At 51.2% G+C, this 115343-nt stretch carries 99 protein-coding genes, 1 riboswitch and 1 other annotated feature (2 of these 101 running past the window's edge); of the genes, 41 read left to right on the forward strand and 58 right to left on the reverse strand.

The genetic code is table 11. The features are described 5' to 3' along the window. A protein-coding gene (locus tag K3T83_RS04870; RefSeq protein WP_220201849.1) for a TraR/DksA family transcriptional regulator crosses the window boundary here: on the reverse strand, positions 1 to 383 show its 5' portion. 16 nt of this gene lie to the left of the window's left edge; the window shows 383 of its 399 coding nt (coding positions 1-383); the start codon lies at positions 381 to 383; its stop codon lies beyond the left edge, outside the window. 578 nt (positions 384 to 961) lie between these two features. Between K3T83_RS04870 and glgB the strand changes: the two genes are divergently transcribed. Together glgB and K3T83_RS04880 are read left to right on the forward strand one after the other, a co-directional pair. Next, entirely contained in the window at positions 962 to 3004 is a 2043-nt protein-coding gene (glgB, locus tag K3T83_RS04875; RefSeq protein ID WP_220201850.1) for a 1,4-alpha-glucan branching protein GlgB, read from the forward strand. Beyond that, positions 2994 to 3875 (forward strand): LOG family protein, encoded by an 882-nt coding sequence (locus K3T83_RS04880; RefSeq protein ID WP_220201851.1) that lies wholly within the window; start codon positions 2994 to 2996, stop codon positions 3873 to 3875. The genes glgB and K3T83_RS04880 overlap by 11 nt, the downstream gene beginning before the upstream one ends. A gap of 280 nt (positions 3876 to 4155) precedes the next feature. Here the strand turns inward: K3T83_RS04880 and K3T83_RS04885 are convergent, their stop codons facing one another. After that, on the reverse strand, positions 4156 to 4701 hold the full coding sequence (locus tag K3T83_RS04885) for a hypothetical protein (protein ID WP_220201852.1): 546 nt from the start codon (positions 4699 to 4701) through the stop codon (positions 4156 to 4158). A 362-nt stretch (positions 4702 to 5063) separates the two neighbouring features. Between K3T83_RS04885 and K3T83_RS04890 the strand changes: the two genes are divergently transcribed. Further along, the gene (locus tag K3T83_RS04890) at positions 5064 to 5612 is read left to right on the forward strand and encodes a pentapeptide repeat-containing protein (RefSeq protein ID WP_220201853.1); all 549 of its coding nucleotides are present in this window, start codon (positions 5064 to 5066) and stop codon (positions 5610 to 5612) included. A gap of 447 nt (positions 5613 to 6059) precedes the next feature. Further along, complete coding sequence (locus K3T83_RS04895; RefSeq protein ID WP_220201854.1) at positions 6060 to 6938, forward strand: pentapeptide repeat-containing protein; 879 nt, start codon at positions 6060 to 6062, stop codon at positions 6936 to 6938. A gap of 114 nt (positions 6939 to 7052) precedes the next feature. Here the strand turns inward: K3T83_RS04895 and K3T83_RS04900 are convergent, their stop codons facing one another. From K3T83_RS04900 to K3T83_RS04955, 12 genes are all read right to left on the reverse strand, one after another. Further along, a complete protein-coding gene (locus K3T83_RS04900) occupies positions 7053 to 7208 on the reverse strand; it encodes a hypothetical protein (RefSeq protein ID WP_220201855.1) in 156 nt (51 codons plus the stop codon). Between the two features lie 189 nt (positions 7209 to 7397). Further along, positions 7398 to 7784, reverse strand: a complete 387-nt coding sequence (locus K3T83_RS04905; protein WP_220201856.1) for a hypothetical protein — start codon at positions 7782 to 7784, stop codon at positions 7398 to 7400. 27 nt (positions 7785 to 7811) lie between these two features. Next, positions 7812 to 8033 carry a hypothetical protein gene (locus K3T83_RS04910; RefSeq protein ID WP_220201857.1) on the reverse strand — a complete coding sequence of 74 codons (222 nt, stop codon included), beginning with the start codon at positions 8031 to 8033 and terminating at the stop codon, positions 7812 to 7814. 140 nt (positions 8034 to 8173) lie between these two features. Beyond that, positions 8174 to 8956 (reverse strand): pentapeptide repeat-containing protein, encoded by a 783-nt coding sequence (locus K3T83_RS04915; protein WP_220201858.1) that lies wholly within the window; start codon positions 8954 to 8956, stop codon positions 8174 to 8176. Between the two features lie 161 nt (positions 8957 to 9117). After that, the gene (locus K3T83_RS04920; protein ID WP_220201859.1) at positions 9118 to 9552 is read right to left on the reverse strand and encodes a hypothetical protein; all 435 of its coding nucleotides are present in this window, start codon (positions 9550 to 9552) and stop codon (positions 9118 to 9120) included. A 261-nt stretch (positions 9553 to 9813) separates the two neighbouring features. Then, positions 9814 to 10458, reverse strand: coding sequence for a response regulator transcription factor (locus tag K3T83_RS04925; protein WP_220201860.1), 645 nt, complete (start codon positions 10456 to 10458; stop codon positions 9814 to 9816). Between the two features lie 3 nt (positions 10459 to 10461). Further along, a complete protein-coding gene (locus K3T83_RS04930) occupies positions 10462 to 12753 on the reverse strand; it encodes a histidine kinase (protein WP_220201861.1) in 2292 nt (763 codons plus the stop codon). A gap of 113 nt (positions 12754 to 12866) precedes the next feature. Continuing rightward, entirely contained in the window at positions 12867 to 13406 is a 540-nt protein-coding gene (locus K3T83_RS04935; RefSeq protein ID WP_220201862.1) for a DUF3592 domain-containing protein, read from the reverse strand. A 113-nt stretch (positions 13407 to 13519) separates the two neighbouring features. Then, positions 13520 to 14230, reverse strand: coding sequence for a hypothetical protein (locus tag K3T83_RS04940; protein ID WP_220201863.1), 711 nt, complete (start codon positions 14228 to 14230; stop codon positions 13520 to 13522). A gap of 20 nt (positions 14231 to 14250) precedes the next feature. Continuing rightward, on the reverse strand, positions 14251 to 14649 hold the full coding sequence (locus tag K3T83_RS04945; RefSeq protein ID WP_220201864.1) for a hypothetical protein: 399 nt from the start codon (positions 14647 to 14649) through the stop codon (positions 14251 to 14253). 55 nt (positions 14650 to 14704) lie between these two features. After that, positions 14705 to 15568: a cupredoxin domain-containing protein gene (locus K3T83_RS04950; protein ID WP_220201865.1), complete on the reverse strand. Its 864-nt coding sequence runs from the start codon at positions 15566 to 15568 to the stop codon at positions 14705 to 14707. Positions 15569 to 16066: 498 nt separating this feature from the next. Next, entirely contained in the window at positions 16067 to 16303 is a 237-nt protein-coding gene (locus tag K3T83_RS04955; protein ID WP_220201866.1) for a hypothetical protein, read from the reverse strand. Between the two features lie 492 nt (positions 16304 to 16795). Between K3T83_RS04955 and K3T83_RS04960 the strand changes: the two genes are divergently transcribed. From K3T83_RS04960 to K3T83_RS05010, 11 genes are all read left to right on the forward strand, one after another. Further along, positions 16796 to 17407 (forward strand): pentapeptide repeat-containing protein, encoded by a 612-nt coding sequence (locus K3T83_RS04960; RefSeq protein ID WP_220201867.1) that lies wholly within the window; start codon positions 16796 to 16798, stop codon positions 17405 to 17407. A gap of 367 nt (positions 17408 to 17774) precedes the next feature. Then, complete coding sequence (locus K3T83_RS57810) at positions 17775 to 17909, forward strand: integrase core domain-containing protein (protein ID WP_220208170.1); 135 nt, start codon at positions 17775 to 17777, stop codon at positions 17907 to 17909. A 445-nt stretch (positions 17910 to 18354) separates the two neighbouring features. Beyond that, positions 18355 to 21066, forward strand: coding sequence for a winged helix-turn-helix domain-containing protein (locus K3T83_RS04970; RefSeq protein ID WP_220201868.1), 2712 nt, complete (start codon positions 18355 to 18357; stop codon positions 21064 to 21066). Positions 21067 to 21247: 181 nt separating this feature from the next. Then, on the forward strand, positions 21248 to 21493 hold the full coding sequence (locus K3T83_RS04975; protein ID WP_220201869.1) for a DUF8691 family protein: 246 nt from the start codon (positions 21248 to 21250) through the stop codon (positions 21491 to 21493). After that, positions 21490 to 22371 carry an SDR family oxidoreductase gene (locus K3T83_RS04980; protein WP_220201870.1) on the forward strand — a complete coding sequence of 294 codons (882 nt, stop codon included), beginning with the start codon at positions 21490 to 21492 and terminating at the stop codon, positions 22369 to 22371. The genes K3T83_RS04975 and K3T83_RS04980 overlap by 4 nt, the downstream gene beginning before the upstream one ends. 69 nt (positions 22372 to 22440) lie before the next feature. Next, positions 22441 to 23160 (forward strand): carboxymuconolactone decarboxylase family protein, encoded by a 720-nt coding sequence (locus tag K3T83_RS04985; protein ID WP_220201871.1) that lies wholly within the window; start codon positions 22441 to 22443, stop codon positions 23158 to 23160. Positions 23161 to 23197: 37 nt separating this feature from the next. Next, on the forward strand, positions 23198 to 24205 hold the full coding sequence (locus K3T83_RS04990; RefSeq protein ID WP_220201872.1) for an NAD-dependent epimerase/dehydratase family protein: 1008 nt from the start codon (positions 23198 to 23200) through the stop codon (positions 24203 to 24205). Between the two features lie 32 nt (positions 24206 to 24237). Beyond that, a complete protein-coding gene (locus K3T83_RS04995; protein WP_220201873.1) occupies positions 24238 to 24681 on the forward strand; it encodes a hypothetical protein in 444 nt (147 codons plus the stop codon). Between the two features lie 88 nt (positions 24682 to 24769). Beyond that, positions 24770 to 25231 carry a nitroreductase family deazaflavin-dependent oxidoreductase gene (locus K3T83_RS05000; RefSeq protein WP_220201874.1) on the forward strand — a complete coding sequence of 154 codons (462 nt, stop codon included), beginning with the start codon at positions 24770 to 24772 and terminating at the stop codon, positions 25229 to 25231. Positions 25232 to 25367: 136 nt separating this feature from the next. Then, positions 25368 to 26687 (forward strand): phytoene desaturase family protein, encoded by a 1320-nt coding sequence (locus tag K3T83_RS05005; protein ID WP_220201875.1) that lies wholly within the window; start codon positions 25368 to 25370, stop codon positions 26685 to 26687. A 119-nt stretch (positions 26688 to 26806) separates the two neighbouring features. Then, the gene (locus K3T83_RS05010; protein WP_220201876.1) at positions 26807 to 27082 is read left to right on the forward strand and encodes a hypothetical protein; all 276 of its coding nucleotides are present in this window, start codon (positions 26807 to 26809) and stop codon (positions 27080 to 27082) included. A 126-nt stretch (positions 27083 to 27208) separates the two neighbouring features. Here K3T83_RS05010 and K3T83_RS05015 read toward each other — a convergent pair whose 3' ends face one another. Both K3T83_RS05015 and K3T83_RS05020 read right to left on the reverse strand, forming a co-directional pair. Further along, positions 27209 to 27910 carry a response regulator gene (locus tag K3T83_RS05015; protein WP_220201877.1) on the reverse strand — a complete coding sequence of 234 codons (702 nt, stop codon included), beginning with the start codon at positions 27908 to 27910 and terminating at the stop codon, positions 27209 to 27211. After that, a complete protein-coding gene (locus K3T83_RS05020; RefSeq protein WP_220201878.1) occupies positions 27897 to 29174 on the reverse strand; it encodes a sensor histidine kinase in 1278 nt (425 codons plus the stop codon). Before K3T83_RS05020 ends, K3T83_RS05015 begins: the two co-directional genes overlap by 14 nt. 332 nt (positions 29175 to 29506) lie before the next feature. On the opposite strand from K3T83_RS05020, the gene K3T83_RS05025 reads away from it, so the two are divergent. Next, positions 29507 to 30118 (forward strand): hypothetical protein, encoded by a 612-nt coding sequence (locus K3T83_RS05025; RefSeq protein WP_220201879.1) that lies wholly within the window; start codon positions 29507 to 29509, stop codon positions 30116 to 30118. Between the two features lie 139 nt (positions 30119 to 30257). Here K3T83_RS05025 and K3T83_RS05030 read toward each other — a convergent pair whose 3' ends face one another. Further along, positions 30258 to 31265 (reverse strand): M48 family metallopeptidase, encoded by a 1008-nt coding sequence (locus tag K3T83_RS05030; protein WP_220201880.1) that lies wholly within the window; start codon positions 31263 to 31265, stop codon positions 30258 to 30260. Positions 31266 to 31632: 367 nt separating this feature from the next. Here K3T83_RS05030 and K3T83_RS05035 point away from each other — a divergent pair, with 367 nt between their 5' ends. Further along, positions 31633 to 32586 (forward strand): alpha/beta hydrolase family protein, encoded by a 954-nt coding sequence (locus K3T83_RS05035; protein ID WP_220201881.1) that lies wholly within the window; start codon positions 31633 to 31635, stop codon positions 32584 to 32586. Between the two features lie 206 nt (positions 32587 to 32792). Next, positions 32793 to 33611 (forward strand): alpha/beta fold hydrolase, encoded by an 819-nt coding sequence (locus K3T83_RS05040; RefSeq protein WP_220201882.1) that lies wholly within the window; start codon positions 32793 to 32795, stop codon positions 33609 to 33611. A 107-nt stretch (positions 33612 to 33718) separates the two neighbouring features. Here K3T83_RS05040 and K3T83_RS05045 read toward each other — a convergent pair whose 3' ends face one another. The 4 genes from K3T83_RS05045 to K3T83_RS05060 form a co-directional block, all read right to left on the reverse strand. Beyond that, positions 33719 to 34771 carry a galactitol-1-phosphate 5-dehydrogenase gene (locus K3T83_RS05045; protein ID WP_220201883.1) on the reverse strand — a complete coding sequence of 351 codons (1053 nt, stop codon included), beginning with the start codon at positions 34769 to 34771 and terminating at the stop codon, positions 33719 to 33721. A gap of 105 nt (positions 34772 to 34876) precedes the next feature. After that, the gene (locus K3T83_RS05050) at positions 34877 to 35782 is read right to left on the reverse strand and encodes a fumarylacetoacetate hydrolase family protein (protein ID WP_220201884.1); all 906 of its coding nucleotides are present in this window, start codon (positions 35780 to 35782) and stop codon (positions 34877 to 34879) included. A 78-nt stretch (positions 35783 to 35860) separates the two neighbouring features. Further along, on the reverse strand, positions 35861 to 36580 hold the full coding sequence (locus tag K3T83_RS05055; RefSeq protein WP_220201885.1) for a FadR/GntR family transcriptional regulator: 720 nt from the start codon (positions 36578 to 36580) through the stop codon (positions 35861 to 35863). A 244-nt stretch (positions 36581 to 36824) separates the two neighbouring features. Then, positions 36825 to 38636, reverse strand: coding sequence for a glycoside hydrolase family 2 protein (locus K3T83_RS05060; protein WP_220201886.1), 1812 nt, complete (start codon positions 38634 to 38636; stop codon positions 36825 to 36827). A gap of 100 nt (positions 38637 to 38736) precedes the next feature. Here K3T83_RS05060 and K3T83_RS05065 point away from each other — a divergent pair, with 100 nt between their 5' ends. Next, positions 38737 to 39597, forward strand: a complete 861-nt coding sequence (locus K3T83_RS05065; protein ID WP_220201887.1) for an AraC family transcriptional regulator — start codon at positions 38737 to 38739, stop codon at positions 39595 to 39597. Between the two features lie 399 nt (positions 39598 to 39996). After that, positions 39997 to 41268 carry an MFS transporter gene (locus K3T83_RS05070; protein WP_220201888.1) on the forward strand — a complete coding sequence of 424 codons (1272 nt, stop codon included), beginning with the start codon at positions 39997 to 39999 and terminating at the stop codon, positions 41266 to 41268. A 49-nt stretch (positions 41269 to 41317) separates the two neighbouring features. Here the strand turns inward: K3T83_RS05070 and K3T83_RS05075 are convergent, their stop codons facing one another. The 4 genes from K3T83_RS05075 to K3T83_RS05090 form a co-directional block, all read right to left on the reverse strand. Continuing rightward, positions 41318 to 42277: a mannonate dehydratase gene (locus K3T83_RS05075; RefSeq protein ID WP_220201889.1), complete on the reverse strand. Its 960-nt coding sequence runs from the start codon at positions 42275 to 42277 to the stop codon at positions 41318 to 41320. Between the two features lie 99 nt (positions 42278 to 42376). Then, positions 42377 to 42844: an RraA family protein gene (locus K3T83_RS05080; RefSeq protein ID WP_220201890.1), complete on the reverse strand. Its 468-nt coding sequence runs from the start codon at positions 42842 to 42844 to the stop codon at positions 42377 to 42379. After that, positions 42841 to 43125 carry a hypothetical protein gene (locus K3T83_RS05085; RefSeq protein ID WP_220201891.1) on the reverse strand — a complete coding sequence of 95 codons (285 nt, stop codon included), beginning with the start codon at positions 43123 to 43125 and terminating at the stop codon, positions 42841 to 42843. The genes K3T83_RS05080 and K3T83_RS05085 overlap by 4 nt, the downstream gene beginning before the upstream one ends. Before the next feature lie 479 nt (positions 43126 to 43604). Further along, positions 43605 to 44213, reverse strand: coding sequence for a TetR/AcrR family transcriptional regulator (locus K3T83_RS05090; RefSeq protein WP_220201892.1), 609 nt, complete (start codon positions 44211 to 44213; stop codon positions 43605 to 43607). Positions 44214 to 44496: 283 nt separating this feature from the next. On the opposite strand from K3T83_RS05090, the gene K3T83_RS05095 reads away from it, so the two are divergent. Continuing rightward, positions 44497 to 45318, forward strand: a complete 822-nt coding sequence (locus tag K3T83_RS05095; RefSeq protein WP_220201893.1) for an alpha/beta fold hydrolase — start codon at positions 44497 to 44499, stop codon at positions 45316 to 45318. 290 nt (positions 45319 to 45608) lie between these two features. Here the strand turns inward: K3T83_RS05095 and K3T83_RS05100 are convergent, their stop codons facing one another. From K3T83_RS05100 to K3T83_RS05110, 3 genes are all read right to left on the reverse strand, one after another. After that, positions 45609 to 45905 carry a sensor histidine kinase gene (locus tag K3T83_RS05100; protein WP_220201894.1) on the reverse strand — a complete coding sequence of 99 codons (297 nt, stop codon included), beginning with the start codon at positions 45903 to 45905 and terminating at the stop codon, positions 45609 to 45611. Between the two features lie 131 nt (positions 45906 to 46036). After that, entirely contained in the window at positions 46037 to 46420 is a 384-nt protein-coding gene (locus K3T83_RS05105) for a hypothetical protein (protein WP_220201895.1), read from the reverse strand. Positions 46421 to 46435: 15 nt separating this feature from the next. Beyond that, positions 46436 to 46849, reverse strand: a complete 414-nt coding sequence (locus tag K3T83_RS05110; RefSeq protein WP_220201896.1) for a hypothetical protein — start codon at positions 46847 to 46849, stop codon at positions 46436 to 46438. 113 nt (positions 46850 to 46962) lie between these two features. Between K3T83_RS05110 and K3T83_RS05115 the strand changes: the two genes are divergently transcribed. Continuing rightward, positions 46963 to 47160, forward strand: coding sequence for a winged helix-turn-helix transcriptional regulator (locus tag K3T83_RS05115; protein WP_236064822.1), 198 nt, complete (start codon positions 46963 to 46965; stop codon positions 47158 to 47160). A 588-nt stretch (positions 47161 to 47748) separates the two neighbouring features. On the opposite strand, the gene K3T83_RS05120 is transcribed toward K3T83_RS05115, so the two are convergent. Continuing rightward, on the reverse strand, positions 47749 to 49401 hold the full coding sequence (locus K3T83_RS05120; RefSeq protein ID WP_220201897.1) for an FAD-dependent monooxygenase: 1653 nt from the start codon (positions 49399 to 49401) through the stop codon (positions 47749 to 47751). Positions 49402 to 49631: 230 nt separating this feature from the next. Here K3T83_RS05120 and K3T83_RS05125 point away from each other — a divergent pair, with 230 nt between their 5' ends. Further along, positions 49632 to 50246 carry a TetR/AcrR family transcriptional regulator gene (locus K3T83_RS05125; protein WP_220201898.1) on the forward strand — a complete coding sequence of 205 codons (615 nt, stop codon included), beginning with the start codon at positions 49632 to 49634 and terminating at the stop codon, positions 50244 to 50246. A gap of 183 nt (positions 50247 to 50429) precedes the next feature. Here the strand turns inward: K3T83_RS05125 and K3T83_RS05130 are convergent, their stop codons facing one another. Further along, positions 50430 to 51581 carry a class II histone deacetylase gene (locus K3T83_RS05130; RefSeq protein ID WP_220201899.1) on the reverse strand — a complete coding sequence of 384 codons (1152 nt, stop codon included), beginning with the start codon at positions 51579 to 51581 and terminating at the stop codon, positions 50430 to 50432. 225 nt (positions 51582 to 51806) lie between these two features. Here K3T83_RS05130 and K3T83_RS05135 point away from each other — a divergent pair, with 225 nt between their 5' ends. The 3 genes from K3T83_RS05135 (at position 51807) to K3T83_RS05145 (ending at position 55635) form a co-directional block, all read left to right on the forward strand. Continuing rightward, complete coding sequence (locus tag K3T83_RS05135; RefSeq protein ID WP_220201900.1) at positions 51807 to 52328, forward strand: Lrp/AsnC family transcriptional regulator; 522 nt, start codon at positions 51807 to 51809, stop codon at positions 52326 to 52328. A 259-nt stretch (positions 52329 to 52587) separates the two neighbouring features. Continuing rightward, a complete protein-coding gene (locus K3T83_RS05140) occupies positions 52588 to 54267 on the forward strand; it encodes a serine/threonine protein kinase (RefSeq protein WP_220201901.1) in 1680 nt (559 codons plus the stop codon). 213 nt (positions 54268 to 54480) lie between these two features. Further along, positions 54481 to 55635 (forward strand): zinc-ribbon domain-containing protein, encoded by a 1155-nt coding sequence (locus tag K3T83_RS05145; protein WP_220201902.1) that lies wholly within the window; start codon positions 54481 to 54483, stop codon positions 55633 to 55635. Between the two features lie 12 nt (positions 55636 to 55647). Here the strand turns inward: K3T83_RS05145 and K3T83_RS05150 are convergent, their stop codons facing one another. From K3T83_RS05150 to K3T83_RS05180, 7 genes are all read right to left on the reverse strand, one after another. Beyond that, the gene (locus tag K3T83_RS05150) at positions 55648 to 56730 is read right to left on the reverse strand and encodes a phosphotransferase enzyme family protein (protein ID WP_220201903.1); all 1083 of its coding nucleotides are present in this window, start codon (positions 56728 to 56730) and stop codon (positions 55648 to 55650) included. 3 nt (positions 56731 to 56733) lie between these two features. Next, positions 56734 to 57627, reverse strand: a complete 894-nt coding sequence (locus tag K3T83_RS05155; protein WP_220201904.1) for a sulfurtransferase — start codon at positions 57625 to 57627, stop codon at positions 56734 to 56736. 14 nt (positions 57628 to 57641) lie between these two features. Continuing rightward, complete coding sequence (locus K3T83_RS05160; protein WP_220201905.1) at positions 57642 to 58181, reverse strand: DUF6391 domain-containing protein; 540 nt, start codon at positions 58179 to 58181, stop codon at positions 57642 to 57644. Between the two features lie 130 nt (positions 58182 to 58311). Next, positions 58312 to 59769, reverse strand: a complete 1458-nt coding sequence (locus K3T83_RS05165) for an FHA domain-containing serine/threonine-protein kinase (RefSeq protein WP_220201906.1) — start codon at positions 59767 to 59769, stop codon at positions 58312 to 58314. Positions 59770 to 60010: 241 nt separating this feature from the next. Continuing rightward, the gene (gene odhB / locus K3T83_RS05170; RefSeq protein ID WP_220201907.1) at positions 60011 to 61351 is read right to left on the reverse strand and encodes a 2-oxoglutarate dehydrogenase complex dihydrolipoyllysine-residue succinyltransferase; all 1341 of its coding nucleotides are present in this window, start codon (positions 61349 to 61351) and stop codon (positions 60011 to 60013) included. Beyond that, on the reverse strand, positions 61341 to 64157 hold the full coding sequence (locus K3T83_RS05175) for a 2-oxoglutarate dehydrogenase E1 component (RefSeq protein WP_220201908.1): 2817 nt from the start codon (positions 64155 to 64157) through the stop codon (positions 61341 to 61343). The genes odhB and K3T83_RS05175 overlap by 11 nt, the downstream gene beginning before the upstream one ends. A gap of 439 nt (positions 64158 to 64596) precedes the next feature. After that, the gene (locus K3T83_RS05180) at positions 64597 to 65766 is read right to left on the reverse strand and encodes a glycoside hydrolase family 76 protein (protein ID WP_220201909.1); all 1170 of its coding nucleotides are present in this window, start codon (positions 65764 to 65766) and stop codon (positions 64597 to 64599) included. A gap of 368 nt (positions 65767 to 66134) precedes the next feature. After that, positions 66135 to 66441: a binding site (T-box leader), on the forward strand. A gap of 56 nt (positions 66442 to 66497) precedes the next feature. Between K3T83_RS05180 and K3T83_RS05185 the strand changes: the two genes are divergently transcribed. Both K3T83_RS05185 and ileS read left to right on the forward strand, forming a co-directional pair. After that, a complete protein-coding gene (locus K3T83_RS05185; RefSeq protein WP_220201910.1) occupies positions 66498 to 67229 on the forward strand; it encodes an alanyl-tRNA editing protein in 732 nt (243 codons plus the stop codon). 75 nt (positions 67230 to 67304) lie between these two features. Then, positions 67305 to 70598, forward strand: coding sequence for an isoleucine--tRNA ligase (gene ileS / locus K3T83_RS05190; RefSeq protein WP_220201911.1), 3294 nt, complete (start codon positions 67305 to 67307; stop codon positions 70596 to 70598). Between the two features lie 85 nt (positions 70599 to 70683). Here ileS and K3T83_RS05195 read toward each other — a convergent pair whose 3' ends face one another. From K3T83_RS05195 to argC, 12 genes are all read right to left on the reverse strand, one after another. Continuing rightward, the gene (locus K3T83_RS05195) at positions 70684 to 72144 is read right to left on the reverse strand and encodes a serine hydrolase domain-containing protein (protein ID WP_220201912.1); all 1461 of its coding nucleotides are present in this window, start codon (positions 72142 to 72144) and stop codon (positions 70684 to 70686) included. A gap of 294 nt (positions 72145 to 72438) precedes the next feature. Then, complete coding sequence (locus K3T83_RS05200; RefSeq protein WP_220201913.1) at positions 72439 to 72639, reverse strand: hypothetical protein; 201 nt, start codon at positions 72637 to 72639, stop codon at positions 72439 to 72441. Positions 72640 to 72791: 152 nt separating this feature from the next. Next, complete coding sequence (locus K3T83_RS05205) at positions 72792 to 73505, reverse strand: hypothetical protein (RefSeq protein ID WP_220201914.1); 714 nt, start codon at positions 73503 to 73505, stop codon at positions 72792 to 72794. A gap of 167 nt (positions 73506 to 73672) precedes the next feature. Next, positions 73673 to 74416 carry an HAD family hydrolase gene (locus K3T83_RS05210; RefSeq protein WP_220201915.1) on the reverse strand — a complete coding sequence of 248 codons (744 nt, stop codon included), beginning with the start codon at positions 74414 to 74416 and terminating at the stop codon, positions 73673 to 73675. A 29-nt stretch (positions 74417 to 74445) separates the two neighbouring features. Beyond that, positions 74446 to 75141 (reverse strand): HAD family hydrolase, encoded by a 696-nt coding sequence (locus tag K3T83_RS05215; protein WP_220201916.1) that lies wholly within the window; start codon positions 75139 to 75141, stop codon positions 74446 to 74448. Positions 75142 to 75186: 45 nt separating this feature from the next. Further along, a complete protein-coding gene (gene hisI / locus K3T83_RS05220) occupies positions 75187 to 76176 on the reverse strand; it encodes a phosphoribosyl-AMP cyclohydrolase (protein ID WP_268963517.1) in 990 nt (329 codons plus the stop codon). Further along, positions 76176 to 76946: an imidazole glycerol phosphate synthase subunit HisF gene (hisF, locus tag K3T83_RS05225; RefSeq protein WP_220201918.1), complete on the reverse strand. Its 771-nt coding sequence runs from the start codon at positions 76944 to 76946 to the stop codon at positions 76176 to 76178. The genes hisI and hisF overlap by 1 nt, the downstream gene beginning before the upstream one ends. 15 nt (positions 76947 to 76961) lie before the next feature. Then, complete coding sequence (gene hisA, locus K3T83_RS05230; protein WP_220201919.1) at positions 76962 to 77678, reverse strand: 1-(5-phosphoribosyl)-5-[(5-phosphoribosylamino)methylideneamino]imidazole-4-carboxamide isomerase; 717 nt, start codon at positions 77676 to 77678, stop codon at positions 76962 to 76964. A gap of 6 nt (positions 77679 to 77684) precedes the next feature. Further along, positions 77685 to 78293, reverse strand: coding sequence for an imidazole glycerol phosphate synthase subunit HisH (hisH, locus tag K3T83_RS05235; protein WP_220201920.1), 609 nt, complete (start codon positions 78291 to 78293; stop codon positions 77685 to 77687). Next, positions 78290 to 80626: an HAD family hydrolase gene (locus K3T83_RS05240; protein ID WP_220201921.1), complete on the reverse strand. Its 2337-nt coding sequence runs from the start codon at positions 80624 to 80626 to the stop codon at positions 78290 to 78292. The genes hisH and K3T83_RS05240 overlap by 4 nt, the downstream gene beginning before the upstream one ends. A 234-nt stretch (positions 80627 to 80860) precedes the next feature. Beyond that, positions 80861 to 81733: an acetylglutamate kinase gene (argB, locus tag K3T83_RS05245; RefSeq protein WP_220201922.1), complete on the reverse strand. Its 873-nt coding sequence runs from the start codon at positions 81731 to 81733 to the stop codon at positions 80861 to 80863. Positions 81734 to 81803: 70 nt separating this feature from the next. After that, positions 81804 to 82898 carry an N-acetyl-gamma-glutamyl-phosphate reductase gene (gene argC / locus K3T83_RS05250; RefSeq protein ID WP_373324465.1) on the reverse strand — a complete coding sequence of 365 codons (1095 nt, stop codon included), beginning with the start codon at positions 82896 to 82898 and terminating at the stop codon, positions 81804 to 81806. Positions 82899 to 83554: 656 nt separating this feature from the next. Between argC and K3T83_RS05255 the strand changes: the two genes are divergently transcribed. The 3 genes from K3T83_RS05255 to K3T83_RS05265 all read left to right on the forward strand — a co-directional run bounded on the left by K3T83_RS05255 (position 83555) and on the right by K3T83_RS05265 (position 89567). Next, positions 83555 to 85036, forward strand: a complete 1482-nt coding sequence (locus K3T83_RS05255) for a cation diffusion facilitator family transporter (protein ID WP_220201924.1) — start codon at positions 83555 to 83557, stop codon at positions 85034 to 85036. A 198-nt stretch (positions 85037 to 85234) separates the two neighbouring features. Next, positions 85235 to 87112 (forward strand): serine/threonine-protein kinase, encoded by a 1878-nt coding sequence (locus K3T83_RS05260; protein WP_220201925.1) that lies wholly within the window; start codon positions 85235 to 85237, stop codon positions 87110 to 87112. Between the two features lie 436 nt (positions 87113 to 87548). Next, positions 87549 to 89567 (forward strand): serine/threonine protein kinase, encoded by a 2019-nt coding sequence (locus K3T83_RS05265; protein ID WP_220201926.1) that lies wholly within the window; start codon positions 87549 to 87551, stop codon positions 89565 to 89567. Between the two features lie 74 nt (positions 89568 to 89641). On the opposite strand, the gene K3T83_RS05270 is transcribed toward K3T83_RS05265, so the two are convergent. The 5 genes from K3T83_RS05270 to K3T83_RS05290 form a co-directional block, all read right to left on the reverse strand. Continuing rightward, positions 89642 to 89989, reverse strand: a complete 348-nt coding sequence (locus K3T83_RS05270) for a hypothetical protein (protein WP_220201927.1) — start codon at positions 89987 to 89989, stop codon at positions 89642 to 89644. A gap of 282 nt (positions 89990 to 90271) precedes the next feature. Then, positions 90272 to 91294, reverse strand: coding sequence for an ABC transporter substrate-binding protein (locus tag K3T83_RS05275; RefSeq protein ID WP_220201928.1), 1023 nt, complete (start codon positions 91292 to 91294; stop codon positions 90272 to 90274). Between the two features lie 90 nt (positions 91295 to 91384). Then, positions 91385 to 92272 carry an ABC transporter permease gene (locus K3T83_RS05280; RefSeq protein WP_220201929.1) on the reverse strand — a complete coding sequence of 296 codons (888 nt, stop codon included), beginning with the start codon at positions 92270 to 92272 and terminating at the stop codon, positions 91385 to 91387. Positions 92273 to 92514: 242 nt separating this feature from the next. After that, positions 92515 to 92676, reverse strand: a riboswitch (FMN riboswitch). 46 nt (positions 92677 to 92722) lie between these two features. Next, positions 92723 to 93457, reverse strand: a complete 735-nt coding sequence (locus K3T83_RS05285) for a PIG-L deacetylase family protein (protein WP_220201930.1) — start codon at positions 93455 to 93457, stop codon at positions 92723 to 92725. Between the two features lie 533 nt (positions 93458 to 93990). Further along, positions 93991 to 94824 carry a hypothetical protein gene (locus tag K3T83_RS05290; protein ID WP_220201931.1) on the reverse strand — a complete coding sequence of 278 codons (834 nt, stop codon included), beginning with the start codon at positions 94822 to 94824 and terminating at the stop codon, positions 93991 to 93993. Between the two features lie 1066 nt (positions 94825 to 95890). Here K3T83_RS05290 and K3T83_RS05295 point away from each other — a divergent pair. Then, on the forward strand, positions 95891 to 98752 hold the full coding sequence (locus tag K3T83_RS05295; protein ID WP_220201932.1) for a phage/plasmid primase, P4 family: 2862 nt from the start codon (positions 95891 to 95893) through the stop codon (positions 98750 to 98752). Positions 98753 to 99237: 485 nt separating this feature from the next. On the opposite strand, the gene K3T83_RS05300 is transcribed toward K3T83_RS05295, so the two are convergent. Both K3T83_RS05300 and K3T83_RS05305 read right to left on the reverse strand, forming a co-directional pair. Then, positions 99238 to 102909 carry a type ISP restriction/modification enzyme gene (locus tag K3T83_RS05300; protein ID WP_220201933.1) on the reverse strand — a complete coding sequence of 1224 codons (3672 nt, stop codon included), beginning with the start codon at positions 102907 to 102909 and terminating at the stop codon, positions 99238 to 99240. Between the two features lie 76 nt (positions 102910 to 102985). After that, on the reverse strand, positions 102986 to 103222 hold the full coding sequence (locus K3T83_RS05305; RefSeq protein ID WP_220201934.1) for a helix-turn-helix domain-containing protein: 237 nt from the start codon (positions 103220 to 103222) through the stop codon (positions 102986 to 102988). Positions 103223 to 103437: 215 nt separating this feature from the next. On the opposite strand from K3T83_RS05305, the gene K3T83_RS05310 reads away from it, so the two are divergent. The 4 genes from K3T83_RS05310 to K3T83_RS05325 all read left to right on the forward strand — a co-directional run bounded on the left by K3T83_RS05310 (position 103438) and on the right by K3T83_RS05325 (position 106523). Continuing rightward, positions 103438 to 104139 carry a class I SAM-dependent methyltransferase gene (locus K3T83_RS05310; RefSeq protein WP_220201935.1) on the forward strand — a complete coding sequence of 234 codons (702 nt, stop codon included), beginning with the start codon at positions 103438 to 103440 and terminating at the stop codon, positions 104137 to 104139. Between the two features lie 640 nt (positions 104140 to 104779). Continuing rightward, on the forward strand, positions 104780 to 104983 hold the full coding sequence (locus K3T83_RS05315) for a helix-turn-helix domain-containing protein (protein WP_220201936.1): 204 nt from the start codon (positions 104780 to 104782) through the stop codon (positions 104981 to 104983). A 123-nt stretch (positions 104984 to 105106) separates the two neighbouring features. After that, complete coding sequence (locus tag K3T83_RS05320; RefSeq protein ID WP_220201937.1) at positions 105107 to 105289, forward strand: helix-turn-helix domain-containing protein; 183 nt, start codon at positions 105107 to 105109, stop codon at positions 105287 to 105289. A 61-nt stretch (positions 105290 to 105350) separates the two neighbouring features. Next, the gene (locus K3T83_RS05325) at positions 105351 to 106523 is read left to right on the forward strand and encodes a tyrosine-type recombinase/integrase (RefSeq protein WP_220201938.1); all 1173 of its coding nucleotides are present in this window, start codon (positions 105351 to 105353) and stop codon (positions 106521 to 106523) included. Positions 106524 to 106641: 118 nt separating this feature from the next. Here the strand turns inward: K3T83_RS05325 and K3T83_RS05330 are convergent, their stop codons facing one another. Further along, positions 106642 to 110481, reverse strand: a complete 3840-nt coding sequence (locus K3T83_RS05330) for a serine/threonine-protein kinase (protein ID WP_236064823.1) — start codon at positions 110479 to 110481, stop codon at positions 106642 to 106644. A 362-nt stretch (positions 110482 to 110843) separates the two neighbouring features. Between K3T83_RS05330 and cofE the strand changes: the two genes are divergently transcribed. The 4 genes from cofE to cofC are packed head-to-tail and all read left to right on the forward strand — an operon-like array spanning position 110844 to position 113868. Further along, entirely contained in the window at positions 110844 to 111611 is a 768-nt protein-coding gene (cofE, locus tag K3T83_RS05335; protein WP_220201940.1) for a coenzyme F420-0:L-glutamate ligase, read from the forward strand. Positions 111612 to 111640: 29 nt separating this feature from the next. Further along, a complete protein-coding gene (locus K3T83_RS05340; protein ID WP_236064824.1) occupies positions 111641 to 112291 on the forward strand; it encodes a nitroreductase family protein in 651 nt (216 codons plus the stop codon). Between the two features lie 10 nt (positions 112292 to 112301). Next, positions 112302 to 113234: a 2-phospho-L-lactate transferase gene (gene cofD, locus K3T83_RS05345; RefSeq protein ID WP_220201941.1), complete on the forward strand. Its 933-nt coding sequence runs from the start codon at positions 112302 to 112304 to the stop codon at positions 113232 to 113234. A gap of 31 nt (positions 113235 to 113265) precedes the next feature. After that, positions 113266 to 113868: a 2-phospho-L-lactate guanylyltransferase gene (gene cofC, locus K3T83_RS05350; RefSeq protein WP_220201942.1), complete on the forward strand. Its 603-nt coding sequence runs from the start codon at positions 113266 to 113268 to the stop codon at positions 113866 to 113868. A 73-nt stretch (positions 113869 to 113941) separates the two neighbouring features. Here cofC and K3T83_RS05355 read toward each other — a convergent pair whose 3' ends face one another. Further along, positions 113942 to 114754, reverse strand: a complete 813-nt coding sequence (locus K3T83_RS05355; RefSeq protein WP_220201943.1) for a phytanoyl-CoA dioxygenase family protein — start codon at positions 114752 to 114754, stop codon at positions 113942 to 113944. Between the two features lie 113 nt (positions 114755 to 114867). Here K3T83_RS05355 and K3T83_RS05360 point away from each other — a divergent pair, with 113 nt between their 5' ends. Continuing rightward, a protein-coding gene (locus K3T83_RS05360; RefSeq protein ID WP_220201944.1) for a helix-turn-helix domain-containing protein crosses the window boundary here: on the forward strand, positions 114868 to 115343 show its 5' portion. 439 nt of this gene lie beyond the right edge of the window; only the first 476 of its 915 coding nucleotides appear in the window; it begins with the start codon at positions 114868 to 114870; the stop codon falls past the right edge of the window.

Here is a 115343-nt window from a genome sequence, read left to right on the forward strand (position 1 = left end):
TCGTACAATTCTTCTCTGCTAAGATTGCGTTGTTCCAATGCTTGCTCATCTTTTATGCAACGAGCAGCCCAGGGAATAGCTTCCAGCCTTTTCTCAGGAATCGGTTGCCCACATACCACACAGCGGCCATACGTTCCATCTTTGATACGCTTGAGCGCCGCCTCAACCTCCATGAGTAATGCCTGCTCATTCACCAGGATCGATTGCTCCTGCTGCATCTCCTGAAAATCTGTGGCCGTCTCCTCAAATTCCTGCGGTCCCTCGCTGATCTCCGTTGTATCTACAGGAGTGGGATATGCCTGATCCAAATCCCCCATCTGCGTTCGTAGTTCTGTTCTCTTCTCTTCCAGACGTTTTTTTATCTGCTGCATATCCAGAGTCATGATGCATTATCCTTTCTATGCGATTGACGAAGAGCAGCGAAAAGAAACATGCTCTCAAGCCACTTTTTTCACTTCTCTCCTTATGAGAAAATATACGCAACCAGAGTCGTTTCCGTTTCAATCAGATAGGATGGCCTCTCATGGAGACAGAAAACAGACAACTATTTGTCCCATAGCTTCTTATTTTACCACCATAATACATGATTAATCGTACTATATATGGGTGAGCAATGTAGCAAGAAGCAAACCTCAATGCCTGAGGCCCAGGGCTTTCCAATTCTCCCATCTAGCGGGAGTGCAGAGGGCGGCAGCCCTCTGCCGGGGTGCGGGGTGTCCCCGCAAAAACCTTTTTTCTTCTCTTTTGCGCGCCGTCGCAGGCGGCGCGCGAAGGAGGGAAGGAAACTGGGGACACCCCAGACCCCGGCAGGGAGACCCTGCACCCCTTTGAGCGGAGAACTGGAAAGCCCTGGCCTGAGGCCCCTGAAAATGGGCATCTCTTGCCTGATATGCTATGCTGAAAAGACCACAAAAAGAGATGCGAATGGAACGCTGGCAATACGGGATAAAGGAAGCGAGCTATGACAGAACCACGAGTACCACAACAAGCTGAAGAGGGTACACCCGCGTCTTCAAGCCAGGATATACCTTCTATCTTTAGTGATTTTGATCTCTATCTATTCGGACAGGGCAAACATTACCATATCTATGAAAAGATGGGCGCGCATCTGCGCACGGTTGAGGGAGTGACGGGCGTCAACTTTGCTGTCTGGGCACCAAATGCTCAGACGGTCTCCGTGATAGGCGATTTCAACGACTGGCAACGAGGCGTGACCCCCATGCACCTGCGCCATATAGATCTGGGTGTCTGGGAGTGCTTCGTGCCAGGATTAGAGGCCGGAGCTGTGTACAAATACGCAATCATCTCGCGTTTTCACAACTATATGGTTGATAAAACAGACCCCTATGGTTTCGCCGCCGAGCTACGCCCACAAAACGCCAGCATCGTGGCTGACATTCAGCGCCATCAATGGCAAGACAACACCTGGCTTGAGCAGCGCAGCCAGCACCAACAATTCAGCTCGCCGATCTCAATTTATGAGGTGCATCTCGGGTCGTGGCGTCATGTTCCCGAACGCCACCTGGAAGGAGCTGTCGAAGAAGATCGTTTCATGACCTATCGCGAGTTAGCTCACGCCCTGGCAGCATACGTTAAAGATATGGGATTTACACATGTGGAACTGCTGCCAATCACTGAACACCCGCTCGATGCGTCATGGGGCTATCAGGTCACAGGCTACTATGCTCCCACCAGTCGCTTTGGCACGCCGGAAGATTTCCAATATTTTGTCGATTACATGCATCAGCAGGGTATAGGAGTCATTCTCGACTGGGTGCCTTCACACTTTCCCAAAGATGGTCACGCCTTGAGCTATTTTGATGGCACACATCTCTATGAATACGCTGATTCGCGCAAAGGAGAGCATAAAGACTGGGGAACGTATGTGTTCGATTACGGACGCAGCGAGGTGCGCAATTTTCTTGTCGCCAATGCCCTGTTCTGGCTGCGCGAATACCACATCGATGGGTTCCGTGTAGACGCCGTTGCCTCAATGCTCTATCTCGACTATATGCGGCCCGATGGCGAATGGGTAAGCAACCAGCATGGAGGACGCGAGCACCTGGAAGCAGTAACATTCCTGCGCCAGCTTAACGAAGCTGTGTATGCAGAGGTTCCTGGCACCATTACCGTTGCAGAAGAATCGACATCCTGGCCGCTGGTATCGCGCCCCACGTATATAGGTGGTCTCGGCTTTAGTTTCAAATGGAACATGGGCTGGATGCATGATATGCTGGAATATATGCACATGGACCCCATCTATCGGCGCTACCATCACAACAATATCACCTTCTCGCTGATGTATGCCTATTCAGAGAACTTCATCCTGCCGCTCTCGCATGATGAGGTGGTCCACCTCAAAGGCTCACTATTGACCAAGATGCCTGGCGATCTCTGGCAGCGTTTTGCCAATTTGCGCGCCTTTTTCGGCTATATGTGGGGGCATCCAGGAAAGAAGCTCCTCTTCATGGGCGGCGAGTTTGGGCAATGGCATGAGTGGAACGAGGCCGAAAGCCTCGACTGGCACCTGCTTGAGCCTCCCAGCGATCCGCATCATGCCCACTTGCAACAGTTCGTGCGTGATCTCAACGCGCTCTATCAGCAAGAACCGGCACTCAGCGCGCTCGATACTGACCCACAGGGCTTCTCCTGGATCGATCCGCACGATTCGGATAATAGCGTCATCTCTTTTATCCGTCGCAGCACCAAACCAGAAGAGACGCTCATCTTTATATGCAATTTTACGCCCATGCCGCGTTTTGGATATCGAGTGGGAGTACCAGACCCGGGAAACTACTATGAAATACTCAATAGCGATCACACATGTTATGGGGGAAGTGGCATCATCAACGATCAACCTATGCCAAGCGCACCCATCTACTGGCAATCATGCCCGCATTCTCTATTGTTGACATTACCTCCGCTCGCCACCACAATCTTAAAATGTCGAGCGATGAATAATACATCCAAAGAACGGAAAGAGACCGTAGCGTATGAGTCGTAATAATAGTAATCATAATCATCGCAAAAGTGAGAAATCAGTGACCCGCATTCGTCCACGAAGAGATGGGCATGTCACAGAGGATGAGCGATTGCTCCATCGTCCAACGCAGCCACTTGTAAAGCCAACAGAGCCGACGCCGATCGAGCAGGTCAAAATCGAACAACACTCTGTTGAACGTGGCATGCACTTTGACTTTACCATTACCGACCCCTGGCGCGTCTTCCGCATCATGAGCGAGTTCGTCGAGGGCTTCGATGCGCTGGCCCACATTCCGCCATCAGTGGCGATCTTTGGCTCAGCCCGCACTAAACCTGATGATCCATCATATGCCGCAGCGATAGAAACGGCTCGTCTGCTGGCAAAGGCCGGCTTTGGCATCATTACAGGCGGCGGCCCCGGTATCATGGAGGCAGCCAATCAGGGCGCACAGGAAGGAGAAAACTGCTCAATTGGTTGCAATATCGAGCTTCCCTTTGAACAAGCATCTAATCCCTACCTCGATATTGCGCTCGATTTCCGCTACTTCTTCGTACGCAAAACGATGTTTGTCAAATATTCCAATGCCTTTATCATCTTCCCCGGTGGCTTTGGCACGATGGACGAACTGTTCGAGGCGTTGACGCTCATTCAGACGAAGAAAGTCAGCCATTTTCCGGTCATCCTCTACGATTCTAAATATTGGAAAGGCTTGATCGACTGGCTACGTCAGACAATGCTGATCGAAGAGAAAGTGTCGCCCGAAGATCTGGATCTGCTCCACCTTTCGGATGACCCAGAGGAGATTTGCCGTATTGTTTGTGAGGCGTATCAGGAGAGCTATCGTTTAGAGCGAGAACATCCGCTGCATTATAGCGAACAGACTATTCGCTAGATGCCCTTTCCAGCGTGCAACCAGGAAGGACGCTCCGCTTGTCAGGCGGGTTTGCTCTTGCCCTGTGTTGCACAACGTGGCACAGAATCGGCTACTATTGGTGTCAATTTTGCTGTCATTGCTCACTCCCATAAATTCGCATCAATGGCTGATGTGGCCCTTGGTTGTTGCCAAGGGTTGCAGTCCCCGACGGCTCTCCCGCATTGTTGCTGATGAAGGGGAGATCCAGCCACAACCTCGCGAACAACATTGTGCAGATACAAAACGCCCAAGCAGCGAGTCACGTCTCTCCCTCAGAACTATTGACAGGCTTTTGTCTCAGGAAGCTGCCCCCGAGTATTGTCAGGAAGCCGAACAGACTTGTCCAGAAAAGTGGCCGAAGCAGCCAATGGGTGAGTATCCAGGTATCCCGTCCAGGTGACACTCCCAGGCGGATTTGTTCCTGAGCGATCAGCATCTGCCCCATCGTCTCTATCGTACTCAAGGCCAGACACGTGAGGCCCAGGATGGCAAGCCAGCGAGAGCATCTCCAGTCCCCAGAACCCTCGACATGCATCAGGCTCCAGATCCCGAGACCCAAGGTGGCCACAGCCAGAGGAACTAAACTGCTATCGATCAGCGAGAACAGTGCGGAGAGGTGGTTGCCGAGTGTGTATAAATCGGAGATACGCTCAGCGTTCGCACACTTAGAACCAGGGCAATCGCTGAAAAACAGAAAAATGGAATCGCTCCCCTCATTCCAGGAGACGATGACATTGCCCACAGCCCCAAGTAAAACAACAAGCGATCCACTGACGATCAGCAGGGCGCCTTTGCGAGAGAGCATCTATCAACTCCTTTTTCCAGAAGAACGCACATCAAAGGGGTCCCCATCAGCGCAAAAAAACACGACTATTTGTCGTATTGCTTAACATGCTCATTTTAACAGAAGGGCTTGTCGTCGTCGAGATAGGCGACAAGCCTTTTTCAACGGAAATCGAAGAAAGCCTCTTCTTTTCCTCTTGGTCAGCAACAGTGAGGATGAGCCCTCACCTGCATTATTGCTGATCAGAAAAGGGGCAGGAGGCGCTCTTCGATTTCGCCAAGACATGCTTCGGAAGACGAGCAGCAGTCCTGCGTGCTCCCCGTTTGACTGACGGCGAGTGCAACAGTATACTCTGGGAGAGAACAAAGCCGAGGAGGGACCCGATGGCGAACCAGGAGGACGTGGCTCGACTGAGAAAGAACTTTGATCGCTTCAGAAAGAGTGAAGCGTGGTGGCACTACTTGGGAAAGCACCATCCAATAGTGTGGTATCTCCTTTCATCTCTTCAAGGTTTCCTTTTTGCTGATTATTGGCAAGAAGAGTGTCATCCCCCAACGTCGTGGAACCGCTGGCGAGAGCATCATCCCGCTGTGCAGCCTGATCTCAGCGGAGCCGATCTCCACGCAGTTAACCTCCATAGGGCCAATCTACGTGGTGCTGACCTGAGTGAAGCTGAACTGTTGATAGCCAACCTGAGCGGGGCGAAATTAAGCTATGCAGATCTGAGTGGTGCTGACCTGAGCGGGGCTAACCTGCATGGGACCAATCTCGAACAAATTACGGTCAAGAGGGCCAATTTCCAGGGAGCGGACCTGCACGGCATCCCGTGGCTCCTCGTCATGGACCTCCCCCTGCAACCGGGGGTGAACTTCTCCGGCATCGAGTGGGACGGCTCACCTGACGAACAAGGCAGCTCTTTCCCGACGCTCTGAAACCACTTCTCATATCCCTTCTCGCTCAGCAAAAATGCGGGTGAGCCGTGCACTTAGCTGTTTTACAACGTAACGCGGATACGTTGTTTGCATCCTTTGCAGAAATTACTACCCATTTTACGACCTTGAACTGCCTTCCTGCTCCATCATCGCTAGGTAAAATCCTTACTCCAGCACTGCGACTCATGGTCCACAAAACACGGTGAATCTCATCTCGGATATCCGGTTTGTTCAGAAGTGCTACAAGGGAATGATGCAGATGTTCATCTGGCGCAAGATCTCCGGTAGCTGAGGCAATGCTCCAGCACTCGAAAGGAGCAATTTACTGATTGGAGAGCATCGAGACCAGTACGAACAAACTCTTGTCCCTCCCCTCTTTGAGACCTCCTCCTCTTGTTCGTTTATAGAGGTAAAAGAGGAGTATGTCGTTTTTTTAGGAGGTGTCACATGGCTCAAGCGTCAGATGAACAATCACCGGCAACGATCCGACCAGATGAGAGGGAACAAGGGACTGCATTCTTCAAGCCGCAACAGCAACAGGGCAAACAGAGAGAGAAGAGCGATTGGATCGGGTTACGAGGGAAGACCCTATGGGATTGGGTCAGTGTTCTGCTTCTTCCCCTTATGATCGCTGCTGGGTCCATCTGGTTTAGTAACCAACAGAGCGAAACGAGCGCCCATATTGCTCTTGATCAACAGCAAGAGGCCACCCTGAAAGGGTACATGGATGATATCAAGGAATTGGTCCTTGAGAAGCATTTACAAACGTCTCAAACGGGGAGTCAGGAGAGAACAATAGCCAGAACCCTCACGCTCTCTGCATTGCAACAACTGGATGGAGATCGTAAAGGCAGATTAATCCAATACATTTCCAACCTCGGATTACTGCAAAAAGAGCATCCCATAATTGGTTTGAGTGGAGCGGATCTCTCACGGGCCAATCTGTCTTCTTTCATGCTCTCTCGCAGTCTGGTCTATGATGTCGTGAGAATGTCTCTTCGAGATGCGAATCTCTCAGGAGCAGATTTAACCGAGGCAGATTTGATGGGAGCAGATTTGCAAGGGGCGCAGCTGAGAGGGACGGATTTGCGAGCAGCGAATTTGACGGCGACGAACTTGGAAGCCGTCGATCTCACCGATGCGAATGTCCGACCAGAACAGCTTTCCAAAGTCTACTCTCTCAAAGATACCATTCTGCCTTCAGGACATGTCTTTCCGGATCGAATCTGGGCAACCATCCCAGGAAGAGATGAGCGGTGTGCGGTGCTGAATTCAGAGGGGCAGTGTTATGATCTGAAGCTCAACCAAACTAACCCTGCTCCATAGCAGTTGATGAGACACTGATAGACCCTCATACTAGACAGCACTGAAAGAAACCGGCAAAGCTGCTTGACGGCTTCACGAAGAGGGTAAACCTGCCAAAGCTCATCTGACCACTATTTAACTCATTGGCGGCAGCTGCTCTGGATATTGCGCCTGCGGCCGATCCTCTTTCAGCATATTGTTGGTATGCCCTGGAGCTTGTTCCTGATACCCCTGTTCATAAAGTGGCTGTTCTGGCAGAGAACGCTCCAGGGCAGTTTGTGAGGGCTGCACGTCAGGAGACGTTGGTGTGAGCTTCTCAAAGAAGGCGAGGATCTGCTAAAGAAGACGATAGATCCAGGCCGGGTGCACTGCCGACCAGAGGATGAGCAAGCTTACCCCTATGGAGAAGAGCATCAGGTAGTTTTGAGACGCGAGTCCATACAGCACAAGCAGGACGACAAGGATCGGGAAGAGGTGCCGTTAGATCTTCTCCTGAAATTGCAAATATGAAAGAATTCCTCCAAGAGTAGCAGCAGCAAAACCAACTAAGGCGACATATACACGAGAGATACCATCAAATCCAGCAATAGATGCTGTCGCAGTTGTAAGAATAATTAAGATGATTTGTAGCCAGTTGCACCATACCTGCCGTCTATCAGTATCTTTTTCCCGCTTATTCACATACTCATCAACTGAAGAGCGAAACGCATTTCGCTCGGCAATTTTCTGCTTGTTTTCAGCCTCAATAGCATCTTGCCTAGCCTGTTCCTCGCGCTCTATCCTCTTTTGTTTGGCTATCCTTGCAAGCCGCTCCCTTGTAACACGCTCGTTTTCTTCTTGCTCTTCTTGTTGAAATTTTTGATTCACAGAGGCTACAACACCAGCTTCGATAACCTATAGCTGCTTTGCGATGAGCATTGGACCCATTGTTTCTTGCGATTTTGCTTCCTGAGCAATCAATGCATCCCGTTGAGTAATGAACTCTTCTTCCGTAATTTCTTTGATTCTTCGTTTTGTGTAGAGTTCATCTAGCTCATAGAGAAATGTACGAGAAACTGGAAGGTCGGGCACTGGTTCTATTGAACCCTGGCCTCCCGAACCGCCAAAAGTGGTCATCTATTTTGCAGAGCCTGCCAGGCAAATCGACCCTATTCGCTATGAAAAAAAGAGCAGAAAGGCACCACAAGGTCCGCGTTATGCCAGCTATGAACGAATAATACAAGCCCAAACATTAAGTGACATTTGGTAAACCATTTTTAATCAGGAGGACAGTCCCAGAGAACACCAGAGAAGTTTGTGCCTGGTTGCAGGGTGAGGTTCTTGATGATCAGCCAGGGGATGCCACGCAGGTCGGCTCCCTGGAAGTCCGCGCCGCTCACTGTGACCTGTTCCAGATTGGCCCCCTGCAAGAGGGCTTTGGTGAGCTTTGCGGCGTTGAGGTTAGCCCTGCTCAGATTGGCATGGTCCAGGGAAGCGTTGCTCAGGTCCGCACCGCTCAGGTCCGCCTGGTTCAGCAGGGTAGAGTTCAGCCTGGCCCTGTTTAGAACGACGTTGGTCAGCCGGGCCTGGCTCAAGTCGGCTTCACTCAAGACGGCACCGCCCAAGTCTGCTCCGTCCAGGTTGGCCTGGGTCAACCTGGACAAGTTCAGCCTGGCCCGGTTCAGCGAGGCATTGGTCAGTTGGGCCTGGTTCAGCTGGGCTCGACGCAATTTGGCATCACACAACTGAGCCGCGCTCAAGTCCGCACCGCCGAGGTCAGCGTCACTCAGGTCGGCGTACGCCAGCCTGGCTCCACTCAACGAGGCACTGGTTAGCCTGGCCTGGTTCAGCTTGACCCAGCGCAGGTCTGCACCACTCAGGTTGGCCTCGCTCAGATTCGCTCTCATCAGCTTAGCATTGCTCAGGTTGGCTCCACTCAGATCAACATCGCTCAGGTCAGTATCGCTCAGATCGACCATCACATCTGGATATTGCTCTCGCCATTGGTTCCACCCCGCTACTCCTTGTCTCAGCCAGACAACGAGTTTCCGGTTTGCCATGAAGGACTCTCCTTGTTGCATTCTCTCCCCAGAGTATAATGGCGCATTTGTAGCAAGTCAAACTGGCAGAACTTCGTACTGATGCTTGGTACGTTTCCGACGCCATATCTTTTCGTTTGTGAAGGGTGCAAAATCAAGTGGGCCTGTTACTGATCTTTGAACTACTGGAAAACAGTTTGACCACTCGACCTATCTAACTCTCGCACATGCTCTACGCAATGTCCAATCGCTGCCAGAGTGCGCTCGAAGATTGGATGACCGGGAACAAAAGAGGCTTCATCCTGTACCTCTGGCATGTTGAGAAAACGTTGGTGTGTCTGGTAGAGCATATCGCGGAACACCTCTATGGGCTGCTCTCCTATGAGCGTCACCATTGCCAGATTCATTGCATCATAGGTGAGAGGAGCTGGTGCCTCTCCTGGCAGGAGACCAGGGAGACAGGCAATAGCAATCACTTCCCATCCAACAATATGTGCCAGGACTTCACGCGGCCCCCGGGAACCGTTCACTCCTCGTGCAGCGGCTTTCATGGCAGGTGTGATCAGTCTCTCATGAGCATCTGCAAGGGATTGTAAGAGGTCAATTCGTTCCGTCATGTATCTCTTCCTTACTGGAGGATTTTAGTTGTTCCACGATTTGCCACAAGTGTATCCGCTATCTGGCGAGCGCCTTCTTCTGAATTGACCGCCACTGTCACCTGAATGATCTCTTCCATAATAGGTCATCCTTTCTTCGCCGGTACTTGCTGAAATATATCCCTCGCCAATGGCCTGTCAGTGTGATCCTGGCGAAAAGGTACGATATCCCATGGGACTGGCACGTTCTTTAATGAGCAAGAATGACATCGTGATGTGTGCCTATTTCAATCCCGCCTCTCTGGCACGGATAATGGCTTGTGCGCGATCTGCCACCTGGAGCTTGCTGAAGATATTGGAGACATGGTTGCGCACGGTTTTTTGACTCAAAACTAAACGCTCTGCTATCTCTGCATTGTTGCAGCCCCGAGCGATGAAGACGAGGATCTCTCGTTCTCGCTGGGTCAATTCGGGAAAAGCCTGGGGAAGCTGCATGGTGCCCAGGGTGGCGAAGTAGTGAGTGAGGCGTTTAGCTATCGAGGGGCTGAAAATCGCTTCTCCCCGGCTGACGGCGGTGATGGCTCGCAGAATCTCGGCCTGATCCGCACCCTTGAGCAGATAGCCACGCGCACCCGCTCGCATCGCTGAGAACACGGAGTCGTCGTCTTCAAACATCGTCAGCACAAGGATGCCAATATGCGGACTGGTGCGCAGGATAGCGCGGGTGGCCTCGATGCCATTCTGTCCGGGCATGTGCAGATCCATCAGGATCACGTCCGGCAGAAGTGCCGCCGCTTGCGCGATGGCTTCATCGCCTGTAGAAACCTCGCCCACGATCTCTGTTTCTGACACTGAGATCAGCAAAGTACGTAGACCGTCGCGGAAAATAGGATGGTCGTCGGCGATCAGCACGCGAATGGATTCCATGGCTTATTCTCCTGATTGTAGGCTGGTATCGTAGCGGGCGGCAGGCTGTTCTGGAGGCTCGTCCTTCACCAGTGGGAACTGTACCAGCACGTGCGTTCCCGATGTTGCCCTGGATTCGATCTGGCAGGTCCCCCCCAACTCGTCGGCACGTTCGCGCATCGAAGCAAAGCCCACGCCTGCATGATAGTGAAGCGGCAGGCCCACGCCATCATCGACCACCTCCACGGTCAGCACGTCAGCCACCTGAAGACGAACCCAGCACCTCCGCGCATTGGCATGACGGACAACGTTGGTCACAGCTTCAAGCACGATGCGATAGGTTGCTACCTCGACGGCTGCGGGCAGCGAAGGCAGGGATGACGGCGCTTCCATCACCATCTGGGCGCCACCCACTTGACTATAGTGGGCAATCTGCTCATGCAGTGCCGAAACCAGTCCAAGCTCGTCCAGTGCCGGCGGGCGCAGATCATAGACGAGGCGGCGAATATCTACAATCGTGGCCTGGGTTTGCGCCTTCAGATCGAGCAGAAGAGGGTCCAGCGCGGGCGAGTTTTGAGCGAGCAGGTTGCGGGCGGCATCCAGCTTGAGCGTCATGCTAGCGAGCGTGGGACCAAGCCCATCGTGCAGATCGCGACGCAAGCGGCGGCGCTCCTCTTCGCGCGTCGCGACCAGATGTTCGCGGGACCGCTGTAAGTCAGCTGTCAGACGTACTGCATGCGCGGCCACGCTGACCTGAGAAGCAATAACCGTAAGCAATTTGCGATCAGCGGCTGTAAAGGTTTCGCTGGCATCTCGGGGAGCCAGTTGCAGCTGCCCAACCAACTCGCCCGAATGGAGTAGTGGGAGCGTCAACAGCTCGCGTTGAGCCAGGCCACAGGCCGCAGCGATAGCAAACGTCTCTCCATGCTTCAAGCTGATCGCCACGTAGGGTAGCTTGAGGGCTTGAGCCACCGTCTGAACCACTGTCGGCAGCACCGCTTCAGGGATCGGCGTCGCCTCAAGATGAGCGCCCAAATTCGCAAGTACGGCATAAGGATCGTCACGCTCCCCATAGATCAAGCGATTGACAAAGCGCTGAAGGCGAACATGAAGCGGCTGAAACAATACTGCTACAAGACCTGTTGCCAGCAATGAGGGGAGAAATGTACTTGAGGGATGAAAGAGCATACCCGCCAGACTGACGACCAACACATACAGGCCAACCACGCTCCCAGTCAGTGTGCCATAAACGAGCGTGCGGTGGATGATGATCGTAATATCAAAGAGGCGATGGCGCAAGATGGCAATCGCCAGCGCGAAGGGATAGGGCAAAACAAGCAGACCGAGCGCATTACTGCTCAAGACGGGATATCCAAGCAGATTGGGCAATTGCCAGAGCAGGAGGCCCCCCCCGCCGGAGAGCAGGGCAGCATACATGAGCCAACGAATTTTCTGACGCTCGTCGTAGCTCTGTTCTGTCTTATATGACCAGATGATGCTCATGAGTGCCAGGATGGTAGCGATGGGTGGAAAGATGTCCTCTGCCAGAATCCACAGCCCAATCCATGAGAGCATGCTTGAGGACAGCGGCCATGCGACGAGCAGCGAGATGAGCGCGATGGCGTAGGGAACGACGTAGAGCAGCGGGATCACAAAGCGCCGTTTCACGATCAGAGCATGTGGTCGAGGAAAGATCAGCGCAAAGTGCAGCAGCGCGGTCCAGAACAGCAGGAAGCAGCCAATAGTGGTCGCCTTGAACAGCCAGAAACCGATGCCATTGATCAGATCGCCGACCTGCAAGCCGAGTGACCACGTCGTAGCGCCTAGCATGCTCGATGCCGCGAGGAATTGCACTCTGGCAGCAGGCTCCCCAGGACGCAGCAGCACAACAAACACAGCTACCAGGAAAAAGACCAGGGCATAGAGAATCGTGCTCCACTCTTGCGCTGCAAGAGTGGCCAGAGGATATGGCCCAAGCGTCACGGGCACATCTTGAACATGCCCGCTGCGCAGAACGTGGTAGATGATCGTTTGACCACTCTGCCAGTGTGGACGCTGCACCCCCACCCTGAAGAGATCTTGCGCCCACGCTTCCAGGCTTTTCCCCTCGACGGCCACAACGATATCCCCCTTGTGCAATCCGCCTGGTTGCAGAGGCGTGATGACGACTCCATCGTGCCGCCAGACGGATTGGCCTGGAGCGAGGCGCGCGCCATCAGAGGGGGTCGCCAAGTGGAGCAGGAGGAAACTGATTCCCAACAAGACAGCCCCCAGAGCGACGATGATGGCAAGATGGGTACGGATCGATTGCGTCATACGCTCACGCCTTCCACAAGTTGTAAGGGATATGCTGCTATCTCAGCGTATTGTACCACCTTGCAGGCGAGAACATACGGCACGCAAGGGGTGAGTGATAACAAGAGACTACTTTATACTTCCACAAAGGAACGCTGGGGGTTCTGAGGGTCAATCAGAACAGAAATGCTGGAACCTGGAGCATATTTTTTCGGATAGAAAGTGCGACGCTCACTGTGGAAGGTATGCGTCTGTCGCGTTTGAGGATTGACCCACCGTGCGACGACCACATAATACGTAGATGATTCTGTCCGATAGTATGTCCCGTTCGCTGTTGTATAAGGAACTTGCCTGCTCTCCCGTTTTGTCTGAATCTCTGCGACAATGGCAGTAATACATCTGCCATTTCTTTTTAGCCAATTGATATCTGAAGCCCGCTTTGTGGCCCGTATGACACCATACAGGCCAATGAGTGCCCCAGCCCCAGCGCCAATCAACGCACCAGTGGAATTGGCGGTAAGGATATCGAGGGGGGAAACTATACTTGCAACACTGCCCGATCCATGAGAGAGGACCAGCGAAAGAATGGCTCCCCCCAATGCGCCAACTATGGTAAAGATGACGGCTGCAAGCAGCGAAACAAGAAAGGAATAGCCCAGTCTTAAACAGCCCATTGTGTTTCCTCTTTTTATTTAGAATAGGACGACCCTGGTCTTCGCCTCTCGTAGTCGAAGATTGAGAACTGCCAGCACAGATTGCATGGCTAATCGTTCTGCGAGCGAGACGGCTAATCGTTCTGGCTTTCAGCTGATAGTGCTGGAAGTTGATACCGTGGCAGCAAGAGCAGCACGCCCATCGCTATCGGCAGCAAGTAATGGACAAATGGAGGCATATCGTTCAGGATCACAAACGCTATTGTCCCTGCAAGCGAATAGACGATGATAACCCATCCCAGCCAGCGTGGGAGAATGCGCGTCAAGGCAATCGCTGCGCCATACATGATTGCTGCAAAAAAGATGAGCACTGTGTAGACCTGAAAGATGGTGCTGTCCCAGAGACTCAATTGCTGATAGAGCGCGGGAATCGCGTTTGTTCTGGCGGTTTCTTGCGCGGCCCAGTACTCGATGCTGCGCCTGAACGTCATATCAAGGAGGAAGAAGCCAGTAGCCAGCGTTAGTGCGATCAGGCCCCAGAATGAGAAGACGTGATTGCCTCTCTCCCACAAGATGGATGTGAGGCGCGCAAAGCCCAGTAGCGACACGACCACGGCAATGCAGAACAGCAGCAGCCCCCACTGCCAGCTTGACCAGTGATGAAAGACGGCGATCAGGGCTTCTCGCATGGGCAAGTCATACATAGAGGTGCCTTTCTCGTCCGTAGGAGAGAGAGCGGCAGCTACCAAAAACAGGACGCATCCAAGCATAAGCATGATTCCGGTGTAGCGGCGCTCAGTCCAAAATGGGTAGCGGGATAAAGATGCCTCTTTTCCAGCAAGCATTGCTTTCACCTCCAGCTCTCTCAATTCGCCTTCTCATCTGTGAGAGCTGGACGGGCCACAGAGGACTGGCGTGCCGAAGGAAGGACTGCTAGCACGATCACCACCACATACAAGGCGGTCAGCACCGTGCAGAGTCCTTTCATCAGCATCGCATAGGAAAACACCACGCCGCTTATCGCAAAGAAGATGGCGAAGACCGAGACGACGACAGCCAGCCACATGCCCCATCGTTTGACGATGAAGACACCCGCTGCTGCGACCAGACCAAGCACACCCAGGATCACGCTGGCATAGAGCACGATAGCCGGAACAGAATCGCCTCCATCCTCGGGCAGCAGGACGATTCCCCAGAATAAGAGCGTAGCAAGGATCAGCAGAAAGCTAGTAATGATGAGTAGTGTTGGGCGTTGCGTTTTCATGATGTTGCTCCTATGGCTCTGGCCTCACCAGAACCATACTCACGGCGTGCGCCGCTTACTGCACTACAATTGTTAGATTCATTCCAGGGTGTATTGTACAATAGATGTGATAGATGCCAGCTGTTGTAAATGGGCCAATCGTTTTTGGGTCACTAATGATATCGACTTTGTTCAGCGTCGGAGCGCCGGACTCGACCTGTGAATGGGCAGAGCCGCTAGCATCCCACGCCCCATTTTGGAGAATATGCTCCACTGAACTGTCATTCACAACGAGTAGACTCTTGCCCTTTGGCACCAGTACGACATCCTGGGCGAAGGTCGTCGCTGTCATATGAATGACTGGTTGCCCGTCTTGAGTCGTCGTTGCTGCGCTCGTCTGGGGAACGACGGTCACAACTATCGAGAGCAAGATCAGGCCAACAGTGAGGCCAGCAAATCCGCTCAGCGAGACAGCAGTATAGCGCGGCAAGACTGGCACTGTTCCCTGCGCCCGACGCCTCGCTATGATGGTGGCAATGCAGGAGGCAAGCGAGACCAGGCCGAAGGCGACGATGAGGACCAGGAGGGCGAATTCATAATTGGACTGACCAGGGTGTGCGTAGGTATAGAGATTGTGCGGCTGAAAGATCGGATCGATCAAGGTGAGCAGGGCGACAATCGCGCCCAGGTAGAGGGCATAGCGCCAACGAGTAGTCAGCACAACGGCAGTTAACAAGATCAGCGATGCCTCAATGACAATGGGAGGAATGAAGATCTTTGCGACGAAGAGGGCATAAAAGAATATAACATATACTAGGAAGGCATAGCCAAAGAATGCAATACGTACGAGCTTGCCAAGCGGCTCCCTGGTGGGAAGACTGGGACGGCGAACCGGATCGGTCAGATCGGCCAGTTCTGGACGACGCTTTTTGATCTCCATAAGTGGTCAAACTCCTTTCTCTGATCGTTCATACTTGAACAGATTGCTTGATGCGTTCCTCTTGAACGATCATCACTCGTGTTGGCTTCTAACTGCCTACAGCGTAGCCGATAGGAAGGCTCCTTGAGATGTGAGCAGCGTCCTGACTGCACTGGGAAGAATTGTCCCGACCCATCCGGGTGCAGAGTCCCAAGGCGGTCGGACAGGACAACAAACAAGGAGCGAAGAGTTGACCTAATACCTTTTCATCAAACAGTCTGGTTGTGTTATGCTATTTACGAACAAGACATCGTTTTAGAGTAGCTTTAAAACAGAAAGTTAGAAGCGTGAAATTCATAAAAACAAATGTAGAGAGGGACAAAACAACATCACTCAATAAACGATTCATGTTTTTGATTGCTTTTGCATGTGGTTTAGGGATTGCCAACCTGTACTATATCCAGCCGTTGCTTGCTGAAATAGGCCAGAGTTTTGCCCTTTCTATCGAGCAAGTTGGCTTCATTGCAACATTATCTCAACTGGGATATGCCGCCTGATCGAGCGTTTTTTATCCACGTTGTGACGGATCTGCTGCGGCTCTAGGCCGGGCGCTGACCAGAAGAGAAGGCAATACAGGATACCTCCCGGCAGCCCGCCGAGAGCGGCTCCAGTCCCATCAGCAATGATGACATGGCTACCTGCAAAGGCTCCAAGAGGAATAAGTCCCAGGCCAACGAGAATTTTTAGGTATTTCATGGCGCCTTTTTCTTTTAATTACCTAGCTTTTTGTTTCTACTCCAAATAGACGCACCTGTGGTTTGCCAAGCTAAATGTCCCAAGTGGTTAGGATATGGATCAACGCTGGAAAGTGGTCCATCAGCCAGAAAAACCACACTGAATGGTTGAGCCATGCAAAGTGAATCGGGAGAGATCTACGCATCTCATGTGTTTCTGGGTACAGGACTGCAGCGCGTTTTTGAACCATCTCCTGGCTCTTCCGCAGGCGCGCTTCCGTGATTGACAAGCTGGAGGGCATGGAGGTATGTTGACGGTATCAAAGCCTGGGCAAAAAAGCCAGATGATCTCTGCTCCGATCTCTCTGAACTGTTTTTTCCCGTGAGTGTGGATGGGCAATATGGGGCTTTGAGCCACCTGCTTGTGGTATACTGAAAGGATGTTAACGCCTCTAGAGATGGAGGCGCATCTTTGTGTCTTGCAAACATCAAAGCAACAAGGAGCATGCACAGCATGGCAAATCAGGAACACGTTGATCTTCTCAAACAGGGAGTGCCAGCATGGAATGCCTGGAGAGAGCAGAATCTATCTCTCGACACACCTGACCTCAGAGAAATCAACCTCGCAGGTGCTGATCTCACCAATGCCAACCTCGCAGGCGTTTGGTTCTCTGGAACCAACCTCTCCTCTGCCAGGCTCGCAGGTGCCAAGCTCAGAGCAACTGACTTCACAGGCGCCAAGCTCGCAGGTGCTCACCTCGAAGGTGCCGACCTCCCTGGTGTCAGCCTCAAGAGAGCTAACCTGAGCGGAGCCAACCTCGAAGGGGCCGACCTCCACGAGACCAGGTTCGAGCATACCGATCTCTCACATGTCAACCTCAAAGGTGCCAACCTGAGCGGCGCTATGGGAGAATTTGTCGTCCTCACACATGCCGACCTCACCTCTGCCAACCTCGAAGGGGCCAACTTCAAACTTGTTGACTTCACCTCTGCCAACCTCACACATGCCAACCTTGCAGATGCCGACCTCTACGCTCCCAACTTTACACATGCCGACCTGACAGGTGCCAATCTCTCTCGAACCCACATCATAAACGCCATCACGAAAGGAATCAAAGGGCTCTAGGGGTTGTTCGAGGGATGTTCGCGGCCCCCAGCATCCCTCCTACGGCCTCTGCCACTCGACCGTTGCTCTGCACTTCCTTCCACCAACAAGCTTTGTTCGCGATATGCTTTCACCAAGAATGAGACAGATTCGGCGACATGGATTCACTCCACCTGCCTTCCCCCCTCGACAATAGACTCCCCCTATTCTCTTCTTCCCACTCAAGAACACCCTGCACTGCATCGACACTGCCATGATCAGCGACACGCGCAACATGTCCAAGGTGCCCATGACAAGGGCCAGATCACTGAGGGGCCGGATTGACGCTAACGTGTCACGTCCGGTTCTGAAGCCGAGTGGAGGAGGTGACTCCTCCGCTTAAGTTAACATCCATCGCTACCAAACGTTTGAAGAAGCTCATACGCATCTCCAGGCATTTCTTGAAGATGTCTACAATGCGAAACGCTTGCACTCTTCTTTAGGCTATGTACCTCCTAATGAGTTTGAATTGATGAGACGTTAATAGCTTGTTGGTCTGCACTTTTGGGGGGCATTCCACTCCTAATGTTTTCGCTGTGAAATAATTCACAGCGATCATTTAATGTATTCGTCTTGTTGACTGGCTTGATGGTAATCCACCTGCTCCTATCCGCGTTTCAGCTCTTGAGAGGCTCTACAACGCAGCGTAAGGAGTTTGCCAGCAGTGTCCAAACCGGGTCAAGGGACGCCTTGGACATCAGCCTGTCTTCGCCCCCGCTGGCGTGTTCTCTCTGCATCAAGGAAAGTGAGGGTGAGCCACTTAATTATCCAATTTTGGCCCACAAAGTAAAGTGATTTATATATATGATAGCGGCCAAAGTGGAAAACATCCTCGCGTTGCCGGAATTTGTTGTTTATTTTCTCCTTGTGGTATCATGACACAAAGTACATGATTCATCCTTGCAAAGAGAGAAAGCGAGGAAGATGATTTGACCAGTCCCATGCCTTCGGCACAGAGAAACTTGCCGCCGTTGTTGACCACGAAGTTGACCATTCCTCCTCGACGCTCCAACACATTGGAGCGACCAGTCCTTTACCAGCGTCTCGTGCCAGCCAGCACGCAACCCCTCACATTGATTTCGGCACCGGCAGGCTTTGGCAAAACCACCCTCCTGGCTACCTGGGCCGCCTGCGACGAAAATGTCGCCTGGATCTCACTCGATGCCTCAGAAAACGACCCATTGCTTTTCTGGTCCTACTTCACTGCTGCTTGCCAACGCGGGCAACCTGACCTAGAACGTCAGGTTGCCCCTGTGCTGCAACAAGCTGGTCCCCTTGATGTTGAGGCGCTTCTGGCAGTACTGATCAATACGCTGGCACACACCTCATCTCCTCTATTGCTCATTTTAGATGACTATCATGTGGTGACAACCCAGGAAATCCATCAACAGATGACGTTTCTGATCGAACATCTGCCAGCCGCACTGCATCTGATTATCAGCACCCGCGTTGATCCGCTGTTCCCCCTGGCTCGATTTCGGGCACGTAATATGCTCAACGAACTACGTACTTTTGACTTGCGCTTTTCAACGGAGGAGACGATTCTATTTCTACAGCAGGAATTGGAAGCGGCCCTGATTGTACAACCTATGCTTGATGTGGTCGAGGATAAACTGGAGGGATGGCCCGCCGGACTCCACCTGCTGGCGCTTTCGCTCAAGAAGCGTTCTGATGGCATTCAATGGCTCACCGCCTGGGGCGGTCAACATCACCATATAACGACGTACCTGAGTGAAGAGGTCTTGGTGCACCAAACGGCAGAGATACAGGAATTTCTGCTCTGCACGTCGCTCTTCCCACGCCTCACCGGCTCGCTCTGTGATGCTCTACTGGAACGTGGAGATGGGACGGAAATGCTGGAATCACTTGCTCAGGCCAATCTCTTTCTTACTGCCCTCAACGAGGAGCACTCCTGGTACCACTATCATCACCTTTTCGCGGATGTGCTCCGACACCGACTCTACAAGACTATGAGCAAAGAGCGCATCGCGCAACTCTGCCAACGAGCCTGCGCCTGGTATTTGCAACACGATCTATTGCTAGATGCCGTGGAGGCTCTTGTGCTCGCAGAAGATTATGCTCAGGCCGCCGATTTGCTCGAACGACAGGGCATCCCTATCGCTCAGGGCTATCCTTATACCCGTTTTATCTCCTGGATCGAACATTTCCCCGCATCTATTCTTACCCTGCATCCCGACCTGGCCAATTGGTATGCTTCGGCGTTAATGATGTTGGGCAAATTAGCGCGGCTTGACTATGCGCACACTACGGCGGCAGCAGGCTTTGAGGCTCAGGGCAACACGAGTAAGCAGGGGATGGCGCTGGCCTACAACGCGATCCGCAGCTACTGGACAGGCAAGAGTTCCGCGTTTGCTGCCCTGTGCAAGCAGGCTCTGCCCCTGCTTACCGATCAGGAAGGCAGCATCAGCACCACACGAGCGATCCTTCATGGCTTCACCATGCTGCAAGAGGGTCAGGTTCAGGCTGCCATACCACTGTTTGAGCAATGGTTACATGTCCATGAGCAGACTCCCACCTTCACAGGCTTTCTTGCGGGCTGTATCATGCGCCGCGCTGATCTCTTGTGGATGCAAGGCCAGCTCCATGCGGCTGCTCCCCTCTACCAGCAGGTCATGGAGCGTGCGAAAGTCTTGCCTTTTCCGGTCAGCGAGGCACAATACCGCTGGAGCAAGGTGCTTCTGGAATGGAACAGGTTAGCTGAGTCCGAAACCTTTCTCCAGCTTGCCTTGCAAGAGGCACGACGCATGCAGCACAGCAATTTGTTGAGCCTGGGAGCAACGCAACAGGCTCGCCTCTATCTGGCTCGTGGCGAGATGACGCGGGCGGAAGCGACGCTCAAAGAAGCCGCATATATGGCTCAACAACATCAGCACCAGGAAGCATGGCAGGAAGCGCTGATCGAGCAAGGCCGTCTGGCCTTGCTCCAGGCAGACGAGGAAGCGTTTGAGCGGTGGAGGGTACGGATGAACATCAGCAGTGGAAGTTCGCCGAGCTACGCGCAAGAAGAGACGTTTCTGCTTCTTTCACGCTGGCTGATTCACCATCAACAGGCAAAGCAGGTGTTGGCTCTCCTGCCCCGCTGGTGCCAGACTGCTCAGGAGAGCGGGCGCGGGCTGCGCGTCATGCAATGCTCGCTTGTCCAGGTTCTGGCTCACGCGGCTCTGCAAGAGCAGGCTCAGGCCTTCGCTCTCCTGGAACAGGTGGTGCAACAAGCCGAGCGCGGTGACTATATGCGCCTCTTTCTCGATGAAGGCTCGGCCATGCAGGAGGTACTTATTGCTTTGTCTAGGCGTAGCAGTCCAGGGTCTCTGTACGTTCAGAAACTGCTCGCGGCTTTCCCTCAAGCCACACCTTCCGCGAGCCTGCCATCAAAGAGCATGCCCCTTACACTATCTCAAATGACTTGCCTTGACCCCCTGAGTCCACGAGAGAGAGAAATCCTGCGATTGATCGCAGATGGTGCCACTAACGAAGAAATCGCCGAACAACTGGTCATCGCTTATACCACTGTCAAACGCCATGTGAGCAATATTCTCCTCAAACTGGGAACCAGCAACCGCACCCAGGCAGTTGCGCGCGCCCGCGAGCAGGGCTGGCTCTCTTCTCAGCCGGAGACGTAGCCGAACCATCGCACGAGCCTCCTTTCAACCCGACGATAGCAATGGGGTGTAGACCCTGCGCCTCCACAAAATACACCCCACACTACATCTTTTAGCCCTCTCTTCCACCCACGCCAGGGCTGTATAGTTTGTGTAGGTAAGGACACAACACTACTGGCAGGCAGAAAAAGAGGAACGCAAGATGATGAAACTGACCCGCTACCAGATCCGTGTGCAGGGTCATATCGATCCAACGTGGCAAGATTGGTTGCCTGGTCTCACACTCACCCATACACCCAAGGGTGAAACGCTGCTGACCGGCCTGCTGGCTGATCAGGCAGCTCTCCAGGGAGTGCTGACCAATCTCTACAATCTAGGCTATCCACTCTTGTCAGTCAATTCCATAGATCAGGAGATAATGTCTAGTAATAAGGAAGAAGATCTATGAAAGAGAAAATAGGTGCGGTATTGGTGACAGGCGCATCCTCTGGGATGGGGAAAGCCTGTGCTCTGAGATTAGCTCAGGCAGGATATAGTGTTTTTGCTGGTGTTCGCAAGGAGCGTGACGCGCAATTACTCAAGCAAGAGGGATCATCACGACTGATCCCGGTCATCCTTGATGTGACAGATGAACAAAGTATTGCCGCTGCCCGTGAGGTGATTCGTGAGACGGTCGGCGCTGACGGGCTTGTTGGCCTTGTGAACAACGCGGGCGTAGGAGTCACTGCTCCGATAGAATTGGTGCCGTTGCAAGAGCTACGGGGCCAATTTGAGATTAATGTCATCGGCCAGGTGGCGGTGATCCAGGCCTTTCTCCCTCTGATCCGAGCCGCTCGTGGGCGCATTCTCAACGTTGGCTCAGTCGGGGGAAAAATCACCATCCCCTTTGGCGGTCCTCTCTGTTCCTCAAAATATGCAATTGAGTCGATCAATGATGCGCTTCGTATGGAGCTGCGCCCCTGGGGTATTCATGTGGTGCTTGTGGCTCCTGGCAGCATTCGCACACCAGCCGTCGAGAAACTTGTGGCGGATAGTGAAGTGATGGTGAACACGTTTTCCCCAGAGGGAAAAGCACGGTATGCCGCATCCTATCGGGCGTTTGTACAGTCGTTTCTCAAGCAAGAAGAGGAGGGGGTTGGCCCTGAAGTGATGGCGGAAACGGTCTATCATGCCCTCACTGTGCATACCCCCAGGAATCGCTATCCCGTAGGACCCAAAGCCAGATTGCTTCCGTTCCTGGGTACCTGGCTTCCCGCAGGCGTTCTCGATGTGTTGCGTACACGTATGTTCCATGTGTATCAGCCATTTGGCAAAGTTACGGAATAACCTTATTGCTCACAACTCAAGTGAAAGAAAGTACGAAAAGTTAAATAAAAAACGTCAGGAGTTTTCACGATGTTGACCCCAAAAGATCCACAGGTGAGTCAGGGTGTTATTGCGCTCGATGCCGATTTTGGTGGAATGGCTGCGCGAGTGGGTACGGAAACCTGGAGTATCAAGGAACTGAGTCCGCAGGATTGCGCCGTGCTCTGTATTGTGAACGATGTCTGTAATCAGACCCTTGGTTTGCCGTTTCAAATGCACGTCCAGTTAATGATCACAAATGGTGCCCATTTTCGTCAGATCAAAGAAATCCTGTTGCACCTGGCACCACATGCTGGTTATCCTATCGTCTTAAAAGCTCTGATTCGTCTCAAGGAGCTTCAAGCGACGTTGCAGCTTGGCGACGGAGATGAGGGGGCCGCCGAAGAAGCAGAGACCCGATCATGGGATGAAGAGAAAGAGACCAGCTTGTTCGCGCTGGATGAAAACTTCGGCAGGTTCGTGATGCGTGAGACGAATTACGTATGGGGTCGCGGAATCCTCTCGGTGAAGGAACGGGTCTATATCTCGCTGGCGGTTGATGTCATCTATCAGACATTGGGTGGACCATTCCGCTTTCATCTTCAGCAGGCGCAGCAACAGGGAGTAAGTATTGACCAGGTAAAGGCGGTCATCCGTTTTCTGGGAGAGTTTAGCATGGTAAGAGCCTGGGAGGCCTTTTCCGCTCTGCAAGCATTCTTGCAAGCGGGCGTGTCAGAACCCATCGGGCGAGAAGGCACCTCGGCCCTTTGAAACACCAACAGTCAAGCAAAGAAAGGAAAGAACAGCAATGAAAGTGCTTGTTGCCGGAGCGACTGGCGCTCTGGGTATCCCCTTGACCCGTGCTCTCATCGCGGCAGGACACGAGGTTCTCGGGCTGAGCCGCTTACCCGAGAGCCTGGATCACCTCTCACGCCTTGGCGTTCATCCCATCCTGGCTAACGTGATGGATCGCGACGACCTCCTCAAAGCCCTCAAGGAAGTGCAAGCCGACGCAGTTATTCATGCGCTGACCGCACTCAAGAAGACGCCTCTGCGCCATCAGGATATGTATGCCACCGACGCGCTGCACGATGTTGGCACCACGAATCTACTGGCTGCGGCCAAGACGGTGGGCGCACGCAGGTTCGTAGCGGAGGCGATGACGATGGGCTATGGCTATGGCGATTGGGGCGATCAGGTCATCACCGAGGATCATCCGTTTGGGCCTCCCGGAAGCTCTTCTCAACTGGAACGGCATGTGGCCGGGTTTCGCTCGTTGGAGCGGCAACTCTGGGAGGCGACGCGAGCGGGCTGGATTGAAGGGATCTCGCTGCGCTATGGAACCTTTTATGCGCCAGGCTCTCTGGTTCCTATTCTGGCGATGCTGCGCCGCCGAAGCCTCCCGCTGCCTGATGGAGGTCGAGCCGTCACCTCCTGGATTTACCTGGAAGATGCAGCAGCGGCCACCGTCGCCGCCCTCGAACGAGGCAGGGCAGGAGAGGCTTACAATATCGTCGATGACGAACCGGTGCGCAATAAGGAGTTCTTCGCGTTCCTGTGCCAGCAAGCTCACCTACCGATACCTTTCACGCTGCCGAACTGGCTGATGCGGCCATTGGCACCCTATGCGACCGATTTCTTCGCCACCTCCATGCGGGTCTCTAACGCGAAAGCTGTGCGCGAACTGGGTTGGCGACCAACGATTGCCCCAACTTATCGAGAGGGCATCCAGAAGGCGCTTGAGGCGCTTGACCGGCAGAAGGGCGCGAGCGGCGAAGGGAGAGGGGCGCAGACCGCCCCTCCTCGCCAGTCCTGATCTCTCATTATGAGAAAGAAAGAAGGAACTTCATGAAAGTCACAACCTGGTGGACGCGACTGGCTCAACTCATTCTCACCATCAACGTCCTCTTTTTTGTGGGGACCTCGACAATCATTCTCTTTTCGCCCCACATTTTCCAATCCATCGTCCAGTTTGTGCCCTTTAATCGTCACTACCTGGGCGACGCGGGAATCTTTCAACTGGCGGTAAGCCTTGGCTTGCTCTGGGCGATCCCTGACCCGACCAGGAGGGTTTCCCATATCTGGATCGGCACCATTGCCAGCCTGATGCACACCACAAACCACGTCTATGACCTGTTCTTTGTCAGTACCCCGCCGCTCTTTCGCCTCTGGCTACCGCAGACGTTAACGCTGCTGGTGCTGGCGCTGAGCTTGCTGGTGGTTGCCATTGGCTGTAGCAGGCAAACCAGGAGTAGCGAGGGTGCACAAGCGGGCCCAGCCCTGCTCAGGTAGCTGGGTAAGAGAAGTGTGCGAAAAAGGTGCTTCATCCAGGAGGTACATTGGACTAATCATATCTCCGGGAGAGAAAGGAGAGGAAAATATGGCAAAAACACATAAGGTTCCGCTGTTTGTCCATTTGGGAAATATGCTGACATTGACCCTGCTGCGCGCGGGCTTCAAGCTCGTAGGACCTTTCATTTTCTTTGGGAACTACCCCATGTATCTGCTCACAGTGCGGGGGCGCAAAAGCGGGCAGCCGCGCACGGTCGCGCTAGCGATTATTGAGCGCGATGGGAAGCGCTATGTGGGTTCGGTGTATGGAATCGTCGATTGGGTCCGCAATCTGCGTGCAGCAAAAGAAGCCATCCTCACCCGTGGGCGTCGTACTGAGACCGTCAACGTCAGAGAACTGCCCCAGAAGGAGGCTGCCCTCGTGTTGCGAGAAGATGTCAAGGACGGCAACCCTTTCGCTCGCTCCTATGGTGTCACGGCAGACTCTTCACTAGAAGAATTTGAGCGTACAGTACTCACCCATCCGATCTTTTTGGTTGAAAGCAAATAGCGCAGATGACAAACTGGAACCAGTCTATCTGATTTTACTGTTTTTGTCAAACAGTATGTTATATAAGAAGTAAACCAAGAGAGGAGAGAGCGCTTCCTCCCCTGGCTCAAGCACAAGGGTATCGCGCTTCATTATCATGAAATCGTTCCCCGCAACCGTTGATGTTGCCATTGTAGGCGGCGGCCTGGCCGGACTTACCGCCGCCACTTATCTGGCGCGTGCCGGAAAATCGGTGGCGCTCTTTGAGAAGGCTGCAAGCCTGGGTGGGCGAGCGGCTACCTCCAACCATGAAGGCTATCTGTTCAATCGAGGAATCCACGCGCTCTATACAGGGGGTGCGACTGAGGAGGTCCTCAAGGACTTAGGGATTGCCTACAGCTATGGGAGTCCGAAAGAGACCTTTCTGCTGCATGAGGGACACATCTTCCCCTTTCCAGCCAGTGCCTCCGCGCTTCTGGGCAGTCCTTTCCTCAAGCTGGGCGATAAGCTGGAGCTGGTGCGTATCTTGAGCACCGTGCCGCGCATCAAGGCAGAGAGCCTTGCCCATCTGAGCGTACAAGAGTGGCTGGAACGCACCATCAAGCATCCTGTGGATCGTCAAATTCTGGCTTCGACCGCTCGTGTTTTTACCTATTGCTCCAATCTCGATCTGGTCAGCGCGGAGGTCTTTGTCTTCAAACTGCAACGTTCGCTCAAGCACCCGGTCCTCTATCTCGATGGTGGATGGCAGATGTTGATCGAAGGGCTGCGCCAGGCAGCTCTGCAGGCAGGAGCAAGCATCCGGAGTGGTACCCGTGTGACTGCGGTTCACCACCAGCATGGCCAGGTCCAGGGAGTACAACTTTTTGATGAGATGGTAGTGGCTGCATCCTCCGTCATTCTGGCAACTACTCCTGATGACGCAGCAAAACTGGTAGGGGGAGGAGCCTATGCTCCCTTACGGGACATCATCGATCCCCTCATTCCAGCCCGAATCGCCTGCCTGGATGTGGCGCTGCGTCACCTCCCTGAGCCGCGTTACCCGGTGGTTCAGGATGTAGCTGCTCCGCGCTTCCTCTCGGCTCAATCGGTCTATTCGCGGATGGCTCCAGAAGGAGGGGCAATGGTCTACACCTTTAAAATGCTTGATCCCATCCATCCCAGCGACCCGAAGCAGGACGAGCGAGCATTGGAGGATCTGCTTGACACCGTGCAGCCAGGATGGCGAGAGGTGCTGGTGAAGCGCTGCTTCCTGCCGCATATCGAGGCCATCGGCATGCTTCCTACGGCTCGTGGTGGCGGCTACGCAGGCCGACCCAAGCCCGTTGTACCGGGCATTCGCAATCTCTACCTGGCAGGTGATTGGATCGGCGCAGGGTTCCTCTCCGACCCCAGCATGGGAAGCGCGCGCCAGGTCGCGCAGCAGATCATCGCCAGTGAGAAGCAGGCGGCAATACCCAAAACAACGATTCGCTAAGGCGCTCTCTCGATGAGAGCACCTAGCTCCGACCATGAAAAATCATCCAGCCAATCTTCGAGTGAGAGGGGCGGAGACCTTCTCACTCGAAGGAAGCTTTTTGAAAGGAACGTTTCTCTATGCATCCTCTCTCTTCTCCATACCCTTTCACACCCCCGCTCAGCCTCATCAATACAGAAAAGGCCAGAAAGCGCTTCGGGGAACGAGCAGTCGATCTACACATCGAAATGGCTCATATTGGAGGATCGCAAAGATTTGGCGATTTGCTGCCATATGTACTGTCAGCAGCGAACTTTAGCACACCTGACAGTAGGGTAAACCCTGGTGGGAAGCAGGTTGAGAAGCAGCGTCAAAGGGGAAAATGGCTTGAACAGACTATTCGCCAGGTAACCTGATCAAGATGGCAGCAAATTTGATACTGGTGGCGAAGTCAGAAATGGCGCTCATTTTGAGCTTGAACATGGGAGGTCTCAAGCGCGAAATTTAACTTCGCCACCAGTATCAAATTTGCTGCCACCTGCTCATATAAGGTGATGATCACGGGCGTAGAGAGCGGCCTGGGTACGGTCTCGCAAATCTAAACGGTTCAGGATATTGGAGATATGATTCTTAATTGTACCCTCGCTGACCGTCAGTTGGGCCGCAATCTCGCGATTGGTCGCACCTGAGGCAATCAAGCGCAACACTTCGACTTCTCGGTCGGTGAGAGGAGAAGGCGACGAAGCTGTGGCATTTAGCTCTGCTCTGCCATGAGCCACTATTCTCTCCGTACGGCTCAGTGTACCTATCAGTTTGCCACCTACGGCGGGGTCGAGTTGATATATTCCCGCATGAGCCAGTTGGATGGCCCGGGCCAGATCGAAAGGTGGGATATCTTTCAGCAAATAACCCCTGGCACCAGCATGAAGGGCTTTCACAATGTATTCCTCGTCATCAAAAGTGGTAAGCATGAGTACCTGGCAAGCTTCCAGCTTGCCACAAATCCTGGCCGTCGCCTGCACTCCATCCATCACTGGCATCCGCACATCCATCAGTACCACATCAGGTGAGAGGGCCAACGCCTTCTCAACAGCCTCCTGTCCATTAGCAGCAGTGCCTACTACATGCACTCCATCTTGAATTCCCAATAGCGAGGCGATTCCCTCACGAATAAGTTGTTGATCATCCACCACAAGTACATGTACTGTGCATTTCTTCCCTATTTCTCCTCTATCGTCCTGCATTGCTTCTCCCCGCGTTCTCCATTTGATCCACCTCTGGCAGCCTTCGAGGAACACTCACCAATAAACGCGTGCCCTGAGCAGGGTGGCTTTCCACCTTCAAGGCACCACCGACCACCTCCAGGCGCTCGCGTATCCCCTGTATGCCAAAGCGCTCGTTGCGGTCTGATGGAAGTCGATCCAGCAGCGAAGTGTCAAACCCCTTTCCATCATCAGAAATTGAGAGGCTCGCTTCATGTGTTTGTAGCAAGACGCAAAGGCTCACATTCCTGGCCCTGGCATGCTTCTGGACGTTGGTCAGAGCCTCCTGTGCGGCACGATAAAGCACCAGTAGGACTGTTTTTGAGAATCCTGTTTCATCGCCTTTCATCTGCAAACTGATCGTAAGTCGCTCCTGTTCTGCATTTTTGACCAGATTGTTCAGAGCCGCCGCCAGCGAAAAGACCTCACCAGAGAGGCGCAATGTCCCCACTGATTGGCGCACATCCTGTAAAGCTTCGCGTGTTAAGCGTCTAGCATCTAGCGCCGCCACCTCAGCCTCCTGGGGATTACGCTGGCGGAAGGCAATGATTTTTTCCAGAAGGATGTTGATGGCAACTAAATAATGACCCAGGCCATCATGGATATCCCGAGCGAGGCGATTGCGCTCTTGTGCCGTAGCTAACTCTGCCGCTTGTTCGGCGTACGCTTTGAGCTGCTGATGAGAAATCGCCAGATCACTGAGGAGTTGTTCCGCTCGCCTACGATTTGCCTCCGCTTCGCAGGCAACGTTGGCCATTGAAATAGCAAACATGAGTCCCATGAAAAACATAAATAGCTCAGAGAGAGCCTCTTTATTGGTATACCAGAACGGAATGGACAAGCAGAGCTTGGCTACAAACGCCCCCATATACACGAGCGCCAGACCGTAACTGACTCTCTTATTCAAAGAAAAATAGGCTGCGAACGGCACAAGTGGATAGAGTACTCTGGATAAGCCGGAAGCATCGACCGCTGCCACCGCCTCAATCAACACGATCCGAGCCGCTAGCAGGCCGATTACCGCATAGCCAGTTGCCTGTGCAGCAGGGGAGAGTTGAGCCCATTGTTCCAGAGCCAGTAAGATCAACATCAAGCCAATAAAGGCAATGGTGCGCCACCAGACAACGGAAGTGACTGTGCTATAGTAGACACCAGTAACAAGTACTCCCAGATAGAGAAGCGAAACAACCCAGAGAAACAATCTAGGGAGAGTTCTCAGTTGGATGGGTGGCTCTGCAAGCTTCATGGCGTTCTGTTTCCTTCGACTCTTCAATGTTGCGTCGCTTCAAGCTCAATCATAGCATAGCCGGAGAACCAGACACAATATGTCGATTGGCGAATCTGGCTGACCAGAAGTCACGTGACTTCTGGCTATGGGATACATCGGGAAACAATGTCCATTCAGATAGGAAAAATAGCTCTCCAGGCACATGCACTCAAGTGCGTATTCAAGTATCCTCAAAAAGTGTCAGGCTTGTCTTCGGGCTTGAATGAAAAGGCCAGGATTGACCTCTTTTATTCAAGCACTCTGGACGCTTTTTGTACGCATTCTTGTCAAGACAAAAGGAGAAAACGAGCATGTTTCCTGGAACACTGTACCGTCTGAGCGCCTGGGCTGCCGTATTGAGCGGTCTATTGATTATCATCAAAAAAATGATTGTCGAGTTGCTACTTCCGCTGAACCCGATAACCAATGCGGTAGGAAGTTTTGGACTCTTCCTGGGCCTGTTTGCCCTGACTGGTCTCTATGTATATCAGAGAGAAGCAAGCGGCACCTTTGGGCTGATTGGCTATCTGGTCAATTGGTTCGGTCTGGCGTTTGTTTCAGGCGTAGACTACGCAAAGCTCTATATTCTTCCTTATATGAGTCAGAATGAAATCCAGACATTGTTGGCCGGGCCAACAAGGCTCGTCTTTTTAAGCTGCGCCATCTTCTTTCTAGTAGGCGTGATTCTCTTCAGCGCTGCCTCATGGCGTGCAAGAATCTTCCCACGTCTGGCAATAGTACTCTACATGCTTGGATTTACGCTCTACAGCCTGTCTTTCTTCTTGCCTGTTCTCGTTGTTCGCATAGCGGAGACTGGGGGAGCGCTTGGCGTGATCTGGTTGGGATACGCAACACTGATAGATCTCAAGAGAACAACAACGACGACACAGCCAGGACAGGCCATTGAAATGGGCACTCTTTGAGCAAGGCAAGTTGAGAGGAAGCATCAAGGAGGCAGATAGTTTGTTCAAGCTATCTGCTAATACGAACCCTATCACGAATGGCATCTATGCTAGAACGAGCCTTCCTCTTCAGGATAGATGCCATTGATATATTCCTCTATCAGGATATAGCACCACCACACAGGCTACAGAAACGTTGATTCACCTGCTCTCGTCCACAATGAGGACAATGGACCAACCCGGCGTTCGTGCCCGATGAAGCAGATGCCGCGCTATCTGTCGAGCCGCTGCTGCTCACGCGCCCATAATACTCAGGTGTGTGTGGGTAACTTCCCTCCAGAGTCTCCTTGTATTCACGGCTCTCTGACCAGTTCATCACTTCGCGTGACCGCACGATAATCAATGGATGAGTGGTCGGAGCAATCAACAAGAGCTTATACATGCGATCTAATACGTTCGCATCCACGCTCTCATAGAGGTTCGCCTGTTTCAAAAATTCGCTGGCATCCATTTGATCGCGCTGAAAGAGCGTTCCGCCCGCAAGTTTCATCATCAAAGAAAGCATGATCTGCGGATCTTGCACCACCATCAAAGCGGAACGATCTGCGGTAAATTCCGACATCCGATCCCATTCCAGCAAGGTGGCTTCCAGCGCACGTCCGATCAGCCTGCCAATCCCCAATGTCATATCGCCAATAATGGTCAGTAACAAAGTAATACAACGCGCCATCGTTTTGTAAAGAACATGACCAGATTTAATATGGCCCAGTTCATGAGCAATCACAGCCAGCACCTCATCCTGGTTCATGAGATCCAGCAAACCAGTTGTCACCACTATATAGGGATGATCGTGTCCACTGGTATAGGCGTTGGGCACTGGATGCTGAGCCACGTACAGTTCCGGCTCTTTTACATCGAGAATTTCGCACGCTTCTAGCAACTGAGCATATAATTGAGGGCATTGGAGAGGGGAGACGCGCACCGTTTGCGCAATGTTCATGATATAGGCAACACGTTCAGGAAATAGTTCTATGAATTTGCGTACCACAATATCCAGCCCTGGCACCCTTTGCAAAGCGCTCAATGCAGTCCGATCAAACGGATGTTGCAGGACGACCGGATCAAGACCAGGGAAGCGACGCCTTGCATTTGGCTGAGCAGTAGACATTATAAGGCTCCTTCTAGACCCTTCTGAGAGATTATGCGCTGTTTTTCAATAGCGTCATCATAGCTTCGGGCCATTTATTATTAATATACTCGATCAGTAGATTTTACGGGCAAAAGGCACCTCCTCAATTATACTATTCTGTTTGAGGAGCCTCAAGGTACCTTTCGTTATTATCTACGCTTAGAGCATTCCATTAGTTAGGAAAATCAGTACAAATTTCTCTCTCTATGGCTTCATTCTCACGTGCGAGCATTATTCGCAGCCCGCTTGCACTTCGTTTCTCCAATATGCTACAACATGGCGAGACAGAGCAGAGATGAATAAGCTGTCTCAAAGTATTTATAATAAAAGGAGCCGAGTAGTAGCAATGGAGCAAGATACCATACGCCAGGCACTCATTCATCGCCTGGGGCGCTTCCCTGAGCATGTGCCATTAGATCTGAAGGTTGAAAACACGACCGAGGAGGCGGGATATACACGTTCGCTGGTGAGCTATGTGGTTGAAGAGCACGAAAAGATCACCGCATGGCTCCTCACTCCACACGGCACTCCGCCATCTCAGGGATGGCCCGCGATTCTTGCCATTCATCAACATGCTGGGCAATACGACCTGGGCAAATCGGAGCCTGCTGGCCTGATGGGAAATCCTCAATCGGCTTATGGCCTGGAGCTATGTCAGCGCGGATATGTGGTACTCGCACCCGATCAACTGTGTTTTGAGGATCGACGCCCTCCAAAGGAAGTGCGCGAGTCCAATCCAATGCTTGACGGCTTCGGGTACGAACGATTTGAGGCGACGCGCTTGCTTCTCTTCGGCTCTTGCTTACAAACCAAATATCTGCACGATCTCAGTTGTGGACTGGATGTGCTCGCCTCGTTGCCAACGGTGAACGCCAGTAAAATCGGCGCTATTGGTCACTCGTTAGGAGGTCAAGAAACACTCTGGCTGACCTGGTATGACTCAAGGATTGCTGCGGGCGTCTCTTCCTGCGGTTTTGGCCTGTTACGTGCTATCTTACGTGACGGAATCACGCACAACCTGGCCGCGTATGTGCCGGATATGCTTGCAATAGGCGACATGGATGTGCTGGTAATGGCCCTTGCCCCACGTCCATTTATGCTGACAGCTGGTGAAACGGACCCTATTTTCCCCATCGATGGCGTCCGCACGCTGACAGCAAAAGCACAGGAAGCCTATGAGCAGGCAGGAGCGCCAGACCATTTCCAGGCTAATACCTTTCCTGCCGGACATAGCTTTCCCGATGATGTGCGAAAAGAAGCGTACGCATTTCTGGATTACTGGCTCAAAGCAGCCCCTTAAAAGTGCTTGCAGAGGACAATAAACGATGATATACTCGTCTGCGAGTATATATCCTCAAATATAAACAGGAAGGAGGTGCATAGCGATGGTACAGACGCATTCAGTGAGGCCGCGCTATGCATCACCTACGCCAATGATGTAAGCCTGCCTCATCTGACAACAACTCAAATTGTAAGAAAATCCATTCTTTTGAGAAGGAGTTCATTGTGGTAGCATTACATCATCAGGCAAGCTTCCTGAACACTCAGGGCGCGCCTCTCTATTATGAAGTCGCTGGGCAGGGCGATGCAATCCTCTTCATCCACGCTGGCATTGCGGATAGTCGTATGTGGGACGAGCAATGGAGCATTTTTGCCCAACACTATCAAACCATTCGTTACGATATTCGCGGCTTTGGACGCTCACAGATACCGGCCGGCCCATTTGCTTATCATGCAGATCCCGCAAACCTGTTGTGCTTCCTCAAGATCGAGAGAGCACATGTCATTGGTAATTCGTTTGGCGGCAAGATAGCCATCGATTTTGCCCTCACCTATCCAGAGCTTGTGACCTCTCTAACGCTGGTTGCCCCGAGCGTTAGCGGCACAACTCCCTCTCCAGCAATACAACAATTTGCTGCAGAGGAAGAAGCATTACTGGCAAAGGGTGATCTGGAAGCCGCTACTGAATTGAATCTGCGCACCTGGGTTGACGGTCCACGACGCACCCCGAAGCAAGTATCGTCGATGGTCCGCCAGCGTGTATACGATATGCAGTATCACGCATTCACAATTCCAGTTCCAGAAGGCGCGGAGGAGATAGAGTTGCAGCCACCAGCTATCAGCAGGTTGGCAGAGCTTCACATGCCAACCTTGATCATCACTGGAGAGTATGATCTCCCAGATATGCTGTTCATTGCTCAGGAGCTAGCAAAGCAGCTTCCACATGCTCAACAGGTAGCGCTTCCAGACGCGGCACATGTCGTAAGCATGGAGCAACCAGAACTGTTCAATCAGCACGCGCTAGCATTTTTGCAGACACACTAAAGGCTCGATCGGCAAACTCTGCGAGGCAGAGAAACTTCTCGTTTCCCTGCCTCGATCTACTAATGGCCCGAGATATCGCTATAAATTGTCATAAATCATTATCGGTCTCATTCAGGCCGCAACATAATTTTAGTTGCCTGAGCCGTTCCAGCAACCAGTTCGGCGAAGGCAGAGGCACCATCTGACAGAGGGCGCTCTTCCACCCAATCGCTGCTGCTGTGTAACAATCCCTGTTTTAAGAGATCGAGTGCATGAGCAAAATCGGTGTGAGTATACGAGTATGAGCCGGTGATGGTCACTTCCTGACGAACCAGATAGCTTAGATCCAACGCCGATTCAGCCGAATGCAGGCCGATAAATACGGCCCGACTCCCTGGGACGGCCGAGAGCAGCGCTTGCCGACGCGTGGTGGTGGTGCCAACGGCATCAATCACTGCATCAACGCCACCAGGAGATAACTCTTGAATCGCCGCCAGAACATCCTGTTTACTGGCATCGATAGCTTCTTGCGCACCCCAGCTTTTCGCGACAGCCAGGCGCGAAGGTGCCATATCGCTGACATAGATTTGCTCAACGCCCAATGCTCGCGCCACCGCCAGGCAGAGGAGGCCAATGGCTCCCATTCCAAGAATAAACAGGCTATTTCCTGGCCGCACCTGCGATAAAGAGACAGCTCGCACAGCACAGGCCAGCGGCTCTGTCAGAGCTCCCGTCTCTAACGAAAGATCAGCGGGCAAAGACCAACATTGCACCGCTGGAACAGGCACAAAGCGAGCAAAGGCACCAGGACGATGCACACCTATGAGGTTTCGCGTACGGCAGAGATTGGTATACCCCGCACGACAACGATCACACTGACCACAGACCATCAACGGATTAAACGTCACGCGCATACCCTGCTGAGGTTGCGAACCATCCGCCAGTGTACAGTTCCCTTCTATCTGGATAATACGACCAGCAGCCTCATGCCCCATAATTAATGGTGGCTTGCGCAAGCTATTCTCGCCCAGATAACCGCTCAGTTCCGAGCCACAAATACCGGCAACGCCCACTTCAAGCAACACCTCGCCAGGAGCAAGTTCAGGCGTTGATGCCGCCTGCATCTCCATAGAGCGTGGCCCCAACCAGACCAGCGCCTCCATCTGTCTATTACTAGGCATCTCACTATCCTTTCATCTCCAGTGACAGAGAACAACGCATCAATATAAATAAGGAGCCCAGAAGAGAGGTATCTTGCCTTCCTCTCTTCTGCTGCACAAAGTTATTTATCTGGGCGAAACATGCTCGCTCATGATGTTGGTCAGACGCCCCAGCTTCTCGACCTCTACTACAATCTCGTCCCCAGGCTTGACCCATACCTGCTCTTTCATGCCCAAAATGACGCCCTCAGGAGTACCAGTTACGATAATATCGCCAGGTTCGAGCGTCATATACTGGCTGAGGTAGCTGATCAGATAGGCCACCGAGAACACCATATCGCCCGTCGTCGAATCCTGGCGCAGCTCGCCATTTAGCCAGCAGCGGATCGCCAGATTTTGCGGATCGCTCACCTCATCGGCAGTCACCAGATAAGGGCCGATGGGTAAGAACTTATCCAGCGTTTTGCCAAGCATCCATTGATTAGTGCGAAATTGCAAATCACGCGCGCTCAAATCATTGGCGTTACTATATCCCAGAACGTAGTCGAGCGCCCTATCCTCGCTCACATCACGCGCCTGCTGACCAATCACCACAGCTAGCTCTGCCTCGTAATCATATTGCACAGCATTGGTCTGCAACGGCACTGCTTCGCCAGAGGCCGCCAGCGTATTGCTATACTTGGGGAACAATACCGGTGAGGTTGGCACCGCCATACCCGATTCGGCGGCATGACGGCGATAATTCAAACCGATACAAATAATTTTGCCCAACGGCGATACGGATGGACCAACCTGTAGATCTTCCTCCCGTAACAGCCAGGAAGCAGTTCCATCGTGCCCCTGAGTTGCCGCGACCAGTTCGCTCAGAGCTGCCAGCGCCCGTGTACCAGTGGTGCAAAGGCCATCGATAGTCTCTACAACCTGATTGTGGCCACCCAGAGCGGAACGAGCAGCCGCAACATCAATCACTCCCCGCTCGGTTTTAATTCCCAGCTTCAGCCCTTGAGCAGATTGAAAAGTAAGCAGTTGCATAAATATTTCTCCTCCTTCTCAGGGTGCGCGTGATACTCTCGCAACAACATGCACCCTCACTATGAATCGCTACCTTAGTTATGACAAATCATTATGCTTCTCATGCGTCTGCTCCGCTCGCAGGCGTTGCTCAATATGCGTTAAATGAGTCAGCATCGCTTGATAGGCTGCAGTTGGATCATGAGCAGTAAGAGCCTGTACAATAGCCTGATGATCCTGATAGGTCTGCTGCATAATTCCTGGAAGCACCACAGTTCTCCTTCTGCTGGCCTGGCTCAAACGATGAATGCTTGCCATAAAACGATGGAGCACCGGATTATGAGCGGCGACCGTGATGATTGTGTGTAGCTCAATATCAGCCTGAAAATATGCTTCAGGATCTTGTGGACCGGCGGCCGAATGCGCTACACAGGTTTCCAGCTGCGCAAGCTCCTCATCAGAAATACGCTGTGCAGCAAGAGCACAGAGGCCCGGCTCTAAGATCTTACGCGTCTCAAACAACTGTAGATATGTTGAATCATCCAGCGCAAACACGAAATCAAGATGCTCTACAAGAATTTCTGGTTCCAGCGATGTTACATATGTACCAGAACCATGACGAAGCTCGACAACATGCATAATAGAGAGGGAACGCAAAGCTTCTCGCAAAGAAGGGCGGCTGACACCCATCATAACGGCCAGTTCACGCTCTGGCGGCAACTTATCACCAGGGCGAAGCTTTTTTTCTTGTATGAGAAGGAGCAATTGTGCAACAATGTCTTCAGCAACAGCTGTCTTTGATATGGCCTCAAACGTCATTGGTATGTACCCATACTACCTGTCACAGGTAAGCGCTAAATTGGTAAGATGACTTAACCACAACGTACCATCTCCCTCGATGTGTTGTCAAGGAAGATAGTTCCCAACAATCAGAATGGCGTCCAATCCAGTCTGTACGCTATATCATACCCCGAAGCATAGCAAAAAAACAGCGGTCATGGAAACTCTGAATTGTTGAGTTTCCCATGACCACTGTTCTATGAGATAGAGAAAAACGAACGAACTATTGCTGCTCGATCTTTGCGGGGCGGCTCTGGATCTTGCGCAACCGCTCCAGGTCGAATTTCGGACGACGATCAAACAGATAGATGCCATTCTGTTCTATAAAGACATCCGTCAACTGCGTATAACAGTATCCAAACATCTGTGGATCATCAAGCAAGACAGAGCAAAGAGCATCAAAGCGCTCGTAAAACTCTTCAACAGATTGGGGAGCTGTGCCATAGCCCCAGCTGGATTGCTGATCGCCAGGCTTTGCACGCTCAGGATTCCACCACAATCCGCCAAATTCGCTCACGAAATAGGGTTGACCACGATACGGGATCGACCACTCGTGATTCGGCTCGCGATTGGTATATGCCTTCCCTTCGCCCACATGAGCATGGCGCTCCTTAAATTTCGCCAACTCCTGCTGGAACCCGCCTGCGGGGAGATAGTCATGCGAGTCGTACACGTCGGCTTCGGGGATACGATGCGAATACCCGGAAATATCCAGTACCGGACGCGTTGTATCCAGCGCCTTCGTTGCCAGGAAGAGAGCGCGTAAAGCATCGTCGTGCGTGGTGATTCTATCCTGCACATGCTGAATATTCTCGTTGAAGGGACACCAGCCGATAATGGCCGGATGGGAGTAATCGCGCTCGATAGCCTCTAGCCATTGCGTGGCATAAGTAATGGTTGGGATGTTGCTATCGAGCCAGGAGACGCGCCCCTCGAAACCCCAATCGGCAAACTCTCCCCAGACGAGATAACCCATCTTATCGGCATGATAGAGGAAACGCTCCTCAAAGACCTTCTGATGGAGACGCGCACCGTTAAAACCTGCCGCCAGGCTCAACTCAATATCACGTTTGAGCGCCTCATCGCTCGGGGCAGTCATAATCCCATCGGGATAGTAGCCCTGATCAAGGATGAGGCGTTGAAAAATGATCTTGCCGTTGATCTTAATTGCTTTCCCCTGAATAGTCACCGTACGTAAACCGGCATAACTACTCACGCGATCAACTGTTTTTCCTTCCGCATCAAGTAGCGCAATCTCCAGATTATACAGATGAGGATCATCTGGCGACCAGAGGCGGCGGCGCTCGGCAGGGATAGGCAGATCGAGCTGTGGCGAAAAATCGAGGTCGGCAGCACAGGTAGCGCTTGCCACAACTCCGGCAGCATCGCTCAAAGTTGCTGAAAGTTGCATACCAGGCTGAATATTGGTAACAGGCTGCTCCAAACGAAACTTACTATTTGCCACATCAGGCGTGATGCGCGTGCGGCGCAAAGAAGAGAGCGGCACCGGCTCCAGCCACACCGTTTGCCAGATACCCGTCGTACGTGTATAGACGCAGGCATAATTATAATACCGCTGCGACTGCTTGCCGCGCGGTTGTGCGGGCCTGTAATCATCGCGTGCGCGTACCACAATCGTCTCTGTCTCACCAGCTTTGACGCTCTCGCCCAGATCACAGGTAAACGGGGTAAAGCCGCCGCGATGTCGTCCCACCTCATTTCCATTCACCCAGACGGTGGTATCATAATCAACGGCCTGGAAGTGCAGCAAAATACGCTGACCCGCCCACTGCTCAGGTATCGTCACAGTGCGACGATACCAGACAGCAAGCATAAAATCTGTCTGCTCTATACCGGAAAGCGACGATTCCGGGCAAAAAGGGACCTGTATCCGATCTTTCAATTCGCGCTGCAACAGTCCCCGTTCCAGGCCACTATCACCCTGATCACTCTCAAACTCCCATTCTCCATTGAGACAGAGCCATTCTGAACGGACAAACTGTGGACGTGGATACTCCGGTCGCGGTATACTCATACAACTACTCTCCTTTGGAAAAACATCACTCACACTCTGAGTTCATCTTTGCATTCGATGGAGTTTGCTGATAGCATACATTGAAAAACGTGAGAAATCCATGAGCGAGAGCAACATCAACCTTCGTGAAACACACATCATCGGTACGAGAACGCGTGAGCGAATCGTGAGCAACCATGTCTGCAAAGCGCTATCTCTCTATGGCATCTACCTCACCGGGCTATCTTCCGCTTACCCCGATTTTCGCTTTGTACGCGTTCAGCCAGCGATCAGTCAGATTTTGCTCTGTCTGTCCGGTGAGGGCAACGTGCTGATCGATGGGCAGTGGAAACTCTGCACAGGTGGCATGGCCTATATTACGCCCCCTGGAGCCGTGCATGCTTACTATGCCATCGGTGAGGCTCCCTGGGAGATATGCTGGGTAACATATGGCCCGGAAGAGCAAGAGCGATTTTTCGCGGCAACGAGATACCCTCTGCTCGTCCAGATTGATCCTTATCCCCTCTCACAGAGCATTGAAGGGCTGTATCGCGAATCGATTGGTCAGGCCGAACCAGGCGTCATGCAACTGTGGGTACAACTATTGCACAGCTATACCCAGCGCATACTGGTGCGTCAGAGCGCCAACGAACTGCGGCTGCAACATATCTGGGATGCCGTCAATGCCGATATTGCGTATCCCTGGAGCAATATGGTGCTGGCAGAACGAGCGGGCATGAGTACGGAACATCTGCGCCGCCTCTGCCAGCACCACCTGGGGTGCAGCCCTATGAAACAGGTGACGATGCTACGTATGCGCCACGCCGCCGTGCTGTTAGCTCACGATGCCTATAGCGTCGAAGCTGTGGCAGGACGCGTTGGTTACGATAATCCATACGCATTCAGCACCGCCTTCAAACGACACATGGGAGTGCCTCCCTCATCGTATCGCCATCATAAATATGCTCCAGAACAGGATTGAGAGAGTAATTTGCTTTCCGCTCACATCACGTTTTATACAAAAATTGACAAACATGCATCTCAATGGTAGCATACGATCTATGGAGATATTGACGAAACTTTTTATCCAGATGAGCGATTTTGCCGTGTAAGCGACCACGCCGGGCTTACACGGCAGGAAATGGCGCTTCGTTTGCTGCATAGCCTCTGCCTAACAATCAGAGCTTTGCAACCATTCTTCTTGCACTCAAGCGTTTCATGACCTTCTTCCTGCTTCCATCTCTCGGCGGTGTCGCTGGGCACCGCTGTTACGTGCAACCTCAACCAGGACGTAGCCAGCGCTACTCTGTCATGCTTCTCTCTCAGCGGTGCCTCGACCATTCATTCTGTTTCATTCTCACTCAGTATTGGAGCAACATCTATGTCGATGGCACAACAAGATCCCGTTGAACAACTGCATGACATGACGCAATCGAGCCGCTCGATCCCGCTCTGGCGCAACCGTGATTTCTTACTCCTGATGAGCGGGCAGGGGATTTCATCGATTGGCTCGCAGGTCTCGCTGCTTGCATTTCCACTGCTTGCTCTGGCCCTTACTCATTCGCCAGCGCAGGCAGGCTTGATTACAGCTCTGCGCGGCCTCCCTTACGCACTGCTTGGCCTGCCAGCCGGGGCACTGACGGATCGCTGGAACCGCAAACACGTCATGATCCTCTGCGACACTGGCAGAGCTATTGCGCTTGCCAGCATTCCTATCGCTTTTCTGCTCGGCAATCTCTCAACTATACAGCTTGCCCTTGTCGCATTGATAGAGGGAACACTGTATGTTTTCTTCAATGTGGCAGAGACATCAGCGCTCCCCCATGTGGTCACAAAAGAGCAACTCACAACGGCGGTGGGGCAGAGTGAATTGCTCAATTCAAGCTCGCTCATGATTGGGCCATCTATTGGCGGCTTTCTCTATAACATCTCGACAACGATACCGTTTCTGGGCGATGCGATCTCCTATGCGATCTCGGCGCTTTCCCTGCTTTTCGTTCGTTCCCAGTTCCAGCGTGAGCGAACGAACAAACCACAACATTTGCGAGAGGAAATAAAAGAGGGACTACACTGGCTCTGGCACCATCCCATAATCCGTTTCCTTGCGCTGCTCACAGGAGGGCTGATCATGCCTTGTACGGGCTATGGCTTAATCCTGATCGTGCTCGCGCAGGGGCAACACGCCTCAACTACCGCTATTGGTTTTATCTTTGCCGCTGGCGGTGTCGGAGGCTGTTTTGGGGCTATCGTAGCAAGTCCACTACAGAGACGCTTCGGTTTTGCCAGAACAATTCGCTGGTCCGTCTGGATCTGGGCCTTGACCTGGCTTTTCTTCGCCATTGCCCCCAATCCACTCTTGCTAGGCATCTTAAACGGCCTGAGCTTTGCCATCGTCCCGATCTATATGGTAACCCAGTACAGCTATCGTCTTGCGACAATCCCAGACCACTTACGCGGGAGAGTGAATAGCATCTTCCAACTGATTACGCTTGGCAGCACACCTCTAGGACTGTCCCTCACTGGATGGTTGCTGCAAACGCTTGGCCCAATCCTCACTGTGATTGTGCTGTTTGTACCACAGTTCATCCTAGCGATTGCAGCTACTATCCATAAAGATTTGCGGTACGCAACGCTCACCGACGAACTACAGTAAAAATGGAAGAGAGCCTGCTTGAAAGGCAGGCTCTCTTCCCGTAAAAAGTTTACCGCAAGCTGTCTATCAGCCCTCTCATATACCCGATGGCGTACAGGCGACCACGCGTGGTATAGCCGGGCGTATCATTGGCGTCGCCCTCCATCGTCGGAACATGATCTGGGCGTATCGGGCCTTGAAAGCCAATTTCCTGATAACAGCGCATAGCTTCCACCATATTGGTCTGCCCATCATCATGAAATGTCTCGGCGAAATGGGCGGCGGTGCCACGCACATCTCGGAAATGGACAAAGTGAATTTTGCCACGCTCTCCAAAATAGCGAATAGCCTCTGGAATATTCGCCCCCATCGCAGCAAAATTTCCCTGACAGAACGTAATGCCATTATATTCGCTTGGTGCCATCTCGACTGCTCGTTTGAAGGCATCAACGTTGCTAAAGATGCGTGCAACTCCGCGAATTGGCGAGAGGGGAGGATCATCGGGATGCAAGGCCAGATGAACGCCAGCTTTCTCAGCGACAGGAAGAACGCGCTCTAGAAAATAGGCGAAACCGTCCCAGAGTTGCTCTTCAGAAACGATGCCCGCTTCCGTCAACGGAGCATGCTCCATAAAACTATGATCGTACCCGCTGACCAGCGCGCCGCCACGCGTACGAATGGTGGTCGAAGTACGCAACCAGCCAAAAACTGCCATGAAGTTATAGCACCATACGCGAATCCCCAGCGCTCCCATATTGGTGATCAACTCACAGATATGGTCCAGTTCTTCTTCGCGCCCCGGCAAGCCCAGTCGCACGCGATCCATCGGCGGCCAGCTCTCAATCACCGACAGGCGTAAGCCAGCATCAGCAAAACGCTGCCTCATGTGCAATAGCGAGAAATAGTCCCAGGTGGGAGAGGTGCCATCACGTCCACGCGGCAGGCTGCTCACCGCGTCGGTTACTCCAAGTTGCGCGGCCAGCGTCCACATTTCAGTCGGCTGAGGGGGAAGAAATAAGGCAAGTTGCATGCATTCGGACCTTTCTCTTTGTTGGGAACCACAGCGTTCCATGCTGTCAACAGGCGAACATCTCCAATGATAGTTTTAGCGCCGCACCTTCTCTTCTATTTAGAGAACACCATACGTACCGTACACTTCATCAATCGACATACCAGCAGCGATTTTCTCGCGCTCCTCGTTCTCTTTCTCAAAAATGGCTTCGACGCGCAACAACACTTCATCAACCAGATCTTTCGGGATGAGTTGCACGCCGTCGTTGTCGCCAAAAATGAAGTCGCCCGGCATCACTTTGACATAATGGGTGAGGTGTCCAGGGAGATAAATCGGTTTGTTGACCTCGGTAATAATCCAGCCACCGAAGGCATTGGGGCGTGTCCCGAAGCTGAAGAGCGGGAAATCAGGCATTTTGAGGACATATTGCGTATCGCGGCAGTTGCCAGCCAGGAGCATACCACGACATCCATGCGAGTAGGCAAGTTGACAGCTCATTTCACCAAAATGAGCTGGCTGCATATCGCCGCCACAATCGAAGCAGAGAATCGTCCCATCTTCAAGCGCCTCAATGGTATCCATCATACGTCTCTGAGGATGGCCCCCTCAGCCTCCCATTTCTTGCGCTGCGCCTCTCGCTCCTCTGGTGTAGTAGCTTCAACCAGCGAATGCAGTTTGATGGGAAGCGCGCGACCTGCCAGTTGCATCCCCTGACGCAGAGCCACAAACTGGCTAGAAAATACGGTATCGCGCACCCCAAGACTGGAAAGCGCATCGGAGACGCTGCCACCATAGCCAGCATGACGAAAACGAGCAATACGTTCCAAATCAGTAATTTGCAATTGACGAATCTGTGTTTCTGCCATTGAAACCTCCTTCTCTAATAAGTAGATACCATCTCTCCCGGCAAGATGGTACTGTTATATATTCCATTGTTATGCTACCACGAAAAACCGATCAACTTCTAGCCGGCTCTCCCTCCTCACTACAGGCTAGTTTCTGCTGTCGAGTGTCTCGCATCGTCTCTCATTTTCACATATTGTCCCACTTTGGACTGCTTCCAAAAGTGTTGAGATTCCTCAAGCAGACTTTCCGTACTCATAGACGCTATGGGAAACGACCTCAGGAAAGCTGGACCATATGTGCCAGAAAACGGTAGAATATGATACTCACCAATCAACCTCACTTAACCGCCGAATATGGGAGCCTCTTCCCTCCGTTGTGTCCACGCTCCTGGGATCGCACCCCAGGTGGCAACGGCCTCCTCCTCCCTATGAGTTTTTGCATGAATACAGTTCTATCTAGAATCTACGCGATGCGCAACGAAACGCGAACCGACAACTGATCACTCCCACCTATTTGCTTCCTTAAGGGTAGAAAGCACCAGGTTGTAACAGGAGAGAGCAATCTGCTGGGGAGGATCAGGCTGCTCCTGCTCAAACCACCAGGTAATGGCATCGACCAGCAATCCAGCCACCAGCGTAGGGACGAAGCCGGAAGCAAAGGCACGCTGCTCTCGCAGAACCTTTTGGTTCGCAGCGAAGCGGAATCCTGCTGTCTGTTCACCTACCACCTCGGCCAGACACGCGCGCATCTTCGCCTGAAACCAGGGACTCCCTTTTTCGCCAAGCAGTGCGCGATAGAGCCGCCCATAAGCGGTAAAATGCTCGAAGAGCCTCACAAAGGCGTCTGGCTGATGATCCTGCGAAGCCTGGTTCCAGCTCAGATCGATGTCATGCAACATCATCTGCATGGCTTCAAAAAAGAGCTGTTCAATCAGATCGTATTTATCCTGATAGTGTCGATAAAATGCTGCTCGACTGACCATCGCACGCTGGACAATCGCTTCCACGGTAAGCGCATCAAAGCCTTGCTCTTCAATCAAGGCCACCAATGCCTCCCGCAGCAGCTTGTGGGTCCGCCTCACCCGCAAATCACGGGAATTGTGAGTCATTTTGTGCTTTTTGTCTCCTATCTGACAGTTCCTCTGATCTGTGCTTGTCTCTCCCCAACAGCCGGTTTACACTTGGTGAAGAGACAGAATACTACTTAGGAGATTATGTGGCACAAATATACCTCTCTGTCAACTGTTCACGCGTCTTTACCAGCGCGCTGATTGCGAACCTCCGAGGTTTGGTCAACACTTTTCAACAGAGACGGTTGAGCGCTCCAATGATGGCTGAGGTGAGACTGTGTGCAATCTCTCACCTCTCAAGAAGAAAGGGAAGAAGCAGGCAATGAATATGAAGAACTCCACCAAGAACGGGAATTATGCTAACATCAACGGCCTGAGCATATACTATGAAATTCATGGCACGGGCCAGCCACTGGTTTTGCTCCCCGGAGCATTATCAGGAATAGGCTCAGCGTTTGGCAGGCTCATCCCGCTGCTTGCCAGAACCAGGCAAGTCATTGCGGTTGAACTCCAGGGCTATGGACATACCGCCGATATCGCTGACCGGCCCCTTTCCTACAAACACTATGCGGAAGATACGGCTGCCCTCCTAGAGCATCTTCGTATGAACCAGGCCGATATTCTTGGATATAGCTCTGGTGCAGGAGCTGCTCTACAGGTGGCAATACGTTATCCGCGCCTCGTCCGAAAACTGGTGCTCTGTTCGGTCACCTATACAAGTAGTGGGATCTATCCAGAGATGAGAGCGGGTATAGAAGAGTTGACTCCTGAAATTTTGGCAGGCTCTCCTTACGAACAAGAGTACCTCCAGACGGCCCCACGACCACAAGACTGGCCTCAATTGATTGCGAAGGCAAAAGCATTCAATAAGCAAATACAAGAGTGGCCGGCTTCGGATCTCAAGGAGATGAAATCCCCCGTTTTGCTCATTGCGGGAGATTCTGACCTGGTATGTCCAGAACATATTGCTGAGATGTTTCGCCTGCTGGGCGGTGGACACCCTGGTGACCTGATGGGTCTTCCGGCCTCACAAATGGCTATCCTGCCAGGTACAACGCATATGGGGCTTACTGAGCGAACCGATCTGTTCATGGCAATCATTCCTCCCTTCCTCGATGCACCAATGCCAGAACAGAAAGTCTAGTACAGATATCTGGTGCGAAATGGCTCTAAAGGATGATCGGTTTGGACGGCCCGATACTCTATGTTTCCACACGTTGGAGTCGTGTTTCTGGCCGAGATCATTCAGTTGAATGCCCTTTCCTACTGCTGTTGACGCTATAATGCACTCGGGTCTGACACAGTTTTGATGAAAAAGAGCCTGTTGCCTTCGGAGGACGTGGTCCTCCGAGCGTAAAGCGTCCATCTCTCGACGCATAATCAGACTGGAATCATCAAATGTGCGTCAGGCCCGCTCTTGGCTCATACATAACTTTAGTGAATCGAAAATTGCTGATCTAACCATAGACTCCTAATATGGGCATGCGCTTCTGGTGCGATCCCCTCGCCGGTATCTTCAACGGATATGGCGATGCGCTCCGGCTCAACCGTGACGACCAGGATGATGACGCCGCCAGGTGGAGTGTGGCGTAAGGCGTTGCGAACGATATTTTTGAGCGCCTGCTCCAAATGTGGCTCATCGACACTGACCAGCGGCACCTCGTCGGGCATATCCGCGACGATCTCTACTTTGTTCGTGCGCCAGGCGAGTGGGGCCACCTCGCATCGCATCTGGCTGCCTGCGATGTAGTCACCGCCCTGAAGGCCATCAATGCTTCAGATCATTTACCAATATGGGCCGAATTCCAGGAGCGCCGAACCGTGTAGGGGAAACATAACTCTTTGAACGATCAGGAAGCAGATCAATGACTTGGTGATCTTGCAGATCGACGAGAATCGTGCCGTAGGACACATTGCGACGAAATACCCAATCGTCTACGCCAAGGTGGATAGGGGTGGCATGGGGAGAGAGGGTTGTTGTACGTCGGCTCCTCTTCTGGTTTGGCTGTGCCGTTTTCCCATGTGCCATTTGCAATGATATGGGGCGTGAGCAGATCATCGTTGATCAGCATCACGCTTTGCCCTTTCCGAATAGTGATTTCTGCCTGGGCAAATTTGGTGCTATTCATATGCACCGTTGGTCCCGAGGCGGAGGAGTTCGAAGCACCACCTGCGCCACAGGCTCTCAGGATGGAGGTGAGCAGGCCGCATGGCACTAGGACGACCAGGAGTCTCATCACCTTCACGTGCTCTCTCCCTAACTAACGCACGAGCTGAGGAACTTTGCTCACCTCGCGCTCGCTTTGTTTGAGACGCAGATAACGCATGCCGGTCATGCCAAGCAGCACAAACGCGACCAGACCGACAAGGAGATGAGCGGTCCTGATAATCCAATGGAGATCGCCGACAAGCAAGATCATCTGTACGATCCCAAAGACAGGGACCAAAGGAGCATACACGATGCATACGGCTCCCAGGAGTCTTGTCCCGCGGTTTTGAACTGCTATGATCCCAATAATCAGCAAAGAGAGAACAAAGATCAAACCCAACGAGGCATGAACCATTTGCAGAGTTGGTAGGTTCATACCGCTTATCCAGATGAAGAGTCCGAGCGCCAACACGCCCAGACCCGCGATGCCTCCCACCCAGTGCAGAATATGTACCGTTTTCTTCATAGAACCATTTCCTTTCTGTTCAAGCAGAGGAAAGCGCTTCCCCGCTCTCCATAGAGATGTGTTTTGTCATGAACTGCGCGCATTTACTACAATGAATGTACAGGAGGAGGGCGATGGGAACAAGTACGCAATTCTATGTGACGAAAAGTGGAGTCAAGAAACATGACACGTGTCAAAAAGACCATGGTGTGCCCAATCGGGGGAGCGGGGTAGGAGGCAAGTGGATGTTCTGGATCTGGTATCATCTGCTCAGCGGAACCAAACGCGTCAGCGAATTGCAGAAGCTCCTTATGGGCGCGTCGCCAGTATGACCAGGCCAGATGGTAGGCAAAAGATAGGAGTGGTTTGCTAACAAGACGAAAGAACAACCGCTGAAATTCGGCAACACTGAGGGGAACCATCACCGGGAGATCAGGAGACAGGTTGGCTTGGACAGAATTAGAGGCTTCTGACTCGGGTGTCTGTTCAAACTTTTTTTAAGCACGTCTTCTTCCCCGTTGACTCACAGGGCTGTTAAATAGGCCATGGCAAGCATGGAGAGAGTCACGTGACGGAACTATCCCTGCCAGGAACGCACTTCGTACTCATCCAGACCCACCTCTCCTTTAGTTTCCTCAAAACACTGTTCCACTGTCCAGCGCGCCCCAAAAGCCTCTGGTTGAATGCCGTGGTCCATATCTCTTCAGGGGAAGAAGATGGACTTGCCATGGGGAAAAGCAAGGGCATATGAAGATTCCTTTGATGTTCTCATGTACTTTTCGTGAAAAAGATCTTTGTAAGGTTTGTGCATACGGCGAAGAGGGATCAATACGCCGATTCTAGCTGCACGAGCACGTGACGGATGAGGAAATGGCGAGGAAACGAGGGAAATCCTCGCCATTTCCTCATGCTCTCTTCACTTATAGGTAGGTCGGAGCGGTAGACCGGCACAGGATGCGCGAAAGTACCTGCTCAAGGAACAACACTGGGTTCTTAGGCTGTATACTGCTACGCCAGGCCACAAATCCATCAGGCCGCACCAGCACCACTCCCTCAACTGAGGTTCCCATTTTTGTTTGCCAGCTATTCTCTCCATCCAGCAACCCACCATCCGAGCCAATACGGTAGACTGCTAGTTCGATCCCAAGTGATGCGGCCACCTCTGGTGCTGCCGCATCCCAGGCTGTACCACCAGGGCCGGCGAGCAGAACGAAACGACCATCAAATAGGTCTAGCGTGGAGATGCGTTGCCCCTCTCGTTCGACCCATAGATGTGGCACCCGTGTCCCAGGCAGTCCGTTCAACTCCAGGGGTTTGAGCAACTCGATCCCATCCCGCACTGGCGTGGCCGCATCTTCTGAGAGGATCGCCTCTGAACAATAGCGATAGCCGACGATGGGATGCATGATGGACAGCTGGTCCTGAAGATCAGGGAGAGCACTTCCCCTGGCTTCGCTGATGTCTTTCCCAAACAAGATCGCTCCCGATCCCACCATCGACTGCTGAGCCGCCAACAAGCCGACGGGGCGCCGCTCCGTCTGATAGGTCGCCAACAGCTCTGGTGTCGCCTGCCCCTTGAGGACCGCAGCAAGTTTCCAGCCCAGGTTTTGCGCGCTTTGAATAGCTGTATTAACGCCCAGTCCCAGGTAGGGCGGCATGGTATGGGCCGCATCTCCCACCAGGAAGATCCGCCCTTGCTGGAACCGATCAGCCACTCGTTGAATGGGCTTCCAATCGGCGATATCGACGACCGAGACGTCCAGATCTGCTTTCCCCAACGCCAGGCGAATCAGCTTTTGGCAGCGCTCGGCGGGATAATCCTGTGCCGTTTCCCCTCGGGCAGGGGAATAGCTGATCATAAATAAGCCACGCTGCTGATCGGTAATCATAAACAGGCCGCGCACATCCTTGTTCACGATCTGGAACACATCATTTTCATAGCCTGCGACCAAAGCGCCCCAGTCTGCGCGAAAGTACGCAAAGATCTGGCACTCTGGAAGCGCCCCGAGTCCTTGTGTGGGGATGGCAAGGGTCTCGCGAATTCGACTATGCGCACCATCAGCCGCAATCAGGTAATCTGCCCGCACCTCGCTTTCTTTTCTGGTAGTGCGATCCTTGATGACTGCCATCACCCCCGTCTCATCTTGCGTGAAGGAAACAAGTTCGGTGCCATATCGTACATCCACGCTGCGTCTCCGCGCTTCAGCTAGCAGCAATGGTTCGAGCTTACTCTGGGGATAATACCATGCGAGGGGCTTCTGGGTGATGTCTTCCAGATGCTCAACCTCCGCGATGGGATTGAGGATTTCCTCTTGTTCGCTGGCGGCCAGACTGTGTTTGCGGAACATCCGCGAGAGCTTAGCTCCTCCAGCAAGGACCTCCGCTTCTAGTCCCAACCCTCGCAGCACTTCGATTGTACGGAAATTGAGGGAACGTGCGCGTGGATACCACGAGGTGTCGATCCGTCGCTCGATCAACAACGAGGAAATACCCTGCTGGTGCAACAAGAGGGACAGGGACAGACCCGCACCACCTGCTCCAACAATTAAAACGGGCACGTGTTCTTGAGTCATCACCAAATTCCTTTCTTTTTCACTTATTTACGTGTTTCAATGATCTTTCTCTGAGAGAACGCTTTCGCCTAGTCATCTCCAGGTAAGGCGGATCGCTCGTTGACAAGAAGAGCGGGTCTATGACAGGATACACAGGAAGTGATCCTTTGTCCTCCCAGTGTAGCCTGACCAGTGGGGAGAGGCAAGAAACAATCGGGGTCAGATGTCTTCGTTGAGACAAGGAAGGGAAAATGGCTCAATCTGCGAACAATTTACGCATCAAACGCACGCGTACCCTCCTGCGGACAGCCTTGATGGATCTCATCGAGGAGCGTGATTTTGAGGCGCTCACGGTGGGAGAGATTGCTGAACGCGCTATGGTGAGTCGAGCCGGCTTCTATCGCTATTATCAGGATAAATATGAACTGGTTGAGCAACTCTTTGAGGAGGCTGTGTGTACAATGATGAGCAATCTGAATGCTCATCCTCAGGTCGTCCGAGACTCCGAAGAAACGCAAACTATACCGGAACCCTGGGTGAAGTTCTTCGAGCATCTCGTGGAATACGAGCGGCTCTATCGCGTCCTGCTTGGAAGCTCGAAGAACTCATGGTTGGTGGCGAGCATGCGTGCCTCCCTGAGAGAAGCGCTGCGTGTCCGTGTCCAGCAGTCATCCTCGTGCATACAGAACGGCAAACACGTCGCCGACGCCTACGACAGACTCGCGCCCGCGCTTGCCGCCTCGCTGTTGATCGAGGTCATCATCCGCTGGTTTGAGCAGGGCAGACCAGAGACGCCCAGAGAAATAGCGTTACGCTCTTCGAGGCTATTGTCTTCGCTACTGAAAGAGGTGGGAACCTGGAAATGACAATCAGAGATGAGATCAAATCGGTGAAAATGGTGTCTGTTTCCTCCTGGTAAATGGAACGACATCACCACAACTCAACTGGCTGTGAGAGAAATACGGCCTGATGCGGAACTACAACTGTAGGACTAACAGTGTTCCCGATCCTTTACCCGGCTAGCCAGGAAACTAAGGAGATGAAGAAAGTCATAGCTTCCACCACGATTGATGCCAGACTCGTGCCGCTCTCAGAGCCTCGCGGGTCTCCTGAGAAAAAATCTCCTGACAGCGCTTCAATTCTGGGGCCGTATCGTACAGATCGACGATACCAAGATCAACCCCAACTAATGCTTCCACGATAGCAGCGGTGCAATAGGGAACATAAGCAGGGCTATAGCCGCCTGCCTGTAGCACCACAATTCGTCCATCACATACCTCTTCTGCCAGCCCCACCATACATTGAGCTATCTGACGAAATCCATCCATCGTCATCATCATCTGCGCCAACGGGTCTAGCCAGGATGCATCCTGCCCGGCCGTAACAATGATCAATTGAGGGCGATATTGCAATCCAATCGGCAGTACCAGTTGTTCAAAGGCCGCTCTATACCCCCTATCGCCAGTTCCCGCAGGCAGAGGAATATTCACTGTATAACCGATGCCAGCACCGTGCCCCACCTGATCAAGTTCGCCTGCCAGTTTGGGATACCAGTCCTGTTGATGCAGTGAAAGAAACAGCACACCAGGATCGCCATAGAAAGCGTCCTGAGTGCCATTACCGTGATGTACATCCCAATCCACCACCATGATCCGCTCCAACCCATAAGTATTACGCGCATAATGAGCTGCAATGGCAGTGTTGTTGAAAATACAGAATCCCATCGCCTTATTGCTCATGGCATGATGATCAGGCGGTCGCAGCAGCGCAAACGCGTTGCGCACCTGTCCCTCCATGACAGCGCGAACTGCGTTCATCGCTCCTCCTGCCGCATACAGTGCCGCAGTCAATGAACCAGGACTTAACGGAGTCTCCTCGTCAATCTCGCCCCAGGGAGCCTTGAATGGTCCGCTTGCCAGTCCCGCCTCGGCAAAGGCGCGTATCCCGGCAATATAGTCACGTGTATGATATGTCGCGATCTCGTCCTCAGTAGCTTCACGAGCCGCTATCGGCAACATGAGCGATGCCAGCCCTGAACCGTCCAGAAACTCTTTTGTACGGCGCGTAATAAAAACTGAGGAGGGATGAGGCTCCGGCGATAATTCAAACGAGCCAGCGCGCATCGTGACGGTTGTCGCAACTCCTGCATCATGTTCTAGAAATCGCTCATCAAAAACAAAGCCAGTGCGGTCTCTACTCATAGAAGATATCGTCCTTTCAGTTTCCACCATGTCCGAATCATCCACCACAAAAATACTTCATCCTGCCTTCACTGTATCACACACACTCCGACCCTGCTCTGTTTTCCATAGATCCATCGTAAGATCATACACATACAGCTTTCTCGATCTGATTTTTAAATCGTCTTGTAGAGGCGCAATAGAGCATTGCATTGCAAACATCAACATGATAGTATAGTTAGCAACATGGATCAGCATACCTATAATAAAAGTACAATTGATGAGATCGACCAAAGGATCATCGAAGCGCTCCAACAAGATGGGCGGCGTCCATTTACCAAGATAGCCGCCGATCTGGGCATTTCAGAAGCGAGCGTTCGACAAAGGGTTTCACATTTAATCAATACGCAGGTCATGCAAATCGTCGCGGTCACAAATCCAGTCAAACTAGGCTTCTCATCAGCAAGCATGATCGGCGTTCGTGTTTCCGGTGAGCGATTATTGGAGGTCGCAGAGGCAATTGCAGCCTTTGATGAAGTGATTTACTTAATTATCTGTGCGGGACGCTTTGACCTGATGGCGGAAGTCGTATGCCGAGATAATGAGCATTTTTTGAATTTTCTGACAGAGAAACTTTATAAAGTGCCAGGCGTTTTACAAGCGGAGACATCGATGTACCTGCGCGTCTGCAAGCAAAACGACTGGGCATTTCTTTCTCAGGCCAGACTTTCACCTTCTCCACCGCCCTCGACTCCAAATATAGAATAGATTAGCATACTATCTTTTCTTGCATCGTTTTCTCTATTTCATCATGGAGTTGAGAGCGACGCTGCGAGTAATAGTGGCAATCTCCCCGCAAAATCTCCTAAGATTGCTTTCTGGCGTGTACATGTTCCCTGAACTGGTGTATAATGCGAATGCAGGCATGCAAAACGCCGGGACAGGATGGCGTGCAGAGCATAAATTAAGCCAAACCTGCCCAACATCCTTACTCTGTTCGGCAGACATTACTAAGGAGAGAGACTCCATGCAAGAAGAAACACTTCCTTCAGGGACGGTGCTACATGGACGCTATCGTATCGAGCGTGTGCTGGGCAGCGGGGGCTTCGGGCATGTCTATCTTGCAGTAGACCTTGTGACCAGCCAGCAATATGCACTAAAAGAATATTTAGTGACGGGAAGTAGTGGCCAGGAACAGCTAAAACACGAGGCAACGGTCCTCAGTCAACTGCATCATCCCAATCTCCCCGCCTTCCAGGATGCTTTTATAGAGCGTGGACGCTATTATGTCGTCATTAATTACATTGAGGGGAGCGATCTCACCGATCTGATCCGCATCGCAAGGCAGCGCAACGAGATCATACCTATCGTGAAAATTACAGATTGGTTACGAGCTATCTGCGATGCAGTGATGTTCCTCCATAGCCAACTCCCGCCCGTCATTCACCGCGATATCAAACCAGACAATATTCGCATCATGACCGATGGGACAGCCGTTCTGGTCGATCTGGGCAATGCCAAATCATCTGCTGATGGCGCACGCACGCTATTTTTTATCCGCCATCAGGGAACTCCTGGCTATGCGCCCCCAGAGCAATATCCCGGCGGTAGTGGCACCGATTCTCGATCTGATGTATACGCATTGGGAGGCACGCTTTATTTCGCGTTGACAACCCACGAGCCACCCAGCGTTTCAGTGCGCAATGAGTCGATGCAAAAAGGCAGGCCCGATCTCCCCTCTTTGCAGGAAATACTTGCCAATAATCCACCCGAAGAAAGTCCAGAGGCTAACGCCGCCCGCCAATTTAGACTCGGAGTTACCAAGCCCTCCAAGCCGGCTCCACGTCATTCACGACATGTAGCCCAGCTTGGGACGCTGCCGCTTAATTTGCTCAACCAGCTTAATTATATTATTCAGAAAGCAATGGCGATGCGGCCTAAAGACCGTTATCAGACGGTGGCAGACTTTGCCAACGACCTGAAAAAGATTATCGCGGCACTTCCGGCACCACCCCCACCGCCACGCCCCATCGATCCACATAGCACGCAGCCAGACCTGCCCATGCTCTACGAGGCGTTGCAAGCAGCCAAAGAAAATAAGACAGCCAACACAGCCGATTCTTCTTCGACCTCATCGATGGAGCCTGCGGCCCCGGCAACGCAACCAGCTGGAGGAGATACCTGTCCACGCTGTAATGCGCCATTGGCATCATCGGCGTCATACTGCCCCCAGTGCGGCACGTCTCTCAATAATCCCAGCAAGAATAATACCTCCTATGCACAAATCCGTAAGGATATCTCTGCTGAAGAAACGATGTTGGTGCGGCCACAGGCGCAGGCTCAACAGGTTATAGCAGGGCAAAGGCCAAAAGCGACGCCAGCTGCCAAACCACCGGCCACAACATCGCCATCATCGACCGTTCCTGAAACACCAGTCCCACCAATCTCCTCTCAGGTGAAAAGCAACCCTGGCCCGACACCACGTGCAGGCTCGACAGCGACCCAGATATCACCCGTTTCATCGCCTGCACAGCAAAGCGCCTCTCAGGCTCAGGCTCAGGTGCCACCAGAAGATCTCGATCATACACAATCATCGTTTCTTGGCAGTTTTCAACCCGGAATGAAGTGGCTGATTTCGGCACTGGCGGTACTCATCGTACTGCTTGTTATCCTTATGCTCTTTATCTTTAGCCTTATGCATCATTAGTACGTTGAAAAGTGCAGTGTTTTCTTTGTGAGAGATTGCAGAAAACGACAACGAACAGGTCGTCACGGCTCTCATCTCAATGCAAAAAGCCGATCTCCCATAGCAGGACTTTCGCGATAAAAGATTGACAGATACCTCCCATCTTGCCTAAAATAAATAGGTGCGCGTCGCACATTTACATTCCGAATACCACTCATCTTTTAGGGGGTTATTATGTCTTTTATCTGTCCTCATTGCTCATATGAAAATATTGATCCCTCCACGTTTTGCGTCTATTGTGGCAAAAAACTAGCAACATCCGGGGCAAACGAGCAGGCTACCCCACCTTCTCCCTATGGTGCGGGAACATCATCCTCCACACCACAACCTGATGAGGACCAGGACAAAACGCTATCTACAGCAAAAAGAGCAGCCTATCAAGCTTCTCTCACTCCACCCAATACTCCACATTGGGGAGAAGCGCCAACGCCGCCACCTCCAATGGGCAACGCACCTGCGGGAGCGCCGAACTGGGGTCCAGTACCAACACCTCATGTTCTCCCACCACCAGACCTGTCCGCAGTCCCACCGGGGCAACAACCATGGGGTTCTCCTCCACCATCATATCCAGCACCATCTATGCAACACCCGGGGCAACAATGGGCACCACCTCCAGCTCCATCTACATCCTTCTCTCAAATGGGAACGTCAACATTAGCTACGGTGCGCAGTGCCCTTGCTGGTTATGGAACAGTAATTACACATCACTGCTGGCTAGTGGAGAGGAAACAGGCGCAGGGGAGAGAAACGCTGGCATCCACCGTCCAAGAACAACTCAAGCAACAACACTACATTGGCGCTGTTCCCCAGGTTATCCGTCTGGGCGAGGCGACAAAAACGCCAATGGAGCGCGAATTTCTGATGCTTCAGCGAGGCAGCGTTACAGAATTCATCTATGTAGCACCCGTCGATGATGCCCTCTACCTCTCACGGACAACAACAGTCCAACCCACGCTCAGCTATATACGTGCGGGTGTCACCACAATATTGTTGCTCGTCGTCCTGGGAGGTGCAGTCCTGGGAGGGCTGTTCGGGGCCAGCACAGCTACCTTCCTGGCGACAGGCATCTCATTGCTCTATAGCGCTGCGCTCATTCTTTTATTCAGTCTGCTTCTGTTCTCAATCATTTCATGGCTACAAGAAAAAGATGGGGCCAAGTATCTGCGCACAAACCGATTAAGCGACTTCCAGAGCGACGATGTAGCGATGCTGGAGCTGGCAACGGACCGAGCTCTACGCCATGCCATCAATCAGGCTGGCATTGATCCCATACACATCATACCGCCCGCACAGGGATATCATCCCAGGCGAAAAGTACGCCTTATCTAGCAAGATGGGACGCTATTGCCACATCTCTTGCAATGAATGGCGAACGCGTCCCAGCCAAGCGGGGAGAGCCGTTGCCCAGGAGAGACGCTCCATAATATCATCGATCAAGGTGTTATCCAGCTCTTCGGCATAAAAAATGTCTTCAAGAGGACCATTCACGGAGGCAATAGGCGAAACGAGCGTGAGAGCGTCCGTCAATAAGGCTGCTTCCCCTCGCTCCGGCGGATAGACTTCGCCATATGCCTGAAGAAACTGACGCGCACGTTCAGGGGCCAGACCACGTTTCACCAACGGGCGCGTCAAGCTTTCCCCGGGCTGCCAGGCAAGAGCACTGAAATAGAAGAGCGCATAGGCGACCTCAAAAATCCGCCTCTCCCAGCGCGACGCCTCCAATCCCATTACAGTGGTGACACCAAAAGATCCAAAGCGCAGATTCAGCGCGTGGTAATCTCCGTGAATATGGAACTCGGGAATGCCCCGACCTGCACCAATGGACATCATTGCAGCTGGCAAGACAGCCTCCCACTGATCAGCCCACTGCGAGAGCGCTGCCGCCAACGCCTGCACATCGCGGGCCTCAGCTTTGCCACGAGCCAGATTCAAGTAACCCTGCACCATCCCGCCAATATGGGCCTCTGAAGGCCAGCGATATTGCGGCCCCTTATATTCGCGCGAAGCCCGATGAATACGACCCAGCATCGTTCCAGCATCAGCGATCCAATCGAGCGAACGCGGATTTGCCGTACTGAACAATTCACCGCTCGTCCATTGCTGCAATTCAAAGCAGTCTTCGCCGATGGCAACAAATGGTTCGCCTTGCGGGGTCAAGTAAAGCTGAGGAATAGGAATACCTGCCTGTTGCAAATAGCGTTGAAAAGCGTAGCGATGCTGATTATCATCGCCCAGCGGTCCCTCTGGTCGCTCCCTGAGTATATAGCGCTCTCCCTGGACCTCGACAAGCATTTGTAACGCGGCGTTCGGCGTGTCTTCTAGAGGGCCAAGATTTTTCCAGCTTGTGATGCCAAAAGCCTGCATGACCTCATTAAGATCAAGCAGGTCTTCTGGCGTCTGACCATGAGATTCATGTTCGTGCATTGTTCAGACTTCCACAGGGAGATCCGGACGCGATCCCCACTCGTTCCACGAACCATCGTAATTCGTCAGGTTGGGATAACCAAGCATAGCCAGGCTAAAGAGAACGGTGGTCGCCGCCACGCCGCCATTACAATAGGCTACAACATGTTGTTCAGGCGACACTCCAGCAGCAGAAAATACCTGTTGTAGCTCTGCGTTGGGGCGAAATTCGCCCGTCGTCGGCTCGATAATCAACTCACGAGGAATATTGAGAGCGCCGGGAATATGCCCTCTCCTGCCCTCCCCGCGCACGATCTTCCCACTATACTGTCCCTGATCCCGCGCATCAACCAGCGCCACGCCTTCTCGACCCAGCAGCCCTAATACCTCCTCAGCGGTGGCTCGTAACTGCGGCTGCACAACGGGGGTAAACGTCGCGACAGGATACGCGGGAACGCTCCGATCCAACGGACGCCCCTCACGCTTCCATTTGGGAAAGCCACCGTTTAATACCACCACCTCACGATGGCCGTAGTAATTCAGTGCCCACCAGAGGCGGGTGGCGAACTGAGAGGCTGGATGAGAATCATAGGCCACAACCAGATGTTCATCGCCAATCCCCAGACGGCTCATCAACTCAGCAAAACGCGCAGGGGGAGCGATTTGCGCTTCCACCGCTTCGTCCAGGTCAACGATATCGCGGCTCCAATCGATATAAATAGCGCCGGGGATATGCTCCTGCTCATAGTCTTCAGGCGCTCCTACATAGTGCGCTTCCTGGAGGCGTTCTCCATGCTCGCCCTCGCGCTCAACGGTGCGAACATATCCTCTCATATCCACAACTCGCACAAGCGGATCGTGCAGGTGTTCGGCAAGCCAGGCAGTATCCACCAAAAAACGTTCACGTGCAATTGCCATATCAAAACCCTTCCTTACGAAAACAATCCCGCCGCCTCTGGATTATCCGTACTGACAAAATGAGCAGGCGAACCAAACACATTCATTGGTGAGACCTTCTCAATGCGCATCGAGGCATTCGGCGTTTGAGTGGTTACGTAGCGCTGCACAGTTAGCCCAAGAGGGCGGGCCAGAATCAACGCTGCAGTTGAGGCCAGGATAACGTTATTCGGAGTACTATATGGACGGCGCAACCTGGCTATCGTCATGGCAGACAATCCGGTCAGCATGCCAGCAACCGCGAGATTGGTACCGCAGCGCTCGTGAATCGCCAGTTCAGGCTGTGTTGTACGCAACAAATTCAACGCTTCCTGTGCTGTCGGAAGGATGGCCTCAGTAGGCAAGTCACCAAAGACAAAGAAGCCAGCGGCAAAAGAGATACCGGAGAGGCGAACTTCAGGGTATTTTCTTGACAACAAAACAATGGTAGCATGCTCCAGGGCATGATTCTGCTTTACAGCGCTGCCTAACATCAATTGTTGCGCGACCTGCACCACAGGGTTAATTGAACTCATACATGCACCTCTCATTTATAGAGGCATGTGGACAGGCAGAATAATCCTCCCGCCACATGACCATTACACAGAAGTAGATCGACAGAAATCAGCAGGGTGAAACGATTACCCCACACTAGTAATACTCCGATTACGGCCCGTAGGTTATATTAAAAACCACCACCTCGTCACCAAAATTGATCACATCCCCATCATTTAACACGACTGGCTGATGAATTCGGACGTTATTGACAAGTGTCCCATTGGCGCTTTGTAGATCTTCCAGAAACCAGCGGCCATCGCGAAACCAGAGACGAGCATGGCGACGCGAAACCGTTCGCCCGGCAATCACCAGATCGTTGCCATTCGTGCGACCAATCGTTGTCACATCTTGATGAAATCGATACGAGCGCCCAGCTGTCGGTCCATTCTGCATCGTCAGCAGCGCCAGGATAGGACGACCATTTGGCCCCGGGAAACGATCCGCACTGGCCCGCTTATTAGAAAGATCGTCACCACATGTCGTGCAGTAGAGACGCGTGCTGGGATTGGGTGCCCCACAACGGAAACAGGTTAGCGTCACAACAGGTTGCATTCCTGCATTCGGCGCTTGCGACGCATTCGGGTTGCTCCCAAGTTGACTGCTTCCTGGCAACGCCCCTGAAGAAGGTGCGCCTCTCATTTCAATTGCCGATGCCGCCGGATGAAGATTGCGCCAGGGGCGCGGCAGCACAAGGTTAGAGTCCGCCAGGGCATTGGTCAAAGCGCCGATCAGCATATCGGCCGATTGATAACGCTCATGCGGCTGCTTGGCCGTCATCGTCACGATCACCTGAATGATCGGTCCCGGTATCCCCTCACTGGTGAGCCGCTCAACGGGCAGCGGATCTTGCAAATGCTTGACCGTAATAGTTAGCGGGCTATCGGCGGTGAAAGGAACGCGCCCCGTCAGACAATGAAAAAAGACAATTCCGAGCGAATAAATATCGCTGCGTCGATCAACAGCCTGGCCAGTGCCCTGCTCTGGTGACATGTACTGAGGCGTGCCAATGCCTGTGCCAACCCGGGTAAGATTTGTGGTCCCTTCCAGGATTTTCGCAATCCCAAAATCCGAAAGGAGGAGATGTCCGTCCTTACGCAATAGCATATTCGCGGGCTTCACATCGCGATGGACAATACCATTGCGATGCGCACAATCCAATCCTTCCGCTGCCTGGATGATGCAGTCAGCAGCTTCAGGAACCGAGATCGGCCGCTTTAAGCGATCCTTTAACGTTCCCCCATCCACGTACTCCATGACGATATAGGTTATATTATCTTGCTCACCAAAATCATGTATCTGAACGATATTGGGATGGGCGAGCTTCGCAACAGAGCGAGCCTCTTGCTCGAAACGTTTGACGAAAACAGGATCTTGCGCGTGATAGGCCGGCAAGACTTTGATGGCGACATAGCGATCCAGGGTTGGTTGATACGCTTTGAAAACAGCGGCCATACCGCCCGTACCAATGCGCTCGACAACGCGGAACTGACCAAGCGATTTACCAACTAACGCATCGAGATTATCGCTCTTCTCCGCACGGCGAGGATATATATTTTCTGGTTGCATACCCCTGACGACTCCCTCTGTTCTGCCATTTGACCGTGTGCCAAATTCATGTTACCCACTCCCAACCTGCCCGGCGGGAGTGGATAAACCAAACAGCCTCATCACACACAATAATCTTACTTTTCTGTGTTTTCGCTCTCCGGGCAGAAACAGACCGCGTAGTAGATGAACAGTGGTCATTTGTATCTTCTTGATTATACAGATACAAACGCGTACTGTCGAGAGAGATCAAAATCTGTTCCTACCCCTCCAGTAACAAGACTTCAGGATCTTCCAGTAGCTCTTTGATCCGCACCAGGAAGCGCACTGCCTCGCTCCCATCAACGATCCGATGATCGTACGAAAGCGCCAGATACATCATAGGACGAATGACTACCTGACCATTCAGAGCGATAGGACGCTGCTCTATCTTATGCATACCAAGAATACCCACCTGCGGACCATTCAAGATAGGCGTCGAGAGCAGAGAACCAAACACGCCTCCGTTGGTAATCGTAAACGTGCCACCTAGCAGTTCCGCAAGCGAGAGCTTATTCTCCCGCGCACGCTTTGCAAGATCGGCAATTTCACGCTCAATTTCAGCAAAGCTTTTACGATCCGCATCGCGTACCACCGGCACCACAAGCCCCTCTTCTGCGCCAACCGCAATGCCAATATCATAATAGCGCTTGAGAATCATGTCGTTGCCCTGAATTTCGGCATTGAGACGCGGAAACGCCTTGAGAGCGCCGACGACTGCTTTAGTAAAGAACGACATAAAGCCCAGCGAGACGTTATGACGCTCTTTAAACGATTCTTTGCGACGGCTGCGCACCTCCATGATCGCGCTCATATCAACTTCGTTAAAAGTTGTGAGCATCGCTGCCGTATGCTGCGCCTCTACCAGACGTTGGGCAATGGTCTGCCGCCGACGCGACATCCGCACACGCTCTTCGGGACGAGCAGAAACCGCTGCCTGTCCTCCCACTTGCTGAGGTTGTACAGCCGGAACCGGTGAAGTAGGAGTCTCAACCGTCGAAACGCGGGGAATAGGAGCCGTTGGTTGTGTGCTCTGCTCCATATATTGAATAACGTCATCTTTGGTCACACGCCCATGCGGGCTTGAACCGCGAATTTGCGAAATGTCCAGATTATGCTCTGCCGCAATCCGTCGAGCAAGCGGAGATGGCGGTCGCTGCACATCCAATGCGCCAGTTGGCTGGCGTTGTGCTTCTAATGATCCTGTTGATGGACGCATCGCTTCCAGAGCGCCCGTTGACTGACGTTGCACAGGTGGTGGTGTCGGTTTTTGCGCGTTAGCCATTTCAACGGGAGCGGAAGTACCATTGGTCGCAGTTGCCGCCGCCTCCTCTCCTATTACAGCAATCACCTCATCAACAGAGACGACCTCGCCTTCCTGCTTCACGATCTTCTGCAAAACGCCATCTTGTTCGGCGCTGACTTCAACGTTCACCTTGTCGGTTTCCAATTCCACGAGGGTCTCCCCTCGCCGCACCTGGTCCCCCTCTTTTTTTTGCCAGGATGCGATAGTGGCGTCAACGATGGATTCGCCAAGCGTAGGTACGCGAACTTCAGTGGACATGTTCCCCTCCGGGTTGTCTCAGCGGCAGACGCATGGCCTCCGCAAGAATCCGTTCCTGTTCAGCGGCGTGTAAATCCCAGAAACCAGCCGCCGGGCTTGAGCGCTCAGGACGGGAGACAACGCTAATAGTAATATCGCGACCGACCAGATCGGTCAAATGTGGAGCCATGTAGCTCCAGGCCCCCATATTGCGAGGCTCTTCCTGCGCCCAGACAATCTCACGCACACCTGGATAGCGCTGAAGAACCCGTTTCAACTCTTCTTGTGGGAAAGGATAAAGCAACTCGACGCGCACAATAGCAGTGTCGCCGCTCTGCGTGCGGCTCTCGTGGGCCAGGAGATCAATCGCCATTTTCCCTGTACACAGTATAATACGGCGAATATCTTGTGTGTGTTCCCCAGCTCGTGCATCATCGATCACCGGCAAAAACGATCCCTCGGCCAGATCTTGCAGACGCGAGGTCGCTAACGGATGGCGCAACAGGCTCTTGGGCGTCATAATCACCAGCGGGCGCGCATAGCGATTCAGATAGAACGCCTGTAAGCGCAGCAAATGAAAGTATTGCGCTGCTGTCGAACAATTCGCCACACGCCAGTTATCTTCAGCTGCCAGTTGCAAGTAACGCTCCAGGCGTGCGCTCGAATGATCTGGTCCCTGCCCTTCATAACCATGAGGTAAGAGCATAACCAGCGAGGATGGTTGCCGCCATTTTGCCTGCCCAGATGCAATGAATTGATCGATGACGACCTGACCAACATTCGCAAAATCGCCGTACTGCGCCTCCCACAGCACCAGCGACTCCGGTGCCTGCACGCTATACCCATATTCAAAGCCCAGCGCGGCCGTCTCTGTCAGTGGACTATTGTAAATCGAGAATGAGGCGTGAACATCGGCGAGATGCTGCAAAGGAATATAGATCTGATTGGTGTCCTGACTGTGAAGCACAGCATGGCGATGGCTGAATGTGCCACGCTGCGAATCCTGTCCGGTAAGACGAATCGGCGTGCCATCAGTCAGAATCGAGGCAAATGCCAGCGCCTCCGCCTGTCCCCAATCGATCCCCCCCTCCGGCCCCAACGTATTTGCACGGCGTTGCAACGTACGGGCCAGTTTCGGATGCAGCGCAAAATGCTTCGGCCAGGACAATAGCTCTTCATTTAGCGCCGTCAAACGTTCAACAGACACAGACGGCACCTGCTCATCGGTAGAGAGCGCACCTTCCTCATCATTCACTGCCTCCACCTCGACCTGATACACGCCTCTATCGGCTTCGCTCTTCGCCTCCTCCAGCCTCGCCATCGCCTCCTTCACCATCTCGTCGGCTTCCCCCTGCGTCACAACCCCATCCTGCTCCAGACGACGCGCAAACAACTCGCGCACCGTTGGATGCTGCCGCACCACTTCATACATCTCTGGTTGCGTAAAAGCTGGCTCGTCCCCCTCGTTGTGACCCCAGCGACGATAGCCTACCAGATCAACGAGGATATCTTTATGGAACTCATCGCGATAGGCATGCGCGAGCCGTACGGCGGTCAGACAAGCAAAAGGATCATCGGCATTGACGTGAATAATAGGAATGCCAAACGCTTTACCCAGATCGCTGGCAAATAGGGTCGAACGGCTATCTATAGGCTCAGTGGTAAAACCAAGCTGGTTATTGGCGATAATATGAATTGTGCCCCCAACCCAGTAGCCATGCAGATGCCAGAGGTTCAAGGTTTCGGCTACCACGCCCTCACCAGGAAACGCCGCATCACCGTGAATCAGGATTGGCAACGTGTGGTCTACATCCTGGAGGGGAAAGCCAGCCACAGAGCGAATCTCCTGCGAAGCTCTCGTCATGCCTTCGACCACAGGATTGACAAATTCAAGATGGCTGGGATTGGGTGCCAGCACGACCTTCAAATCGACAGAAGAGGCTCCCTCTCCCAACAAGTTCTCTGCCCCCAGATGATATTTCACATCTCCAGTCCAGCCATACCCAAAGCTATCGCTCAAAGGGACGCCCTCTTCACGTTTGACATGCGCGAATTCGGAGAGGATAGCACCATAAGGCTTCTCAAGCACATGGGCCATGACATTGAGGCGACCGCGATGCGCCATGCCGATCATCACTTCGCGCGTCTCCGAATCGATGGCCCCGGAGATGATTTCATCGAGCATCGGAACCAGCACGTCGGTTCCCTCAATCGAAAAACGTTTCTGACCCGGAAAAGTTTGATGCAGATAGCGCTCAAAAACTTCTACCTGCGTCAACCTTTTCAACAATCTGCGCGCCTCATTTGGCGATGGCGTCTGATGGTATAAGTGCCAGCCCACCGCATCCCGTAGCCAACCACGTTCATCCGGGCTTTTTACCTGGTCAAACTCATAGCTAATGGTGCCAGAATACATAGCGCGCAAAGCATTAATCGCCTCAAGCGCGTTGCTCACCCCTTCAGCTGCATGACCACCAATCACGGTCGGCGGCAATTGCGCCAGGTCTTCGTCTCGCAAGCCATAGGTTTCTAGCAAAAGCGCTGGATCTCCCAGCGCTTCACTTCCCAGTGGGTCCAGGTGCGCGCCAAGATGTCCTCGCTCGCGAATAGCATGAGCCAGAGCAGAAGCAGCAACAATATGTGAAATCTCCTGATCCTGGAGCGGCGCGGCCTCTTCTGCACGTGTGGCCGCCACTCCATCTGGAGACCAGGAAGCAAAGAAATTTCGTGTGTCCTCATCGACGAACGCAGGATTTTGCTTATATCGTTCGTACAATTCAAGAACATACCCTGCATTCGGTCCATAGAATGTTTCCAGGTTGTACATACACGTTCCCTTTGGTTCGGTCGATATCGAATCGAGTGTCTACAAATGCTTTCATGAAAAAACTGAAGAGTCATTTGTTTTATGATCTTTCCTAAATCTAAGTATATCACCTCGGCGCGGTTTTATTCGCCCGCGCCAACAGGCAGCCATACCCTACGATCTCTAGAGCCGAAAGAATCGACAATACCATAGCAAAAGACATCTTCAAATGTGAAATGAATTACGTGCGATCAAGGAGACCCTTGATCGCACGTAATTCCTGTTGTTAGTCTAGCGTCTGGTTATCAAACTGGATATTTTTTATAATCCAGGAATTTTCTTCATTTTACGACTGATGGGGGGATTGGTCAATAGATCGGAGATAAAAGCAGGACTCTCGAATATTGAACGAAACAGCCAGGAAACGATGCGCTCCCTGGCCATACGACGGATGAAGCTACTAATAAAGGAAACCATAACTGGCTGGCGACCAGGACAGCACGGAATAAATCTGCACCATTGCAGCCTGCTCTAACAGCTGGGTTGGTTTGGTAGAGTCGAAACGGAACAGGCCGGTCGCGGCATCACGATAAGTGCTCCAGACCTTATCAGCGTACGCCTGCATTGCCTGGATATACTGCTGATTATGATTCACCGATTGCAACAAGAGCAGATTTTTGAAGAAGATCGAGTTAAAAAATGCAGGTTGCGAATACAGACGATTATCAGTGTTATAGAAATCTAAAGCGGTGCTGGCGATGTTTTCAGCTCGCTGTAGATAAGTCTTATCTCTGGTTATCTGATAAAACAGCGTATTCACACCAACGGGAACGCCCTGATTATAGCTCCATTGAGTTTTCTCAATGTTGCCGCTCAGATCGATATGATCCCAATAGAGTCCGTTGGGAGCAAGCAAATACTTATTGGTCCATTCATACATTTTGCTCGCCCAGTCCAGATATGATTTATCTCTGGTGATCTGGTAGAGACGCAGGCCCATCTCGGCTCCCGGCATATTGGAGACGGTGTTGCGGTCGTGACTCCAGGTGGCTTGCGTCCAGAACACGCCGCCTGGTGCTGGATGGCTTGTATCAGTGTCCCACCCGGAGACAACCAGTTTGAAGATATCTTCGGCGCGCGCCAGAGCTGCCTTATCACCAGTCGTCAGGAAGAGCTGCAACTTCGCCAGCCCAACCCATTCGTTATCATCATAGAATTTATCGCCGCCATTGCCATACGGAGGGCGAGGATAAGAGTCGTATCCAGCAACGCCAGTAGTTCCGGTCGTATTCCAGTAGTGTTCCTGACCGACTGAACGATCAGCCACCGCAGCCTTGTAACCAGCTCCCAGGCCGGGAACAGTGGAAAGGTCAATCGTTGCAATATGGGCCTGCGAAAACGGCCACTCGTAAGAATAGGTGTTATCGCCCGACTGAGCAGGATATTGCTCTAGATACAGATGGGAACCGTCCTGCTTGTAAAAATATTTTTGCATCGCATTATAGGATGCAACCGCCCGATCCCGATTGCTCACTCCCGCCGCCTGCACGCCACCAGACCAGGCGAAAGAGCCAATAACGGCACCACCAAGCACACCACTCAGAAGTTTGATTGTTGTTCTACGCTTCAAAGCATACCTCCTCTGGTATCACTCAGCACCGCGCTGAAGCCTATTACTGTCATCAGTTGAATCACGCTGCCTTCTATGACAACGTTGTCAACACAATACCATTGAAAGCGACAGTACGTCAAGGAACAGGAAGGTCAATAAACTTTTGTCTGCGACAACAATATGCTGTATCTTAGCGAAATCGGGTGGAAGGGTGCGACGGAAGAAAAAATGGTTGTATTTTGTTACCTATTATGGTAATATAAACTTGCTGTATTCCAATATAGCCGCTGTCAGCTATGCAGGAAACAGGTGATGGACCTGCACGGGTTTTCTCGCTAATGTTTCCAAAAGCGGCAGAACAAAGAGTAGCAAGCAAAAACAAGATCGCATCAGCAACGACGGAGCGAGTAAGCGACCAGGCAAGATACAGAGAGTCCGGGTATGGTGAGACCGGATGCAAGCGGGTATGCTGAAAATCACTCCAGAGCCGCCAGCCGAAGAGAGCAAAACAAGTAGGCCAGGCCGGAACCTTCCCGTTATCACGAAGGACGTAATCCAGTTGTGTATAGTGCCCAGCTTTCATGGAGCACAGACGACGGAATACGGAGAACCGAGCGAGCTAGAGCAGCATCTAGAAATGATGCGTATCTGGCTAAAGAGGGTGGTACCACGGGAGTTCCTCTCGTCCCTGTATTGGACGAGGGGTTTTTTATTGACATAAGCTAGTTCTTGAGGAGCATCCAGCGACAATGAAGACGAAATTGCTCTACCATACAAACAGTTTCACATATGAATGCACTGCAACAGTTGTCGCCGTCGAAGGTGATGAAATAGCCCTTGATGCAACCGTATTTTATCCAGGCGGTGGGGGCCAGATGGCGGATCGTGGAGTTATTACATGGAATGGTGGGCACTATCAGGCCAATGTTATAGCAATGAATAAACGCAACGATATCGTCTGGCACACCATTGATTGTCCACCGCCAACAATAGGCACAGAAGTTGTCGGCACGATTGATTGGGATTTCCGCTATCAGATGATGCGTACCCATACAGCGCTGCACATCCTTTGTGGCACGATCTGGCAAGAGTTTGGTGTACAGGTCACAGGTGGGCAAATGTACCCGGACCGCGCGCGCATGGACTTCGCGATGGAGAACCTCGACAGGGAGCGCATCGCCTATATCGAGAAAAAGGTCAACGAGGCGGTGAAGGCAGATTATCCCATTCGCGTCTATAGCCTGCCCCGCGAAAAGGCGTTTGCTATTCCCGATCTGGTGCGCACAAAAATCAACCTGTTGCCTCCCGAAATCGAAGAAGTGCGCATCGTCGAGATTGTCGGGCTGGACCTTCAGGCAGATGGTGGAACGCACGTTCGCCACACTAGAGAGGTCGGCGGCATCAAAATCACCAAAACAGAGAATAAAGGCCGGATCAATAAACGTCTGGAGATCGTTTTAAAAGACCCGGAAGATTTATAAGCATTCATCACCTAATATCATCTAAATACGACCATACCCAGAGGGCTGTCTGTCCTGGGGGTAGAGGAGGCTGTAGTGTCAGTTAAATCCAGTGTTTTTAAGTCGGTGGTTGCAGCCGACCGTGTAGACTACCCGATGCTGGAACAGAATATTCAGCGCTGGTGGGACGAGAATACTGTTCGACAGCGCTATCTGCGCCGCAATGAGCAGAGCGATAAACAATATTCGTTCATCGACGGTCCCATCACCGCGAATAACCCGATGGGTGTTCATCATGCCTGGGGTCGCACCTACAAAGATCTGTATCAGCGCTTCAAGACGATGCAGGGATACAAGCAGCGCTACCAAAACGGCTTCGACTGTCAGGGCTTGTGGGTTGAGGTCAATGTCGAGCAAGAGTTGGGCTTGCAAACCAAGCGAGATATAGAAGAATACGGCATCGCCGAATTTGTCCAGCGCTGTAAAGAGCGCGTCTTCACCTATGCACGGCGACAGACGGAACAGTCGATCCGTCTTGGCTACTGGATGGATTGGGGCAACGACTATTACACGCTCTCAGACGAGAACAACTATACCATCTGGGGCTTTCTGAAGAAGTGCAAAGAACGCGGCCTGATCTACAAAGGGCGCGACGTGATGCCCTGGTGTCCGCGCTGTGCGACCGGCATCTCGAACATGGAGATGGAGTCGGAAGGATATAAAGAGCTCACCCATCTCAGCCTCTATGTCCGCTTCCCGCTGGTCGATCATCCCGGCGAATACCTGCTGGCCTGGACGACCACGCCCTGGACGCTGGCAGCTAACGTCGCCGCCGCCGTTCACCCGGACCTCTCCTATGTTCGCGTTGAGCAGGATGGCGAGTATTACTATCTGGCCGAGCAACTGTTGTCCGTTCTCAAAGCGCTCAAAGGCCGCGACAAGGGCGACTATCGCGTGACGGAGACACTCAAGGGCAGCGAGATGGTCGGCTGGAAATACCGCGGGCCATTCGACGAACTACCAGCAGAGCAGGGCGTCGAGCATACAGTGGTGCCCTGGAAAGAGGTCAGTGCGACCGAAGGAACCGGCATCGTGCATATCGCTCCTGGCTGTGGTCGCGAGGACTTTGGCCTCTCGAAAGAGTTCAATCTGGCTGTGGTTGCGCCTGTTGACGAGTTCGGCGTCTATCGTGAAGGTTACGACTGGCTCACTGGACAACGTGCCTCTGAAGTGGGGCAACAGGTAGCCGAAAATCTGACGAAAAAGGGTCTGCTCTATCGACCACAGAACTATCGGCACCGCTATCCGACCTGCTGGCGCTGCAAAACCGAGTTGATCTTCCGTCTGGTTGACGAATGGTTCATCTCGATGGAGCAACTGCGCTACGAGATCATGGAAGTTGTACGCCAGATCAAGTGGATACCAGGGTTCGGCTTTGATCGCGAGATGGACTGGTTGCGCAACATGGACGACTGGATGATCTCGAAAAAGCGCTACTGGGGTCTCGCGCTGCCCATCTTCGATTGTGCCAGTTGTGGCACCTTCGAGGTCATCGGCAGCAAGGAAGAATTGAAAGAGCGAGCGGTCGAAGGCTGGGAAGAATTTGAGGGACACACGCCGCATCGCCCCTTTGTTGACGCGGTGAAGGTTCGCTGTAAAAACTGCGGCAACGTGGTTTCGCGCATCAAAGACGTGGGCAATCCCTGGCTCGATGCTGGTATCGTTCCCTACTCCACGCTCCACTACAACACGGATCGAGAGTATTGGCAGCAGTGGTTCCCGGCCAACTTCGTCACCGAATCGTTCCCGGGCCAGTTTAGAAACTGGTTCTATTCGATGCTGGTGATGAGTACGGTGCTGGAAAATACGCCACCATTCAAGACGCTCTTTGGCTATGCCTTGCTCTACGGCGAAGATGGCACGCCCATGCACAAATCGAAGGGCAATCTAGTTGTCTTCGATGAAGCAGCTGATAGAGTTGGCTCCGATACGATGCGCTGGCTCTACACCAACCATGTCCCGGAGCAAAATCTCAACTTTCCACGCACTCCAACGGAAGAGGATATGGAGAAGTCAGCGCAAACAGGGCTACCCGTACGCCTGAGCGAGAAGTGGATGCTGGTACGCCGTACGCTGGACAAGATCTGGAACGTCTACTGGTTCTTTGTGACGTATGCCAACATCGACCAGTTCGATCCAACCAAGCATCAACTGCCCGCCTCGCAGCGCACCGAGCTGGACCGCTGGATTCTCTCTGAGCTACAGCAAACTGTTCGCGAGGTCACTGAGGGGCTGAACAACTACGACACCGTGAAACCATCGGCGGTCATCCAGGAATTTCTGGATGATCTCTCGAACTGGTATCTACGTCGCAGCCGTGAACGCATCTGGAAATCGCAACTTGACGACGATAAGCTAGCAGCATACCTGACACTCTATGAGTGCCTGACGACGCTGCTCACCATACTCGCGCCATTCATGCCATTTATGACCGAGGAACTGTATCAAAATCTGGTACGCAGCGTTGATACCCAGGCTCCCCTGAGCGTTCACCTGTGCGACTGGCCACAAGTCAAAGAGGAGCTGATCGATGAGCAGCTCACCCGCGAGACCCATCTTGTGATGCGCATCGTTGGTCTTGGTCGTGCGGCCCGCGAGAAGGCCCAGATCCGCGTTCGGCAACCGCTCAACGCCCTGTATGTCCGCGTCCACAATGAGGAAGAAAGGGAGGCGCTGACTCGCCTGAGCAATCAGGTGCTTGAGGAACTGAACATCAAACGACTGGAGCCAATCGGTGAAGACAGCGATATGCTGGCCTACACCCTGAAGCCACAGGCGAAGGTGCTTGGTCCCAAGTATGGCTCGTTGGTGCAAAAGATCCTGGCTCTCTTCAAGACGCTCGACGCCCAGGAGATACAGATAGCTGCTCGCACGCTGAGTGAAACAGGTACACTGGATGTGGTCGTTGGCGAAAAAGAGCTAACATTAACGGCTGATGAGATCCAGGTTGTTGCTACGGCACGGCACGGCTTCGTCACCGCAGAGGAGCGAGGATACATTGTGGCATTGGAAACGACCATCACGCCAGCGCTACGCGAAGAGGGTCTGGTTCGCGATCTGACCCACTTTGTACAGGATATGCGTAAGAAGGCCGGTTTGAATATCGAGGATCACATCGGCCTGGCTCTGTATACCGATGCAGAACTGGCAAATATGCTCACCTACTATATGCCCGAGATCCGAGATGAAACGCTGGCCGACAACCTGCTAGTCTCGATCAGCGAACGTGATCGCCCCTCCTTCACCGAGATGTACCGCGAGACGATCTCGCCCACCTCAGCGAAGAAGTTGGAAAATTACGAAGTGCTCGTTGTCCTGGGAAAAATGTAGGCAATATATAATGTTCTCATAGGCAATCAAGAGTGCTGGCAAGTGAAAGTTTAGCGTGCCAGCACTCTTGCTTTATTATGAGCGCCTACACGAATCTCCCATGCACCTGTTCAGCACGATCGTCTCCAAACGACACGTCGACCTGAACGGAGAGAACTACCTCATCGCCGCCAAAATCGGTGGTAATGGTATAACGAAATGGCGTTTCGATGTATTGCCAGTTCATCACAAACGTATGATCGTCTGCCCACGCACCACAGGCTGCCACACGGAATGTCTCAGAGGGCGACGGATGCCGTTTCCACACCACAGATTCACCCGGCAACCAATCGGTATACCCACAACGAACGACATGTTCCGCTCCCTGGTCGTCCCGCATAGTGAAAATACATTCATCAGCTTCAAAGGCGAAAGACGCCTCACTGATATGCAACTTATTTGGCTCAAACTGGATGGTTCGCTTTGAAATACGCGCACTTATCGATGACTCAACCTCTTGCGTCTGAGGCAAGAGAGGCAACATCAGGTGTGCGAGACGCTCTTTTAGCGCCTCTGTCTCCTGTGCATTTTCCGGCAACGCTTCTGTCTTGATGCCTGGTAGCAGATGTTCCCACACAGCGTTCAGAATACCCTGCATATCGTATGTTCCGCTGGTCATTGCCAGAACAGCATTCTGCTCAGGAAACACAATACAAAACTGCCCAAACGCCCCATCTCCACGATATAAATTGTGTCGGCAGCGCCAGAATTGGAAGCCATAGCCCTGGCTCCAATCAGGGTTGGAATTCCCTGCATTTGAGATATGCACACTGGTGGCATCTTCTATCCACTCTTCCGGCACAATCCTCTGCCCATTCCATACACCCCGTTGCAGATATAATTGACCAAATTTCGCCAGATCGCTCGTTCTCAACCGCAATCCGGTCCCACCCAGGCTGATCCCGCTCGGATTGGCCTCCCATACCGGCGTCTCGATACCCAATGGCTCAAACAGGCGTGGCTGGAGATACTCTACAAGCGTCTGGCCAGTGAGAGATTGCAAGATAGCCGACAACATGAAAGTGGCACCAGTATTGTAGAGAAAATGTGTGCCGGGAGGATAGGTGATAGGTAACGATAGAAAGGTACGTACCCAATCCTCGTCAGGCGATGTAGCCATTGGCCCGAAGGTGTCTTCGGCATGCCCCGTACTCATCGAAAGCAAGTGACGAACCCGAAGCTCGTCCATATTTTCACTGATTTCAGGAGTGACGTACGAAGGAAAGAACGAGAGCACCCGGTCATCCAACGAAAGCCGGCCTTCAGCAATGGCAAGTCCAATCGCCGTTGAAGCAAAGCTCTTGCTGACGGAAAACATCATATGGGGAAGATGAGATGCGTACGGTTTCCACCAGCCATCAGCAACGATAGACCCATTGCGCACCAGAATCAAGCTGTGAACACCCAGCTTCTTCTCCTCAAGAGCATCAACAAATGATTGTATGGCAGAAGAAGCAATTCCCTGCGCTTCTGGTGTACTGCGTGGCAACTCAATAGCATGAATCATGTAGCGACCCTTCTTTTTGGCTGAAAAGCATAGACACAACGATCAAATCTCGTCTCTCACAATAGTTGATGAGCATTCTTCGCGCTGTCCTGTCGTGTGGAGATCATGTCGAAAAAAGAGAAACGCCCTTTTGAGGCTTCTCTTCAAGAATGATGCATTCCTACACAAAAGATAACACGGAAAAAATTGCGCTGTCAACTCTAGAGCATTGGGGTCGCTGGATTGAGAGTGGCACTAGAGCCTTTCTGATCGCTCTTGGTGCCACTCTTTATAACACGTCTGTATTAGCAAGATCTAGCGGAGATGGCCTTTCTGCTGACGAACGAAGATATCAGTTAAGGCTTCCTCAACGAGATGGTCTCGAAAGGCGCTGATCTGTTGCATCACTTCGGGCCGTGGCAGGCCCATGCGAGAAAGTTGACGAGCTTCACCCAGCATACGACGCAAGATAATCCTCTGCTGATAAGGGGAAAGCGACAAGGATGTATGCTGCATATGTGTTCTTCCTTTCCTTCATTAAGCATGGAGGTGATGCTCAAACAGGTACACCCTGATACAATTTGAACCACCTCATATCAGGAAGAACGATTAAATGCCTCTCTATTTGCACCACTAGCCCGATAGGGTAACAGATGATGATATGGATTTTACGCAGGCTTTTTCTTACGAAAATGTTGAATCAGATAGGGGTCAAAGTGTCTTTCCACCAGTTCTGTCATCTCTTCAGGTGAACGACTGCCATCAACTTCAAGCAGGGGAAGATGTAATTCTTCTGCCTGCTGCTTCACATAACGTGCTAATTGACGATCACGCTCAATCAGATTCCGCAGGTGTTTTTCAGGATCACTCCCCTCGTTGAACATACCATGTCGTTTCTGCCTCCTGGTCAGGTCAGCTTTTTTCCGTCGCCTCGCCTGCTCACAAAACGTGTCTGTCGGAGTCAGCCAGATTGCTTGATGATTGCTCGAAAGATAGGGCGCGACACACGCAGGGAAGAAATTACCCTCAGCAACAATGATACGCTCTTTCGGCATCGCGAGCAAATCCTCAATGACCAGCTGAAAATCCCTGGTCCACGACTCCACTGTTTCTTGCACAAGCGTTTCGACTGATCGCTCCACCCAACGCTGGTCCATACTCATATTGAGAAACGCTTGTGCCTCAGCGTCACCGGCAGCCACTCGCCGCGCAAAATGGTTCTCAGCCAGAGCATCGAGATGGTAATCAAGAAAAACATAGATTCGAGTAATCGTATGACTGATCATGGATTTCCCAGAACAGGGAGAGCCAGCTACCCACAAGACATGCGTTAGCGCCTTCGCGATCTCGGACTGACTTAACATCTGCTTCTTTTCTTCCATGTATTGCTCCTCACTATTATTAATATAGGAAAAGCATACATAGAAATCTCCCCAAAAACACCGAACATTTAGACGATGTGTAACACTTGACGTATTTAGTATACTAAGGAAGAAGGGTAGATTTCATTTACCATGCAAGCCAAACGATCCATGCGCAAGAAAAAACGTCAGGAACTTTTCCAGCTCCTCAATATGGCTGGTAGCTCTGCAAGATTGTGAATAACGGCATCGGGAGTGATGTGCGCAGGTCTGGGCCAGGGATACGTCGTTTCCTTCCAGATAGCTCGCATACCAACTTTTTGCGCCCCCTCAATATCGTCCACCATACGATCACCCACCATCACACACGCCTCTGGTGGCACATCCAACCGTTGCGTCACCGTCAAAAATGCCGATGCGTGCGGTTTGGTGTACGGTAGATCAGAGGTATACACAACCACATCAAGGAGTGCGTCCAGACCATGTGGAGCAAGATCGGCGTTGTGCCATTCTGCCGCCCACCAGGTATTTGAAAGCAAGCCCAGCTTGTAGCCTCGTTTGCGTAGCGCTAAGAGCGTCTCCACCGCATCAGGAAAGATCATCGCCCATCCATTGACCGCACGCGCATAGCCATCAAGCGCCACCAACAATTCCTGATCGTTGACATCGCGATGCAGCCGACGAAATCCATCGCGCAAAAAGCTGGTCGGAGTATGGCTGGTCTGATTCTTAGCCACCTGTAGCCAGTACTCTTTTTCCGCCTCACGCATTGCCTGCACATATGCATCGCAAGAAGGCCAGGTAAGAGACGGAGCCGTCGCCACTAAATATTCATATGAAAGTGCCCACCGCCGCTGAATATCCTCATCCCAATCAGGCCAATCAATCAGGGTTCCCCCCAGATCAAAAATGACAGCACGTAATGCAACCACCACAAATCCTTCCTGGATCTATCTCTATACTACATATCAAGCAACGCCAATACATCTTTGACCGCTGCAATTCTTGGACCACTCCATTGCAGCGCCTCTTCCCTGGCCAGTTCATCGACCTCTTCATAGGGAACGCGAATCAAGATCGCATCCATCCCCACCTGCCTTGCGCCACTCAATTCTCTGCCACCACCATCACCTATATAGAGGCAGCGTTCAGGAGCAACCGCCAGTCGTTCGCAGGCCAGCAGAAAGAGGCGTGGATCAGGCTTTCTCATTTTCGCCGTACAAGAAAAGGTCGGTACGTCGATGAGAGATGCAAACGGCAGATCAGGCCAGAGATGGGCCACTTCCAGGCTACAATCGCTGATCAACCCCAACTTATATCCCGCCGCTTTGATCGCCATCAATGTCTCAATAGCATCATCTCGCGGGGTCAAATGAGGGCGTGAAGCCTCCAGGCGTATCGCGGCAGCCTTACGCAACAGTGCATCCTCGACAGGAACGTCCAGGACACGGCAAATATGCTCAATATTTGCCTCTGTTGTAGGGAAATGACCTACGACGCGCAGAGGCCATGTCTCAATATTCCAGAGCCGCTTAAAATCTTGTAGCGGAGCGCCTACACAAGCAGCCACCTCCGCCACCGTCTGCTCAAACGCCTTACTGGGAAAGTTATCAACTAACGTGCCATAGAGATCAAAAATGACCGCGTCATACTTCACGCTTGAATTCCTTTCAGTCCACGCTTGCCAAAACCTCGCCTACTACTATTTCACCAATCCCTTGCGCCGCATCTGGTTTAGATCGTACTCAGCTGGTTCTAGAGGATCTACTTTTGCCTCCGCGCACGCCCAACCTATCAACGCAAAACCCAATTGTAATCCCTGTGCAATATGAGCGGGCTGCTCTCCAGATGCCAGGCGCGAGCATTCCTCACGCGCCTCTATCGCTTTGCCCTCGCTGAACGGTTGGTAATAACCGCTAAGCAGAGCAGCATGAGGAATAAACTCGTTATAGGGAACATTACAGGTCGCCGCCAGCAATAATAGCCAATACCCAACCTGACTCCCCTCAAGCACTGTATCAGCCGCCCGTCCCGTGTGGACATGCACGCCGCTCTGTACGTCCGCTAACTCCTGCAACTCATCGCCAAGCCGTGATGCGAGATAGCCCTGACTCCGCTCTTGCAACAGACGCGATGTGTTCGATTCCTCACTCATATCATGGTCACGTAAATAGAGGTAGACGCCGTAGAGCTGGCGTAACTTCGCCTCTAGCTGCTGCACAGGCTCGGCTGGCAAAGCGGCCAGATCGATATGCAGGAGGCTATCGTCGCTGCTCGTCTCCTTCTGCTCTGTCGTGCCATAGACGGCCGCCGGATCAAACACGCGCTCCGCAACGACCTGCAATGTATCATCAGGCTGAAGGCTGCGATAGTAGCAACTGCGATATCCATCGTGGCAAGCAGCACCACCATACTGCACAACCCGCACCAGCAGGCTATTTTGCTCGCAATTCACAAAAATACCGCGCACCTCCTGTACATTGCCTGATTGCTCGCCCTTATGCCAGATAGATTGACGGGACCGACTGAAAAAGTGCGTCTGACCGGTTTCGCGGGTGAGCCGTAAAGCCTCTTCGTTCATAAAGGCCACCATCAACACCTCGCCCGTTGCATCATCCTGAATCACCACAGGCACCAATCCCTGGCTGTCAAACGTCAGTGTTGCTTCCATAACTTTCTCCCTTTCATGCATCACGAAACAGGGCGCACCACCACTCCCTTAGAGTGCAGATATTGCTTCACATCACAAACGCGGAACTCGCCAAAATGGAAGATAGAGGCTGCCAGTACAGCATCAGCGTTCCCAACGGTCAGGCCATCATAGAGATCTTCAAGCGTGCCAACACCGCCTGAGGCAATTACCGGAACAGAAACAGCCGCCGCAACCTTTGCATTCAGGGTCAGATCATAACCCTGCTTTGTACCATCGCGATCCATGCTGGTGAGCAAAATCTCTCCGGCCCCGAGTTCAACACCTCTTTGCGCCCATTCTAACACATCTATCCCGGTCGGCGTGCGACCACCATGTACAAATACCTCGTAGCCGCTGGGCATCGCTGCGTTGGAGCGCGCATCGATTGCCAGCACAATGCATTGCGCACCAAACTGTTCGGCTCCTGCTCGCAACAGATCGGGATTCTGTACCGCAGCGGTATTGAGCGACGTTTTATCAGCGCCGGCACCAAGTGTCGCCCGAATATCCTCGACAGTGCGAATACCACCACCAACCGTCACAGGGATAAAGACCTGCTCTGCCGTACGCCGCACCACATCCAGCATCGTGGCGCGATTTTCATAGGAAGCTGTAATATCAAGAAAGACAACCTCGTCAGCGCCCTCTGTATTGTAGTACGAGGCCAGCTCGACCGGATCGCCTGCATCGCGCAAATTGAGAAAGTTTATGCCTTTGACGACGCGCCCTTTCGCAACATCCAGGCAGGGAATAATACGTTTGGTTAGCATTGTCGCATGCCCCTTTTATGCTTCGACAGCACTGATCGCTGCGGCTAGATCTACATCGCCAGTATAAATCGCTTTCCCAACAATCGCGCCCTCCACGCCCAATGCGGCAAGAGCCTGCAAATCATGCAATGCACTCACTCCACCAGCTGCAATCAAGGGACGAGACGTGGCCCGTTGCATCTCGCGCAACGCATCGAGATTCGGTCCCATCAGCACCCCATCGCGGGCAATATCAGTGTACACAAAGCGTTGCACACCGGCCTGCTCCAGTTCAGCGGCCAGCGTAGTTGCCTTGACCTGCGATGTCTCATGCCAGCCAGAGATGGAGACCAGGCCACTGCGAGCATCGATGCCAACGACAATGCGCTCGCCCCACGCAGCTAGTGCCTGGGAAAGTAATGTGCGGTCAGTAATCGCAACCGTACCCAGGATGACGCGATCTATACCCAGGCCCAGAATGCGCTGAATATGCTCAAGAGAGCGCATCCCGCCTCCCACCTCGATATGCATTTTGGTCGCAGCGCGGATACGTGCAATTAACTCTACATTGACCGGCTTCCCCTGCGCGGCACCATCCAGATCGACGATATGCAGCCAGCTCGCGCCCGCCTCCTGCCAGCGTAATGCAACCTGAACGGGATCGGTATCATACGTGGTGACTTTACCATAATCGCCCTGATAGAGCCGAACACAATGACCATCTTTAATATCAATAGCCGGAAAAACTATCATCTCTTTTTACCCCTTGACCCAGCGAACGAAATTCTTGAGCAACTGAAGGCCAACATCTCCGCTCTTCTCCGGGTGGAACTGCGTCCCCCATACCTGTTCCGTCGCAATTACGCTACAATAAGGAGACCCATAATCCGTCAGTGCCGCCACACCGCTTTGATCCTGCGGTTCTACATAATACGAATGTGCAAAGTAGAAGTAGGCATTTTGCGGGATATTTGCAAAGATGGGCAGGTCTGAATGCAACTGTTGTACCTGATTCCAACCCATGTGCGGGATCTTGGGACCATGTGGAATGCGCCGCACTGCTCCCCGGAAAAGATGCAGACCGTCAGTCTCTCCCTCCGCATGATGATCGGCTAATAGCTGCATGCCCAGACAAATCCCCAGAAACGGCTTCCCCTGATCGGTCGCCTCACGAATGGCATCATCTAACCCGCACTCGGTAATACGGGCCATTGCGGAGCCGCCGGACCCGACGCCGGGCAACACAACCGCTCGCGACTCAGCCACCACAGCGGGATCATCAGTTACCTGAACGCGCGCGCCCACCTGCTCCAGTGCTTTGGCAATGCTACGAATATTTCCGGCCCTGTAATCAATAATGGCAATCATAGGTTTTCTCCGATTTTCCAGGATGTTACGCCGTTATTTCCCATGTGTACTGCGTACGTCAGGCCCAACCAGCTAATGAGTGCAGGCATACGCTGAAGATCAAAGAGATTCACCGTCAGCAATGGACAGCAGAGCAGCGCCGATTGTAACACGTCCAGCCAGTTCTCAGGAAGCGCGCCTATCGAATCCAGCCAGGAGAGCAGCGGCTTCAACAGATAGTGCTCCTTTGTTTGAAGAATCGCCCCTCGCACTGCTGGCAACTGAAATGGGTAACGCACATCAATGATCTGCTCCTGTCGCTGTATTGCCACCTCTAGCAGACAGTCAGGTTCAATGGCGTAAGGGAAATACATCCAGGACGCAAAGACATTGTGAAAGAGCGGCTTCACGATATCCAGCAGCGGCGAATGACGACCAGCAAACGCTGGATCAAAATAAAGATAGTTCTGTTGTTGCTCTAAAAAAACGTTGCCAAAATGAGCATCGCCATGCCCTACTATCGTCATTGTTGCCTGCGCTGGATCAAGCACCTGCTTTGCCCGTTCGATCAATTCGCCGAGTGTATAGCGCTGCAAAACACCGTTGATGCGCCACCGAAAACGCTTGATCTCCTCAAACGAAAACCACGTGTCGGTTGTACCCGGCAACAGAACGCTTTTCCCCTCATAAAAATGGTTGAGACGCCCCCCAGTCAGCCGATGCCAGAACAACTGGTGGATCGGAGCCTGAGCATGCTCCTCGGCACTACTGGCTGCCAGTCCCGTTTGATAGATATGTAACAACCGCTCACATTCACGCTTTTCCGCCGCCGCCAGAACCTCTACAGTTGCATGCTCGGTATTGCCCGTTTCGACTTCGCGCATCAGATCAAACATCACCGGCCAGCGAATCACCGGATAGATGACCATCTGTTGACCCTTTTCATGCACCGTACGCAAAGGCAGTACAACATTATAACCTGCCTTATGCAACAGTTCGGCATTGTAATATTCTTCCAGCACGCCCTGCTCTTCGACATGGGTTTTGAAGAAATACTCTTCAGTGCCAAGACGATAGATGCCATTGAAAGAGTTGAGAGAGACCGGCTTGGGCGTGAGAGTAACGCTATCTGTCTGCAAATTCATATGCAAGGCAAACCAGCGCTGCAACAACAGTTCAGCTTTGTGTCGCTCAGTAAATTGGAGGCGCTGAATCGTTGCCAGATCATCGATCTGCTCCATGATTGCCGGAACCCTGGTCATATCGGCAATCGTAAAGTCTGGCTGACTTTGTTCCAACATAGTACGAGCTTCAGCAGTACGCGCTCCAGTGAGCACGGCAACCACCAGCGCCCCGGCTGCGTGCGCCCCCTGCACATCGCTCGTCGTATCACCTACTACCACAAAGCTCCCTCGCGGTGGCAAAGGCTGGTCCGGCTCGTAAGTTGGATCGGCGGCGGCCAGAAAAGGGAATGGATGCGGCTTGACCAACGACATCGGCATTCCCCGCTCGCGCATCCTGGCCTCGGCCCGTGCAACCTCGGCGTCGGTGACGATATGCCGTTCGGCGAAATAGTGTAGCAAGCCGTAGTTTTTCAGGGGGAGAATGGCTTCCTGCCCCGGTCTGCCCGTTGCCACACCCAGCATGTATCCCTGCGCTTGCAACGCTTCTAAAGAGGTCCGAATCTGCTCTAATGGCAACAAAGGCTGTTCAAAGAGGATACAACCGGGCTTCCCAGGTTGAGCGGGAGGCTGACCATATTCTTGCGTATAGAGTTGTTCGCCCAGATACCACTCTTGAAAGAGCCGCTGACAAAATTTCCAGGATGGGCTGTAGCGGGCGAAAACGTCGTCAACCGGCCTGCCCAACACTTCGCTTGCCAGCGCATTGAGGCAATGCAACAACTCAATTCCACGAGAACCCCGCAATGTTGGAGCATCTAGCGGTTGGAGGGAAGCAACACTTACCCTGGCAGGATCGATATAAGCCAATTGTTGACGGAATGCAGAAATCCAGTCCTTGTCTTCCGGCTGCAATGGAAAGAGCGAGGCTGGTTCGGGTACGAGGGACAATAATTCTATGAGGTAAAGACAAAAGCCTGCGTAGCAGGTATCCCAATTGGAATTGACAGCGCGCGCCTTCAATCCCACAATCAACGGCTCTGGCAGCGTCTCACGACTCACCCGGCGGCTCTCTTCGGCGGTCTGCACGGGATGATATGCACTGTTTGCCGCGCCGACATTCCAGTACAACGGGCTATACAACAACTCGTGCAGCACCAATCCTGCCGTATCCCAATACGCCTCTTCACTGGTGATAACACCATCCAGATCAAAAATAACCAGATTACTCAACGTTGTCTCTTCATTCATTCTCAATCGCTGGCCGCTTCGTCAGCAAAACGGCACGCACGCACGATGCCACGCATACGCGTGGCACCGACATTACGCAATACAGCGATATTTTCTCATCATGCACCAACGTTGGTGATATCATTTATAGTCTATCACCCACACGTCACCATGCCAACCGGTGTTATGGCAACAACCTCCGAACCGTTCTCCACCAAAAGCTTCTGTTCGCGATGATCACGAACGCACAATCATCGTGCCTGCGCCCTGATCAGTGAATAGCTCGCGCAACAACACATGATCTTCCCGACCGTCCACAATATGCACACGCGACACAGCCGCCAACGCATCAAGGCAGGCCGTCACTTTCGGGATCATACCGCCGCTGATGACTCCCTCTTCGATCAATTTACGGGCATCGACCTCGCTCAGTTCGGAGATCAACGAACCATCCGAACGACAAATTCCCGCTACATTGCTCAAGAAGATGAGCTTTTCAGCATTTAAGGCTCCCGACAGATGCGAGGCCACCAGATCGGCGTTGATATTCAAGCAGGTGCCGTCTGGACCCTGAGCGAGCGGAGCAACAATCGGGATAAAACCCTCGTTGATGATCGCCTGCACTGGTGCAGGATCAACTTCATCAATCTCACCCACAAAACCCAACCGCTCATCAGCAATATGCGCTCGTACCATGCCACCATCGGTCCCGCTGAGACCAACCGCTTTTCCACCAACCTGCGATGCCATCAAGACCAGCCCCTGATTGACCTGACCCAGCAACACCATCCGCACCACCTCTAACGTCTGGGCATCGGTCACGCGCAACCCATTCTCAAAACGTGTGGGCAAATTTAACTTTGTGAGCCATTCATTAATATATGGTCCACCACCATGCACCAGCACCGGTTGCGCTCCCAATGCATGCAACCAGACAATATCCTGAAGTACTCCACGTTGATGTTCCAGGGTGCTGCCACCCAATTTGATCACAAGCGTCTTGCCCTTCAAAAAATCAATATATGTCAGGGCCTCGCTCAATACCTGGGCAATCAAATGATGATCGCTAATAATGTCGCCCTCCGGTGTCCGCGAAAAAGTAATTGCCATTCTTGAAAAAATCCTCCTCACTTCTTGCCGCAAAGGATGGGCAATGAAAGAGTTCTTCACACTATAACGACTACGGATTAACCCCTACCCCTGCGATTCCCATCGTCTCAGGGAATCCATAGACGAGATTTGCACATTGTATTGCCTGCCCTGCGGCACCCTTGACCAGGTTATCTAAACAGGAAACGACTATCAGACGATTTGTACGTGTATCAACAATTGGATAAACAAAACAGTGATTGCTAGCATAGGTCCATTTGGTCTGCGGTGGTTGATTGGCCACATGCACAAATGGCTCACCAGCGTAATATTGTTTATAGATGGCTCGCACCTCATCAGTTGTGGGAGCACGACCATCAGCATTGATGCGCAAATTGGTATAACTTGTTGACAAAATTCCCCGCGTCATAGGAATGCGGTGAGGAACAAATGTTATACGCAATCCGTTGGGAATTGGATACCCTGCATCGGACGCTGCCGCCTCTAATTCTTGCTTGATCTCAGGCATATGCCGATGTCCACTCAATCCATACGCGTCAGCACCCTCATTGGCTTCGGCAAAATGATTTTGCAACGCGAGAGAGCGTCCCGCGCCGCTGATGCCCGTCTTTGAATCAACAATTACGTCCGGCTCGATCAGATTGTTGGCGAAAGCTGGGATCAAACCAAGCACCGCAGCGGTAACATGACAGCCAGGGTTCGCAACCAGAGAGGTGTCGTGAAGGCGTTCGCGATATCGTTCGCACAGGCCATAAACGGCGGTTTCCAGCAGCGCGGGGGCGGGATGTGTATGTTTATACCACTCTTCATAGACATGAACATCGCGCAGGCGAAAATCCGCCGATAGATCAACCACTTTGACACCACGCTCCAGCAGTTTGAGCACCGACTCCGCGGCTGCGGCATGAGGCAGGCAAACAAAGGCGAGATCGCTCTGTTCCGGCTCCTCAGTCACGATCAGCGCAGGATCTACAGCCGGTCTGTCCTGTCTCCCTGGATAGCCCACAGCAGCAAGTTGTGGAAACACTTCGTCTAATCGCTTTCCAACGGCACTACGCGCGGTGACAGAAGTGACAACGAACTCAGGATGCAGAGCAAGCATGCGCAGCAGTTCTAGCCCGGTATAACTTGTCACACCGATAATCGAGACACGTATCATAACCAACCCCCTCAGATAGCAATTTGACAACAACAAAAAAGCCCTCATCCCTCTTCTTTATCATTTTCAAGGGACGAGAGCCTGGAAATTTCTTGCTCCCGTGGTACCACCCGGCTTGTCTTTCTCTCCCCCACAGATCGCACCATTGGCGACCCACAACCCTACCACATTGTAGCGAAGGTGGAAAGACCACTTTTAGTGGCTATACTGCTGCATGGGAGCCACCCACCTGATCCTACTTGCCTCCATGTGTTTTCTCGTATCATGGGTCGGGAGGCTTTCTTCGGCCAGCCGCTCGCGAAAGGGTTCTGAGGCAGTGCATCCGTTCCGAACTCTCACCATCCATCGGATCTCTGTTGGACACTTACCCCGTACTATATCCGGTCAACGCGGGTCAGTCTTCTATCATTTTTTATAAGGATAACAACAAATACGCACAATGTCAATTAGAACTTTGAGGGTTAGCACCGGAAAAATATAGCGAAAATGACTATATGGCCGTTTTAGCAGCGAAAATATTCCTGGCTCATCGGCAATTATTGACACGAGAAGATTTTCCACCTTGTCCTGAATCGCTACATCGCGTACAATGGGAACCGTTATCATAGAGGTAAAGAACTGCACAGTTAGAGTATTGACGGGTCGGGAGGCCATCTCATTCTATGCCACACACAACAGATGCGGCACATCGCGAAAAAATGGTCGTTGCTCTCTCATCAGTGGGAGCGGCAATCGGCCTGACAACCTTGAAAATTGTGGTTGCCATTTTCACGGGCAGCCTGGGAATATTCGCCGAAGCAGCACATTCAGGGCTGGATCTGGTCGCTGCCTTAATGACATTTCTTGCCGTGCGCGTCGCTGATCGTCCTGCCGACGCCACTCACAACTACGGTCACAGTAAAATTGAAAACCTCTCCGCCTTTCTTGAGGCGGCGCTCCTTGTGATCACAGCCATCTGGATCATTTACGAAGCGGTCCAACGCCTGCTGCACCATGAGGCCCATCTCGATATTAGCTTCTGGGCATTCCTGGTGATGCTGATCTCGATTGGTGTCGATTACACACGCTCTCGTGCGCTTTTGCGGATAGCACGCAAATTGGGAAGCCAGGCATTAGAGGCGGACGCCCTTCACTTCAGCACCGATATCTGGAGTTCTGTGGTTGTCGTGCTAGGGCTGCTGGTCGTCTATCTCACCGAACGTTTTCACCTCCCCTCGTGGCTGGGACAGGCAGATGCGGTCGCGGCGCTGGGCGTTTCTGGCATCGTTATCTGGGTCAGCATCAGTCTGGCGCGTGAAACAATCGATGCACTGATAGATCGCGCTCCAGAAAAACTGGCCGAAAACATCCAGGAACATGTTCAGCAAGTCGAACATGTAATCGAGGTTCGACGAGTACGCACTCGGCGCGCTGGCAATAAAATCTTCGCTGATATCATCATTGCAGCTCCTCGTACACTCTCATTTGAGCAGACGCACACACTCACCGAGCGCGTCGAACAGGCAGCCATAGATGGTGGACGCGCCATTTCGCCACAGGGAGATTTCGACGTGGTGGTTCACGTCGAGCCAACAACAACCTCTACCGAAACGGTGACGGATCAAATCCATTACCTGGCAGAGCTACAGGGTATTCATGCCCACGATATCCATGTACGCGAAGTGAATGGCAAATTGGAGGCCGATTTCGATGTGGAGGTACAATCCGACATGGATCTCGACGAAGCACATGCGGTTGCAACCCGTCTGGAGCAAGCCATTCTCCAGAGCAACAATCTCCTTCGTCGCGTCACAACACATCTGGAAGCACCTACCAATGGAGTTGTGCATCGCCAGGATGTTACTCAGCAATATCCAGAAATGGCGGCGAACATCTGCCACATCGCCAATAGCATTGCAGGAAGCAATAGCGCTCACGAAATCCATCTCTATTGCTCCAAACCTGTTACGCCCGACCTCAAAGGATATCGCTCCAGCAATACAAAGACTGCGCCCGAACTCGATCTGGTGTTGCATACGACCTTTGCAGCACATGCGCCTCTCAGTCAGGTGCATGCTCATGCAGAGGAGATCAAGCGTGCGCTCCGCCAGCACTATCCTGATCTCGGCTCCGTCATCATCCATACAGAACCGCCGGAAGCATGACAGAATCATAGAACAGCAACCAAAGATACTAGAAATCCGTCTTGAGTTTTAGCAGCAATTACAGAATGCTATAAAAAACAAAATTTATCAAGGAAGAAACAGGATAATTGTATATCGCTCTTCATTGTTGCCATCTAGACCCTACCTCCTCTTTCCTTATTAAGGAAGAGTTAAAATATAACGCTAGTGAGAGAAATTATGACGAGCAATACTGGTGATTTGACAGGAAAAACGCTAGGTACATGCGTCCTCGAACGCTTGCTAGGGCATGGGGGCATGGGGGTTGTCTATCTGGCCCAGCAAACACGTCCAGCGCGGCGTGTTGCTGTCAAGATTATGTTGCCACAGTTTGCGCCTAGCAGCGAAATTTATCAGGAATTTCTGGCCCGTTTTCGGCGTGAAGCAGACGTAATTGCGCGTCTTGAACATATTCATATCATGCCGATCTACGAATATGGCGAACAGGATGGACTGGCATATCTGGTGATGCCCTACCTCACGGGGGGTAGTTTACGTGATGTCCTTGCTCATCGTGGGCGGCTTCCTTTATCAGAGGTCATCTCCTATATCGACCAGGCGGCATCCGCTCTCGACTACGCCCATAAACACGGTGTGATTCACCGCGATTTGAAACCAGCCAACTTTCTCTTACACGCTGATGGTAGACTGGTCCTGGCCGATTTTGGCATCGCACGCATTCTTGATAATGATATCAATGCCTTCCAGACATTAACTGCTACCGGCTCGATGGTCGGCACCCCGGAATATATGGCCCCGGAGATGGCGCGCGGGGAAGTGATTGATTATCGCGCCGATATTTATGAACTGGGTATCGTGCTTTTCCAGTTGCTCAGCGGACATGCACCGTTCACTGGCAACACACCCTACGCCGTTGCCATCAAACATCTACAAGACCCGCTTCCTTTACTGCATCCGGTCAACCCATCTATTCCAACAGAGGTCGATACTGTCATCCAAAAAGCAACGGCAAAACAGCGAGAGAAGCGTTATGCTTCTGCTCAAGAGTTGGCCCGGGCTTTACATCAGGCAGCCGCAACATCAATAGTCAAACAATCAGAGGAAGACCTGGAACAGAGCATCCCGCCAACCCAGCTCTCCGCACCGCTGGTAGATAGCACCATTCGCGCAGGCGAAACACCCGCTGCCCTCATCCCTCCCCCTCCACCAGTCATGCAATCTTTTCCTGATAATGGAATGAGAAACAAAGCAGCACAGGCACAAACCTATACAACGCCCGTTTATCCATCGCCTACGCCTCATCCCACATCAGGCCAGCGGCCTCCCTGGTGGATCTTTATCGGGATACTCCTTATCCTTGTACTGTTTGTAGGCGGTATACTCATTGGCTTGCACCTCAATCGTTCCTCAGCCAGCATAACACCTACCCCTTCTGCAACAACTGCCAAAAAGGGAACGCCAACCGCGAAAACAGGAACAACAACGGGGCAACCAACCAGTGCCGCGACAACTCCACCAGCCACGTTTCCAGTAGGAACGCTGTTATACTCCACAAACAGCCCCGGACAACACTGCGATACTCACGGCGGAATGTGGAATGATTACAATGGAGTTCAAATTGGCTGCCTGGGCAACGCCGCGAGAATCAGCAGCACGGCACAAACGGCTAGCCTCCAGGGAACATTTTTCACTCAGCTACCAGACCAGGCATATCCTGCGAACTATGTGGTTCAGGTACAATTGCAACAGGAGCAGTACTCACAGGGCGATTTTGGCATCTATTTTCGCAATCAACCAGGCAAGCAACAGGGTGTCTACACATTTTTAATTCATCCTGATCGCACCTGGAGCGCCAACGTGTATGATAACACAACCGGAAACCCGACAAAGCTGACGGGTGGAAATTTTGGTGATGCATATGCACCAATAACTTTGGCTGTCATCGTTAATGGGCAACAATTTACTTTTTACGCCAACGGGACCATGCTGGGTAAAATTAGCGACACCAGTTACAGCAACGGCACCGCTGGCATCGCCGTCGATCAGGGGGTCAGGGTCGTTGTCAGCAACTTTGCACTTTATACCCCTGAATCTTGATTCATCGCCTATTTAACGCTAGAGTACGATAGAGATGGCGAGAAAAACCAGAAAAATGTAGAAATATTCCTAAGTCATTCTTAACAGGAGTAGACAGACAATGCCAAAAATGAGTACACTACTAGAGGGGCTACGAAAGCAACATCTACCAATTCCTATACGTTTTTAACAGAAGGGATGAAAAACACCAAAGATGCCTGCTTCTCTAGCATACTACAGTACTATCTCACTGCTGATTTGCTCCTGGCAAACAAAAGCTGCGCTAGTATGAGATACTATAGGCACTACACATAAAGACAGGAAGCCCCTCCCCATGTTATAGTTTGGGATGGTAGCGACTGACATGAACACAAAGAATGAAAGACAGTTGTAAACTGGTTGATTGAGAAAATGACTCATAGCAATAATTTTATTTTTCGCGAGAGGATCAACGAGCGTGATCACTGATTACAATGAATTACTAGGTCAAGCGCTCGGAACATGTACGCTCCAACGTCTTCTAGGACGTGGTGGTATGGGTGCAGTGTATCTAGCGCAACAATCACGACCCAGACGAACAGTAGCAGTCAAGGTATTGATGCCCGGCAACGTGCTGGAAAAAAAGTCCCGTGCGGAATTTCTGGCTCGCTTTCGACGCGAGGCAGACGCAATTGCAGCGCTGGATCATGTCAATATCATGCCAATTTACGAGTATGGCGAACAGGGAGATATAGCCTATCTCGTCATGCCCTATGTGAATGGTGGTACGCTCCGTGAAGTGCTGGAACAACGTGGCATGCTTCCCCTGGATGAAGTAGTTCAAATTATCGAGCAGGCCGCGGCAGCCCTCGATACCGCTCATGCACAGGGTATTATTCATCGTGATCTCAAACCAGGGAACATGCTTCTTCACGCTGACGGCAGACTACTACTGGCTGATTTTGGTCTCGCCAAAGTACTACGAGATCTTAAAGATCCGGCTCAATCAGGACCATCAGATCTTACCAGCACCGGGACCATTGTTGGCACACCAGAATATCTCTCTCCCGAACAGGGAACAGGCAGACCCATTGATCATCGCAGCGATATCTATTCACTGGGCATCGTTCTCTTTCAAATGCTCAGCGGACATGTGCCATTTACCGGAACCTCCCCCGTTGCAGTGGCGATTAAACACGCGCTGGAAGAGCCACCTTCGCTTACAGAATTGAATCCAATGATACCACCTGAAATCGAAGCAGTGGTAATGAAAGCGCTTGCTAAAGAGCCTGAAGATCGTTACAACAGCGCCGGAGAGTTGGCCGAAGCACTGCGTAAAGCCGTCTATGGTCCGAACGCACCTGCCCCATTCCACCTATCGGTCAAAACCCCCATCGTGCGCTCAGAGCCATTGGCGCGGCCCGGCAACGAGCCGGCCCCGGACGTGATGATGCACAACGCTCCAACGGAGGCGGCGCAGCTCATACCACCAGCCCCTCCTACCGATCCAACGAAAGGAAAAAAGCGTAATTTTCACGGGTCGCCAACAGAGAAAGGTCCAAGTGTTATACCGCCAGATTCATCAGAAGAGGCTATTCCAACAGTGATCCTCGCTGATGAAGCTAAAGCAGCCAATGGACCAGCTCCCCTTAAAGAGCCGCAGGTGCGAATAAAGCCAACGAGCATGCGGCCTCAACAGCCGGGTCGCGCTCAACCGGCGCGTGGCTGCCAATCGATTTCGATGATGATGCTAGGAAGTGTGCTAACGCTTCTGGTTGTTGTTGGCCTCTTTACCGGATATCTCACCTATTTCAGGTCCAATCAACCGAATACAAAACAGCCAACTCCGGCTGCAACGGCAACCACCCAGGCGAAATCCACACAACAGGCATCGAAACCGCTCAACTTGCCCGCTGCAAAGATCACTGCCGGTCCACGCCTCTATGGTACAGACCTGCCAGGAACGCCATGCGATGCACGAGGCGGGAAATGGCGAAGTAATGGAGGCATCACTGTTACCTGCGGAGCAAGCAGCACCGTATTAACCAACAATACCGGGTCGAATGCTGCTGGCATCTATATGGATACACTGCCACAAAATCAACCATTGCCAGGAAACTACATCGTCCAGATCCAGATCGATACATCTACTTCACACGGCCCATTCAACATTTACTTCTTCAATCAACCTGGATCACAAGCTGGCTGGGACCGCTGCCAGATTGATCCAACAGCAGGTACCTTTCACTTTGAAGAATACAAAAATGGGGCCACAACCAGTCTGTATGGTAGCAATCTACAAAAGGGTTCGGCTCATGGTATCGTAACCATTAACCTCAAAATCCAGGGAGATACCTATCAGCTCTATACGAACGGCGGGCCAATCGCTGATGGTGCAGCACAAAGTGGAAACTATACCAGTGGAGGTTTTGGTCTGGGGGTTGAATCCGGCTCACAGGTCTCGGTCAAAAATGTTGCCATTTATGCCTTGTCCTGATGGCTCAGGACAAGGCAATCTCTATCTTATCAGCCTACAAGTAGCTGGCCATAATCTTTCAGCAACTCGACAACTTATTGAATGTCATCAGTAATACGTGGCTCCTCGTCGCTCTGAACAGAATCGGGAAACCATTGACGCACCCGTTGAGCTGGCAAAGAAGACTTTACCTGGCGCAATAAAGATGATCTGGCCTCCTCTGCTGGGGTTGCCGCCGCTAGCTCAGGTGGACACTTCTTCAACTCAAGCGAAATGGTATTCAGCGTGGATTGCAAACTTTTGATGGTGTTCAACGATTCAATAGAAGTACTGACTCCTTCCTGTTGTGCACGCTGCACACTTTCCCGTAAGAGCCTCACTTCATTAGTAAGCTGATCGTGGAGCTTACGCAATTGGCTGCATCGATCAGGGGTATTACTCATTAGATTCCTCTCTCTGTAATACTTCTGCCTCACTCAGAATAGCACACTATCTAAAGGACAGGTCATCCAACGCTGTTATACACCACTCACTGTGCAGGGTGCAATCAGTCAGCGATAACACCACACTTTTATCTTATAACCTGCCACTCCATAACAGCATTTCGGACAGCATTCCTCGTCAACATACAGACGAAATTGCTGCCCGAATATGTTATATACTCAAAAATGGCGCTACGTCAAATGTATAAGAACAGACGAGAAAAGCGTCATTTTTCACCCGGCTCACACCACAGTTTGATTTGTGTATGCCTGCGTCAGGTCCGATACAGGCGCGATCAATTTCTCGGAGGTCATAAACTGCTCCATCGACTGCCAGGTCGCACTGTCATTATAGCCGAGTTGCTTGCTGCTCTGCCAGAGAGGAATTGTTGCCTTTAATATCGCCAGCGTCTCCGTTGTGTTGCTCATCCCTGGGATATATGCTTTGCTCGTTTCAACTGCTCCAGCAGGATCGGCAATGACATCTTTCAGCCCTTTCAGCGTCGCCTGCACAAAGCTGCGCACTACTTCTGGCTGGTTATGATAGGTCTCCTCCGTTGTCACAATGCCGTTGGAGATCAAGGGCTGATACTCAGAGACAGCAAACGTCCGCACTTTGAAGCCATTACTCTCCAAACGCAACGGCTCATTATTGGAATAGCCCATGACAGCATCGACGCGGTGGCTCATCAAAGCCGCTACCTGCGTGAACCCGATGGATTGCACTTTGACATCGGAGAGCGACAAATTCGCTTTGTAGAGCAGAGCCAGCAGGCCAGTATACGTTGCTCCGTATGGGCCAGGTACGCCTATCGAATGACCTTTCAGATCTGCCAGCGTCTTGACAGGAGAATCGGCAGGGACAATCAGGCTAACCGGATATTTCTGGAAGATGGTCGCCACATCGATCGCCTTAAGATGTTTATCGCGCGCAACAAGCAGTTCGTCGCCGCTGGCGAATACAAAGTTGCTTTTACCCGCAATCATCGAACCAACAAGATCAGGCACAACGCCATGATTGAAGGTTACATCTAAACCGGCGGCTGAATAATAGCCCTTTGTCTTCGCGACATAAAACGGCGAAAATTGAATATCAGGAACATACCCCAACCCTATCGATATCTTTTTCGTTCCAGCAGGGGCAGGTGTGGACGATGTGCTCCCTCCCGACGTTGTAGCGCCGCCACAGGCTGCAAGCAGCAATCCCACTATTCCCAGCAGGGAAAGCAAAGAGAAGATGATAAATGCACGATGGCGTATTGTCATCGATGTCGCTCCGTTCTTGATTATGATAGATAATAAAACCAGCACAAATGATGCTTACAAGTACTTGCAAGCATCATTTTCCAATTCAACTTAATAGATTTTTTCAGCGACTTTCGCCAGGAGCCAGGTACTCCCATAGTAGAGCGCAGCTAACCCCGCCAGAATAATCAACGTCGCAAACATAAATGGCGTGTTGTATTGATTCTTGGCAATCAATAGCAAAGAGCCTAGCCCCTGATCTCCTCCCTGCACAAACTCTCCCACCAGCGCACCGGTAATGGAGAGGGTAAAACCTGTACGCACGCCGGCAATCAACGCCGGTAATGCCAGCGGAAATTCAATGTTGGCAAGCATGGACCAGCCCGAGGCACCCTCAACACGTGCAGCATCTGTCAGTGTCTTATCAATAGTTTGCACGCCCAGCATCGTATTCACCACCATCGGGAAGAAGACGACCAGCATACAGACAATCACATTTGAGACCGTCCCAGATCCCAACCAGATGACAAGCAAAGGAGCGATGACGATAACCGGGATCGCCTGACCAGCCGCGAGATATGGATGCATGGCAGTTGCCAGTAACCGCGATTTGACGAGTCCATATCCTAAAGGCAATGCGATAATGACAGCCAGTAAAAAGCCCAGAGCGCTCTCCTGCACAGTTACCAGGATACTGCTCAAGTACAAACCTGATTGTAGACCATCGGATAAACTGGCAAACACATCCACTGGCGCAGGCAAAAACAGAGCATTGACGGCTCCTGCTGCCGTAGACATGTACCAGCCGATCAATAAGACAAGGGCCAATACAATAGGAGGTAGCACTGAGAGCAAGCGCATCGTGACTCTTGCTCTGGCAATAGATGAATGGTGAGCAAGATCACTCACACCAAATGATGCAGGACGCTTCCGTATAGACGTGCCCGCCTGATGCGCGTCCATCATTGCATCGTTCTCTGTAGAGGTTGTTACACTCATGACATCCCTCGGTAGCTATACTGACGAAAACTCTACAATACATAGGGATTCGTCAATTCAACTGACTCGGGGAGGCTTGTGAGGGAGATGAACGAAGACCACATACAGAATAGCTAGCCCCATACTACCGAATGGTCTCATACCATACCTGGCAGTATGTCTATAAGCAAGGATGCGTCATCGCTCCTATCCTATATAGCTATTCGTCTGTTTGCAAAGAACAGCTATTGGGTGGTCTGCATATAAACCTTCTCCCATCCGGACTATACCGTCGGCTTCGGAATCGCACCGAATCTGTCGCCTCGTCAACGTGAAGCTGATGAAGGACTCGCGGGCTTACTTTGCTGCATCTGCTGGCAAAGCACACCGCCGGTCGGGAATTGCACCCTGCCCCGAAGGTCTCTATGCATCATTATGCCACAAAGCTTGAGCATGCGGCAAGGGCGGACATTAGCGATTTTCTACGCGGTGAAACTCTTCCGCATAGGTATACCCATGCCGCTCGCCAGCTTCCTTCGCCCAGGCGCGCATCCATTGTTCAATTTCATCAATATTGCTGGCAAGCTGGCTTTCATGAGCGCGCAATGCCAGTATCTTGCGATCCAGAGTTGTGCTAATATCTACGCCATAGTTCACGACCGGTGCCGCCATGATATACAACTCCGATACCTTATGCGGCTGATACCCTTCCTCTAGCAGCTCGGGAAAATCCCAGGGGTTTTGCGAGGCCGGATACACAGCAGCCATCGTCGCCTGCCCCGCTGCCATATGATCAGGGTGATACGCACCAATGCTGAGCGCTGGCGTCCATCTGCGCTCAGGGGTCTGAAACACCAGACGCGATGGCCGATAACGACGCAAAAGGCGTACAATGTCGCGCCGCAATTGCAGCGTCGGCTCTAATTGGCCATCAGTATAATCGAGGAATATCACATCCTTGACACCCAGTATGTGTGCTGCCGCCCGCTGCTCCTTCTTGCGCGTCTCGACTATCTGTTGTCTGGCAGTTGGACTTACATCTGTCGCCTCGTCTGGCCCGCCGCTGCCGCCATCAGTACAAAGCACATAATATACATCCCAGCCCTCTTGCGCCCAGAGCGCGGCCGTCCCGGCCGCAGCAAATTCTGCATCATCAGCATGTGCGACAACAACCATCGCCACTTTCTGTTGCTCTTGATCGGTCACAGGATCTTTCCTACTACTTTCTTCTCATGACTATTACAATCAATGGCAGAGATCACATGAACACTGATCTCTGCCATTGATTGTAACAGATTTTCAAGCTAAATTTAACGCACTTTTCTAGCCCGTCTGCTCCCCTTCTCTCAGCACGCATTGCAGGCTAGCTCCCCTTCGTTGAGATTCGCCCTGATTCATTTTCAATCGCTCTAAATCAGCAAATTTGATGTCAAGAGTGATGTCAAAAAGCGCTTCAATCCTCACCTTTATCATAACTATCGATCCTCCTAGAGAGCCTAACGACTGGCATCGTACAGTACATTAAAAGCCATTTCAATCTGCTGCTACAGGCCATTGGGGACGTTATACAGGAGGTCGCGGGAGGTGGTGTTTGTCGAGCCGGGTAACGCAAACCAAGAAAAACCGGCTATCACTCAAGATTTTTCTGGCATCTAAGGATACACAAGCACATTTGCCATCTATCAATTTGTAAACTACAAAACAAATGAAAGGTGCTACAATGATATTAACAGCACCTTTCATTTGTTTATCATGAAAAATGTTTTAAAAGATTTAATTAGCCAAATTATCATCAAAATCAAAAGGATAAGAGTAATAATTGTAACAACTATCAATTTTATAAATAAAATAAGCGGATTGGAGGGATCATCTGGTATTATCTGCTTTAAGCCTTGTATTATAAATGACCACATGAAGAATGTAATACTATACATTACTCCGCTTATCATTAGATTGCGCCGTTGCTTCATTATTGACTTAAACTGTACTATATCTCCATCAATAATCATTCCTTTTGTGCTAATCTCATTTCTTGCTCCATTCAACAAAACAGAAAAAGTTACAGTATGTTTGCGGTTGAGAGTTATTTTTGGAAATTCTATAAAATCTTGTGTTGGTGTCGGTTGTAAAAAAAAGGATTTATAATCAGACTGATCTATCAAGTCTTCCGGTTCGGTTTCGGTTACTTCTGAACTAATTACTGTCCTTCCCATAAATAAAAATTGGAGGGGTTTATCGTAATCATCCTTTTTTACTGCTGTGTTTCCTGTATTTGAAACTTTAATAACAGCAAGTGTGACCTCTTTTACTGGATTGCCATCAAGCCTTATCTCTACTCTACTCTCAACGTTCTTCTTAACGCTAATAACAGATGCATCAGAGATTATTTCATAGCTAATTTCTTTCTTCTGTTGTTGCCTACGAAAGATCCAAATAGCTACAACACTTGTCAAAACACCAGAAAACACAACAGCAACTATTATATTAATGATAAATTGATTAAAAGGATCATGCCAGAAGTCAGGAGGTTGTGTGGCTAAAAGTATCAACATAATCATTTCACTATCTTCCATCTATACTATTTCTGTTAAATATCCTGATTAATAAAACGGCCTGATTATCTCACAATTGCACCTATATTTCTAGACGTAGCATCTTTGGATATTTAAAAGGAGAGCAAGTATAGCCTGCTCCCTACTTTTGCTTTGTCCCTCTACTAGAATGCAAAACAAAAACCTTCTTTACGCTCCCATATATCCCCCATTTTTCCTATCATAGATATTGCATCAATTTGCTATGATCGACTAATTTGACCGACAAAAATAAGATAAAGTATTAAAAAGTATATAAAAGTATGAGCAGCTAAACGGCCTGTAACAATCCTGTATGGAAAAGGGTGTGCTAAAGGGATTGTACAAAGCTCAGAAGCATGGTAGAGTAATACTAGGCAACGGGACAGGGCGAATCACACCGTTCCCATATGCCTGTACTACTGTGATGGGGCTAGTAAGTTATAGATATCCTGCAAAGGAATAGCCATAACGAACAACTAGCCAAATGGTAACACGTGCTGTCATGTCTTCATGTCGCGTTACCAACCAATATGTACGGACGTTAGTACAAGTAAAGACCCGGCTTTGAGGTTATGAAATATCAAGGCAAGGTGTAAGTAAATGAGCAACACAAAAGGACTCTCAATAATCGTCTCGGCAAAGACAGATTTTGAAGTCCCGTGTCCCTCTTGATCGAGGATAGTTATTTACTATGGTTTTGCATTGTACATACTTTTACATAAAATAGCATACCATAGCATAAAGCCAAAAGTCAATAAAAGTTTTCAATTTTGTTAAAAACTTTATAAAACTATTGACATGACGGCCTGACAAACTATCCTCCTAACGTAAGCTCTTAGGAGATTTCATGAACACGAATGCATCAGTTGAGTTACAGTCAAAAAAGCAGTGGGTTGTATGGAGATACCAGGAACGAGAAGGGAAGCAAACCAAAGTCCCTTTTCATGCTCTCACTCATAAAGGCGCTCGTTCTAATGACCCTGATACCTGGGTAACATACGAGCAAGCCCGTACAACCTATGAACACTCGCAAGCTAGCTCTACCCCTTACAGTGGAATCGGGTTTATGCTGGCAGATGGTATCACGGGGATTGACTTAGATCATTGTGTGAACGAGCAGGGAGTTATAGAGGAGTGGGCTAGCACGATTGTAAAGAAGCTGGCTAGCTATACAGAATATTCCCCCAGTGGGACAGGGCTTCATATCTTTGTACGTGGTCATGTCGCTAAGGGATTGAAACGCGGTATACCTCAGCCATATCTCCCATCACATGAGAAAGCGGCTATTGAGATGTACAGTAATGGGAGATACTTTACTGTCACAGAGAAGCATCTTACAGGAACCCCTACCACGATTGAAGAGAGGCAAAGTGTGTTAGATAGTCTGTACGCTGAATTTGGAGAGAGGGAGCCTGTACAACAAAAGCCACAACTTGCACACATGCCTTTACTCTCCTCTGCTCCCTCGTTACTAGGCTTGTCAGACCAGGAGCTACTACAGAAAGCCGAAACAGCTAGCAATGGCGATAAATTCTCTGCTCTCTTCTTTCAAGGGTCCATAGCTGGCTATCCCTCACACTCAGAAGCCGATCAAGCCCTGTGTAATATGCTGGCTTTCTGGACTGGCAAGGACGCTATACAGATGGATCGATTGTTTCGACAAAGCGCACTCTACAGGGAGAAATGGGACGCAAACAGAGGAGGGGCAACCTATGGGGATATAACGATTGAACGGGCTATACAGCAGTGTCGTGAAACCTATAATCCTCTACGGAAACAGGAGCAGACAGTCAAAGAGATAGACCGTGTGTTACATCGTGTGGCAGGTATACAGGAGAAGCTAGGCAAGAATAGGCAGACACCCTATAAACTGGCTCCCCGTTCAATCCCTGTAGAGAAGGTGCTTGAGTACCTAGACCAGATTGAATATGGGGATGGATTGCTTTTTGCTGAGGTGTTTAAGGGACAAATCTGCTATGACCACACAGGGAAAGAGTGGTATCTGTGGCAGGGCCATTACTGGGAACTGGACAAAACGGGGAAAATCCGTCAACTGGTATCTGGTGTACTTGGCTCCATCTATCTCAAAGCGAAAGCAGAGTTACACCCTCAATTAATCGAATGTGAGGAACAAATCAAGCAACTAGAAAAGAGGGAGAAGGAACTAAGGGAAGAGGGAAAGAAGTTTTCTAAAGAAGAGGAGAAGCAGCTAGAAGAACTGGGGAAACGGAAAAGCGAAATTAAGGGATGGATGAAAAACCTGGAAGCAAGGGCTGATGCACTGCGAACTTCACGCCGTAATATGAGTGTGCAGTTATTCATACAATCAGAAATGGGTGTTACTTCTGATATGTGGGATAGTAACCCCTGGCTCCTGGCAACTCTACATGGGGTTATTGATCTACGTACAGGCGAGTTTCGAGACGGGGGACCTGCTGATTACATCCGTACCGTTTGCCCTACTGAGTGGACAGGATTACAAATCTCTTCCCCTCGTTTTGAGCAGTTCTTAGAGCAAATTTTTGAGGATAAACAACAGGAACGGGCTAGCTTGATAGCATTTTTACAACGGCTTCTGGGCTATGGCATGACAGGGTTAAGTACAGAGGCTATATTCCCTGTTTTCTATGGAGAGGAAGGACGCAACGGAAAAGATACCCTTCTGAGTGTGTTGAAAGACGTGTTAGGGCCGTTGGTAGGGGCTGTAAGCAATGATGTGTTTATTGCTCAGGATCGAAACCGGACAGGAGGATCAGCAACCCCTCACTTGTGCGACTTGCAAGGAAAACGGTTAGTGTGGGGGAGTGAAACAAAGCAGGGTGATAAACTCAACGTCGCACAGATTAAATTGTTGACGGGTGGGGGTGAAATCTCGACTAGACAGTTACACGGCAGGCAGTACACCTTTAAGCCCTCTCATAAACTGCTGCTCATGACAAACTACAAGCCGCATGCAGATGCAAGGGATAAAGCATTTTGGGAACGAGCCTGTTTAGTTGAGTTCGGTATGAGGTTTGTAGATATCCCAAAAGCCAAAAACGAGCGTAAGAAAGATAGCACCCTGGTTAGCAAGCTCAAAGAGGAGCATAGCGGGATTCTCGCGTGGTTAGTACGTGGGTGTCTGGACTGGCAACAACACGGGCTTGCCATACCTGAATTTATCCGTGTAGCTACTGAGGAATACAGGAATGAGGAGGATACGTTGGGACACTTCATTGATGAATGTTGTGTGGAAGAACTTAATGCAACGATACCGGCTAGCAGGTTGTATGAAACCTATCTCAACTGGTGTAAGGACAATCAGCTAAAACCTATGAGTGGGCGTTTATTCGGGGATGATATGAGCAAGCGACATGAAAAGAAACGTCTCAAAGTAGGGTATGTTTACCAGGGGATAAGGGTATTAGCTCCTGGTGAAGAGGGTGTAGGGTTGGTGTATAGTCGTAACGAACCCTACACCACCTATGAAGCTTCTCCACAAGCCAGTTCACACGTTATCAATGATGTTAGCGGTGTAGGGTGTGTAGGGTTAAACCAAGTTTTTATTAAAAATACACCCTCAAATAGTCCCTTTGAGGAAAAAAGTTGTCAGGACCATACACACTATACACCCTCCCAGCCTGTGACTACTAATGAACCGCCTTCACAGGCTGATTCAGATAAGGTGTATGGTTACTACGGATCATACACCAACCCTACATCCATAGATACACCTGTGGATGCAGAAGAAGAGGCACTTCAATTGTATTGCATGCTACGGGAGAATCAGGAGTTTGTGCAACGGGGTAACATCCTCTATAGAGAGGATTACTACACATATGATGATTACTTCAAAAAACTAGCCCATGATCTAGACAGTGATGATCCCAACGAATGTGATACCGCGTTAAGTGAGCTACGACGTAGAAAACATGAGCTAGGCTTGTAAAAATCGAGATACAGCTAGCCCTGTGTGGTTTATCCCACTCCCAAAAGCAGGGCTAGCCCCTCAGAAGGTCAAGAAAGGGCTTGTTTGTATTCTGGCTAGTAGTTTTACCACCCTCATAATATAAGCTGTTCTATGGCCTTCTCAACCCCTAAATAGCATATGTCTGCTCAACGGGACAGGATACCCTATTACGCTGATACTTCCTTACTGTGTTAGCCTCTCCCTCTTGCCTTGTGTGGCTAGCAAGCATAAAACGGAAAAATAAATTTCCACTTGCACAGTAGGGAGCGGAAAAATAAATTTCCGTTTTACGCTCATTGTGTGCCCTCTCTTCTAAGGAGCCATAACAGGAAGGAGATTAGGAGTATGGTTCGCATAAGGTCAGGCAGGGGTGATGGAGTATAAAAAACAGACCATTGTGTGACAGTAGCATGGCCTGTTTTTGTACCTCTTAGAATGGCTATATTGTGGGCTTTAATAAATGCCTATACCTGTGTAATTCCTACACTTTCACCTAGCCAGTCTTCCACCTTAACGGCTTGCTCCAATTCCTTAACTAATTTCACCGTTTCAACGCTCACTGTGACCACTTTCCTGACCAGACGCACAATATACTCTTCATCATCTAATTGGTTAGGATCACTGACAATTCCGCTTCGCTTATCCTCACTAACTTGGTACTGATCGATCACCCATTCGAGAGCCGAGCGATTGCCTAGACGATACTCAAAACATTCTGGCGGTAGTGGCCCTAATCTCAAGCTCTCATTGACAACTACCACACGCCTATCAGTAGACATGCGCATTTTCTCTACACGCCAGGAAAAAGGTACGCCTTTAGTCTCAATCAGTTCCAAAGACTCTTTAGCCTGTTCATAGTTCAGATGAATATCCATAAGTTGCTTACCAATTCGTACACAGGTATTGAAAGCGTCTTTTCGTAAAAGAAGGGAAATATGTGGGAGATCGCGTTTGAGGTTTTCGGCATAACGTTCTCGGTACTGGGGATGATGTAACATGCCGTAGACATAGTGGAAGATGTCCCATTTGGTGACTTCTGGACCGTATTTAGCCTGAAATTGCTTGAGCGCCCAGTCGGTAATATTCTCGCGGCGGTTGCTGCCGTCGTCAGAGTAGGTGTAGAAAGGAAAGCATTGTGTGCCACAACCAGCACCAACTAAATGCATATCTGGAATAAGACTGGACACCAAAACCATAAAAGGCTTCTCTGATCCTAAATCAGTAAGGCCGATACACCGATTTTCTAATTCTGTTTGAGAATTTGGAAAAAATCCAGGGAATTGATAGATACGCTCAATAAGCTTACGATCTAAGTACAACCACTGTCTACAGAAAGGGCGATACAATGACAACCGGACTTTTGTTTTATCAAAGTCTTCTGCATAGTTATTACGTTGTAGGCTCAGTTTTAATCCTTCACTCCACTTAATTCTGGTATCATCATACATAACGAAGTCATTTACAGATACAGCTTGGTTACTACCACGCCGCCGCCAACGATCTACTTCACTATTGTACGTACCAATAAAGCGAGATACCTTTTGCTCTAGGCTATTCCGGCTAAAATCATATACCCAATCATCACGGTTAGTACGTACTCCTAGTGAATAGGTCTTGAAGATAGTGTTGATTCTCTCCTCTTCCATTGATCCATAACGTATGGTTCGCGCCTCTTTACTTCCTAATGGTGTGTATGTTTCAAACTCTGATCTAAAACCTTCGGTAATCCAGGTATATTTTGCGTCAGGTAACAATTCTTGCCATTCAATAGCTGCTAAGCTGCCTTCCTTTGCTAGCAATGCTAATTTATCTGCTCGTGTCCAATCTTCAGGCACACGGTAATAATAAAGTTTTCGCTGAGTGTGCTGCTTACTTCGTATCGCTATAGTAATGCCTACACCAACCTGAATACCAAAAACATTATGTGTTGTGCCTGAGAGCTTGGGGTTTTTGCGCACATTGCCATGCAAGTCAAGGTGATATATCTGTGTGAAATCTTGCATAAGGTGCTTACGCATACCATCAAACGCTATTTGGTCAATGAATGAGTTATTGCTGACGAAGCAAACAATTCCGTCACGGCCTCCAAGACGGTCTATTGCCCAGCGAAAGAACCTGACATATGCGTCATAGAGCTTGTTCTTATTGGTGGCATTAGAACCCTTCACATAAGTTTTATTAATGTTAGCATCAATTACTTCATACTTACGATTTTTGTTATTATCATTTTCATTTACCTGCCCAACATTATAAGGTGGATTTCCTATCACCACCATGATCTGTGCTTCTTTTTCGCGCCTGACCCGTTCAGTATTCTCTTCAACAAATAGAGATAGTTGTTGTCCCTCGGCTAGCTCTAATGTATCCGCAAAGCATATCCCTTCAAATGGCTCATACTCCTTCATTCTTTCGTAGTATTCATGTTCAATGTTGAGTGAGGCGATGTAGTAGGGAAGCAACGTAATTTCATTGCAGAAGAGATCATGTTGATACTTATGTTTGAGCTGATAACTTGGGATACGATGGACAAGGTTGACAATAAAGCTACCTGTGCCTGTTGCGGGATCAAGTATTTGCACACCTGGCTTAGAGATAGATGTACCGAATTCCTTCTGTAACACTTCTTCCACGCTCGCACACATAAAGTCAACGATCTCTTGAGGCGTGTAAACAATACCATGTGTATCTGCTTGTTTCACCGAGAAGCCCTGAAAGAAACGTTCATAGACTGTGTTGAGGAAGTGTTGGCGTTCAGACCAGTTTTCTATTCCCTTTGCAGCCCCTTCGATGGCAATATAGAAGCGATCAAGTGATTTCAGGAACTCATAGCGATTGAATGAGCGGCTAGCAAGCGCCTGGATTACCTTTTCGACTTCAGCAGCAATCACGTTACGGTTGATAAAATCAGGATTATTGAAGACGGTACGAAAGAGGCGCTCGGTAAGTAAGTGTTGTACAAGCATCTCCTTAATAGTATCCGTGCTAATTTGTGGATTGAGAGCAACTTTACAGAGAGAGGTGAAGGTATCAAAAGCTGTGATAAACTTTTTGTTCTGCTTATGTTCTTTGTCGATAATAGCAAGTAGTGCCTTTGCCAATTCGGGGATACGCTCCTTAAACTCCTGTACCGCCGTTTCAAAGTTCTCAATATCTGGTTCTGTATAGGTCAAGAAGCGTTGGAGTAAATCACCTACACTCTTTGGATCAGTTAGATTATATTCTTCTACGCGTCTTTTGTCCTGATAGAGTACGGCCCGCTCTGTATTCTCAAAAACAGTATTTGTGAGAGGGTATCCATCAGCAATCTTCTTTCCAATTTCCTTTTCGAGATTCCCTTTTGGCCCTTTTGCCTCCCAAAAACCACGTCGCAGATTAAACTCATCAGTCAATATACCGTCAGGCCGTATCTTCCCTTCCATTGTCCGTTCTGGCGATATTTTCCAATTGACATGACGAGCGACATCTGCTAATAAGTTTTGAAAAGCCGCTCTGAGTCCTAATTCATCGTCTGCTTGATCCCTATAATATTTAAGCTCTTTATGGTAACGTTCAACAGCCTTCTTGACGATAGGAGCGCTAATAGTGGTGGGTGTGAGTGCCATACGTTTCCCTTCAACCCCTGCCCCGGTTTTTGCTTTCTTTTTTTTCGTATCTGTAGTTTGATTTGTTTCTATTGTCGGCTTTCCAGCTAGGTCTCCAACAACCTTACGAAGACCTTTTGCAATATCCGTAAATGCTTCATCCTGGTCTGACCATTTTTTCACAGGTTTAGCATCTTTTGGGAGGGCTTGCAGCTTACCAAAGGGGGCCGACTCCCAATCACAGCTACGCACAATAATAGGAATGACACGAGCTTCGTTGGCAACATGTCTTTTCAACGCCTCCTGCATTTCAATACCATAACAATAATCAGAGGCGATGAAATCAGGGCTAACCAATAATAATATTATACGAGCAACTTTTAAATGAGCATCAATCTCTTCTGCCCATAAGTTTCCAGGGGGAATTTGTCTATCATGCCATTGTGTAATATAACCTTGCCGTTGGAGGAGCTTGAGATGCTTTTCTAATTCGTTTCGTAGTGCTTCATCTTCATGTGCGTAAGAATAGAAGAGTTTCATAGGCTCTGTTGCCATCCATTGCGCTCCTTGCTGCTACTCACATCCTGCTACAATCTCCAACCTACAATTGCCAAATGGTAAAGAATCAGGTTCACTCCTCCGAGCCTTGTTGGTCTTGTTGCTCTTTTTCATGTATCGTCTCGATTAAATCCCTGATATCCACCCCCATTGTCGTAGCCAGCTTGTCTAGCGTTTCTGTAGTCACGACTGTATCAGGCTCCCGAAAAATACGCCTGACAGTACGGATATCTACCCCACTTTTTAAGAATAATTGCCGTTGTGAAAATCCCTTAGCTGCTGCTACCTCTTTTACCTTCAGACGATACATAACATTCTCCCTCACGTTTCCACATAGTCTAACTTTTCCACCTGTTTCAAGGAAGATTGAAAATGGACACAGGATTAATGGACAAAGGACTTGACACCACAGGACTGGTAATCATAGGATTTATTGACAGGGTGAATATATTTCCCCACTCTATATCGACATGAGGGGAAGGTTTGAAGAGTGCCCCACTACGATTGATAAGGAGAGTCTTAGCTATGGGAAAGAATGAAAACAAGTACATTATTGAACCGAATACAGCAGAGATAGCACGCCTGATCGATCAGGATCATATTTTTACAACTGCAATGGGGGGATTGTTCCCTGAAGATTTAGAGCCTGATATCCCGAAAGCCCGATCCCTGCTTAACCTGGGGTGCGGTCCTGGGGAGTGGGAGAGCAATGTAGCATACCAGTATCCCAACTTGACCATTACAGGAGTAGACATAGATAAAGATATCGTCAAGTACGCGCAAGCACTAGCAGACGTGCGTACACTGGCTAACCTTGTTTATGAAGTGATGGACATTAAGCGAGGTTTAAGCTTTGATGATAACGCATTCGACATAGTAAACGGGCGGCTCCTGTTTGCTTTTATGGATAAGGAATCATGGCCTAAGCTGCTAGCAGAGTGCTATAGAGTGGTAAAGCCAGGGGGAGTAGTGTTGTTGGCAGAATACGAGGTAACAGTATCAAACAGCACCGTTTTACAATTCCTCTACAGTCGCCTTTATAAGCTGCTGCTAGACCAGGATAGAACATACTCAGTAGATAGGCGGTCTGTAGGTATCTGCCATATGTTACCCCGTCTCTTGAAAGACGCGGGATTTACTGAGGTGGTAAGCCGTCCCTTCCTGATTGATGCTAGTTACGGCTCCCCCTGCATTTCGCTTGCTGCAAGGATACTCAAACTAGCATGATCCTACTAAAGCAATATCTTATGCAGGCAGGAGTAGAAGATATTGAGTACGATGCCTGTCTAGCTCAGATGCAACTAGACATGATGCAAGAAAGCTTTACTAGCATCTCCTACGGTTCTCAAGTGTGGGGGTGCAAGCCATGATAGAAGCTGCTCCCATCGTTATAGAGTTAATGTTTTACCATAAGTACACTATCCCCCTGCTACAAGCAAGTGGATGTGAGATTAAACGAGATGCTTCTAAGGTAGAAATAACGGTTATCCTTCCACCTGGGAGCAAACGAGAAGAATACCCGACACAACTAGCCCATGCTCGTACGTTCTTGCTCACCTTGCCCGATCAAAGCGTATTTTACGAGTTGTACCATCTGAACTTTAATAGTAGTACTGTCTCACCACCTTTTTACAGATATCCCAAAGTCAAACTGCATGAATTATTCTAGCCTCTTCCGCTTAAAGCCCTGTAGATTGCTCACCTATAGGGCTTTCCTCCCCGATTATGAGCTTTCTCTTCCTGTCTAGTACTTTCTTCCCTTAGCACGACGTACGAACATCATGTCTTTACGTTGTACGCTTTCTTGTGTTATAATAAGAACATCAGCGAAAGCTGATGAATACAGACACGATAAGGAAATAGCACCATGACACGACAAGTTACTCAGGACACCCCACAGGAACAACCCCTCTTAATTACTGTTGAGCAAACAGCAAAATTACTCAGCTTAGGCACAACAAAAACCTGGGAGCTTATTGCCCAGGAAGGTTTACCCGTTGTGCGTTTAGGTCGAGCTGTTCGGGTAAACCCTAAGCGCTTAGAAAAATGGGTAGAGAGCAGAGGCAAGTAGGCACCCTAAAGCGAGAAAGGAAGGGATAACCATATGGCTAGAACGAAACGAATCTATGGAGAGGAAACCATCACGACGCGCAAAGATGGGAGATATCAAGTCAGTGTACCAGGAGCAGACGGTATGAAAACTGCTCCTGCTGCACACCTGCTCACCGTTTCCCAGGCTTGCGATTTTTTGCAGGTGAGTAAAGCAACTCTGTATAGACGCATGGCAGATAAGAAAAATCCGCTTCCCTATCATAAGATAGGTAAATGCACAAGAATTGATCCTATACAGCTTCAAAAATGGGTAGCTAAGAAGTAAGTCAATAGGCTGTAGCTTACAACAAGTTAAGGTCGGTCTAGAGAAAAGAAAGGGTTTTATTATGGCTAAAAAAAAGAGAATCTATGGGGAAGGAACCATCACAAAGCGGAAGGACGGAAGATATCAAATCGCTGTACCAGGAGCAGACGGCAAACGCCGTTATGCTTATGCCGATAGTGAGAGAGAGGCAGAAAAAGAACGGCGTCGGCTCCTGGGAGAAGTTGAGCAGGGGAAGTTACCCGCGTCAAAACAACCATTTCAGGTACACATCAGGGAATGGTTAGAAATGAAGAAACGTATGAGCAGCAGGGGAGCCGGGTATAAGCCAAATACGTATACAAAGGCAGTGTACCGAATGGATGCATACTTTGTACCAGTATTAGGACATATAGCCCTTAACAAATTAGCTCCTGGGCATATTCAGAAGCTAGTCAATAAAATGCTAGACCAGGGGCTAAACCCTAACACGATACGGGAATACATCAGTACGCTTCATACCTGTCTGGAATCAGCGGTAAAGCAGGGGAAGATCGATAGTAACCCATGTGACCGGGTAGAACTTCCTAAAAAGATCAAGTCAAAAAACAACTTTCTCTCCCAGGATGAAGCCTTGCAGCTTCTAGACGCCTGCAAGGATCATAAGTTGTTTAGCGTATTGGTTCCCCTGGCACTCGCTACAGAAGCCAGGGAGAGCGAATTACTAGCCCTTACATGGTCTGATATCGATTTAGAGCAGGGGCTAGTATCGATCAATAAAACCCTGACATCAGAAAAGCAAGAGCAGGGAGAGAAAAAGTTAGCCATCAACAGTGTTACCCCGAAATCAGAAAGCAGTAAGCGTGTGTTAACTCTTCCTGACTTTGCGATTGCTGCTCTACGGTCACACCGAAAACAGCAACTAGCAGCAGGCACCCCGAACCCGCTTAACCTGCTATTTCCTAGCCCCGATACAGGTTCCCATTACTGGCCTACAAGTGTATCTAGTGCTTTTAGTAGGTTTGCCAGGAAGAGAGACTTTGCTATCACCTTTCACGACCTACGACATACAGGGGCTACGCTCCTGCTAGAAAGTGGGACCGATCCCAAAACGGTGTCAGAAAGGTTAGGGCATAGCGACGTGGCTTTCACAATGAACATCTATGGACATGTTACCAGGAAGATGAAAGATCAGTCTGCTAACACCCTTAACAGCCTCTTTACTGCCAGTCAAAAAGGCAAAAATGAGGCTATCTGATGTCACAACTGATGTCAAACCCGATCAATACCACTAATCACTACCCCATAAACTAGCCTCTAAAGCCAATCCACAGAGCAGACGGGAATAGAATGAAAGATTTTCAAGCTAAATTTTATTACGCATGTTGCGGAGTTTGCGTATCTGATAAGATTAACAGATCGCCATCCATATATTGCATTTCAAGATTAGCCTGGCACATCAGGCAAAGGGAGCGGGCCTCTCGTAGATAGCTCGCTCCCTGCTGATACTGCTCGCTCTCCGGCCCAAAGCTAATCAACATCCTGCCATAACAATACAGCGTACGGGCATAGTCCAGGCGCATCCCAGAACCAGCAAACTGTTGCAGTGCTAGCTTGAAGTTCTGCTCGGCTTCCTCATAATGGGCCTGGTTCGCCAGAATGCTACCTAGCACTCGCTGTGCCTGAGCCACACTCCCCATCAATCCACAGCGTTGAGCACTCTCCAATGCCTGTCTCGCGTAATGCAGGGCATCTGTCGCCTTACCAAGCAACAATAAGATGCGTGCTAAGATTATCTCTCCCTCTATGCGGGTCTCTTTATCCAGCCCATCGAGGGCAAACACCTTTTCAATCGTCTTCCCAGCTCGCCTTAACACGCCTCTATCAGCCTTGCAGAGTTGCATATGATTATTGGCAGAACTGGAGAAGCGAGCCAGCCGCATCACAGCACACGCAATCCAGACGGGCCCAATACAACTGGCAACGGTGAGATGTTTATTCGCTGTCAAAGCTCGTCGTATGTACTGTCTGGCCTGACGCACGGCCCCCAAATCTTGCGATACAAGCGCCAGATACGTAGAAGCCAGGCCGATATGCACCTGATCATCGCCCTGCTCTGCCAATAGCAGCCCTCGTTGATACAACGCTCTTGCCTCCACGAGATTACCAGAGCGAGTTGCCAGCAACCCAAGATTGATATAGATGATACAGATCGTCGGGATCTCGCCCACCTGCTCGGCAATCTTCAAAGCGCGCCGTGAAACGATCTCTGCCATCCTATAATCTGTTTTCCTGATATACACGTCCCCCAGATTGCACCAGATCAACCCGATCTCGCGCTGGCAATGATATTGCTCATACACGGCGAGCGCTTGCTGGAAATGCTCTAAGGATGCATCTACCTGACCAACCGAATTGGCAATTATCCCCTGCAATGCATAGATCCTACCAAGATTGACTGGATCGCCAGCCAATGTGCGGCGCAAACGCGTTGGCGGCGCTGGCATATCTATCTTCCACTGCGTCTCCTGCTGCAATGCGCTTTGGAATAGTTCTAACGCGCGTTGAACAGAAGCACGAGCAAGCTCATAACCGCCATTACGCCAGTACACATAGCCTTGCTGCAAAACAATATGGGCCAGGGCGTGACCATCACTGATGCCTGCCGCCTCCAATATCTGTTCGCTCTGTCGATAACATCGCAGTGCGTTGGCTCCATCTTCCACATCATACCAGGTGACGCCGATTTCACACTGAAACATGGCCTGCAACTGCACCTCTTTCAAAAAATCCATGCCCACTACAGACTTCTCCAGCGCATCATGCAACTCAAGTATCCGCTCATAGCAGCGCCGGGATGCCAGATATTTGCCTTGAAAGCGAGTACACTCGCCCAACAATTCCAACAAATAGGCCAGTGGAGCAACATCATCAGGCGTCGTCTGACAGCTGCAAAGATCCTCACCTTCGCAACCCCATCCATATTTCAAAACCATGCGATAATATTGTTCGGCTTCGGGATAGGCGGCCAGCGCATACGCATGATGGCCCGCCAGTTCAGCATAACGAGCAATAGAGCTTGCATCAGCACCTCCATACAGAAGATGATGCACAATCAGAGCAGCACCTTCTATTTCTCGCTTCGCATATATTTGGCTCAGTATTTCAGCAGCTTTACGATGGAGCAAAGCGCGCCGGGTGGCCGATAATGTCTCATCAAGATGGCTCATCAAGAGAGGATGCCAGAAATGATACATGATATTGCCGCCACCACGCATCTCTTCCATCAAAACACGCTCTTGCAATGCTTCATCAATAATATTGAGCAGCTGTTCTTCTCCCATACTCGTATTGCCGCTATTTGTCATGAACTGCATGGTTGAAAAAGCAAATGAGCTGCCCAGCACAGCCACCTGTGCAAGAAAGTTTCGACAGGTGTTGCTTAACTTATTCAACCGTTGCTGCAACACTGCCGTAATCGTCTCAGGCAGGGAATGCGCAAGCGCAGGTTTATCCAGAGGAGCTTGCACATCATAAGAGAGACGCGCCAACTCTTCTGCAAAAAAGGGATTACCCACAGCCTGATGCTGGATATACTTATTGAACGGCTCTGGCACCTCTGCAACCAGTTCGCCAATCTGCGCATCAGTCAGCCCGGTGATATGGGCAACCGCCACCGCATGCTCTCGCCGCAAATGCCCCACCAACGCCATCAACGGATGCCCTGCTGATACCTCATGCTCGCGATAAGTACCAACTATCAGGAATGGATAATCTATCAGGCGGCGTATAAGGTAGCCGAGCAGTTCGCAACTCCCACTATCCGCCCAATGCACATCGTCAAGCACCAGCAGGATCGGTTGGCGCTCGCAACTTTTTATCAACAGCGCCAGTACCGCTTCCCAGAGGCGCAACTGCTCATGCTCTGATGACTCCCGAAGAGGGGCAGCGCTATCTGCAAGTTCTGGCAAGAGCGCAACGAGCGGCTGGAAAAAGAGTGGGCGCTGACCATCCTCTCCCCTTCCCCATAATCCCTGCCTTAAAATGGTGCGCAACACCTCCACCCACAATTGATAGGGAGCACGGCACTCATGACTATAGAGACGGCTCCAGACAACAGACCAGCCCCGCTGATGAGCCTCATGACTTACCTCTTCAGCAAGGCGCGTCTTCCCAATACCAGCCTCGCCCAACAAAAAGGCACATGGCACGCGAGCTGGTCGCGTCCAGCTGGTAGGAGCAACGTCACTGGAGGAGAGATCGACACGCCGCTCTGTCTCAAGTATCAGGCGATGCAGCAGTGTCCGTTCCTCCTCTCGCCCAACCAGAGGACGCTGTTGCTGGCGCACGGGATACGACAAATGATATGTTGTTGCAGATGACAACTCATCTTGTTCTAACTCACTTGTTTGTACTGCCTGCTCCAATGCCTGCGCAAAAGCTGCTACGCTGGGGAAACGCTGCCGTGGGTCTTTGCTCAATGCTCGCAGAACAACTTTCTCGATAGCCGGGAAGATAGCGCTGTTCTTCTCTCGCAGAGGCACGGGAGGCGTCGTTAGGTGCTGTCCTGCAACCTCACTATGCGTTCCAACAAACGGCAAGGCACCACATAACCATTCATATACCACCACTCCCAGCGCATATTGATCGCTTGCAGCACACGGCCTTCCTTCCAGTTGTTCGGCAGCCATATAGAATACAGTGCCAACAATGTTTTGAGCGCCTTTCTGTTGAGAACCCAACGCGGCAACGGCCAGCCCGAAATCGCCCAGCAAGAGCCTTTTATCGAAACCCACCAGCATATTTTCAGGTTTTACATCCCGATGAATCAGACTATGATCATGAGCGAATTGCAGCGCCTCCGCAATATCCTTGACATACGATAAGACGGTGCCAACATCCAGCACTGTTCCCTCTGGATAGAGCCGCCGTATGCTGCCATAAGGAGCATATGCCATCACAAGAAAGGGGGTTCCCTCCTGTACCGCGAAATCGTGGACCTGCACGATACGGGGATGCTCAAGATGAGCAATCAATCGCGCCTCCTTGAGAAAAGCCTGCACATGCTCATTAAGCAGTTGCACATGCAAGATTTTCAATGCCGCCTGCGTATGCAGATAAATCTGTTCTCCCAGATAGACTTTCGCAAATCCTCCCTGTCCCAACAGGCGCTGCAACCGATAGTTGCCCAGGCGTTGCCCCACATGATGTTCCATATTGCTTTCCATTCGCAGCCCTCTATAAATTTACATGCTATGCGTTTCTCTCCCTAAACAAGCGCAAATAAAACCCCGCTTCCAGTAAACATGGCATATTTTTTCTGTTTCTTCAACCTGGTAGGAAACTTTGCACCTATTGTCTACCTCAGCAGCATAAACAAAGGCCAGATGCCTATCTCCTTTCTCAACTGAAATATCTTCCTCCTTAGACTCGTATTACTATCGTTGCGGCCATCACACAACTCGCCAGGGACGGCTGAGAATGTGATGTGGTACGCTAAGTCGTGTTCAGGTCCAATACTTCATTCTTTACAGTATTGGCAGCCAAGGGATATAATAGGACATCTACGAGGAGGGACATGAGTACCGAATTACGCATTATACCAATCCGAGGCATCGGAGATATCCACCCAGGAGACGACCTGGGCCTTACTATCTATGAAGCCTTGCGCAAACAAGATTTGCAGATTGAACAGGGCGACATCATAGTGGTGACACAAAAAATTGTTTCCAAAGCCGAGGGGCGCACCATTGACCTCAATGATGTGCAGCCATCAGCTTTTGCCAGCGCGATAGCAGAGCAATATCAGAAGGACGCCCGGCATGTTGAAGTCGTTTTGCAGGAAAGTAAACGTATCGTGCGCATGGATCACGGCGTTATCATCAGCGAAACGAAACACGGCTTCATCTGTGCAAATGCCGGAGTTGACGAGTCTAACGTCAACGGAGCACAACTACTTACGCTCCTGCCAATCGATTCTGATCTCTCAGCTCTGGCATTGAAAGCCAACCTACAAAAACTCGCTGGGGAAAACCCTCCCGCTGAAATTGCTGTTATTATTTCAGATACCTGGGGCCGTCCCTGGCGCACCGGACAGGTGAATATGGCTATAGGCGTTGCTGGCCTGGAGCCACTGACAGACTATCGCGGCCAGATTGACTCATATGGCTACGAACTACACGCCAGCATCATCGCCGTAGCAGACGAGTTGGCGGCGGCGGCAGAGTTAGTCATGGGCAAAATAGATCAGGTTCCGGTCGCCCTGATTCGAGGCTACAAGTATATATCGGGATCGAGCAGTGGACGCGCCCTCATCCGCGATGGTGCGACCGATATGTTCCGTTAGCCATTGGATGTAATAAGGAAAAAGCTATCGTGACGACACAGTCCGAAACTCGACAGAAAACGCAATCACAACGCGCGGGCGATCTCGCCACGCTGCTGCGCAGTCGTCGTAGCGTGCGGAAATATCAGGATCGTCCCGTCGCGCGTGAATTGCTTGAACAGATGTTGGAGGCGGCACGCTGGGCACCTTCCCCACATGGCAGGCAGCCCTGGCGTTTTGTCGTGCTGACACGTCAAGAACCAAAACAGTTGCTCGCCGATGCGATGGGCGACGAATGGCGACGCAATCTGCAAATGGATGGGCAGGCGGAAGAAATTGTCAATCTGCGCCTGGAAAAATCGTATCAGCGCATTCTGCAAGCGCCTGCCATCATCATTCCCTGTTTGTATGTCGAGGATCTAGATACATATCCAGACGAGAAACGCCAGGCCGACGAAACGATTATGGCAATTCAGAGCCTCGGTGCAGCGGTCCAGAATATGCTTCTCATGGCCTATGAGTTGGAGCTGGATACCGGTTGGATGTGTGCGCCTCTCTTCTGTCCAGATGTTACTAATGAAGCATTGGATCTGGACAAACGGCTCACTCCCCAGGCATTGATTACCGTTGGATACGCTGCGGCCGATCCACAGAGGCGTCCACGCCTCCCATTAAGCGATCTCATTGTTCGCTTTGACTGAGGATAGAGATATGATAGTTGTTCTTTCTGGAGGTGTTGGAGGAGCGCGCTTCTTACAGGGCGTCGTTCAGGTCGTTCCCCAACAACAAATCACGGTCATCTCCAATACCGGAGACGACCGGGAGTTCTATGGCTTGCATGTTTCCCCCGATGTCGATATTGTCCTCTATTCGCTGGCAGGCATCGTCGATGCCGCTAATGGCTGGGGCATCCGCGACGACACCTACAATACCATGCAACAATTGACACGCTATGGCAATGAAGATTGGTTCTTGCTCGGCGACCGCGACCTTGCCACACATATTCATCGCACCAATCTGCTGCGGCAAGGGAAAACGTTGAGCGAGGTCACAGACAATCTACGTATACAGCTGGGACTGGACCTGCGCGTCTTGCCCATGAGCGATCAGCCCATTGCTACCCACATTCAAACTCCAGCCGGGTTGCTGCATTTCGAGGAATATCTCGTCAAACATCGGAGCGCCGACGACGTGCAGGATGTGGTCTTTGTGGGAGCCAGCAAAGCCAAACCCGCTCCAGGTGTGCTGGACGCTATCAAACAGGCTGATGCTATCCTCATTGCTCCCAGCAATCCGATTGTCAGCGTTGGCACTATTTTAGCCGTCCCCGGCATCCACGATGCCCTGCATGAAGCAAGTGGCATGGTTATTGCCATCAGTCCAATAGTTGGGGGCGCACCCATCAAAGGACCAGCCGATAAAATCATGAGAGGCTTAGGACTTGAGGTGTCGGCGATTGGTGTTACACGCTGCTACCGCGATTTTCTGGATGTCATGATTATCGATGAGCAAGACGCGCACCTTACTCGTGAGATTGAAGATCTGGGCATTCCTGTTGTTGTGACCGATACTATCATGCGCGACGACGAGACAAAAGCAGCGCTGGCACGTACAGCTTTACAGGCAGCAGGATTAACTATATAGGCAGAGAAACACTGCTTCAGCAGGACAAAGCATGGCATATCGAGCGCTTATTCCAGTAAAAACTTTAAGTGAGGCGAAAAGTCGTCTCGCGCCCTACTTAACCCAGACCCAACGGGCAACGCTGGTGCTGGACATGTTACGACACGTCATCGACGTTTTACATGGCAGCAAAAGCCTGGAAACGATCTCTGTTGTCAGCCCGGACCCGAATGTGTTACAGCAGGTACAGGTATGGGGTGTTCATGCTCTGCTTGAGAAAGCTCAGGGACATAATCCTGCACTGACAGTTGCCGCGCAGCAAGAGCTGGCAAGCGGAGCCACTGCCCTCTTGACGCTCTCCGCTGATCTTCCTTTGCTGCGCACATATGATATCCAGCAGATGATCGAACAATCGCGGCACTACGAGGTTGTGCTGGCTCCGTCCTATGAAGGAACTGGCACCAATGCGCTGCTCGTGCGTCCACCGCTCGCCGTTCCCTATGTGTTTGGCCCCGGCAGTCTGCAACGCTATCAAGCCGAGATCCAACAGCGCTTCCTCAGCAGTACACTCTATATCAGCCCCGGAACGCGCTTCGATGTCGATACAATTGAAGATGTCAACATCTTTCGCCGTTCCGAAATCGCCACCGCATAGAGATAACACAAGAAGGAGTTGCGCGTATACTACGGACCAGCGCAACTCCTCTCGGCTTTTTGCTCACAGGCGATTAATGCGGACCAGCAGCCTCCTCTGTCCCACACGGACCTCCTCCAGCATTCTCCTCGATCTCCACAACCTCGCCCTGCATCGTCAAGATTGGTCGATACCACAACGACATACGCTCAGAGGAACGGCCAATATAATGACAGATGAACGAGCGGCGGAAACGATCCTTTGATGCGTTCGGTTGCGAACCATGCACTAAGCTGCCATTGAAAAAGAGGACATCGCCAGGAGCAAGATTGACTGGCACCGCATGCAAACCTTCTGGAATGGGAACATAGTCGCGCGTGAAAGAGAGGCTTCTGTCCGACTCTTCCGGGCAGAAAATGTCCATTGCATGCGTGCCGGGAACAACTTCCAGGCCACCATTTTCTCGATCAGCGGGATCAAGGGCAACCCAGGCCGCGATACAGGTTCCCGGCTCAACGCGCAGATAGAAGTTATCCTGATGCAACGCCTGACCGCGCGCTCCCGCAGGCTTAAAGTAGAGCATACTCTGAGCGGCTAATGGCTCTTCAGCAAAAAGATCCTCCAATACTGCCGCCAGGCGAGGATCAAGCAGATAGCGCAAGGCAACATCATTGACGCGATGAGGATGCATCATCCGAGGATAGAGCTTCAAGATATCCCCATTGGCCTCTTCAGCCGATACAGGACGAAAGCAACCAGGAATCGGACCGCCAGCATGCATCTGCATGAACGTATCGATGAGCAGTTGTATCTCATCCTGACCGAATACACTTGGTAATACCAGATAGCCCTGTTCGTGAAATGTCGCCAATTGCTCGCTCGTCAAGTGTCGCGCAGTTGTGGTCATTGCCAAGTTTCCTTCCTTCTTCTCTAATATGCTCAACACCGAACACATCTCTGTGCTGGTTCTCATGGTACATGGAATTTCGACCAAAAAGAATGGACAGGAGCGTCGGAAATTTGTACAATCTTGCTATGACGGTAGACACTTCCATTCCACCACCTGACATTCTCATTACAGGACACTTCAAAGAACACCCCGGGTACGCAGTCTATCGCGTGCGTGGCTCCGGCAACTGGCTGATTACCTGGACATTAGCAGGGCAGGGGATCTATCGGCAACCGGGGATAGAAATAGTGGCACAACCCGGCGATCTCGTGCTGTTACAACCGGGTGCATTGCACGATTATTCTGTTCCCCCTGATACCACCTGGGAGTTTCTCTGGGCACATTTTCAGCCTCGCCCAATGTGGCTCTCCTGGTGGCAATTGCCATCGGTCGGACAGGGGTTGTTCAAAATTCACGTTCAGACTGCTCAAATACAAGAACGTATCCAGAAAGCTTTTTTGCAGCTTCATACAGACGCCAGCGCAACCCCCATCGGCCACTACGAAGCAGCACAAGAACCGGCCAGCATCCTCCAAAGAGAGCTAGC

The organism is Reticulibacter mediterranei (genome assembly GCF_016587455.1).

Coding starts and splice junctions, on each gene's coding strand:
- glgB (WP_220201850.1), top strand. CDS start 962: ATGACAGAACCACGAGTACCACAACAAGCTGAAGAGGGTACACCCGCG.
- K3T83_RS04880 (WP_220201851.1), top strand. CDS start 2,994: ATGAGTCGTAATAATAGTAATCATAATCATCGCAAAAGTGAGAAATCA.
- K3T83_RS04885 (WP_220201852.1), bottom strand. CDS start 4,701: ATGCTCTCTCGCAAAGGCGCCCTGCTGATCGTCAGTGGATCGCTTGTT.
- K3T83_RS04890 (WP_220201853.1), top strand. CDS start 5,064: ATGGCGAACCAGGAGGACGTGGCTCGACTGAGAAAGAACTTTGATCGC.
- K3T83_RS04895 (WP_220201854.1), top strand. CDS start 6,060: ATGGCTCAAGCGTCAGATGAACAATCACCGGCAACGATCCGACCAGAT.
- K3T83_RS04910 (WP_220201857.1), bottom strand. CDS start 8,033: ATGACCACTTTTGGCGGTTCGGGAGGCCAGGGTTCAATAGAACCAGTG.
- K3T83_RS04915 (WP_220201858.1), bottom strand. CDS start 8,956: ATGGCAAACCGGAAACTCGTTGTCTGGCTGAGACAAGGAGTAGCGGGG.
- K3T83_RS04920 (WP_220201859.1), bottom strand. CDS start 9,552: ATGACGGAACGAATTGACCTCTTACAATCCCTTGCAGATGCTCATGAG.
- K3T83_RS04925 (WP_220201860.1), bottom strand. CDS start 10,458: ATGGAATCCATTCGCGTGCTGATCGCCGACGACCATCCTATTTTCCGC.
- K3T83_RS04930 (WP_220201861.1), bottom strand. CDS start 12,753: ATGACGCAATCGATCCGTACCCATCTTGCCATCATCGTCGCTCTGGGG.
- K3T83_RS04935 (WP_220201862.1), bottom strand. CDS start 13,406: ATGGGCTGTTTAAGACTGGGCTATTCCTTTCTTGTTTCGCTGCTTGCA.
- K3T83_RS04940 (WP_220201863.1), bottom strand. CDS start 14,230: ATGCTTGCTGGAAAAGAGGCATCTTTATCCCGCTACCCATTTTGGACT.
- K3T83_RS04945 (WP_220201864.1), bottom strand. CDS start 14,649: ATGAAAACGCAACGCCCAACACTACTCATCATTACTAGCTTTCTGCTG.
- K3T83_RS04950 (WP_220201865.1), bottom strand. CDS start 15,568: ATGGAGATCAAAAAGCGTCGTCCAGAACTGGCCGATCTGACCGATCCG.
- K3T83_RS04955 (WP_220201866.1), bottom strand. CDS start 16,303: ATGAAATACCTAAAAATTCTCGTTGGCCTGGGACTTATTCCTCTTGGA.
- K3T83_RS04960 (WP_220201867.1), top strand. CDS start 16,796: ATGGCAAATCAGGAACACGTTGATCTTCTCAAACAGGGAGTGCCAGCA.
- K3T83_RS04975 (WP_220201869.1), top strand. CDS start 21,248: ATGATGAAACTGACCCGCTACCAGATCCGTGTGCAGGGTCATATCGAT.
- K3T83_RS04980 (WP_220201870.1), top strand. CDS start 21,490: ATGAAAGAGAAAATAGGTGCGGTATTGGTGACAGGCGCATCCTCTGGG.
- K3T83_RS04985 (WP_220201871.1), top strand. CDS start 22,441: ATGTTGACCCCAAAAGATCCACAGGTGAGTCAGGGTGTTATTGCGCTC.
- K3T83_RS04990 (WP_220201872.1), top strand. CDS start 23,198: ATGAAAGTGCTTGTTGCCGGAGCGACTGGCGCTCTGGGTATCCCCTTG.
- K3T83_RS04995 (WP_220201873.1), top strand. CDS start 24,238: ATGAAAGTCACAACCTGGTGGACGCGACTGGCTCAACTCATTCTCACC.
- K3T83_RS05000 (WP_220201874.1), top strand. CDS start 24,770: ATGGCAAAAACACATAAGGTTCCGCTGTTTGTCCATTTGGGAAATATG.
- K3T83_RS05005 (WP_220201875.1), top strand. CDS start 25,368: ATGAAATCGTTCCCCGCAACCGTTGATGTTGCCATTGTAGGCGGCGGC.
- K3T83_RS05010 (WP_220201876.1), top strand. CDS start 26,807: ATGCATCCTCTCTCTTCTCCATACCCTTTCACACCCCCGCTCAGCCTC.
- K3T83_RS05015 (WP_220201877.1), bottom strand. CDS start 27,910: ATGCAGGACGATAGAGGAGAAATAGGGAAGAAATGCACAGTACATGTA.
- K3T83_RS05020 (WP_220201878.1), bottom strand. CDS start 29,174: ATGAAGCTTGCAGAGCCACCCATCCAACTGAGAACTCTCCCTAGATTG.
- K3T83_RS05025 (WP_220201879.1), top strand. CDS start 29,507: ATGTTTCCTGGAACACTGTACCGTCTGAGCGCCTGGGCTGCCGTATTG.
- K3T83_RS05030 (WP_220201880.1), bottom strand. CDS start 31,265: ATGTCTACTGCTCAGCCAAATGCAAGGCGTCGCTTCCCTGGTCTTGAT.
- K3T83_RS05035 (WP_220201881.1), top strand. CDS start 31,633: ATGGAGCAAGATACCATACGCCAGGCACTCATTCATCGCCTGGGGCGC.
- K3T83_RS05045 (WP_220201883.1), bottom strand. CDS start 34,771: ATGCCTAGTAATAGACAGATGGAGGCGCTGGTCTGGTTGGGGCCACGC.
- K3T83_RS05050 (WP_220201884.1), bottom strand. CDS start 35,782: ATGCAACTGCTTACTTTTCAATCTGCTCAAGGGCTGAAGCTGGGAATT.
- K3T83_RS05055 (WP_220201885.1), bottom strand. CDS start 36,580: ATGACGTTTGAGGCCATATCAAAGACAGCTGTTGCTGAAGACATTGTT.
- K3T83_RS05060 (WP_220201886.1), bottom strand. CDS start 38,636: ATGAGTATACCGCGACCGGAGTATCCACGTCCACAGTTTGTCCGTTCA.
- K3T83_RS05065 (WP_220201887.1), top strand. CDS start 38,737: ATGAGCGAGAGCAACATCAACCTTCGTGAAACACACATCATCGGTACG.
- K3T83_RS05070 (WP_220201888.1), top strand. CDS start 39,997: ATGTCGATGGCACAACAAGATCCCGTTGAACAACTGCATGACATGACG.
- K3T83_RS05075 (WP_220201889.1), bottom strand. CDS start 42,277: ATGCAACTTGCCTTATTTCTTCCCCCTCAGCCGACTGAAATGTGGACG.
- K3T83_RS05080 (WP_220201890.1), bottom strand. CDS start 42,844: ATGATGGATACCATTGAGGCGCTTGAAGATGGGACGATTCTCTGCTTC.
- K3T83_RS05085 (WP_220201891.1), bottom strand. CDS start 43,125: ATGGCAGAAACACAGATTCGTCAATTGCAAATTACTGATTTGGAACGT.
- K3T83_RS05090 (WP_220201892.1), bottom strand. CDS start 44,213: ATGACTCACAATTCCCGTGATTTGCGGGTGAGGCGGACCCACAAGCTG.
- K3T83_RS05095 (WP_220201893.1), top strand. CDS start 44,497: ATGAATATGAAGAACTCCACCAAGAACGGGAATTATGCTAACATCAAC.
- K3T83_RS05100 (WP_220201894.1), bottom strand. CDS start 45,905: ATGCGATGCGAGGTGGCCCCACTCGCCTGGCGCACGAACAAAGTAGAG.
- K3T83_RS05110 (WP_220201896.1), bottom strand. CDS start 46,849: ATGAAGAAAACGGTACATATTCTGCACTGGGTGGGAGGCATCGCGGGT.
- K3T83_RS05115 (WP_236064822.1), top strand. CDS start 46,963: ATGGGAACAAGTACGCAATTCTATGTGACGAAAAGTGGAGTCAAGAAA.
- K3T83_RS05120 (WP_220201897.1), bottom strand. CDS start 49,401: ATGACTCAAGAACACGTGCCCGTTTTAATTGTTGGAGCAGGTGGTGCG.
- K3T83_RS05125 (WP_220201898.1), top strand. CDS start 49,632: ATGGCTCAATCTGCGAACAATTTACGCATCAAACGCACGCGTACCCTC.
- K3T83_RS05130 (WP_220201899.1), bottom strand. CDS start 51,581: ATGAGTAGAGACCGCACTGGCTTTGTTTTTGATGAGCGATTTCTAGAA.
- K3T83_RS05135 (WP_220201900.1), top strand. CDS start 51,807: ATGGATCAGCATACCTATAATAAAAGTACAATTGATGAGATCGACCAA.
- K3T83_RS05140 (WP_220201901.1), top strand. CDS start 52,588: ATGCAAGAAGAAACACTTCCTTCAGGGACGGTGCTACATGGACGCTAT.
- K3T83_RS05145 (WP_220201902.1), top strand. CDS start 54,481: ATGTCTTTTATCTGTCCTCATTGCTCATATGAAAATATTGATCCCTCC.
- K3T83_RS05150 (WP_220201903.1), bottom strand. CDS start 56,730: ATGCACGAACATGAATCTCATGGTCAGACGCCAGAAGACCTGCTTGAT.
- K3T83_RS05155 (WP_220201904.1), bottom strand. CDS start 57,627: ATGGCAATTGCACGTGAACGTTTTTTGGTGGATACTGCCTGGCTTGCC.
- K3T83_RS05160 (WP_220201905.1), bottom strand. CDS start 58,181: ATGAGTTCAATTAACCCTGTGGTGCAGGTCGCGCAACAATTGATGTTA.
- K3T83_RS05165 (WP_220201906.1), bottom strand. CDS start 59,769: ATGCAACCAGAAAATATATATCCTCGCCGTGCGGAGAAGAGCGATAAT.
- odhB (WP_220201907.1), bottom strand. CDS start 61,351: ATGTCCACTGAAGTTCGCGTACCTACGCTTGGCGAATCCATCGTTGAC.
- K3T83_RS05175 (WP_220201908.1), bottom strand. CDS start 64,157: ATGTACAACCTGGAAACATTCTATGGACCGAATGCAGGGTATGTTCTT.
- K3T83_RS05185 (WP_220201910.1), top strand. CDS start 66,498: ATGAAGACGAAATTGCTCTACCATACAAACAGTTTCACATATGAATGC.
- K3T83_RS05195 (WP_220201912.1), bottom strand. CDS start 72,144: ATGATTCATGCTATTGAGTTGCCACGCAGTACACCAGAAGCGCAGGGA.
- K3T83_RS05200 (WP_220201913.1), bottom strand. CDS start 72,639: ATGCAGCATACATCCTTGTCGCTTTCCCCTTATCAGCAGAGGATTATC.
- K3T83_RS05205 (WP_220201914.1), bottom strand. CDS start 73,505: ATGGAAGAAAAGAAGCAGATGTTAAGTCAGTCCGAGATCGCGAAGGCG.
- hisI (WP_268963517.1), bottom strand. CDS start 76,176: ATGCATGAAAGGGAGAAAGTTATGGAAGCAACACTGACGTTTGACAGC.
- hisF (WP_220201918.1), bottom strand. CDS start 76,946: ATGCTAACCAAACGTATTATTCCCTGCCTGGATGTTGCGAAAGGGCGC.
- hisA (WP_220201919.1), bottom strand. CDS start 77,678: ATGATAGTTTTTCCGGCTATTGATATTAAAGATGGTCATTGTGTTCGG.
- hisH (WP_220201920.1), bottom strand. CDS start 78,293: ATGATTGCCATTATTGATTACAGGGCCGGAAATATTCGTAGCATTGCC.
- argB (WP_220201922.1), bottom strand. CDS start 81,733: ATGGCAATTACTTTTTCGCGGACACCGGAGGGCGACATTATTAGCGAT.
- K3T83_RS05255 (WP_220201924.1), top strand. CDS start 83,555: ATGCCACACACAACAGATGCGGCACATCGCGAAAAAATGGTCGTTGCT.
- K3T83_RS05260 (WP_220201925.1), top strand. CDS start 85,235: ATGACGAGCAATACTGGTGATTTGACAGGAAAAACGCTAGGTACATGC.
- K3T83_RS05270 (WP_220201927.1), bottom strand. CDS start 89,989: ATGAGTAATACCCCTGATCGATGCAGCCAATTGCGTAAGCTCCACGAT.
- K3T83_RS05275 (WP_220201928.1), bottom strand. CDS start 91,294: ATGACAATACGCCATCGTGCATTTATCATCTTCTCTTTGCTTTCCCTG.
- K3T83_RS05280 (WP_220201929.1), bottom strand. CDS start 92,272: ATGAGTGTAACAACCTCTACAGAGAACGATGCAATGATGGACGCGCAT.
- K3T83_RS05290 (WP_220201931.1), bottom strand. CDS start 94,824: ATGGAAGATAGTGAAATGATTATGTTGATACTTTTAGCCACACAACCT.
- K3T83_RS05295 (WP_220201932.1), top strand. CDS start 95,891: ATGCTGGCAGATGGTATCACGGGGATTGACTTAGATCATTGTGTGAAC.
- K3T83_RS05300 (WP_220201933.1), bottom strand. CDS start 102,909: ATGGCAACAGAGCCTATGAAACTCTTCTATTCTTACGCACATGAAGAT.
- K3T83_RS05305 (WP_220201934.1), bottom strand. CDS start 103,222: ATGTATCGTCTGAAGGTAAAAGAGGTAGCAGCAGCTAAGGGATTTTCA.
- K3T83_RS05310 (WP_220201935.1), top strand. CDS start 103,438: ATGGGAAAGAATGAAAACAAGTACATTATTGAACCGAATACAGCAGAG.
- K3T83_RS05315 (WP_220201936.1), top strand. CDS start 104,780: ATGACACGACAAGTTACTCAGGACACCCCACAGGAACAACCCCTCTTA.
- K3T83_RS05320 (WP_220201937.1), top strand. CDS start 105,107: ATGAAAACTGCTCCTGCTGCACACCTGCTCACCGTTTCCCAGGCTTGC.
- K3T83_RS05325 (WP_220201938.1), top strand. CDS start 105,351: ATGGCTAAAAAAAAGAGAATCTATGGGGAAGGAACCATCACAAAGCGG.
- K3T83_RS05330 (WP_236064823.1), bottom strand. CDS start 110,481: ATGGAACATCATGTGGGGCAACGCCTGGGCAACTATCGGTTGCAGCGC.
- cofE (WP_220201940.1), top strand. CDS start 110,844: ATGAGTACCGAATTACGCATTATACCAATCCGAGGCATCGGAGATATC.
- cofD (WP_220201941.1), top strand. CDS start 112,302: ATGATAGTTGTTCTTTCTGGAGGTGTTGGAGGAGCGCGCTTCTTACAG.
- cofC (WP_220201942.1), top strand. CDS start 113,266: ATGGCATATCGAGCGCTTATTCCAGTAAAAACTTTAAGTGAGGCGAAA.
- K3T83_RS05355 (WP_220201943.1), bottom strand. CDS start 114,754: ATGACCACAACTGCGCGACACTTGACGAGCGAGCAATTGGCGACATTT.